The organism is Rubripirellula tenax (genome assembly GCF_007860125.1).
Lineage (GTDB): Bacteria > Planctomycetota > Planctomycetia > Pirellulales > Pirellulaceae > Rubripirellula > Rubripirellula tenax.
In genome coordinates this window covers 57,672-173,014 of sequence record NZ_SJPW01000002.1, presented here as the reverse complement: position 1 = coordinate 173,014, position 115,343 = coordinate 57,672, and the positions used below count along the sequence as shown (strand labels likewise).

Annotated in this window: 101 protein-coding genes, 1 tRNA gene and 4 pseudogenes (2 of these 106 cut by a window edge); 50 read left to right on the top strand and 56 right to left on the bottom strand. The window is 55.6% G+C overall.

What is annotated here, in order from left to right; all coding sequences use genetic code 11:
- The 11 genes from Poly51_RS06430 to Poly51_RS06385 all read right to left on the bottom strand — a co-directional run.
- Positions 1–629: the 5' portion of an HlyD family secretion protein gene (locus Poly51_RS06430; RefSeq protein WP_146455561.1), read on the bottom strand. 496 nt of this gene lie to the left of the window's left edge; only the first 629 of its 1,125 coding nucleotides appear in the window; it begins with the start codon at positions 627–629; the stop codon falls past the left edge of the window.
- A complete protein-coding gene (locus Poly51_RS30320) occupies positions 626–790 on the bottom strand; it encodes a hypothetical protein (protein WP_186775383.1) in 165 nt (54 codons plus the stop codon). The genes Poly51_RS06430 and Poly51_RS30320 overlap by 4 nt, the downstream gene beginning before the upstream one ends.
- Positions 791–804: 14 nt before the next feature.
- Positions 805–1,137 (bottom strand): DUF3302 domain-containing protein, encoded by a 333-nt coding sequence (locus tag Poly51_RS06425; RefSeq protein ID WP_146455558.1) that lies wholly within the window; start codon positions 1,135–1,137, stop codon positions 805–807.
- Positions 1,138–1,171: 34 nt separating this feature from the next.
- Entirely contained in the window at positions 1,172–3,544 is a 2,373-nt protein-coding gene (locus Poly51_RS06420; RefSeq protein WP_222435803.1) for an arylsulfatase, read from the bottom strand.
- Between the two features lie 42 nt (positions 3,545–3,586).
- Positions 3,587–4,912 (bottom strand): META domain-containing protein, encoded by a 1,326-nt coding sequence (locus Poly51_RS06415; RefSeq protein ID WP_146455556.1) that lies wholly within the window; start codon positions 4,910–4,912, stop codon positions 3,587–3,589.
- Positions 4,913–5,060: 148 nt separating this feature from the next.
- Positions 5,061–6,791 (bottom strand): amidohydrolase, encoded by a 1,731-nt coding sequence (locus tag Poly51_RS06410; protein WP_222435802.1) that lies wholly within the window; start codon positions 6,789–6,791, stop codon positions 5,061–5,063.
- A 109-nt stretch (positions 6,792–6,900) separates the two neighbouring features.
- Positions 6,901–7,707 carry a GxxExxY protein gene (locus tag Poly51_RS06405; protein ID WP_146455554.1) on the bottom strand — a complete coding sequence of 269 codons (807 nt, stop codon included), beginning with the start codon at positions 7,705–7,707 and terminating at the stop codon, positions 6,901–6,903.
- Between the two features lie 173 nt (positions 7,708–7,880).
- A complete protein-coding gene (locus Poly51_RS06400; protein ID WP_146455552.1) occupies positions 7,881–9,380 on the bottom strand; it encodes an arylsulfatase in 1,500 nt (499 codons plus the stop codon).
- 25 nt (positions 9,381–9,405) lie between these two features.
- Positions 9,406–11,760 carry an arylsulfatase gene (locus Poly51_RS06395; protein ID WP_146455549.1) on the bottom strand — a complete coding sequence of 785 codons (2,355 nt, stop codon included), beginning with the start codon at positions 11,758–11,760 and terminating at the stop codon, positions 9,406–9,408.
- Between the two features lie 166 nt (positions 11,761–11,926).
- A complete protein-coding gene (locus Poly51_RS06390; RefSeq protein WP_146455547.1) occupies positions 11,927–13,696 on the bottom strand; it encodes a mu-protocadherin- cell-suface protein in 1,770 nt (589 codons plus the stop codon).
- Positions 13,693–14,619, bottom strand: coding sequence for a YybH family protein (locus tag Poly51_RS06385; RefSeq protein WP_186775382.1), 927 nt, complete (start codon positions 14,617–14,619; stop codon positions 13,693–13,695). The genes Poly51_RS06390 and Poly51_RS06385 overlap by 4 nt, the downstream gene beginning before the upstream one ends.
- Before the next feature lie 415 nt (positions 14,620–15,034).
- Here Poly51_RS06385 and Poly51_RS06380 point away from each other — a divergent pair, with 415 nt between their 5' ends.
- The 3 genes from Poly51_RS06380 to Poly51_RS06370 all read left to right on the top strand — a co-directional run bounded on the left by Poly51_RS06380 (position 15,035) and on the right by Poly51_RS06370 (position 18,237).
- The gene (locus tag Poly51_RS06380) at positions 15,035–16,348 is read left to right on the top strand and encodes a carbohydrate porin (RefSeq protein ID WP_146455543.1); all 1,314 of its coding nucleotides are present in this window, start codon (positions 15,035–15,037) and stop codon (positions 16,346–16,348) included.
- Between the two features lie 313 nt (positions 16,349–16,661).
- A complete protein-coding gene (locus Poly51_RS06375) occupies positions 16,662–17,375 on the top strand; it encodes a PAS and helix-turn-helix domain-containing protein (protein ID WP_146455541.1) in 714 nt (237 codons plus the stop codon).
- Positions 17,376–17,523: 148 nt separating this feature from the next.
- Positions 17,524–18,237 carry a hypothetical protein gene (locus tag Poly51_RS06370; protein ID WP_146455539.1) on the top strand — a complete coding sequence of 238 codons (714 nt, stop codon included), beginning with the start codon at positions 17,524–17,526 and terminating at the stop codon, positions 18,235–18,237.
- 385 nt (positions 18,238–18,622) lie between these two features.
- On the opposite strand, the gene Poly51_RS06365 is transcribed toward Poly51_RS06370, so the two are convergent.
- The 3 genes and pseudogenes from Poly51_RS06365 to Poly51_RS06355 all read right to left on the bottom strand — a co-directional run bounded on the left by Poly51_RS06365 (position 18,623) and on the right by Poly51_RS06355 (position 21,803).
- Complete coding sequence (locus Poly51_RS06365; protein WP_186775381.1) at positions 18,623–19,717, bottom strand: SO2930 family diheme c-type cytochrome; 1,095 nt, start codon at positions 19,715–19,717, stop codon at positions 18,623–18,625.
- 123 nt (positions 19,718–19,840) lie between these two features.
- Positions 19,841–20,581 (bottom strand): annotated as a pseudogene (locus Poly51_RS06360) (parallel beta-helix domain-containing protein); the annotation flags it as partial.
- A gap of 151 nt (positions 20,582–20,732) precedes the next feature.
- Entirely contained in the window at positions 20,733–21,803 is a 1,071-nt protein-coding gene (locus Poly51_RS06355) for an SIR2 family protein (RefSeq protein WP_146455533.1), read from the bottom strand.
- 522 nt (positions 21,804–22,325) lie between these two features.
- Here Poly51_RS06355 and Poly51_RS06350 point away from each other — a divergent pair.
- The 6 genes from Poly51_RS06350 to Poly51_RS06320 all read left to right on the top strand — a co-directional run bounded on the left by Poly51_RS06350 (position 22,326) and on the right by Poly51_RS06320 (position 26,772).
- Complete coding sequence (locus Poly51_RS06350; protein ID WP_146455531.1) at positions 22,326–22,880, top strand: RNA polymerase sigma factor; 555 nt, start codon at positions 22,326–22,328, stop codon at positions 22,878–22,880.
- Positions 22,881–22,885: 5 nt separating this feature from the next.
- Positions 22,886–23,185, top strand: coding sequence for a hypothetical protein (locus Poly51_RS06345; protein ID WP_146455529.1), 300 nt, complete (start codon positions 22,886–22,888; stop codon positions 23,183–23,185).
- Positions 23,175–23,645, top strand: coding sequence for a DUF1569 domain-containing protein (locus tag Poly51_RS06340; protein ID WP_146455527.1), 471 nt, complete (start codon positions 23,175–23,177; stop codon positions 23,643–23,645). The genes Poly51_RS06345 and Poly51_RS06340 overlap by 11 nt, the downstream gene beginning before the upstream one ends.
- Positions 23,646–23,663: 18 nt before the next feature.
- Entirely contained in the window at positions 23,664–24,113 is a 450-nt protein-coding gene (locus Poly51_RS06335; RefSeq protein ID WP_146455525.1) for a GNAT family N-acetyltransferase, read from the top strand.
- A 297-nt stretch (positions 24,114–24,410) separates the two neighbouring features.
- Positions 24,411–24,881, top strand: coding sequence for a DUF6653 family protein (locus Poly51_RS06330; protein ID WP_222435801.1), 471 nt, complete (start codon positions 24,411–24,413; stop codon positions 24,879–24,881).
- Positions 24,882–25,728: 847 nt separating this feature from the next.
- A complete protein-coding gene (locus Poly51_RS06320) occupies positions 25,729–26,772 on the top strand; it encodes a tyrosine-type recombinase/integrase (protein ID WP_146455521.1) in 1,044 nt (347 codons plus the stop codon).
- 590 nt (positions 26,773–27,362) lie between these two features.
- Here Poly51_RS06320 and Poly51_RS06315 read toward each other — a convergent pair.
- The 7 genes from Poly51_RS06315 to Poly51_RS06285 all read right to left on the bottom strand — a co-directional run bounded on the left by Poly51_RS06315 (position 27,363) and on the right by Poly51_RS06285 (position 36,261).
- Positions 27,363–29,144 carry a sulfatase family protein gene (locus Poly51_RS06315; protein ID WP_222435800.1) on the bottom strand — a complete coding sequence of 594 codons (1,782 nt, stop codon included), beginning with the start codon at positions 29,142–29,144 and terminating at the stop codon, positions 27,363–27,365.
- Between the two features lie 52 nt (positions 29,145–29,196).
- The gene (locus tag Poly51_RS06310; protein WP_186775380.1) at positions 29,197–30,666 is read right to left on the bottom strand and encodes a sulfatase; all 1,470 of its coding nucleotides are present in this window, start codon (positions 30,664–30,666) and stop codon (positions 29,197–29,199) included.
- 55 nt (positions 30,667–30,721) lie between these two features.
- On the bottom strand, positions 30,722–32,155 hold the full coding sequence (locus Poly51_RS06305; protein ID WP_146455516.1) for a sulfatase: 1,434 nt from the start codon (positions 32,153–32,155) through the stop codon (positions 30,722–30,724).
- A 26-nt stretch (positions 32,156–32,181) separates the two neighbouring features.
- Positions 32,182–33,726: a LamG-like jellyroll fold domain-containing protein gene (locus Poly51_RS06300; RefSeq protein WP_146455514.1), complete on the bottom strand. Its 1,545-nt coding sequence runs from the start codon at positions 33,724–33,726 to the stop codon at positions 32,182–32,184.
- Entirely contained in the window at positions 33,723–34,253 is a 531-nt protein-coding gene (locus Poly51_RS06295) for a sigma-70 family RNA polymerase sigma factor (RefSeq protein ID WP_146455512.1), read from the bottom strand. Before Poly51_RS06295 ends, Poly51_RS06300 begins: the two co-directional genes overlap by 4 nt.
- Before the next feature lie 546 nt (positions 34,254–34,799).
- Complete coding sequence (locus Poly51_RS06290; RefSeq protein ID WP_146455510.1) at positions 34,800–35,099, bottom strand: MTH1187 family thiamine-binding protein; 300 nt, start codon at positions 35,097–35,099, stop codon at positions 34,800–34,802.
- 169 nt (positions 35,100–35,268) lie between these two features.
- Positions 35,269–36,261: a hypothetical protein gene (locus Poly51_RS06285; protein WP_146455508.1), complete on the bottom strand. Its 993-nt coding sequence runs from the start codon at positions 36,259–36,261 to the stop codon at positions 35,269–35,271.
- A gap of 67 nt (positions 36,262–36,328) precedes the next feature.
- Here Poly51_RS06285 and Poly51_RS06280 point away from each other — a divergent pair, with 67 nt between their 5' ends.
- The 7 genes from Poly51_RS06280 (at position 36,329) to Poly51_RS06255 (ending at position 42,083) form a co-directional block, all read left to right on the top strand.
- On the top strand, positions 36,329–36,910 hold the full coding sequence (locus Poly51_RS06280) for a protein-tyrosine phosphatase family protein (protein WP_246114304.1): 582 nt from the start codon (positions 36,329–36,331) through the stop codon (positions 36,908–36,910).
- A gap of 2 nt (positions 36,911–36,912) precedes the next feature.
- Positions 36,913–37,275: a low molecular weight protein tyrosine phosphatase family protein gene (locus tag Poly51_RS06275; protein WP_146455506.1), complete on the top strand. Its 363-nt coding sequence runs from the start codon at positions 36,913–36,915 to the stop codon at positions 37,273–37,275.
- A gap of 24 nt (positions 37,276–37,299) precedes the next feature.
- The gene (locus tag Poly51_RS06270; protein ID WP_146455504.1) at positions 37,300–37,851 is read left to right on the top strand and encodes an AlkZ-related protein; all 552 of its coding nucleotides are present in this window, start codon (positions 37,300–37,302) and stop codon (positions 37,849–37,851) included.
- 2 nt (positions 37,852–37,853) lie between these two features.
- Positions 37,854–38,114 (top strand): hypothetical protein, encoded by a 261-nt coding sequence (locus Poly51_RS30960; protein WP_222435799.1) that lies wholly within the window; start codon positions 37,854–37,856, stop codon positions 38,112–38,114.
- A 6-nt stretch (positions 38,115–38,120) separates the two neighbouring features.
- Positions 38,121–39,746: a sulfatase family protein gene (locus Poly51_RS06265; RefSeq protein WP_146455502.1), complete on the top strand. Its 1,626-nt coding sequence runs from the start codon at positions 38,121–38,123 to the stop codon at positions 39,744–39,746.
- A 106-nt stretch (positions 39,747–39,852) separates the two neighbouring features.
- Complete coding sequence (locus tag Poly51_RS31565; protein ID WP_146455500.1) at positions 39,853–40,137, top strand: glycoside hydrolase N-terminal domain-containing protein; 285 nt, start codon at positions 39,853–39,855, stop codon at positions 40,135–40,137.
- Entirely contained in the window at positions 40,134–42,083 is a 1,950-nt protein-coding gene (locus Poly51_RS06255; RefSeq protein ID WP_186775378.1) for a glycosyl hydrolase family 95 catalytic domain-containing protein, read from the top strand. The genes Poly51_RS31565 and Poly51_RS06255 overlap by 4 nt, the downstream gene beginning before the upstream one ends.
- A gap of 57 nt (positions 42,084–42,140) precedes the next feature.
- Here Poly51_RS06255 and Poly51_RS06250 read toward each other — a convergent pair whose 3' ends face one another.
- The 4 genes and pseudogenes from Poly51_RS06250 to Poly51_RS31560 form a co-directional block, all read right to left on the bottom strand.
- Positions 42,141–42,383 (bottom strand): hypothetical protein, encoded by a 243-nt coding sequence (locus Poly51_RS06250; RefSeq protein ID WP_146455495.1) that lies wholly within the window; start codon positions 42,381–42,383, stop codon positions 42,141–42,143.
- Between the two features lie 475 nt (positions 42,384–42,858).
- Complete coding sequence (locus Poly51_RS31190) at positions 42,859–43,587, bottom strand: PP2C family protein-serine/threonine phosphatase (protein ID WP_246114303.1); 729 nt, start codon at positions 43,585–43,587, stop codon at positions 42,859–42,861.
- A gap of 33 nt (positions 43,588–43,620) precedes the next feature.
- Positions 43,621–44,061 (bottom strand): annotated as a pseudogene (locus tag Poly51_RS31720) (PAS domain-containing protein); the annotation flags it as partial.
- Positions 44,062–44,456: 395 nt separating this feature from the next.
- Entirely contained in the window at positions 44,457–44,585 is a 129-nt protein-coding gene (locus Poly51_RS31560; RefSeq protein ID WP_261344109.1) for a hypothetical protein, read from the bottom strand.
- 35 nt (positions 44,586–44,620) lie between these two features.
- Between Poly51_RS31560 and Poly51_RS06240 the strand changes: the two genes are divergently transcribed.
- Positions 44,621–45,877 (top strand): PQQ-binding-like beta-propeller repeat protein, encoded by a 1,257-nt coding sequence (locus Poly51_RS06240; protein WP_146455491.1) that lies wholly within the window; start codon positions 44,621–44,623, stop codon positions 45,875–45,877.
- 472 nt (positions 45,878–46,349) lie between these two features.
- Positions 46,350–47,720 (top strand): Gfo/Idh/MocA family oxidoreductase, encoded by a 1,371-nt coding sequence (locus Poly51_RS06235; protein ID WP_146455489.1) that lies wholly within the window; start codon positions 46,350–46,352, stop codon positions 47,718–47,720.
- A gap of 221 nt (positions 47,721–47,941) precedes the next feature.
- Here Poly51_RS06235 and Poly51_RS06230 read toward each other — a convergent pair whose 3' ends face one another.
- Positions 47,942–48,151, bottom strand: a complete 210-nt coding sequence (locus Poly51_RS06230) for a hypothetical protein (protein ID WP_146455487.1) — start codon at positions 48,149–48,151, stop codon at positions 47,942–47,944.
- Between the two features lie 103 nt (positions 48,152–48,254).
- On the opposite strand from Poly51_RS06230, the gene Poly51_RS31185 reads away from it, so the two are divergent.
- From Poly51_RS31185 to Poly51_RS31180, 4 genes and pseudogenes are all read left to right on the top strand, one after another.
- Entirely contained in the window at positions 48,255–48,659 is a 405-nt protein-coding gene (locus Poly51_RS31185) for an SBBP repeat-containing protein (protein ID WP_246114302.1), read from the top strand.
- A gap of 75 nt (positions 48,660–48,734) precedes the next feature.
- Positions 48,735–49,799, top strand: coding sequence for a hypothetical protein (locus tag Poly51_RS06225; protein ID WP_246114301.1), 1,065 nt, complete (start codon positions 48,735–48,737; stop codon positions 49,797–49,799).
- 252 nt (positions 49,800–50,051) lie between these two features.
- On the top strand, positions 50,052–50,441 hold the full coding sequence (locus tag Poly51_RS06220; RefSeq protein WP_146455485.1) for a BlaI/MecI/CopY family transcriptional regulator: 390 nt from the start codon (positions 50,052–50,054) through the stop codon (positions 50,439–50,441).
- Positions 50,438–51,379: pseudogene (locus Poly51_RS31180) on the top strand (M56 family metallopeptidase); the annotation flags it as partial. The gene Poly51_RS06220 and the pseudogene Poly51_RS31180, both read left to right, overlap by 4 nt.
- Positions 51,380–52,324: 945 nt before the next feature.
- Here Poly51_RS31180 and Poly51_RS06210 read toward each other — a convergent pair.
- Together Poly51_RS06210 and Poly51_RS06205 are read right to left on the bottom strand one after the other, a co-directional pair.
- On the bottom strand, positions 52,325–52,795 hold the full coding sequence (locus Poly51_RS06210; protein WP_246114407.1) for a DUF6036 family nucleotidyltransferase: 471 nt from the start codon (positions 52,793–52,795) through the stop codon (positions 52,325–52,327).
- Between the two features lie 59 nt (positions 52,796–52,854).
- Entirely contained in the window at positions 52,855–53,091 is a 237-nt protein-coding gene (locus Poly51_RS06205) for a hypothetical protein (RefSeq protein ID WP_146455478.1), read from the bottom strand.
- Positions 53,092–53,238: 147 nt separating this feature from the next.
- Here Poly51_RS06205 and Poly51_RS30315 point away from each other — a divergent pair, with 147 nt between their 5' ends.
- The 3 genes from Poly51_RS30315 to Poly51_RS06195 all read left to right on the top strand — a co-directional run bounded on the left by Poly51_RS30315 (position 53,239) and on the right by Poly51_RS06195 (position 54,295).
- A complete protein-coding gene (locus tag Poly51_RS30315) occupies positions 53,239–53,400 on the top strand; it encodes a hypothetical protein (RefSeq protein WP_186775375.1) in 162 nt (53 codons plus the stop codon).
- Between the two features lie 255 nt (positions 53,401–53,655).
- A complete protein-coding gene (locus Poly51_RS06200; RefSeq protein WP_146455476.1) occupies positions 53,656–53,880 on the top strand; it encodes a hypothetical protein in 225 nt (74 codons plus the stop codon).
- A 4-nt stretch (positions 53,881–53,884) separates the two neighbouring features.
- Positions 53,885–54,295 (top strand): HNH endonuclease, encoded by a 411-nt coding sequence (locus Poly51_RS06195; protein ID WP_261344108.1) that lies wholly within the window; start codon positions 53,885–53,887, stop codon positions 54,293–54,295.
- A gap of 260 nt (positions 54,296–54,555) precedes the next feature.
- Here Poly51_RS06195 and Poly51_RS06190 read toward each other — a convergent pair whose 3' ends face one another.
- Positions 54,556–54,831 carry an IS66 family transposase gene (locus tag Poly51_RS06190; RefSeq protein WP_246114300.1) on the bottom strand — a complete coding sequence of 92 codons (276 nt, stop codon included), beginning with the start codon at positions 54,829–54,831 and terminating at the stop codon, positions 54,556–54,558.
- Between the two features lie 171 nt (positions 54,832–55,002).
- Here Poly51_RS06190 and istA point away from each other — a divergent pair, with 171 nt between their 5' ends.
- Together istA and istB are read left to right on the top strand one after the other, a co-directional pair.
- Positions 55,003–56,526: an IS21 family transposase gene (gene istA, locus Poly51_RS06185; RefSeq protein WP_186775374.1), complete on the top strand. Its 1,524-nt coding sequence runs from the start codon at positions 55,003–55,005 to the stop codon at positions 56,524–56,526.
- A 35-nt stretch (positions 56,527–56,561) separates the two neighbouring features.
- Entirely contained in the window at positions 56,562–57,344 is a 783-nt protein-coding gene (gene istB, locus Poly51_RS06180) for an IS21-like element helper ATPase IstB (protein ID WP_146455469.1), read from the top strand.
- A 1-nt stretch (position 57,345) separates the two neighbouring features.
- Here the strand turns inward: istB and Poly51_RS06175 are convergent, their stop codons facing one another.
- Entirely contained in the window at positions 57,346–57,645 is a 300-nt protein-coding gene (locus tag Poly51_RS06175) for a hypothetical protein (RefSeq protein WP_146455467.1), read from the bottom strand.
- Between the two features lie 159 nt (positions 57,646–57,804).
- On the opposite strand from Poly51_RS06175, the pseudogene Poly51_RS06170 reads away from it, so the two are divergent.
- Positions 57,805–58,080 (top strand): annotated as a pseudogene (locus Poly51_RS06170) (DNA/RNA helicase domain-containing protein); the annotation flags it as partial.
- A gap of 11 nt (positions 58,081–58,091) precedes the next feature.
- On the opposite strand, the gene Poly51_RS06165 reads toward Poly51_RS06170, so the two are convergent.
- The 4 genes from Poly51_RS06165 to Poly51_RS06150 are packed head-to-tail and all read right to left on the bottom strand — an operon-like array spanning position 58,092 to position 59,935.
- A complete protein-coding gene (locus Poly51_RS06165; RefSeq protein ID WP_146455465.1) occupies positions 58,092–58,379 on the bottom strand; it encodes a hypothetical protein in 288 nt (95 codons plus the stop codon).
- Positions 58,380–58,400: 21 nt separating this feature from the next.
- The gene (locus Poly51_RS06160) at positions 58,401–58,772 is read right to left on the bottom strand and encodes a helix-turn-helix domain-containing protein (RefSeq protein ID WP_146455463.1); all 372 of its coding nucleotides are present in this window, start codon (positions 58,770–58,772) and stop codon (positions 58,401–58,403) included.
- 18 nt (positions 58,773–58,790) lie between these two features.
- Entirely contained in the window at positions 58,791–59,165 is a 375-nt protein-coding gene (locus tag Poly51_RS06155; protein ID WP_146455461.1) for a type II toxin-antitoxin system RelE/ParE family toxin, read from the bottom strand.
- Entirely contained in the window at positions 59,162–59,935 is a 774-nt protein-coding gene (locus Poly51_RS06150) for a thioredoxin family protein (protein WP_146455459.1), read from the bottom strand. Before Poly51_RS06150 ends, Poly51_RS06155 begins: the two co-directional genes overlap by 4 nt.
- A gap of 165 nt (positions 59,936–60,100) precedes the next feature.
- Here Poly51_RS06150 and Poly51_RS06145 point away from each other — a divergent pair, with 165 nt between their 5' ends.
- Both Poly51_RS06145 and Poly51_RS06140 read left to right on the top strand, forming a co-directional pair.
- Positions 60,101–60,307, top strand: a complete 207-nt coding sequence (locus tag Poly51_RS06145) for a hypothetical protein (RefSeq protein WP_146455457.1) — start codon at positions 60,101–60,103, stop codon at positions 60,305–60,307.
- Between the two features lie 71 nt (positions 60,308–60,378).
- Entirely contained in the window at positions 60,379–60,597 is a 219-nt protein-coding gene (locus Poly51_RS06140; protein ID WP_146455455.1) for an addiction module protein, read from the top strand.
- Between the two features lie 131 nt (positions 60,598–60,728).
- Here the strand turns inward: Poly51_RS06140 and Poly51_RS30955 are convergent, their stop codons facing one another.
- Complete coding sequence (locus Poly51_RS30955) at positions 60,729–60,986, bottom strand: hypothetical protein (RefSeq protein ID WP_146455453.1); 258 nt, start codon at positions 60,984–60,986, stop codon at positions 60,729–60,731.
- A 177-nt stretch (positions 60,987–61,163) separates the two neighbouring features.
- Between Poly51_RS30955 and Poly51_RS30950 the strand changes: the two genes are divergently transcribed.
- Both Poly51_RS30950 and Poly51_RS06125 read left to right on the top strand, forming a co-directional pair.
- Positions 61,164–61,799, top strand: coding sequence for a hypothetical protein (locus tag Poly51_RS30950; protein WP_146455451.1), 636 nt, complete (start codon positions 61,164–61,166; stop codon positions 61,797–61,799).
- Positions 61,800–61,802: 3 nt separating this feature from the next.
- Entirely contained in the window at positions 61,803–62,243 is a 441-nt protein-coding gene (locus Poly51_RS06125) for an ASCH domain-containing protein (protein ID WP_146455448.1), read from the top strand.
- A gap of 40 nt (positions 62,244–62,283) precedes the next feature.
- Here Poly51_RS06125 and Poly51_RS06120 read toward each other — a convergent pair whose 3' ends face one another.
- Both Poly51_RS06120 and Poly51_RS06115 read right to left on the bottom strand, forming a co-directional pair.
- Positions 62,284–62,943, bottom strand: coding sequence for a thioredoxin family protein (locus tag Poly51_RS06120; RefSeq protein WP_146455446.1), 660 nt, complete (start codon positions 62,941–62,943; stop codon positions 62,284–62,286).
- Between the two features lie 44 nt (positions 62,944–62,987).
- A complete protein-coding gene (locus tag Poly51_RS06115; protein WP_146455444.1) occupies positions 62,988–63,254 on the bottom strand; it encodes a trypsin-like peptidase domain-containing protein in 267 nt (88 codons plus the stop codon).
- Between the two features lie 44 nt (positions 63,255–63,298).
- Here Poly51_RS06115 and Poly51_RS06110 point away from each other — a divergent pair, with 44 nt between their 5' ends.
- Positions 63,299–63,568 carry a hypothetical protein gene (locus tag Poly51_RS06110; RefSeq protein WP_146455442.1) on the top strand — a complete coding sequence of 90 codons (270 nt, stop codon included), beginning with the start codon at positions 63,299–63,301 and terminating at the stop codon, positions 63,566–63,568.
- A 622-nt stretch (positions 63,569–64,190) separates the two neighbouring features.
- Here the strand turns inward: Poly51_RS06110 and Poly51_RS06105 are convergent.
- The 3 genes from Poly51_RS06105 to Poly51_RS06095 form a co-directional block, all read right to left on the bottom strand.
- Positions 64,191–64,264: transfer RNA gene (locus tag Poly51_RS06105), tRNA-Val, on the bottom strand.
- A gap of 138 nt (positions 64,265–64,402) precedes the next feature.
- The gene (locus Poly51_RS06100; protein WP_146455440.1) at positions 64,403–64,681 is read right to left on the bottom strand and encodes a Sec-independent protein translocase subunit TatA/TatB; all 279 of its coding nucleotides are present in this window, start codon (positions 64,679–64,681) and stop codon (positions 64,403–64,405) included.
- 3 nt (positions 64,682–64,684) lie between these two features.
- On the bottom strand, positions 64,685–64,915 hold the full coding sequence (locus tag Poly51_RS06095; RefSeq protein ID WP_246114299.1) for a twin-arginine translocase TatA/TatE family subunit: 231 nt from the start codon (positions 64,913–64,915) through the stop codon (positions 64,685–64,687).
- Positions 64,916–65,335: 420 nt separating this feature from the next.
- Between Poly51_RS06095 and Poly51_RS06090 the strand changes: the two genes are divergently transcribed.
- The 3 genes from Poly51_RS06090 (at position 65,336) to Poly51_RS06080 (ending at position 70,255) form a co-directional block, all read left to right on the top strand.
- Entirely contained in the window at positions 65,336–66,295 is a 960-nt protein-coding gene (locus Poly51_RS06090; RefSeq protein ID WP_146455438.1) for an AEC family transporter, read from the top strand.
- 92 nt (positions 66,296–66,387) lie between these two features.
- A complete protein-coding gene (locus Poly51_RS06085) occupies positions 66,388–68,841 on the top strand; it encodes a PSD1 and planctomycete cytochrome C domain-containing protein (RefSeq protein WP_146455436.1) in 2,454 nt (817 codons plus the stop codon).
- Between the two features lie 10 nt (positions 68,842–68,851).
- Complete coding sequence (locus Poly51_RS06080; protein WP_146455434.1) at positions 68,852–70,255, top strand: DUF1501 domain-containing protein; 1,404 nt, start codon at positions 68,852–68,854, stop codon at positions 70,253–70,255.
- A 5-nt stretch (positions 70,256–70,260) separates the two neighbouring features.
- Here Poly51_RS06080 and hisI read toward each other — a convergent pair whose 3' ends face one another.
- Positions 70,261–70,662, bottom strand: a complete 402-nt coding sequence (hisI, locus tag Poly51_RS06075) for a phosphoribosyl-AMP cyclohydrolase (protein ID WP_146455432.1) — start codon at positions 70,660–70,662, stop codon at positions 70,261–70,263.
- Positions 70,663–70,842: 180 nt separating this feature from the next.
- Between hisI and Poly51_RS06070 the strand changes: the two genes are divergently transcribed.
- Both Poly51_RS06070 and Poly51_RS06065 read left to right on the top strand, forming a co-directional pair.
- A complete protein-coding gene (locus Poly51_RS06070) occupies positions 70,843–71,433 on the top strand; it encodes a glycosyltransferase family 2 protein (protein ID WP_146455430.1) in 591 nt (196 codons plus the stop codon).
- A 100-nt stretch (positions 71,434–71,533) separates the two neighbouring features.
- Entirely contained in the window at positions 71,534–72,565 is a 1,032-nt protein-coding gene (locus Poly51_RS06065) for a DUF3500 domain-containing protein (RefSeq protein ID WP_146455428.1), read from the top strand.
- Positions 72,566–72,616: 51 nt separating this feature from the next.
- On the opposite strand, the gene Poly51_RS06060 is transcribed toward Poly51_RS06065, so the two are convergent.
- The 5 genes from Poly51_RS06060 to Poly51_RS06040 all read right to left on the bottom strand — a co-directional run bounded on the left by Poly51_RS06060 (position 72,617) and on the right by Poly51_RS06040 (position 86,074).
- Positions 72,617–78,346 carry a SpaA isopeptide-forming pilin-related protein gene (locus tag Poly51_RS06060; protein ID WP_186775372.1) on the bottom strand — a complete coding sequence of 1,910 codons (5,730 nt, stop codon included), beginning with the start codon at positions 78,344–78,346 and terminating at the stop codon, positions 72,617–72,619.
- Between the two features lie 226 nt (positions 78,347–78,572).
- Complete coding sequence (locus tag Poly51_RS06055) at positions 78,573–80,342, bottom strand: sulfatase-like hydrolase/transferase (protein ID WP_146455424.1); 1,770 nt, start codon at positions 80,340–80,342, stop codon at positions 78,573–78,575.
- Between the two features lie 2 nt (positions 80,343–80,344).
- Entirely contained in the window at positions 80,345–81,877 is a 1,533-nt protein-coding gene (locus Poly51_RS06050) for an arylsulfatase (RefSeq protein ID WP_246114298.1), read from the bottom strand.
- Between the two features lie 314 nt (positions 81,878–82,191).
- Positions 82,192–85,398, bottom strand: a complete 3,207-nt coding sequence (locus Poly51_RS06045) for a serine/threonine-protein kinase (protein ID WP_146455421.1) — start codon at positions 85,396–85,398, stop codon at positions 82,192–82,194.
- Positions 85,399–85,483: 85 nt separating this feature from the next.
- A complete protein-coding gene (locus Poly51_RS06040; RefSeq protein WP_146455419.1) occupies positions 85,484–86,074 on the bottom strand; it encodes an ECF-type sigma factor in 591 nt (196 codons plus the stop codon).
- Between the two features lie 855 nt (positions 86,075–86,929).
- Here Poly51_RS06040 and Poly51_RS06035 point away from each other — a divergent pair.
- The 4 genes from Poly51_RS06035 (at position 86,930) to Poly51_RS06020 (ending at position 95,796) form a co-directional block, all read left to right on the top strand.
- Positions 86,930–87,652 (top strand): PEP-CTERM sorting domain-containing protein, encoded by a 723-nt coding sequence (locus Poly51_RS06035; RefSeq protein WP_246114297.1) that lies wholly within the window; start codon positions 86,930–86,932, stop codon positions 87,650–87,652.
- A gap of 186 nt (positions 87,653–87,838) precedes the next feature.
- A complete protein-coding gene (locus tag Poly51_RS06030; RefSeq protein WP_186775371.1) occupies positions 87,839–89,812 on the top strand; it encodes a carbohydrate-binding protein in 1,974 nt (657 codons plus the stop codon).
- 318 nt (positions 89,813–90,130) lie between these two features.
- Positions 90,131–95,008: a G8 domain-containing protein gene (locus Poly51_RS06025; protein ID WP_146455411.1), complete on the top strand. Its 4,878-nt coding sequence runs from the start codon at positions 90,131–90,133 to the stop codon at positions 95,006–95,008.
- A gap of 161 nt (positions 95,009–95,169) precedes the next feature.
- Positions 95,170–95,796 (top strand): PEP-CTERM sorting domain-containing protein, encoded by a 627-nt coding sequence (locus Poly51_RS06020; protein WP_146455409.1) that lies wholly within the window; start codon positions 95,170–95,172, stop codon positions 95,794–95,796.
- A 124-nt stretch (positions 95,797–95,920) separates the two neighbouring features.
- On the opposite strand, the gene Poly51_RS06015 is transcribed toward Poly51_RS06020, so the two are convergent.
- Together Poly51_RS06015 and ftsH are read right to left on the bottom strand one after the other, a co-directional pair.
- Positions 95,921–97,015 carry a Gfo/Idh/MocA family protein gene (locus Poly51_RS06015; protein ID WP_146455408.1) on the bottom strand — a complete coding sequence of 365 codons (1,095 nt, stop codon included), beginning with the start codon at positions 97,013–97,015 and terminating at the stop codon, positions 95,921–95,923.
- Positions 97,016–97,110: 95 nt separating this feature from the next.
- Positions 97,111–99,342, bottom strand: a complete 2,232-nt coding sequence (ftsH, locus tag Poly51_RS06010) for an ATP-dependent zinc metalloprotease FtsH (RefSeq protein WP_146455406.1) — start codon at positions 99,340–99,342, stop codon at positions 97,111–97,113.
- A gap of 241 nt (positions 99,343–99,583) precedes the next feature.
- Between ftsH and dxr the strand changes: the two genes are divergently transcribed.
- Both dxr and Poly51_RS06000 read left to right on the top strand, forming a co-directional pair.
- Entirely contained in the window at positions 99,584–100,846 is a 1,263-nt protein-coding gene (gene dxr / locus Poly51_RS06005; protein WP_146455404.1) for a 1-deoxy-D-xylulose-5-phosphate reductoisomerase, read from the top strand.
- Between the two features lie 96 nt (positions 100,847–100,942).
- A complete protein-coding gene (locus tag Poly51_RS06000; RefSeq protein ID WP_186775370.1) occupies positions 100,943–103,087 on the top strand; it encodes a site-2 protease family protein in 2,145 nt (714 codons plus the stop codon).
- A gap of 36 nt (positions 103,088–103,123) precedes the next feature.
- On the opposite strand, the gene Poly51_RS05995 is transcribed toward Poly51_RS06000, so the two are convergent.
- The 7 genes from Poly51_RS05995 to hisE form a co-directional block, all read right to left on the bottom strand.
- Entirely contained in the window at positions 103,124–103,354 is a 231-nt protein-coding gene (locus Poly51_RS05995) for a hypothetical protein (RefSeq protein WP_146455400.1), read from the bottom strand.
- A 12-nt stretch (positions 103,355–103,366) separates the two neighbouring features.
- Positions 103,367–104,782 carry a YeiH family protein gene (locus Poly51_RS05990; RefSeq protein WP_246114296.1) on the bottom strand — a complete coding sequence of 472 codons (1,416 nt, stop codon included), beginning with the start codon at positions 104,780–104,782 and terminating at the stop codon, positions 103,367–103,369.
- An 84-nt stretch (positions 104,783–104,866) separates the two neighbouring features.
- The gene (locus tag Poly51_RS05985) at positions 104,867–107,173 is read right to left on the bottom strand and encodes a CRTAC1 family protein (protein WP_186775369.1); all 2,307 of its coding nucleotides are present in this window, start codon (positions 107,171–107,173) and stop codon (positions 104,867–104,869) included.
- Positions 107,174–107,313: 140 nt separating this feature from the next.
- A complete protein-coding gene (locus Poly51_RS05980) occupies positions 107,314–108,879 on the bottom strand; it encodes a sulfatase family protein (protein WP_246114295.1) in 1,566 nt (521 codons plus the stop codon).
- A gap of 60 nt (positions 108,880–108,939) precedes the next feature.
- Entirely contained in the window at positions 108,940–109,284 is a 345-nt protein-coding gene (locus tag Poly51_RS05975; protein WP_146455396.1) for a rhodanese-like domain-containing protein, read from the bottom strand.
- Positions 109,285–109,292: 8 nt separating this feature from the next.
- Positions 109,293–110,153, bottom strand: coding sequence for an ATP phosphoribosyltransferase (gene hisG / locus Poly51_RS05970; RefSeq protein ID WP_146455394.1), 861 nt, complete (start codon positions 110,151–110,153; stop codon positions 109,293–109,295).
- An 18-nt stretch (positions 110,154–110,171) separates the two neighbouring features.
- Entirely contained in the window at positions 110,172–110,540 is a 369-nt protein-coding gene (hisE, locus tag Poly51_RS05965) for a phosphoribosyl-ATP diphosphatase (protein WP_146455392.1), read from the bottom strand.
- Between the two features lie 171 nt (positions 110,541–110,711).
- Here hisE and hisH point away from each other — a divergent pair, with 171 nt between their 5' ends.
- From hisH to Poly51_RS30305, 6 genes are all read left to right on the top strand, one after another.
- Complete coding sequence (gene hisH / locus Poly51_RS05960) at positions 110,712–111,344, top strand: imidazole glycerol phosphate synthase subunit HisH (RefSeq protein WP_146455390.1); 633 nt, start codon at positions 110,712–110,714, stop codon at positions 111,342–111,344.
- Complete coding sequence (locus Poly51_RS05955) at positions 111,341–111,850, top strand: hypothetical protein (RefSeq protein ID WP_146455388.1); 510 nt, start codon at positions 111,341–111,343, stop codon at positions 111,848–111,850. The genes hisH and Poly51_RS05955 overlap by 4 nt, the downstream gene beginning before the upstream one ends.
- Positions 111,851–112,104: 254 nt before the next feature.
- Complete coding sequence (locus Poly51_RS31175; RefSeq protein WP_246114294.1) at positions 112,105–112,704, top strand: hypothetical protein; 600 nt, start codon at positions 112,105–112,107, stop codon at positions 112,702–112,704.
- A gap of 29 nt (positions 112,705–112,733) precedes the next feature.
- The gene (locus tag Poly51_RS05945) at positions 112,734–113,612 is read left to right on the top strand and encodes a hypothetical protein (RefSeq protein ID WP_146455386.1); all 879 of its coding nucleotides are present in this window, start codon (positions 112,734–112,736) and stop codon (positions 113,610–113,612) included.
- Between the two features lie 98 nt (positions 113,613–113,710).
- On the top strand, positions 113,711–114,505 hold the full coding sequence (locus Poly51_RS05940) for a site-2 protease family protein (protein ID WP_146457152.1): 795 nt from the start codon (positions 113,711–113,713) through the stop codon (positions 114,503–114,505).
- Between the two features lie 439 nt (positions 114,506–114,944).
- Positions 114,945–115,184, top strand: coding sequence for a hypothetical protein (locus Poly51_RS30305; protein ID WP_186775368.1), 240 nt, complete (start codon positions 114,945–114,947; stop codon positions 115,182–115,184).
- Between the two features lie 148 nt (positions 115,185–115,332).
- Here the strand turns inward: Poly51_RS30305 and Poly51_RS05930 are convergent, their stop codons facing one another.
- Positions 115,333–115,343, bottom strand: the end of a protein-coding gene (locus tag Poly51_RS05930) for an Mrp/NBP35 family ATP-binding protein (protein WP_390621771.1). The gene runs 1,102 nt beyond the window's last position; the window shows 11 of its 1,113 coding nt (coding positions 1,103–1,113); its start codon lies beyond the right edge, outside the window; the stop codon is at positions 115,333–115,335.

The window sequence follows — 115,343 nt, the reverse complement described above, 5'->3', positions numbered from 1 at the left end:
GCGGTGTCGAGTTGGGTTTGCGTTTGCACGATTTGGGCTGCTGCGGAACTGACCGCCAAGTTGGCTTGCGACAACGATGTGCTGGCTTGGATCGCGGACGCGGCTGCTTGGTTGTAGCCGTTGATCGCGGTGTCGAGGCTCTGTTGGCTGCCTGCGTTTTCATCCATCAGCTTCTGTTCACGATCGCGAGTTTTCTTGGCAAGCTCCAAGCTTGAAGTCGCCTGGTCCAAGCTGGCGTTGGCCAATTCTACCGACGCCTCGGCGACCTTCTCGCTCTGGTTGGCCTGTTCTAGTGCCGCGGTCAATTGCCGAATCGTGTTTTCGTAAGGAACCGGGTCGACACGAAACAGAACCTCGCCCGCTTTGACGGGCACGTTGGGTTTGACCGCCACTTCGATCACACGACCGCGTTGATTGACGCCCGCAGCGATGGGCACGACTTGCTCAAACGCGATTGCGTTGTACGTCAGCGGATGAAAGTACTGAGCACAAAACAACAGTGCGATGATCAGCGAAGGCCCAATCGAACCCGCCACGATCGCAATCGGTAAGGACAATCGAATGAGCTTCAGCTTCGCAAAAACGAGCCAGAGTACGCCGCAATAAATTCCACCAAGTAACCAGCTCATGACTTGGATTCCTTGGTGAGCGAGTCGATTCGACTTTGGATGCGTGACACGCGATCCGAAAGCGATTCGGATTGAGCGTCCGTCGTATGCTCCGACGCTGGCGCGTTCAACGTCCGGTAAAGGTAGATCACGTAAACGCAACTCAGGATGGCGGGAATCATGCTTTGTGAACTCCTTAGCGGCTTGCTTCGAGGGCGGTGAGTGATTTTTCGAGCTGGTCGAGTTGACCGGCTAGTTTTGAGTCAATCGTTGGCGATGCGGTTCGTTGATCCTTGTCGATCCAAAACGCCCACACCATCGCGATCGCCCAAAGGATTCCCGTCGGCAATCCCACCCATCCGCAAACGCTGACGGCTTGTTGCTGAGGATGATTTCGCGAGGCGGCGATCCGGCCGGGCAGCATCGCCAGCATGACGACCAAACCCAGCGCAAGAACCGCAAAGACCATCATGAACACCAAAACGATCACGCGGATCGCCGGGCCCATGGACTCAAATTGATATTCCATCACTTCGCTTTCAAGTTCGAAATTTCTAAGTCATTCACTTCGTCGTGTAAGTCACAGTGGTCTTGCCAATCGCACCGCTGAACTCGAATGGTGCTTCGTCGTAGTAGTCCAGCGAGACGGGCGAATCCAGGTCCGTGCCGATGTCGAACGTTGCGTTGCTGGTGAAGTGCAACGACATCGCGCGAGGCACGCGGCCCTTGCCGACTTCCTTGCCGTCCACTCGCAATGTGATCTCCATTGGCCCGCCGATCTTGTCGACCAGCTTGGATTCGATTTCGATCGTTGCTTGGCCAATCGGAAGCGTGGACGAGGAACGAATCTTCGTGCGTTCAATTTCAAACAGGTTGAATTCGTAACACAGGATGCCCTCGTTCACGTAACAGGTCACTCCCCCAGAGAAACCCGCCAAGGCGTACAACACACCGTTGGCGTCTTGGGGGACATCGACTTCCATCGTCACGACGCTGCTGACCTTACCCAGTTTCGGTGCGGCGGATTCCGGCATGCCGGTGATCGGATGATCGAAAGTCCACTGGGTCAGGGGCGATGCCGGTGCGTCCTCGGGGTGATAAAGCGCCGTCGACCAAAGGCCGCCACCGATGGGTAAGTTTTTGTTCTTCGCCGACTCGGTCAGAAACAACGCTTTCATCTCTTCCAGCTTGGCTGGATTGGCCGCCGCCAAATCGTTCGCCTGCGTCCAGTCTTCGTCGATGTTGTAAAGCTCCCAGGTATCGGTCAGCGGCGACCACTCGCGAATGCCCGGCGGAATGCCGCCGACCCAAGGTTCACGCGGCCCGCGAGCACTCGCGAACCAACCGTTCTGGTACACGCCGCGACTGGCCATGATGTCGAAGAACTGCGTTTGACGCGTGCCAGTCGCTGCCGGATCGTCAAGCGAATAAGCCATGCTGACGCCATCGAATGGATCCTGCGAAAAACCGTTGACGACTTGAGGAGCAGGGATGTCCAGCAATTCATAAATCGTCGGAGCGATGTCGACGACGTGGTGGAATTGAGGTCGAGCTGTTTTGTCTGCCTTGAGTTTCTTAGGCCAAGACACCGCCATCGGTTGCCGTGTGCCACCGAAGTACGCACCTTGCAACTTGGTTCCCTTGTACGGCGTGCTGCCCGCCCAAGCCCATCCGGCGTGATACATGTTGTCGGTCTTCGCGGTGCCCAACGCATCGAGTCCGCCGAGCTCTTCCAATGCCGTCAAGTGCTGCGAAATTTTGGTCGGAATTCCGTTTTGAGCCAACTGCTCGCTGATCGTCCCGTAGAGTCCTTCGGACGACGAACCGTTGTCACCCCAGATATACAGCACCAACGTGTTGTCGAGCCTGCCCTGAGATTCCACCTCGTCGATCACACGTCCGACTTGCGCGTCCGCGTGTTCGGTGAATCCAGCAAAGATTTCCATCAAGCGACGTTGAAACGGCTTCTCGCTTTCGGGAATCGAATCCCACGAGGCCATCGAGTCCGCGCGAGCCGTCAGCTTGGCGTTCTCCGGAATCCAGCCAAGTCGTTTCTGATTCACGAACACGCGCTCGCGATAGGCATCCCAGCCGTCATCAAACTTTCCGTGGTACTTGTCCGCCCATTCCTTCATCACGTGATGCGGACCATGCGACGCACCGGGCGCCCAATACATAAAGAACGGCTTGTCGGGTGCGTAGGCTTTCTGTTCCCGCAGCCAAGTGATCGCGTCGTCGGCCAAATCTTCGGACAGGTGATAGTGATCGTTGCCACCGGACACTTCTGGATGGGCGACGTAGTTCGTGTTGCGTACCATCGTCGGTTCGTACTGCGATGCTTCACCGGCCAGGAATCCGTAAAAGTACTCAAACCCGTAACCCGTCGGCCAATACTCGAATGGCCCCTTGTTGGTGATCTGTTCTTCGGGCGTGTTGTGCCACTTGCCGAACGCGGACGTGTTGTAACCGTACGCCTTCAACACCTCCGCCATCGTCGCGGAAGACTTGGGAATGATGCCACTGAATCCGTCGAAATCATTGGCGATCGCAGCGATCTGGCCGTTGCCGACGCGGGTGTGATTGCGACCGGTCAACAGTGATGCCCGAGTTGGCGAACACATCGCGGTCGAGTGAAATCGGTTGTACGAAACGCCTGCACCGGCGATTCGGCTGAGCGTCGGCGTATGGATCTCACCGCCGTACGTCGATGGCGTTCCGGCACCCAAGTCATCCATCAAGACGATCAAGATATTCGGAGCATCCGCAGGCAGACGCTTCGGCTCGACACGTTTTTGATAGGTTGAACTGGCAATCGTCACGCCGGCTTGCGAAGCCGAAGGGGTTGGCGGGAAAGGCAAAATGTCTTGTCCCGACGTGAATCCGCTGGTGGCGAACATTACCAAGCAGCCAAACGAAATGGAGAGTCGTCGCATCATGGTGGTAGCAATTCGTTGTTGAGAAGTCTTGGGAAAGGCCTGCTATTTCTTCGATAGTTTCATCGCTCGGTTGGCATTGTTGTCGAGGAAGTAAACGATCCCAGGTTCACCAAACTCGAAAGCCACGATCGTTTCGGCTGCCGTCAAGAAACGCTGCTCTTGGTCCATCAGCGCCGCAGGGCCGGCCATCCGAGTGGTGGCCAATGACCCAAAGGTCAGCTTGTTGCCGTCGATGTCGGCTTTACCCGAATAGCGATTCACACCCGTGCTGCCACTGGCGGTGCCATCGGCTGAAAAATTGACCGTTGTCTGAACGCGATCAACGACGCCCTTGCCGGCGATGTCTTCGACCAACCATTCGCCAATCAGGCTGGACGTTCCGTCCTTGGGGTCATCGGGGAACACCGTTTTCCAATCTTGCTTCATATCCACGACCGTCCATCCTCGCTGCGGAGCGGCGTCGAGTGCCGTTGTCAGTTTGCCGCTGCTGGTCGGGTTCGCGTCGTAAGCGTATTCACGCTCGGCGTCGGTGTGATGCACGATCAAACCGAAGCTTGGTCGCGGGTTGTCGATCGTGGTGTATTCCATCATCGCCTGATCTCCGTCGCTGTTTCCAAAGCACGCGATCGGACGACGACCAATGAACTGAGCGATCCCCACCGGTTTGCCTTCTTTGTCATCGACGAACAACGAATCGAGCGTCTTGGTCAGCGTCGGCTTACCCTCTTTCAGTTCATACTTCAGCTTCCCGTACGAACCGATGATTTGCTGGGGCGGGATCCCGTACGTCGCTTCGGCGAACACTCGCATGAAGTCCTTGCCGCCGCCCGACACGATCCACGTTTCAAAGTCATTGGCTCGCAAGTAATTGAGCACTTCCAACATCGGTTGGTAAATGACGTTCGTGTAAGCACAGTCGAACTTGGGATGTTTTGCGGTCGCCAGCCAGTTCTGTACTCGCTCGTCAAACTCGTCAGGCGTCAGCCCCGCGTGCGTCAACGCGATGATCTTTATCAAGCCCGCGTTGTGGTCGGCCTTCAAGGCCGCAACATCACCGCTGACCAGCGCCGTGACGGCAGGATCGTCTTTCCAAACGGGATTCTCGGGCAACAGACGCTTGATTTCGTCGAACGCAAAGGTGGCTTGGTTGGGCAGCGGGAACTCGCACCACAACGTGCCGTCATTGTCGAACACCGCAATCCGCTCCGCCGCCGGAACGAACGACTCGGAACCCTCGGTCGTTACCTTCTTCACAAACGCAACGATCGCTTGCTTCGACGCCCCGTCATTCCAAGACGGCAACGAGTCTTGGGCCGCGACAGGTGTCGACAGGAGAGCGAAGATCAGAAGTGAACAGACTGTTTTCATGGCTTCGACTGCGTTTTGTTGGATCATTGAGAACTGGTTTTGGTAAGAAAATGGAGGTAAGAAAATCAAGCGGTGCGCATGGAAGTTTTTATTTTCTTACCTCCATTTTCTTGCCAGATTTTTCACGAGACGCGATCAGAGGTGTGCTTCACTCTGGTCTCCTTGGATTGGGCAACGCAAAAACAGTCACGCCTTCCTTGATTGTTTTTATCACACGAATGTCCTTGATCGCGATTGGGTCGACCTTCTGCGGGTTCTTGTCCAAGATCACAAAGTCGGCCAGTTTGCCGACTTCGAGCGATCCCTTGCGATCTTTCTCGCGACACCAATACGCCGGGTGAATAGTCACCGCCTTGATCGCTTCGATCGCTGAAATCCGCTGTTCTGGATCAAGCACTTCGCCTTCACGTGACATGCGATTGACCGCCGACCAGATCACGAACATTTGGTCGATCGGAGCGACGTTGAAATCGGTGTGGTTAGCGAACCGGATGCCTCGATCCAGCGATGATTTCAGCGGGCTTAGAAACGATGCCTGTTCCAGCCCGCGGTTTTGAATGTGCGTGGCCGCGAAGAAGTACGTGTGCTCGGTGTAGAACGAAGGGAACAGCTTATACTCGGCGATCTTGTCGAGTTGATCCTTCCGCACGAATTGGCAGTGAATGATGCCCGTTCGATGATCGTCGGACTTCTTGTCGCCCAACGCCTTTTCGTGCGCCGCCAACAGATGGTCGATCGCCGCGTCGCCATTACAATGCACGATCAACGGCAAGCCCGCGTCGTAAACTTTCTTCACCATGCCGTCGAACGTTTCAATCGGAAACGTCGGTTCGCCTCGCCAACGTGGTTCGCCGCCGGGGCCGCCGGTCAGATACGGCGTCGTGAACTCCGCGGTCTTGCCCTGGGGTGAACCGTCGATCGTGATTTTGACGCCGCCAAGTTTGAATCGTTGGTTGTACTTGCCGAATTGATTGGCCAGAAACGACGTCAGTACCCGATCGAGTTCCGTGATGAACGGAAACGCAATGACGTCGATGTAAAGTTCCCCGTTGGTGGCGGCACGGTTCAAAATCTGCACATCCAACGCAGTCGACGAGCCCTCATGAGACGTCGTGATGCCCGCTTCAGCGTAGATTTGCTGTCCACGTTGGATGGCTTGGATGAGAGCCTCACCCTTGGGTTTTTCAAGCGACTCAAAAATTGGCAGGTACGCCGTTTCCATCAACAAGCCCTCGGGTTCGTTCGTGCCCGGTTTCCGCAGGATGATCCCACCGGGCGGCGTGGCGGTTTCTGCCGTGATTGCGTATTTCTTCAGTGCGGCCGAGTTCAGCACGGCACCGTGCAGGGACACATGTTGAACAATGACGGGGTTGTCGGCGAACGCCGCATCCAAGTCAGCCGCTGTCAACTTGCGATCCGCTGGCAAAGCATTGTCGTCATAGCCATACGCCATGATCAATTCGCCGGGCGAAAACTGCTGCTCGGCTTGCAGCGTCTTAACGGCGCTGACAATCGCGTCGACGGAATCACCCGGCCCGAACGGCGGCGGATAGACGTTGGCTTGATTGGCGACGGAAAGAGCGTTGATAAAATGGCTGTGACCGTCGATGAATCCCGGCAGCATCGTTTGACCATCCAGATCAACAATCTTTGTCTCAGGCCCGCGGGTCTGCATCACCGCGTCGCGATCGCCCACCGCAACGATTTTGCCATCACGAATCGCAATGGCTTCCGCCGACGGCGACACGTCATTGACGGTGATGATGTCACCACCAACGAAGATCGCATCGGCAGACTGACCCAGGCAACGATCACAGCCCAAACAGGCGATGACGATCACCAAGAGTGAGGCAATCAATTGTTTTGTAAGAAGAGGCATGTCGTCAGTGAAGCGAATGGAGGACGGGGTTTTGGTAAGAAAATGGAGGTAAGAAAATATAAAGAGAGAATTGGGTGATCGGTGCTGGGATTTTCTTACCTCCATTTTCTTACCAAACTTTGCACGATGCGCGGCGGATCGTACGAAAGGTGACTAAAGCGTGGGCGATATTGACCCAGTGGATCGCTTGAAGTGGACTGTGCAGCACGAGCCTCGACAGCTGTTTCTGAAATGCGTCAAGGCCTTGTTTCATTGCGGTCAACCTAAACGCGGTGTCGCTTGAAGCGAGCTGAAAACGCTGGTTGCCCAGGGGAACGCCGTTTCGATTGAGCGGTAGCATCGCAGTGGCCACTTGGTTTCCGCCGAGCAGGTGTTCGATTGCTTCGATGTAAAGCGACAAGGTCAGCGAGGTTCCCCAATCTCGAAGCAGTTCGATCACGAGATCTCGAAAATGGTCCTCGCCGCGATAGTCGGATGCATTGATTCGAAACGCTCGACGCGATTCTGAGTCGAGCGTGGCGTTGACGAATTTGGATTCCACTTCGGAAGATCCGAAGTCAATGATTTTCCCATGCGACAAATCGAGTAACAGCAGGTACGTCAACAACTGCCCAAGGTGAGCGTCCGTGATCTTCTTGACTGCCTTCAACTCATACACACCCCGATCCGCGACGACGAAGTCAACGAACAACGATTTGCAAAACGACTGATGCGAAAGTTGGATCTTGAACTCGCGACGAGTCCTCATGCCGGTCGTCTCAATCCGAGCAGCTAGATCGGCTTGGTAAATTCGTTCATCCGCCAATCGCCCCAGTTCGTTGTGCATATCAAACGCATGCCCCATCACCCGGTAATCAAGTTCACCGAACTCGTCCGTGGAAAGGTTTGCAATCGAATGAGCACATCGGACGGGCATTGCAGTTTGCCAGGGAAAAGTGTCGGGGGAATTTTTGGTGCGAAAATGGAGGTAAGGAAATGAAGAGTCGTGGGTGTTGGGGTTTTATTTCCTTACCTCCATTTTCTTAGCAATCTCCTCACCAATGAACTTTGGTAATAAGATGGAGGTATGAAAAAAGGAGGGTGAGTTCGTTATTGTTTGGGGGTGAAGGTGCCGCTTTCTTGCCGGACGGGGAAGTCCTTGAATGTGGCCATGAAGTTGCCGACAAGGTTTTTCAGGGGCACCATCACATACATGTGACGCACGAGCCAATCGTCGTAGTACGAAGAATCTTCGGGCGCGACCTCGAACGGGTCGGCTCGCAAGTCAATGACCAGCGGTGCCTTGCGTTCTTCTTGCTTGAAGAACCATGACCCGATGCCATCTCGCGTTTGGGTTGAAAAGTGAAACTTGAACGCCTTGTATCGCAGCGCACCAAGGCTGCCGTCGTCGACGAAAGCAAAGTACGTGTCTCGCGGTCCAGATTCGACTTCGCCTTTCAAATACGGCAAGAAATTGTAGCCGTCGACGTGGACTTTGTAGGTGGTGTCGCCCGCTTGATGGCCCTTGAGCAACTTCTCTTTGATCGCGGGTTCGCCCGCAGCGGCGAGCAACGTTGGCAGGCAGTCTTCGAGCGAGACGATTTCGTTGGAGACACGTCCGCCCTTGATCGCAGCTGGCCAGCGGATTGCGAACGGCACGCGAATGCCGCCTTCCCACGTCGACGCTTTCTCACCACGGAAGGGACTCGTTCCTCCGTCGGGCCATGAAAACTTTTCGGCTCCGTTGTCGGTCGTGTAGATCACGATCGTGTTTTCGGTGATGCCGAGTTCATCGAGCTTACCAAGCAATTGACCAACGTGACCGTCGTGTTCGACCATGCCGTCGGCGTAGATGCCGCGCCCGGTCTTTCCCTTGGCTTCGTCTTGCAAGTGCGTGAAGATGTGCATGCGAGTCGAATTGAACCAACAGAAGAATGGCTTGTCGGCTTTGTGTTGTCGGTCGATGAAGTCCATCGCACCGCCGAGGAATTCGGTGTCGATGGTTTCCATTCGCTTGCTGGTCAGCGGCCCGGTGTCTTCGATTTTTCCGTCGGCACTGGACTTGATCACACCGCGTGGACCGAACTTCTTGCGGAACTCGGGATCCTTGGGATAGTCCGGATCTTCGGGTTCTTCTTCGGCGTTGAGGTGGTACAGGTTGCCGTAGAACTCATCGAAGCCGTGGTTGGTCGGCAGATACTTATCGAGATCGCCGAGGTGGTTCTTACCGAATTGCCCGGTCGCGTAACCCATCGGCTTGAGGAGTTCGGCGATGGTCGGATCTTCTTTTTGCAATCCGGAATCCTCGCCAGGCATTCCAATTTTGAGCAGTCCCGTTCGCTTGGGGCATTGCCCAGTGATGAACGCCGCTCGCCCGGCCGTGCAACTTTGTTGGCCATAGGCATCCGTGAACATCACTCCGCCGCGTGCAATCGAATCAATGTTGGGCGTTTGATATCCCATCATGCCGTGGTTGTAACAACTCGGATTGAACCACCCAATGTCGTCGCCCATGATGACCAGGATGTTCGGTTTGTCCGCGGCGGAAGCGACGCTTGCAACCGCCGAAAGTGTAGCCGCGATCAAGAGCAATAGAGCAGTCAGTCTCATGTTGATAGATTCCTGGAGGAACGGGTTACTTCAGTTGGACAGTCATTTTTGAGATCTTCCCATCGAACGCAAAGGGACGTCGATCGTGGTAGGCACGAGACACGGGCGACCCCAGGTCGATCCCAACGTCGAATGACTCCGTGGCGCTGAAGGCCGCGGGGACGGTTCGAGCGATCGTTGCTTTGCCGATCGACTCGCCATCGACGCGGACGTCGGCGACGCCCGCTTTGCCAGGGCCTTCGATGTCGGTCGAGATTGTGATCGTGTGCTCGCCCGCCGACAGTGGCTTGGCCGACTTCAGCGAATAGTTTTCGATGATCATCATGTTGTATTCATAAACGAGGTGGCCTTCGTCCATGAACACAGTCAAGCCACCACCGCTGCCCCCGACTGCATATAGCACGCCGCTGGCTTTGTCGCCGATCTCGACGTCGAGCGTTACTTCGGTGCTCTGCCGCCCAATACCGGGAGCCGCGAATTCGGGCATTCGCCGCGTCGTTTGGCTGAATGTCCAATTCGTGTAATTGGTTTTGACGCGGTCTTCCGGATGAAGCCGCAACCAATTGCCCGCTCCGATCGGAAAGTCCTTGTTGTCCTCGGCCAGCTGCATGAATTTGTGTTTCATTTCGGCGAGCTTTGCCGGGTTGGTTTTCGACAAATCATTCGCCTGTGAAAAGTCGGTTCGCAGGTCGTAGAGTTCCCATTCGTCGGTGGCAGAATCCCACGCCGCAATCCGAGGCACCGATGCCGGTGTGTTCCAGGGAATGAAGGGACCGAACGCGCACGCCAACCAACCGTCTTCATAGATCGCGCGGCTGCCGTTGTTATCAAAGAACTGCGTTTGTTTTTGACCCGCTGCGTCAGCATCACCAAACGTGTACGCCAAACTGACGCCGTCGATGGGGATTTGTTGGATGCCGTTGACGACGCTTGGCGGTTTGATGTCCAGCAGTTCGTAGACCGTCGGTGCGATGTCGATCACGTGATGGAATTGGTTTCGTAGTTTGCGATCGGGTTTGATCTTCGCTGGCCACGAAACGACCATCGGATTCCGCGTGCCGCCGAAGTACGCACCGAGCAGTTTGGTACCCTTGAATGGAGTGCTGCCCGCCCACGCCCAACCGGCGTGATAGATGTTGTCGGTCGCGGAAGTTCCAAGAGCTTCCAGACCACCGATTTTCTCGAGCGCATCAAGTTGTTGCTCGATCGTGTTGGGGATGTTGTTTTGAGCCAGCAGTTCGCTGACCGATCCCCGTTGTCCTTCGCTGCTCGATCCGTTGTCGCCGAAGATGTAGAACACCAATGTGTTGTCGCGGAGTCCGCGTTGTTCCAAGCCGTCGATCACGCGGCCGACCTGCACATCGGTGTGTTCCAAGAAGCCCGCGAAGAGTTCCATCAGGCGAGTTTGAAATGCACGTTGGTCTTCGGGAATGTCGTCCCAGGCTTCCAGCGTGTCATCACGCTCGGTGAGCTTCGTTCCCGGCGGGATGATTCCCATTTCCAGCTGACGAGCATGAACACGTTTGCGGTATTCGTCCCAGCCGTCATCAAACTTGCCTTTGTACTTGTCCGCCCATTCGGGAAAGATGTGGTGCGGGCCGTGAACACCGCCAGGTGCCCAGTACATCATGAACGGCTTGTCGGGCGAGAACGCTTGGTGGTTGTCCAGCCACGCGAGAGCCTGGTCGGCCATGTCGACGGTCAGGTGATACTCCGGATCGTTTTTTGGCGGCTCGATCGCGTCAAAGTTTCGCGTCAGGCGTGGTTCCCACTGCGATGTTTCGCCGCCCAAGAATCCGTAGAAGTGTTCAAAGCCGTAGTGGTTAGGCCAATGGTCCTTCGGCCCCATCGCGGTGATTTCAACTGCGGGCGTGTTGTGCCATTTGCCGAACGCGGACGTGTGATAGCCGTAATGCTTCAGCACTTCGGCGACCGTCGCGGCAGACTTGGGAATGATACCCGTGTAACCGTCAAACGCGATCGCTCGTTCGGCGATCGTGCCGCTGCCGATACGAGTGTGATTGCGTCCGGTCAGCAACGACGCTCGCGTTGGCGAACAAATCGAACAAGTGTGAAAGGCGTTGTAAGCGATCCCTTCCTTGGCCAACTTGTCGAACGTCGGCGTCTTGATTTCACCGCCAAACGTTTCGGAAACTCCGAAGCCGACATCATCCAACATCACGATCAAGATGTTCGGTGCATCATCGGAAAGTCGCTTCACGGCCGCCGGCCACTTCATCGTTGAATCCTCAAGCCGTGGCTTGGTGACGCTTTCCGTCGGCGTCGGCGGAAACGGTAGCGTACTCCCATCACCGTCGGCGGCCACGAGTGAGGGAAGTGTGCCGACGACGATAAGAAACGAAGCCATGAAGCGGCGCATGAAGGATCTCCGACTTGTTGAAAGACAAGGAGCAAGTAGCTTTCGGACTGAGCGGTCGATCACATTCGGCGATTGAAGGTTGGGTAGGCTTCCAACCTTCCAATTGTCGAACGACAGGCTGGAAGCCTATGCCACGTATCTACCGCTCAGTCTTTCGCGATCTTGCCTATTCGCTCTTGGGGTTTTCTTCCGACGAATCGTCCTCGGGTTCTTCCAGCCGAACCAGCAAGTAGTTTTCCGTCTTGTCCTTGCCAAAGTGAACCAGCACCGAGGCCTCGTCCTGCGTCAAATTGTAGAGTCCTGTTTCAGCGATCACCGTTTCGCTTTCGCCCAGACGCATCGCGACTCGCTGTGTCTCTTTGTCAACGCTTCCTTGAATGGCTTGGGTCTTGTCGGTGGTCTCGTTGTAGAGCGTTCCGGAAATGATGCCCGTCTTGTCAACGGCCAACTGAACCACTTGGCTTGGGTTCACATCATCGGGGTCGGTCGTCAGCGCGAACGTACCCAACGGCAACCACTCGGCTTCCTTGGCGGCGTCCTCGTCTGTGGGCGGATCAACCGTTGCCAGTTCCGCCGCGCTTTCGGCAAACTCGTCGGTGCTGGCGACTTCTTCGCCGCCGATGTAGACGCGGTTGTCTTCGATCGTGACGTTGCCGCCATCGCCATAGTCGTAGTAGACCGGTGCCTCGGCCGACATCGATGCGGTGGGCGACGAAACCCACTGTGTCGTTTGCACGTAAGTTGGCGTCGTGTACCAATACGTGTAGGGATACGAATTGAAAGCGTAGAAGTAACTCCATCCGCCGAAAGCGAACGGATGACGAACCCACCAGTTCGGTCGGAAGTAACCAGGGCGATAACAACCCGGGCGGCCGAAGCCAGGGTCAACCCAACGATTGCGAACGTCGTTGCCCCAGTCGCGACGACGGTCGAAACGTTCGGGATAACGAGTTTGCCAATTGCCGACCGAACCCAGTTGATCGCCCCACCGGTTGTTGATTTGCGTGATCTGGTCGCGATCGATGTTGGACCATGATGGGCGATTGCTGATGACATTGTTATTGCCAATGTTGATGTCACCAATGTTGACCTTGTCGCGATCGCCAAGGTTGCCGATCACTCTGCTGCCATTGCCGTTTCCAATGTCTGGTCGGCGATCGGGAGCCCGCCCAGGAAGTGTCGTCGGACGATTGGGTTTCGCGTCGGGACGAACGGGCCGATCCAGCCCAAGGAAGTCACCGACGTCGCCTGCGGATGGTCGATCCATCCCTGGTCGCGACAGGTTCGGTCGATCGATATTTGGGCGATTTCCGTCAGGGCGGGTCAATCCTGGACGTCCATCGCCGCCACCGATATTGCCGGGTCGGGTAACACCGCCGGGCTTGGTGATGTTTCCGGGCCTTGTGATTCCCCCAGGCTTGGTCACGCCACCGGGTTTCGTGATCGCGCCAGGTTTCGAAATGTTCGGCCGATCGATCGTGGGTCGATTGGTTGTTGGTCGTGTGGCGCTGGGTCGTGTAACGCTGGGTCTTGTGGCACTGGGGCGTGTCACCGACGGCCGGGTGCTGGCAGGACGGTTAATCGATGGGCGATTCAAACTGGGCATCGCCGGCGATGAATGGGATCCACCGCTAAAACTTGGGCGACTGTTCGAGCCACCAAAATTTGGTCGGGTGCCGCCAGAATTAAAATCCGGACGAGACACTTGGCCGCCGCCGAAGCTGGGGCGGGAGCCGCCACCACTAAAGCTGGGGCGTGCGCCGCCACCGCCCAGTGACCGACCACCGCCGCCCATCGATCGTCCGCCACCGCCGCGTCCACCGAAGCCACCCGCCTGGGCGGCTTGATAGAGCGGGTCACTGCACAGCATCGCAAGCACTGCGATTGCGATCGCAAAACTTCGTCGCCCGGCGTACTTCATGGTTGTTGAAATCATGGTTGGGTTTCCTGGGTCGTGGTTTGGCGGGTGAGCGTGACGGTTCCCATCGACGGAACTGGTTCACCATTGATCGTGTGACCGACCACTTTCATTGTCATCGTGTTGTCATCGATGCGATTGAGGACGTACGTTCCAGCGGCCTCCGATCCATCCGCCAGACGACCGCTTGATTCGATCAAAATTCGTTCGGACTCGACGATCCATTTCCCTTGCGATACCGAGCCATCGCCCAAGAACGTCCACGAACGAAGTTGCTGTTCGCCGGGAAGGGTTCCGATCATTTGATAGCCGGGGCTATCCTGTGACGACGCTCCCTCGGTCCCAAATGTGCGAACCATAAAGCGATCCCCCGGCACCAACCGAAACTCGTTGACGATTTGATTTCCGACGGATTCGTCGGCGCTCGCATCGCTGGCGGCCGACCAAGCACCCACCAACCACTTGATCGTTTGCAATGGGCTTGGCGAGGCTTGATTTTCACCATCGTCGATCGTGGTTTCGGTGACTTTCGTGATCTGCCACTTTCCGTTGATGGAACGGAGGGCGGCGGTGAAGGCAAATGATTCACGGTTGGGCTCCGCCGAATCGCCCGAGGTCAGCGTGTTGGTTCCTGTGACCAGGATCGACCCGTCGGCTTGAACGGCGACGGAATCGGTCTCAATGGATAAGGTCGGTGGGATGTCTTGCGCAAAGGCATCTTTCAATTGACCGATGATCGCTTCGCGACCCGTCAGATTCGTTTGTGCCGAAGCATCTTCCAGGACGGCGGCTTCAAACCAAAGAGTTTCAATCAGGGAAACATCTTGTCGATTGAAGGCGTCTTGATAGCGACCGATCGCTTGGTTCACGGCGTTATCGTCAGCCGCGGCGATTCCGGCAACAATCCACAAGAATCCAGCCCCTAAGATCAATCTGTTCATTCCAACCCCCAGCATTCATAGAAGTAATTACATGTTGCATGCGATGCTAGCCATTTCAATGGGATTGGCAACCCAGCAGCGACCCGCATCTTACTAACAACAGACGACGTGAAGGCCCCAAGTGTTCCTCTGTTCAGACGGAATGAGGCCATACACCCAGCGGTCAGCGTGCGAATTTCGTCGCGATGATCCCGGCCGACGAGTGGACTTTCGGGCACGCTTCCCATGCGGAAAAGTCGCCTTGATCGGCACCAGCGTTCTGCGGCCGCTTCCAGTTTTGCCGTTTGTCCGACGCGGTTGATCCCAGGGTCCCGAATGGGCCGATTCTTCGAAGGCGTCTGCGGTACAGACGCGAGCGAAGCGGGGGGCTCCGTTTCAAATTTCTGCGCCAGAGTCTGCAAACGTTATCGTCGATATGTCAGTACTAACAAACGTCATTGAGTCACTCGGGCGAGCGACGCTTCTGCTCATGATTTGCGTCGGTGGAAACGTCGTCACCGCTGCGGAGTGCGATGTGGCCTGCGATGACTTGACGGACGCGTGGACGTGCGACGGTTGCGGGACCAGCCCCGCAGAACCCGACTGCTTCTATGATCGAATGACGGGATCGCTGGCAGAATCGGGCATCCTGTTTCAGTCCAACATCACCCAGTTCTATACCGGGACCGTTGACGGAGGCTTCGAACAGACCGATCTCTACGGCGGACACGGCGACTACCTTGGCATTTTTGACTTCGGGAAACTGGGCGTTCAAGAAGGACTGTTCTTGCAAGTTCGCGCCGAGCATCGGTTTGGCCGATCGATCACCGAACCTTCGGGCGTTTTTCTGCCGCCAACGATTACGGCGGATTTGCCGGTGGTTGATAGTCGGGATCTCTACCTGACCAACTTCTTAATCACCCAAGCATTGTCAGAATCGTTCGTCGTCTTCGGCGGCAAGCTCGACACGCTTGATGGTGACAAGAACGCATTTGCCCACGGGCGTGGCGTTCGTCAGTTTTCCAATGCGGCGCTCGTCGCCAATCCCGTGGCTCTGCGAACGATTCCGTATTCAACAATCGGTTTCGGATTCGCAACCCTTCTGGATGGCGAGCCGCTGTTCAGTTTCACTTTGCTGAACGCCGTCGACACGACCGACTCGTTTGGGGTGGACGAATTGTTTGCCGAGGGCGCTGCGATTTCGACGGAGCTGCGTGTGCCGACGAACTTCCTGCGCAAGCCTGGCCATGTTTTGCTGGGTGGTACTTGGAGCAGTCGTAACTTTGCCGCGCTCGACCAAGATCCGCGGATCGTTTTCCCAACGGTGGCGATCGACCGAAAAAGTGACTCGTGGTCGTTGTACTTCAACACCGATCAATACCTGGTTACCGATCCACGTGACGCGAGTCGCGGCTGGGGATTCTTTACCCGCGGCGGCATCTCCGACGAAGACACCAATCCGATCGCGTACTTCTTAAGCGCCGGGATCGGTGGCAATAGCCCCATCCGAGGGCGAGAAAATGACACGTTCGGCGTCGGCTACTACTATGCCGGACTCAGCGACGAGCTCGCACCCTTCATTGCCACCGTCGCCGGCAACTTGGGCGATGGCTCAGGAACCGAATTGTTCTATAACGTTCAAGCCACCAAGCACGTCACCGTGACACCCGACCTGCAGTTCCTCAATCCCGGCCGTGACACCGTCGATGACGTGGTGATTTTGGGTGTTCGAGTTAACATTTCGATCTAGGTCGCTGCGGCGAGATCCAATCTCAAAACACCGGTTGCTACAACCGTTTTGCCGCCCAATTTGCGGATGCAGGGCATGAAGGGAGCCGTGCCCCACGACTCCCTTCATTGGTCAGTCACGCGTGATCACGAGGGTTCCGTGTGACCGCACATGTCTTGACCATTCCCGTGCATTTCGCGCCTCGCCGCAATCAGATTGCTTGAATCCTCCGCGAGGGCCGCCAACCGTGACGTCACACGATTAGTATCGGATGCTGCGTCGGGTTATTCTATGAGCGAATCCATCCAAACCTTCGTCCGAGCCGAGTCATCGCATGGCCAACACCGACGCCAAAACCGAGCGAATCCAATCACGCGTTGATCCGCCCGACTTTGGGAAGAACACGCTGTGGGACGCGCTATCCCGAACGCCCGGTGTTGGGTTAAGTGTGATTGATGTCCACGAACGTCTTTTGTTTGTCAACGCGGTTTCGCGCGAATGGTTCTTGGGATCTGCCGACGCTGATGTCGACGGGAAGTCGATGAGAGACTTTCATCCCGACACGTTTGTTGACGAGCGGATGGACATGATCCAACAAGTCGTCACCACATCCAAACCAATGTCGATCGATCACATCTATCACGGTCGTCGCATCAAGTCGACGCTTTGGCCGATGGCCGATCGAAAGCCACCGTTCGACCGGGTGATCGTCGTTAGCTTGACGCACGCAGGCTGGAGCTCGCATCCCGTCGTCAATGCCATCCCCTTTGAGACTTACGAAACACGGTTCATCGACTTGGGGCCATTGAATGTCCTGACCAAGCGAGAAGTCGAGGTGATGGCCTTGCTTGGACACGGGTTGAGCGTGCCGCAAACCGCAAAGATTTTGCACCGCAGCGTAAAGACGATCGAACGCCATAAAAGTGCGATCAGCAAAAAATTGAATCTGAGCGGCCAGTCCGAACTCGTGATGACGGTGTCTTCGATGGGATTGGAGGTCAGCGATGCGATGCTGACTCGCCACGAGATGGACGCCGAAGAAGATTGAAAATCGGCTAGACCAGAGCTGGGTCTATCCGTCATCAATTCAGCCATCGCTGATTCTGTGATCAGACGCAGCTGGGTGGTTACAATCTGCTGCCAGAATGATTTCCACCTCCTTCCACCGATGCTAAATGCGAATGACAAGAACGAACATGATGCGAATCACAGTACTGCTCGGTCTCGCGGTGTTCCAGCACGCGTCTGCGGCCGACTTGAATCACTTGCAGCCGATCCTGGCAAAGCCGGGCCAGGTTGTCTTGGATATGGATTTTGAAACCGACTTTGTTGTCGACAAAAGCCACAAGTTCTTTGTCTGCGGCCAGGGAACCACATGGAAAGCAAAGCAAGGGATGTTGGTCGGGACGGAGTCTTCGCCCGAATACCAAGCAAAGAAAGAAGCCCAAGGGAATGGGCATCTCGGAACGGCCCCGAGACTGCAGATCCGAGACTCACCGCGCGACGTGATCTTGAGATACTCGTTCAAAATCGTCGGGGGCAAAGGAACCAAGTTGCTGCCGATGATCGAAGCGGGACACCATCTCAGGCGAATCTACTTCGGCGCCGACGGCAGCCAAATTTTGGTTGATCACGAGAAGAAGACGATCGCCGAAAGCGACTTCGTACTACAACAAGACCAGTGGTACCACGTCATGATCGAAATCAAAGGAGACGAATTCCTGGTCCGGTTCCAAGACGGCCCGACCATCTACGGAAACGATCCAGGCGTTGGTGCCGATTTCGCCAACCACGCGATTGGCATCACCGCGACCGACAAAGGCACTATCTATATCGACAACCTGGCGATTTGGAATGCCGCCGACGTTCAGCCCGGTTGGGTAACGGCGAAAGCGAAGTTCGCCCCGTGATTGCTGCGTAGATGCAGACGCCTCGCCGAGGTGAATCAAAGGTGTCAGTCTTTCCGTTTTTAGGGCGGCCTCTAACGCGAAGCGGTGACTTAAGATCCAAGCTGCGGGTGAGACATCTGTTGAATCGAGCAGGCGATCTGAAGCCGGAAAAGATTTCTGTCGCCATTTCTTTGGGTCAAGCGTGGCTTGACGCGGGTGGTCCCGTCGATCCGCATAGCACGATCCGTCTGAATGGAATCGCCTTTGGTTTGAGAATGCAGTAATAGCTCTTGGTCAATCGAAACATGGACACATCAAAGGGAGTGCTCAACGCGTGATCACACCGGTCGTGCCATCTCGGCCAGTCAGTCGCAGAGCCGTTTCGCAAGGAACAAGCGGACTGGCCCTAGTCCATCTCTGCGATCCACTGCTGCAACAGCGCGAGGCCTTCCTTGTGAACCAGGGCCTTCCCGAACTCTGGCATCACTTCGCCCGCCTTAACGGTTTGCATGCGGTATTCCATGATCGATTCGTGCGGCTTTCCAGGCACGATTGCATACAGCCGACCTCCCGTTCCTTTTCCTGCGGCGACAGGTGTCTTAAACACACCTAGGCGGTAAGGGTGATCTGCTTCAGCATTCAAATGTAGCCCCGAATTCCGGGCAGGCCCCGCCGGGTTATGGCAATGGCCGCAGTTGACTTCCAAATAGGCTCGAGCGCGATCATTCACGCTGCCGGTGGAGTTGTCATCCCAGACGGCAAGTTGAGAAACTGTGTCCAGTTCAGGTAGGCCTTCCAAAGCACCAATCTTGGCCCAATGAACCAATTGATTTTGGCTGCCATCGGCGTACACAAAGTCGCGATTCAAGTTCCTTGCCTTGGGGCCGATGGGCTGCATCGTTGAACCTGTATGGCAGCGCTTGCAGTCATTCAGATTCGGCACCGCGTGAGCATTGGTTCGTACGTCGCCGTCGGTATGTTTCCACGTGACCTCGACCGTCCCGCCGGTGATCGCTAAACGAGCGTCGCTCTGATCTTCGTCCCACAGATACGGGATACCGATCCAACCGCTCTCCTGATGCTCCATGATTCGCGTCTCAATCAACCGGCGACCCTTCGATAGGTCGTTCAAATCATGAGCATAGTAAAATGTTTTCGCGATGATCGTACCGACGGGGAAATCGAGTGGTCCCTGGGGCGTGTACGTTGCCGCGGTCCCTACCGGCAAACGGACAAGACGCTGCTTCTGGGCATAGTCGGTGAACAGCGGGGTGTTGAGTTCGTACTCGATCACATCGTGCGCGGGAGCCAAATCCTTCATCGGACCTATGAACAATTCGTAGTCAGAAAGGCGAGCCTTGAACTTGTTCTTTCGCGAAGCACGCAATGCCTTTGATTGAGACAGGTTTGCTTGCGACACCTCAGGTAGGCTTGAAGCCGACTCAGTCGCTGTGAACGGTTTCGATTCGGTGTCACAGCCCGTCAGTGTCAGTGCGACCAAAGCTGTCGCTCCAACAACTGCTCTGCAAAACGTAGGCACATGCATTCTGAAAATCGAAGTTCGCATCACGATAGAACTTGCGTGGTAAATGAAGAAAAACAAGAAGGCGGACGATTCTTCGATTCAGTTAACGCCAGGGATCTCCACAGCCTGCACGCGTTCTAGCGTTCCGGCATAGACGCTCATGTCGGTGTTAAAGACGGGCTTGCCACCTGCCAGCATCTTGCTTAGATCCAAGTTCACAAACTTGGCGTCACCATTGTCGACCACTGACAGACTCAGCTCCGATGGTAGCTTGCCATCAACCAGCTTCTCGGCGTCAAGCACTCCATCAAACACGATATCCGGAAGCGATTCGTTCGTAGCGGCGGCGTACATTGACATATACTCGCCCTGTGGATCTGTACCACCACCAGCGAATGTGTTGTCATGGATATGGATCGCCTCGGGGTACGGATCGTACCCGCTATCATCGTATTTTCGCTGCGTGATCAAGAAGCTGACCACCAAGCAGCTCGCACTGATGTTTCCTTCGAACTTGTTCCCAAATACTTCGACGCGATCATTTGCCATGATCATCAAACCGCTGCCTGGCGGTACGCTTGCAACCATCGCGCCTTCCTTTGCAAAGTTGGCGTGGTTGTTGTCAGACATTTGATTGTTGAAAACGCGGCAATCTGACCCGTTTTTCAACGTCAATCCGGGCAGCGAAAACACCAGAATGCCACCGGTATTGTTGTTGGCAACGTTTTCATAGACATCTGCGCCAATGCAATTTTCGATTTCGATTCCAGCAACGTTTCGTTCGGCTCGACAATGGCGAACGATCACCTGTTTTGATTGCCCGACATAAATCCCGGCATCTGACGCGCATTGGGTGTGGTCTCTTCAGGGCGCAGTTTGACGGTTGATTGAGGTGCGTCGGTTTCGCGGCATTGCGTAACCTCGGATTGGTGTTTCAGAACAAGGGCGTCCCGCGTCACACTGATGTTGCAAAACAAAAAGAACGTGGGAGTCAACCTATGGCGCGGTCTTGAAGGCTAATGAGGCGTCGATACGACCTTACGCACCCAAAGCTACCACGAACCATCAATTGGCCGCGTAAACTCGCGCCCTGGCGAGACGACACCCTGTCGTCATGCAAAACGCTTGTCGTCGTATCCCACGGCTGAGGAAAAGGAAGCGCATGGATGAGGTTTTTCAATCGGTTACGGACAGCAATATACGGGTCCTCGATAGGTGGCCCAAATCCGAGCTCACCATTTAGTGTAGCGAGGAAACTGTCGAATCCGTCAATCTTCACAACATGAAAATTGCTGAAACGAGAGAGTTCCTCCACTCTCGGAGGGACATCATCACCTCGTACGCACCAGTAGACTCCATGTGGGAAGTAGTCGTCATTCCTAAGAAGTGCATCGAACGTATCCATTATCGTTCGATCGTTTCCGCCATATCCGATGACGATCATTCCGAACTCACCAGCGCACTGCCGAAACTTTTCCCGCATGTTGTCTTCGAGGTTTTCAAGCTCCCTTACCGTGTTTTTGATACTGTCAAACAAAAAGTCCCCATGTAGCTTTATGATCTTTGGGCGCGATGAGAACACCCTGATTGACCGAATGCTCGAGTCATGGGCACAAACAATTGGCCGTGTTTCTGTTGAAAATAGATAGCAAGCCTCGTTTAACAGGTCATCAAAGTTCGTCGTAAAGACAGTGTTAAAAACACCCTCGCGAATCAAGTTCACCAGATAAACATAGCCCCACGATGGGTTTGCATCCTTAATCAATGACTCGATGAACTCTCGTCGAAGACTTGGTTGATCGAAAAGTTGCTCGAAGAGCATCGAGTATTCTTCAGGCTGGCCATACCAGCGTTGTGATTGTAGATAGTCCTCGGCATCATCGGGATGGCCGTGAATAGCTGCGTACTCCTGTCGCCAGTCTTTGACAAGTGACGCACCCGACTTGATGCCGCTCTCGACGCTTGCACCAGCACCCAAAAGCAGAGTGAAATTTGGGTGATGGTCCCGCGTTTTCGATATCGCGTTTGTAAGATGTCGGGCTGGTTTAATTTCAACGGGCATGCTGTGAACTCTTTGCAGGAAATCGCTAGGTCACCCAGTTTAACATCGTTGGGGAAGAAAAGGTACGCAGCCTCGTTTTCAGGCATTTCTAGGTTGGTTCGAGTGCTCCGGTGGCCGACGCCGGTGAGCCACCACCTGACTGAACCACAGCCATCAAGATAGCAAGCGAGTCAACGCAGGGGTGGATCTCACCAACGCGAGTACCGCCTCGAACGAATCGAGTTCGGTTGATGCAACTTCAGCATCACAGCATGGTGCGTAATCCGCGTCGGTCTACCTTAAGTTGGCCAAGTTCCGCGTTTGCTCGCGATCATGCTCCAAGTTCATTTGAATTTGGCGATCCAGCCATACTCTCACTTGGATTGCAGCGTACAGACGACAGCTGGAACAAGGATGATTATCGGCGAAAAACGACGCGTCCGCATAGACTTGGTCTCCAATAGAAAACGTCGAGATGACATCTCCCCGAAATTTTGGTTTTTGTTTCGATCGGTTTTGCACGACAGACACTCTTAGTGGGTAATGGACATCGATCTTTCCCCGAAACGACTGACGCTGCTCGTGCTGCGTGCCCAAGCGGGCGATCGGGACGCCGCGGACAGCCTATTGCGAGTGCATCAGGATGAGCTGTTTGGGTATCTGATGAAAACGCTGGGTGATCGCTCCGATGCCGAAGACGTTTTGCAGACAACGCTGTTGCAGGTCGTCAGGAAGATCAGGTGGTTACGAGAACCGCTGCGTTTCCGATCGTGGATGTTTTGTATCGCGAGCCGTCAGGTCTATCGAATCACCAAACTTCAGCGACAAAAACACGAGTTTTCTAACTCTGACATCTTCGAAGAGGTTTCGGAAACGGAGTTGGGTGATTCGCAACATCAAGATTTGATCATGCAGATTCCCAAATGGCTCGATCGATTGACGCCCAACGGACGCGAGGTGATCTATTTGCATTACCTGGAAGGATTTACCAGCGAAGAAGTCGCCGACATTCTTGGTATTCCTCTGGGAACGGTGAAGTCCAGGATCAGTTATTCACTTGCCTGCATTCGCAAGCAAATCAACCACACGAAAGAATGAAAACAATGAACGATGAAAAACTCAACGCGATTCGCGGAGGTGCACTTCAGTCCATGGCCCGCAATGAGCGGTGGTTCAAAATACTACTTGGTTTTTGCACCGTTGCAGAGGTGGTCGGCTTGGCTGTCGTGTTCTGGATTATCGACTGGGGCAATTCAACGCATCAGTTAATCTTTGCCGCGACGATGTTAGTGTGGGTGAACCTTGCTCTTTGGGTGTATGCCTTGGCGGTGCGAAACCGTGTCGGCGAACAGCGCATCCTGAGAGCCATCGATGTCATAGCGAGTGCAACCGATGAAACGTAGAACAATTGACTTTCGGTCGGCCGATGAAGTGATCCAAGACATCAATATGCTTCGCACCAGCGGATACGAACGTGCCGGCAATTGGAATCTGACGCAAGCGTGTCAGCACTTGATGACAACCATGAATGGAGGGATGGACGGTTTCGGATTTCGGCTACCGTTGGTGCTTCGAGCCACAGTGATCCATTGGGGATTCCGTTACTCATTGAGAAAGCGAAAGCTAGGAAAAGGATTCCCAACCTTCAAGAGCCTTCGACCCACGCACATGGATTCGGTCGACAATGACGCGATCATTGATGCGTGTGTCGACTCCTGTCGTCGAGCCAATGGCTTCAACGGTTCGATGGAGGAGTACCCGCTGCTTGATAATCTGTCCGTTGATGACTGGCGAGATTTTATGTGGATTCACGCATCCCATCACCTCAGTTTTTTGATTCCGACAACCTCTTGTCCAACTTAGACGAAGGGAGACCCTTTGATGCAGCGTATCCTCCGCAAATATGAATCCAGCGACTTGGGCGACCTGATGGTCACTTGGGAAAGTGCGTCCAAGCTCGCGCATCCGTTCCTGCCCGAGGCGTTTCAGGATCAAATCCGCCACGACATTCCCAGTGTTTACTTGCCGAATGCTGAGACCTGGGTGATGGAACAAGACGGACAAGTGATTGGCTTTATTGCATTGATCGGCAATGAAGTGGGAGCGATTTTTGTAAAAGCAGAATTCCAAGGCACTGGCGCAGGACGAGCCTTAATGGGCAAGGCCGTCGAGCTGCGAGGCGATCTGGAAGTCGAAGTGTTCAAAGCGAATGGGATTGGCCGCAAGTTCTACCAGCGATACGGATTCGAGTTATTGAGCGAGTCGGTACATGAGCCAACGGGTCTGGACGTCCTCAAACTGAAATTTATCCGATCCAAAACGGAGTCCTGAAGTGAAGCAAGTTCGTGCCTTCAAAAACGATGAAAGTCGGGAAGTGATCCGGCAGTGGTGCCAAAAAATTACTGACGTGCTGCCGTTCCCCGTGCGGGAACAAACGGTCCAAACCCGCTTCGGCAGTACACAGGTGGTTCATACGGGCCCAGAGGATTCCGTTGCTGACGATCAACCGCCGATCGCCATTCTACACGGTGCCATAACAGGAGCAGCGTTTGCTCTGGGTGAGTTGTGTGACCTGCCAACTAAGGCTCCGTAGTGGATATTGGAAAATCGTCGGAGCAGATGATGGGCATGAGCGACGCTGTTTGGCAGCGGCATGCCAACCCGATCAGCGGCTGGACTCGCGTTCCTGTGCTTCCGATGTTGGCGATGGGGATCTGGAGTCGCATTTGGCTTGGCTGGTGGGCACTGCTGCCCATCGCCGCCATACTGATCTGGACGTGGTTCAATCCGAGAGTCTTCCCGATTCCTGCGAGCACCGATAATTGGATGTCCAAAGGCGTGCTTGGCGAGAGGGTCTGGTTGAACCGGAATAACATTTCGATTCCCGCCCATCATGCGCGCATAGCACAGATCCTCAACGCACTTGCAGGACTGGGATTGATTCCATTCGTTGTCGGGTTGGTCCAGCTCGATGCTTGGGCAGTCGTCGGAGGAACCGCCATTATGATGATCGCCAAACTCTGGTTCCTCGACCGGATGGTATGGCTTTTCGATGACATGAAAGACAAGCACGTCGAGTACGGTCGTTGGCTGAGATGAACGTCACGAGGCAGCAGAAGATGGGTTCGGGAGAAGAAACGTTTCAGCTACAGCCGGACGAGTACGCTCAAAAAGAATCCCGCAACTTTCCGCAGACCGACGCAAGCTAGCGAATCCTCGAAGTCCGCTCGGTTGGAAAAACGCAAGGTCGAAGATCTTCGGCAAAATGCCGTCGGTGCCTCGCACCGAAACGGTCTTTCACGATTCTGTTCGGTGCTCCGGCGGCCGACGCCTGAGGTTGCTCCGGTTCATCGTACGGACGTAGTGATTGGAACTAAAGAGGGTGCCTGGGCGCCAAAACGATGGTAGCAACGAATTTTTCAGCGAACCCATCGTATCCAACGTAGGAATCGGAATAGCCTTCCAAGTAGCCTTGCCCGCTCAATTCGACTTCGTGCATCCTGTTCTAATCTGAACTTCCGCGAATCGACGTCCGTGCAAGTGAGACCACAACCTACGCAGAATCCGCTTCCGCTCTGCAACGTCTGTCTGCATCGAGGGCAGGTAGTGGTCATGGCGGTCTCTGATTGGTTTTGTCCGTTCGGTCGATAAATCGTGCATGGACCTGTGACAGGCTCACTTCCTCAATTGCCTGGGCGCGAATATGCCAGTTCCACGACTGCGACAGGCCACAAGATGCGTGTCGGTGACCTCAACAGTCCAGTACAACGCACGATCTAACGATCCACCGGTTCATCGACCTGGATCCGTCGCGCTTGCTCGAACTATCCTGGAAAGTCACATTTCCATTCCCAGATTCGGAAGTCGAGCAAGGAGCACTCAGCCCCGTAGCACGTCGAGCGGAGCCTACTGGAGGTAGTCGACGGCAATGCAGGAGATTCTCCAAATGTCGACAAAGTTTCCATCCGCTGTCCAACGCTATTGCAAAGCCAAAAAGCACTCGAAGGGTACAAGCGACGAGTACAAAGCCACCGTGAGAAAGTGGATCAGTTGGGGGCAAGAGATTCCTCTGGAACAGCTATCTCGATCAAGCATTCGAGATTTCCTGGATTGGGTTTACGACGATGCGGTTGAACAAGGGGGTGAGAATCCGGAGCGGACATCGAACAAGGCACGTGATCATGTCCGCGCTGTCGCCGCATGGGCATGGGAAAACGACATCATTGAATCGCTTCCGCGATTCCCAAAGCCGCGTCCGCAACGCGATGTCGCTGGTCGTCAGTATCTGAGCAAGGCGGAACTGAACGCACTCTACTTTGCCACGTACCAGATGCGCCGACCACGCGCGTGGAAGCAACCGCACTCGTTTGGCCAGTACTGGCGATCCGCAATCGTTCTTTTTTTCAACTACGGCCTGGACACGGGTACCATCTGGAAGACCAAAACAACTCACGAACCGCTCTTATGGCGGCACGTTTTCTGGAGCCGTGAATCGCCCGATCGACAATCGAAGCTTCGATCTCGCTATGGATGGATATTCTATCGACGAGTTAAAACGAACAAATCGTTCTATCGGCCGATGAATCGAGCGGTTCACGCACATTTGCGTCGCCTTCAACCTCCGACGCTCGTACCGGAGGAACCGATCTTCGTGGGTGGAACTGCGAGACCCAACGCGGTCTTCAAACGGTTGATCGCCCTCGCCGGGATTTGCGATAAAGTCGACATTGAAACCGGCGTTGCCAAAGACTGGCTGCTGAAGGACCTCCGCAAGACCTGCGCGACATACTATGACGAACACCTGCCTGAGTCTTCCATCGAAATCCTCGGTCACTCTGTGAGCGGCGTCACGTACCGGCACTATGCTCATCGAGATCCATTGGCATTCAAAGCAATCATGACGATCCCTCAGCCTTCCGCTTTCATGGCTCTACCACAGGGAATCGAGGGTGAATGCCCTTGTTGCCGGCGGAAGTTCGCGGGCGGATGATCTACCGGTCGATGAAGCCGGAGCATCTTGGGGCGAAATTCCCAGAACATGCATCGGTGACTGCCTGAGTAGATCACCGACGACAATTATTCAGCTACGGAGTTGACCGAAGTCGATGCAACCTCAGCGTCATAGCATGTCGCGCAACTCACATCGGTCTCTGTCAAATAGTTCATTTTCCTCTCTTGAAAGTCATCTTGGTTCGAGCCCCAATCGCAGAGCTTCGACCGAGTCATACTTTGGTCAAACCGTAAACCCACGATCACAAATCCTTGTGTGATCGAGGGTTTCGTCGTTTGCAAGCAGGTGAGAAGCCCGCGTGGTTGGTGTCCAAGTCGAAGGTAGACTTGGGACTCAAACCGTGCGCATGAAGTTGAAGTTCCGAATCGCTGTTCGACATTCCGAGCAGCCGGTCCAAATATGGCCCTGACGGTGACAATCGCCTTGCGTAAATCGCGTCGGTCGATGCACCTGTTCCTGTAAGAGACTGTCAAGGGAGAGCGGTTTCCAACGGGCTTGCTGCGCAGGGACGGAGGTGTGCGTTTTCGCCTATTTCGTTTTGCTGTGCGTGCGTGAAGTCTTTGGGGACACTAGCTTTTTGATTTGGCTTCTTCGCGAGCCTTTTTACGCGCCTCGCGTTCCGCTTTTTTCGTCGCTTTGTCGTCAGGAGCCGGTTCATCGTTAACTCCCAGATCTTTATTCAAAGCCTTTGGCACTGTTACCGTCTTGCCCTTGATTTCGAGTTGTTTAACGATTTCGATCTGTTTGTCGATTTGGCCAGGTAGAGCGGCGTTCCCTCCGGGAATGAACTCCCCAAAAGGACGACCAATGACTTCGAGGTCCTGCTGCATGAGATTGCGCATCTCTTTCATGCGAGGTGCCTGAGCTTTTTTATAAGCCAGGTTCTTCATTTCTTTCGGATCCTTCTCCAGGTGGTAGAGTTGATCTTCGTCGAAGAAGCCGGGGCGATCTGCCCCTCTCACTCCGATGCCCAAACGTCCAATGTAGGACATGGCTTTGGGTAAGTTTTTCGGCGTGGCTTTCTTAATGGCAGCGATCTGTTCTTTGGTGTGGCGAACGGCAATGTAGGACCAGTCTTTCGTGACCGTTGCCCGCGCAGCTCCCATTTCGAGATAAAGATGATTCCGCCAATCTTCGGCTTGTCCGTTCTTGAAAAGAGGGGCGAGACTCCGTCCATCGATCCGGTAAGATTCCGGTTTCTCTGCGTTACCCAGATCGAAGAAAGTGGGTACGAGGTCGATGTTCTGCACGAGTTCTTCGCACACCTGCCCTGCGGGAATTCCTTCCGGCCAGCGCATGATCATGGGTACCTGGCAAGCACCGTGTGAAAAGACGGATGCTTTGCCATCGCGACCGTGATCCGGCGCAAAAATCACCAGCGTGTTGTCATCGATTCGGAGTTCCTTAAGCTTTCGGAGAATCGCCCCGAGCGAATCGTCGATCCACGCTTCACCAGCCACATGGCTGTCGGAATCGAAACCTTTTTCAGTGATTGTTTTGAGAAGCTCTGCGCGCGGCGTCATGACCTCTGGAAGGCTTTCAACTTCTCCCTCTCCGGTGATGAGCGGGTGATCCATGGATTTTCGCCAGGACTTATCCGGCCCGTGCAGCAGGGTACTGCAAAGATGAAGATAAAACGGACCGTCCTTGTTCTCTTCAATGAACTCCAGTGCTGCCACCGTCGTCCACTCTGGGTTGTGCGTGGAATAGGGCGACCGCACGTTTTCCGGGTAGACGTTCTTCGCCGAGGAAAAGCCCAGCGTTTGGAGGTAACGGCGCATCCAGCGTTCGTTGTGTTTGAACTGAGCCGACGCTTCAGGCCCGGGACTCACGTCTTTGGGAATGTTGATCCATTTGATTTTGCCTTTGTAGAACTCCGGAAAATCCAAATCTGAAGTGAGGTGAAATTTCCCAACAAAACCGGTGGTATAACCGGCTTCACGGAGAACATTTCCAACGTTCATATTGTCGCGTTCCAGTGCGACATTGAAATTGGGAAGCCCCTGATTCTCTTTGCCGCCGACCGCTTCGGCGTAAAGTTTGCTATGCGAGTTACCAGCAAACCGACCGGTCAGGAAGCTGTATCGAGAAGGAGTACAAACCGAGCTGCTGACGTAGGCGCGAGTGAACTTCATTCCTTCCTCCGCCATGCGATCGAGATTGGGAGTGTAGGTGTCGCCCCCAAACGCGGCGATGCTCGAAGGGTTCTGATCGTCGATCAGAAACATGATGATGTTAGGACGTTCTCCGGAAGTCCGCCCGCCGGAAGAATCTTGTTTCAATTCGTTGGCACGGGCGTACGAAGAAAATGCGATCAGGAGAACAAGGAACAGGCGGATGCAATGGGGCATGGTGTGTCTCGATTGGCGTGGTCTTTTCATGTCATTTCTTTGGCGGTTTGATTTACTTGCGTTTGGATTCGGCACTCTTGCGCGTCTCGATCAGCAGCGAGTGCATCTGGCGGCGCTGCTCGGCGAAACGCGGCCTGGACGCCACGTTGTTGTCTTCGTGCGGGTCGTTGATCAGGTCGTACAACTCGGCCTGATCCGCGCTGCCCCATTCGCCGTAATGCCAACGTTGCGTGCGGATCGATCGGCCCAGGGCCTTGCCCCGGCTGACGACCGTGTATGCAGCCGAGCGACCTTTGGCGCTGGGGTCTTTAAGCAACGGGGCAAGGCTTTTGCCCTGAAGTTCGTTCGGACCGTTGATGCCGCACAGTTCCACGAGCGTCGGGAACATGTCGACCAGTTCTACGATCGCCTCACTCCTGGTGCCGTCCTTCGTCAGCCCAGGCACGCGGACGATCATCGGCACCCGCGCGCATTCCTCGAACAGCGTCACCTTGCCCCATAGCGAGTGCTCGCCCAGATGATAGCCGTGGTCCGAGGTGAAGATGATGATCGTGTCGTCCCAGCGGCCGTTGCGTTTTAGCGAATCAAAGAGCAGGGAGATCTGCGCATCGACGAAGCTGATGCAAGCGTGGTAAGCCTGCATGTACTGGCGGCGCAATTCGTCGTTTTCTTTCTCCAATTCGAAGCCAAACGCTTCGTAGCGCTTCGATATTGCCAGCAAGGGCCTGTTCTTCCAGTCGCCCTTGGGAGTCGGGCGGTATTCGATCGCGCTGAGCGGGTGATGGTCAAAATATTTCTGCGGCGCCCAGAACGGCACGTGTGGTTTCTGGATACCACACGCGATGAAAAACGGCTTGTTGGCGTGGGCTTTCTCGTCCAGCCACTTTGCGACCTGGCGTACGTTCTTGCCGTCCTTGTGCTGTTCGTCGCGCATCTGGGTCGGGCCGAAGCCCGGCGGCGTCTGGCCGGCCAGGGCGCTGCGATTTTCCTTAAGGTGGCGACGCCAGGACCGATCGTCTTCGTCCTTGATCGGCCCGTGCTCAGCTTCGTAAGCCTTGCGCAGCTTCCTTTCGACGGGGTTTTCTTCGTTGTTGAACCTGATCACTTCGTGCCACGCAACGTCGCCCGGGTCGGCCTTGCTGTTATGAAAAACCTTACCCACGCCGGCCGTCCAGTAGCCGTTGGTCTTGAACGCCTGCGGCATTGACTTCGTGCCGGGGCGCACGTTGCGGATGTCCAGCTTGTTGTCGAGGATGCCCGACGATTCAGGGTAAAGCCCGCTGAGGAACGACGCCCGCGACGGGCCGCACACCGGGTACTGGCAGTAGGCTCGGCCGAACGTCATGCCCGCGGCCGCGAGTTTCTCTAGGCCCGGCGTCTTGAGCGGCTGGTACCCCGCCGTGCTGACGTGGTTGTTCAGGTCGTCGCAGACGATCAGCAATACGTTCGGGCGCTCCGCGCGAGCGGCTGTGGCAACCATTGCCGACAAACAGAAGATCGAAAATGAAATATAGGTTTTCATGGTGAGATTTTTGGATAACGGCATGTGTGGTGGATCGCGCTCCCTTCAGAGCGGTTCATTTCGATGATTTTGGAGTTTGGCTGCTCTTCTTTGCTTCGCGTGCTTTGATGCGTTCGGCTTTCTCTTTTTCGCGTGCTGCTTTCTTTTCTTCTTTCGACATTTTTTTGGCTGGTGCACCGGCATCAGGATTCCAGCGCTTTTCCTGCTTGCTTACCGGGTCTGCCATTTCGTCGAGCCATGCATTGTATTTGTCCCTGAGTTCGGAAACGACTTTCGGGTGTTTTGCAGCAAGGTCGGTGGTTTCGCTGAGATCTTTTTCGAGATCGAAGAGTTCAATACGATCTTTCTCTGCGACCAATTTCCAATTCCCGCTGCGGATGGCCCACTTTCCATTGGCACCCGCAGAACTCCAGTACAATTCGTCGTGGAGTTTGTCGGTTTCACCTTTGAGGGTGGGCAGGATGCTCTTACCATCCAGAGGTTTGTCCTTTGGCATCGGAAGCCCAGCAGCGTCGAGAGCCGTAGCAAACAAATCAGTCGACCACATGGGCACGTCGCATTTTTTCCCGCCTTCCAGTTGGGCCGGCCACGACACAATGAACGGGACATGAACTCCGCCTTCGTAGTCCATCTGCTTGAAGCCGCGAAGCGGTGCATTGTTGGCGTTCATGGCACCGGAACCGCCATTGTCCGTGAGAAAGACTAGCAGTGTATTGTCAAAAATGTCGTGTTTCTTCAGCGTGTTCACAATCTCGCCCACTCCCATATCGAGGTGCTTAATCATGGCCATGAGCGTGTCGCGTGTTTCGTCGCCAGTAACTTTCTTGATGTCTTCTTCGGGGGCCTCCGGTGGAGCATGCACTGCGTTGTAAGCGACATAGAGGAAGAAAGGCTCCTCCTTGTGGCGGTTGATAAAATCGACCGCTTCCTCCGTGATTCGAGTGGTGAGGTAGCCTTCTTCTTCGATGGGTTTGAGGCCACGATAAATGGGGTGATCCATGTCTGAGTGGTCAAAGTAGGGATGTGCCCCGCGTCCCATAAAGCCATAGAACTCATCGAACCCTCGATTCATGGCGTGGTACTCTTCAGTGAGTCCGAGATGCCACTTACCCAATGCACCAGAGACGTAACCGGCTGGCTGGAGTCGTTGGGGAATGAAAACTTCATCAAGCGGAACGCCTGAGCCTCCCTCCCCTGCTGTGTAGATTCCAAATCGTTGCTGATAGCGACCTGTCATGAGTCCTGCACGAGTCGGCGAACACACGTGCCCACTGGTATAGCCCTGAGTACAGATGACGGACGAATGTGCGAGAGCATCGATATTCGGTGTACTGACTTCTGGCGGGGAGTGCGGGTTGTAGCTGACATCGGCATAGCCCTGATCATCTGTGAGAATGATGACGATGTTCGGTTTCTCTTCCGCCAGGGCGATGGAGGGCATTCCGATCAAACTGAGGATCAATGCTTTCAGTACGTGTTGAAATCTCATGGTTACTATTCAGGTTTCTTCAAGGTTTAGATGGATGGGGTGAGTTGAAACAGGTTTTCAATCTGTTCGCTGGTCAGAGCTGATCCGAAGAAGGCAAGTTCGTCGATCCGCCCATGCCAGAAGCCCGATCTTCGATTTCGTTTCTTGCCGCCGGACTCTTTAGGGATTCCCCCGATGCTGAAACGGTTGTGCGATTGTGCTTGAAACCCATTTAAAGGCTCTGAGGAAACGAGGGCTCCGTTTCTGTATAGCCGCAAACTTTCAGTCGTCTTTACGACGGCAACATGTGTCCAATCTTCGAGAGGCAATGGTGACGAATCCACTATCTGCAGAAACCGCTTTCCGTTGGCGAGGGTGAGGCCCAAATGCCCATGATCGCCAACAAGCCCAAAGCGAAATGTTTCGTCGCCCGAGAGATTCATGTCTGAGACAAGAACTGCGTTCCTTGGCAATGTCTGGGTGCGGATCCAAGCCATGATGGTGAACTCTGTTGTTGGGAGTTCGAGGCCTGAAGAGATCTGTGCATACACTCCCTTTCTAGGCCCATCCAGACGAAGGGATGAACCGATACGGCCCGGAGCGAATGGTTGGCGCCGCGTATCACCTTTCACGACGGAGGCCGTATTTTCATGACCTTTGGCAGCATCCTTCAAGGTAAGTCCGTCGTCGATAACCGCCATGCGATAGTAAGCGAGCGGCAGAAGTTCACGAACGTTTCCAATATAAGTTGGGTCCGGCTCATCGAGACTTCTGAGAAATCTCTGATCGTCTACGGAGATGCCGAGAGGGATGAGAGTCGAGTGATCGATGCGAGTCGCCTGATTCGTGACAAGACGAACGGGATCTATCGAGGTGTCCCGCTGCTTGGGTTGCACTTCCACTTCCCCTTTGAACACGTGGACTTCACTGCTGCGTTCGCACACGACTTCGATTGCGAATTCTGTACCGTAATCAACCACTTCAGCATCCGGCGTTTCCACTGTGAAGCCGACACCCTCCGGAGTTACATTGGCCGCCAGACGTCCTTCGTTCAAGATCATGAACTCAGGGCCATGAATCTCGAAAGAGGCCGGTGCTTCGATGACCACTTCGACACCTGATTCAAAGGTGATTTGAACAAGGCCTTCGTCAAGTTGGTAACAGCCGGTTCTTACGGCGCTGCCATTGTTGAAGTCAGACGATGCGCCGAACAGTTCCAGACTGGCGGCCACGCTCCGGGTCAGAGAAGCGACCGTTTCGCCTGGTTTCATTTTTGATGGTGCGCCCGATTGTGGCCACAGGATCACTCCGGCCAGCACCAGCGCGGCGGCCGTGCCCAATGGTTTCCAAAAGCTGAAGGAATCTGAGGGAGGTTCGGGTGTGTCTGAAAGATCCCGCATCTGTAGATCCCCCAACACACCGTGTTCCCATGCAAGCATGGTGTGAACCTGGCAGTATTCGAGGTACTGTTGTTTTGCCGCCGGATGCTGACGAATCACCTCCGCCAAACGATGACTTTGTTCCGACGAAAGCTCGCCCTCCGTAAGTTCCATGAGGAGAGACTCCAGTTCTTTGTTCTCTTCCTCTGTCATATAACTTCCTCCCGGCGTTGACCTTTGACGCACTCGATTAAAGCGGCGCGCGCTCTGAAAAGGGCCTGCTTGATTGAGTTCTCTGACTGACCGCTTTGAGCGGCTATGGATTTCAGAGTGGCACCTTCGGTGTATCGACGGCGGATGAGTTCCTGATACCGATCGGTTAGTTTTCCGATGCAGTCGCCCAGACGTCGTTGTTTTTCTCCCTGCCACTCGCACTGCTGCTCCGCGCCTTCAGCGATGTCTCGAAGGAAGTCATCGTCGAAAACAAGGCGATCCCGGGTGAGTCTGCGGCGGTGAGCCATGACCTGGAAGTAGGCGATTTTGAGCATCCAGGCACCGAAGTTGGTGCCCAGTTTGAAGTCATGCGATTTGCGCCAGAGAACGGCATTGGTCTCCTGCATGACGTCCTCCGCCTGAGTGCGGTCGCCAAGAAGCGACAGTACATAGGCGTATAGTCGGCTCTGATGGCTGGTCAGAAGCTGTACGAATTCGAAGGATGGTTCTGGTCGTTTTCCGGGCATGTATTTCCCTGATCAATACCGGCTGGTCAGGAAGGATATACCGCGGGAGCATGGGTTGGTTACGGTTGAGAGCAAAAAAAAAGGCCGGAAACTGTCCCGGCCCCTTTCGGCAGAAACCTGAGGCGGTTTGAGCCACAGAATCGCCTCGACTTGTTCCTCCTTGATCGGCGGAGGAACATCGTTGGCTACTTCGGCTTCCCGAATCTGCTCGCTTAAGTCCTTGATGCAGGCTTCATGCTGCTGGACTGTACCGAGCAAGAATTACTGGGCACGCAGGGTGGGACAGCAACCGGCAAAAACCAATGAAAGTTGCGGATCTCGATCACCGATGTGTAGGCCTGCTATCGGCAGACACCAATGCGGTTTCGTTGTTGCAAGAACATGCTGAGGTTGGACAAGCCGAAGCGGATTACGCGATCGGCTGGGGGCGTTCGGTCCGCGACACCGATGCGGATTCCAGCAATCTCTTTCGCTGCTCCGGCGGCCGACTTCGGAGCGTCACCTTCGTCAGATGCGACGGCTAACCCAAAGTTAGGCGGAGAGCATCTAAGTTTCCATCTTGGTCACACTGTCGATTTTGTCCTGCATCGACTGCTCGCGATCCGTCCGGGTTCCGACTTTGATGCTCGTGGTGATTCGCGGAGCACCCATTTCGTGAACACGTTCGTGGCAACGCTTCACCGCGGCAAAGACTTCGTCCCAGTCGCCCTCGATGTTCGTGCCGTATGCGTGAAGCTGGTGTTTCAACCCAGCCTCTTGCAGCACCTTTTGGCATTCAGCGACGTACTTGCCCACCGAGATACCAACGCCCATCGGGACGACACACAGATCAACGATGACTTTCATTTTGATATTTTCCGCTGGTTTTGGTCGGGTACGGTTTGCTTCGGCCAAAGCCTAGACTTTCCCGAAGGAAATTGCAGTGGCCTGTCTCAACCGCTGGTCTCGGCTCCGTCTCGAGACCAGCGAACGTCTTCTGCGGTTTGCAGCGTTGGTCGTAGGTGATGCGATCCTGTTATCCGACGCGATTGACGAGTTCTGAGACCGACGGTTTGGAATGTCGGTAAGAGACGATTCTGGCATCGAGGTTATTCGACTTCGTTTTAACGAACGCTCTCTCGATCGCGCTGATGATCCATTCGTCATCATTGCCGAATACGCCGCCGCCGAGCAGCGTGAGGTAAACGACGTTGACACCGGTGCGTGACGCGTTGATGACGGCAGCCAATAGCGTCGCTTCGTAAGCGACGTCGAGGATTAGCTTCGCAAAGTCCGTCCAAAGTTCGACTCGCTGGCGACCGTAGGCGACCGGCAACGCTGAACAGTATGCTTGGCTGACGCGATGTCCGGAATGTGGCAGCGTCACGTCGGCTTGCCATTGAAGGCCGATCCGTAACTCGCCGCGAAGCTCGTCCAGTTCCGATTCGCTTGCCGATTGCAGACGATCCGTGATGCGGCGAAGGCCGTCATCGGACGGGAAAAGGTAACCGTTTTGCATCTGCCAAAGCTGGCCGTCTTCGTTGCCGAGTCTGCTTCCCAGGTCGGCGGAGCAGTCGATTTGATGGTCAGCAGATTGGCCGATGCGATCGCCGACCAGTGCAAAGTAATTTCGATAGATCGTCCCGGCTCCGCACGCGATCGCGCACGCCGGGCCTTGAGTCGGGTCGCTCTCGTAGATGCCGACGCCACGTTCGGGTGTGACCGATGGCCCGGTCATTTCCAACAGGTTGAATTGTGAGGCGACTTGGAACAAAGCGTTGGCATTGGCTGAGTCCGCGTGCAACTGGCGAACGTCGCCGACCTGTTCGCGGATCGTCGACGGACGCGCCGGAACGTCAAGCTGCGAGACAGTGTGCCGAAGATCCGACAGCTTCGGCGTTTCCAAAGTTCCGAACGCGAATCGTTTCCCATTGGGGCAGACGATCTGATCGCCGTCGATGGATAATTCGCGGCGAACCTGCTCAGGCGATTCTTCCTCGATTCCGGTAAGCTTTGTGAACCAAGTCATGATGTTTTCCTTTTCTAGCTGGCCGCGTGAAGCTTGTCAGTCTACCGCGTTCCACTGGAGACTTCGATTGAGTATCCCACTCACGTTCACCCACCCATCCAAGCCGACGCCGTGTAACCGCACGTATTGGGTCGTCGATGATTTATTGCTCGCGGGGGCGTATCCAGGTCGGCCAGATCCAGCAGATCATCGCCAGCGGATCAAGTCGCTGTATGACGCTGGCATGCGGACGTTCATCAATTTGCAAGAAGAGAACGAGACGAACAATTCTGGCGTGCCCTTCGTTCGCTATGACGACGAACTCCGCCGACTCGCGGACCAGCAAAACGACCCGATCGCCCATCTTCGTTTTCCGATTTCCGACGGCGGCACAACTTCGGTTGATCGGATGCGAAGCATTCTGGATGCAATCGACCTTTCGCTCGCCGCCAATCGTCCCGTTTATGTTCACTGCTTCGGCGGCATGGGGCGAACGGGATCGGCGATTTGTTGCTGGCTCCAACGGCACGGTCTTGCGTCACCCGAGAACGTGCTGGGCTTGCTAACTCAATTGCGACAAGCGGACGTGGAACGAGCGAGTTGGAAAGCACTAGAAAACGAATCGCAAGAAGGCTTTGTACTGTCGTGGACCAAGAATCAAGACAGCTAACCATGAGTCGACTCAACATCATGTTCTTGTGCAGCAAGAACCAGTGGCGGAGTCCGACGGCGGAGGCGATTTACCGACGTGATGAGCGTGTGTCTGTTCGTTCGCGTGGCACGGCAAAGGCGGCGGTGCAGACGATTCGTTCGGACGATATCGCTTGGGCGGACGTGATTCTGGTGATGGAAGACAAACATCGGCAGCGAGTTTTGGCCGACTTTCCTGGCGAAGCGAAGTTCAAACCGATTTATGTGCTGGACATTCCCGACGACTACCAGTTCATGGATGACGAATTGGGGGAGCTGATCCGATCCGCTGCTGAGCCGATCATTGAACGACTCCGACAGAGTTCACTGGGACCGGACAGATGACGTCGTCAAGGTTAGAATGGCAGCATGCAACCAAAACGAATCAAGATATTTGAGGATGCTTACCGATTCGTGCTGGAACAAAAAATCTGCACGGTTTTCGGGAGCAAAGGGTCGCCGTACCCCTCTTTGTGGGACAACACCGGACTGTCCGAAGCGAAGCCCAAAGCGGGTGGATGGAGTCCCAAGGTCAGTGCGGTTTGGAATTGGAAAACCCGCATCCCTCAGACCTACCCCGATGAGGTCTTCTATGGCAAAGTCGCAGGTGGCGACGCAGTGCTGATAGAGATGCAGCACTTTCTTGATGAACACTACCCACGGTTCTACAAGCCGGCTGACCAGTTGGGTCAACTTGAGCAACAGATCTTTGAGATGGTTCGGTTGGAACAGGCCTACACAGGCGATCTTCGTAAGCGTGCGATGAACCGGCTTGCTTGTACCAAGAGCCAATTTGAAACGGCGCTCAGGAAGTTGCAAATCAGCCTGAACATCGTCCGCTCAAACGACCCTCGCCACAAAAACGATTTTTGGCTGCCCATGAGCGAGGTTCATTTGGAGCTTGTGGAAGAACAATCGTAGGCTTGGAATACGCGACTGACGAAACGGCAGATCGTCTGCGTGCTGTCTTCGTCGATTTTGCAAAGCAAAACACCAAGTTCTTCGGTGGTGAGGTTGACGAGTTCGCATGGCCATCGGGGCACCGACTCGATCCAGGTGCAAATAAAAACAAACGTGTCGCCATTGGCGACTTCAAGGCGGGGAATCATAACGATTGGTCGTACCTGGCGGCTCACCGTTGTTCAAACTTGATCGTGTCCTCTTCAATCACACTGACGCAATGATAGAGGATGCCGCGTACACTGAAGTTAGGCCATCAGCGATCGAGGTCGGGATGGATTCGTTGTCGTCAGCAGCGAGATCCGTGTGCGTCTCGAATCGCACGATGCGTCCAACGCAGTACGGTGCTTCGCCTATACTCCTTCTGGGCACGAGTCATGGAACGCCAGGAACATGGAAAGAGTACCGGCCAAATAGTTGATAGGTTCGAGATGAGAATACTTATGTGCGATCGAGACAATGTCCGGACAAGACTGTTCACCAGTCTCTGTTTGTTTGCTGGTTTTTGCCTGCTCCAATCGCAATTGGCATGTGCAGAGCAGCGACCACCAAATATTCTGTTCTTGTTTGCCGATGACCAGCCTCCTAATTGCTTGGGATGCATGGGGAACCAGCACATAAAGACACCCAATCTAGATCGCCTGGCACGCCGTGGTGTCGTGTTTCAAAACGCATTTGCGACGACAGCGATCTGCTGTTCCAACCGAGCTTGCTTGATGACCGGACAGCACATGATCAGGCATGGAGTCGAGGATTTCATTGAGCCCCTATCGGCCGCCGCATTCGACGAAACGTATCCCGTCCTGCTTCGCAAATCCGGATACCGAACCGGCTACCTGGGGAAGTTTGCGGTGGGCAATCCGGGGCGAAGAGATCGGCAACTCTGCCTGCCGGCGGATAAGTTTGACAAGTGGTATGGCTTTCCGCAAAGCATCAGTTTTCGCCAAGAAGTTGATGGGGAGACTCGCTACCTCACCGAGGTCATGACCGAGAAGGCGGTGGAGTTTCTGCGTGAATCTGATTCGGAACAACCGTTCTGCCTGACGGTGGCTTTTAAAGAACCCCATGGGCCATTCGACTACTTTGACCCGAATGCTCCCAACACTTACGAGGACGCAGATCTTCCGCGTCCTGAGACTTGTACAAGCGAAGACTACGAAGCTTTACCTGAATTTTTACAAGAGTCTCTCGGAGGAGACGGGGCAAAGCGACGGGTCGATGGCGGCGATCGCGGTTTGCAAGAGTTGCGTACTGTCTATCGGCTCGTATCGCGATTGGACGCTTCGGTCGGAGTGATTCTCGATGAGCTTGAAGACCTGGGGCTCGCTGAAAACACCGTCGTGATCTATTCATCGGATCACGGGCTGCTACTGGGAGATCACGGATTGTCGGGAAAATGGCTCATGTACGAGAACTCTATCCGAGTGCCAATGATCGTTTACGATCCACGCATTGCGACTGAACAGTCTGGCTCGCGACGCGAAGAAATGGTTTTGAGTATCGACGTTGCGCCTACGATTCTTTCGATCGCTGGAGTCGATCCTCCAGAGTCGATGCAGGGGAAGGACATGATGCCTCTGGTGAGAGACAAATCGGTGGCATGGAGAGAGCATTTCTTCTACCAGCACACGTACCAAACGGACCCTCCGCGCTCGCCAATTCCGAGCACCGAAGGTATCCGCACGAAGGATTGGAAATTCGTCCGTTTTCCAGATACCCAGCCTGTCTATCAGCAACTGTTCGATTTGAAGAACGATCCGCTAGAACGGAAAAACCTTGCCTCCGAAAGCCAGCACGCTTCCCGGCTAAGAGAACTACGTCAACTGTGTGATGACGCGCCCGAACAGCTTCGGTAGTCCGCGCGTTTAGAGCAGGCATCGGTCAGAGGAAATTTGTCAGACTTGTTGGTGGACGAGTCTTTAGAAACTTACGGTTACGATCCGTCTCAATTGGAGACGAAACATGAAAGCCCGGTCGGCTGTTTTTATCCTCGTCACTACCATCGCGTTGGGCGGAATCGTTTCAGCCAAAGCGGGGACTCCCATTCCGCTGGACAAGCGGGCTGCTGTCATGAGTCTTCCGGGTATGTGCAGCACGCAACCGGCAAACCGATGGGATGGCGGCCTGGTGACGGGCAATGGCGTGATGGGGGCGACTGTCTTGGGCCAGCCCTATCAAGAAAGAATCGTCTTCAACCACGAACGTCTTTCCGACCGTTCCTGGATGAGCGTCCACTGCCGCCCGTGACCTCCGATGCATTGCCTGAAGTACGGCGATTGATGCTGGAAGGCAGGTCTCGCCAGGCATTCGATCATTGGCGCCAGGCCATGGCTGCCAACGGCCATCCGGAAATCGTCAATACACCGGCTTACCATCCGGCCTACACGATGACCATTGAGCGTCAGGATACGGGCGATGTCGAAGACTATTTGCGAACGGTTGATTTCATGACGGGAGAGGTCGTCGTCCGGTTTCGCAGCGCCGAGGGCCGCTGGGCCAATAAGACATTTGTGTCCCGCAAAGATAACGTGATTGTACAGCTGTTTGAATCGCCCGATGGCTTGCCGGTCAGTCTGGATATCAACGTGGTGGATCAGTCGCACGGATTGACGGATGACGTCGAACGAATCGACGCGGACCTGTCAAAGAATTGGATCACGGCGCGATGCAAGTACAACAAAACCCCGCGAGGCTACGAAGGCACGACACGTGTCGTTTGCGACGGCGGGGCGACTGAACAGGTCGACGGTGTGGTACGATGTTCCAACGCAAAACGGATTCTTCTGCTGACTCGAATTACCGATCTTGAGAGCTTTGAAGATTCCAAGCTGAACGACATCCAAGCAGATCTTTCACGCCTGCCGGCTGACTACGGAAGCTTGCTGATGCGTCACGAAACGCTGCATCGGACCGCAATGCAGCGGATGACGATCGACCTGGACAACTCGGACGATCGCTATTTGTCTTCCGAAGAGCTGATTGCGAAGCAGCATCAAGCCGACAACATCCTTCCGGCTTTCCTTCAGAAGATGTTCAACGTGGGACGCTATGCTCTGCTTTCTTCCAGCGGAGAACTGCCGCCGACGTTGAGCGGGGTGTGGAACGGAAATCACAAACCAGCGTGGTCCAACGACTTCACGCTCGACACCAACCTAAACCAGCAGATTGCCGGGGCCAGTACTTGCGGGTTGCCGGAATCGATAGCCGCCTACTTGAACCTGATCGAGGAGATCGCGCCCTCGTGGGAGGTGAATGCGAAAAACATCTACGGCTTCCGCGGGATCACGTCGGGTGCACGTACGTCCGGGCGAGAAAACTATCACACGCACTTTGGTAAATGGCCGGGGCATTGCTGGACGGCGGGCGCGGCGTGGCTGATCTATCCGATTTACGAACACTATCTTGTCACGGGCGACCAAGAATTCCTGAAGAAGCACGCCTTGCCGTTGATGGAAAAGAACGTGCTCTTCTATGAAGACTTTCTGACCGAGGTAGATGAAAACGGTAAATTCGTTTTCGTGCCCTCTTACTCACCAGAGCATTTGCCTGCCCAGTCGATCAACGCCGTGCAAGATATCGCTGCGGGTAAGCAGGCGATCAGCAATCTGGTTCAGGCCTATGAGGACTTAAAGATCAAGCCAAACCGAGTGGTCGAACTGAAGGCCATGCTTGAGAAGTTCCCGTCCTATCGAGTTGATCAAGAAGGAGCGTTTCAAGAATGGGCCTATGCCGGATTCAAGGAGGATTTCGATCACCGCCACATGTCGCACAGTTATCCTGTTTGGCCGGCGCATGAATTGAACTGGGAGAGTGATCCGGATTTCATGACCGCGATGCGAGTTGCCCTTGAGCAACGTCTTCCGCAGGATTGGTCCGGTCATTGTTTCGCGGTGCGTTCCTTTTGTGCCGCACGAACCAAGTACCCACAGTTGTTTTGGCAAAACCTGTTTACGTTGATGCGTTACGACTACATCCAACCGAACCTGATCACGCTGCATAATCCCGGTTGGCTTCCGAACACGGACGTGCTCTGCGGAGTGCCCGCGATGGTGACCGAAGCATTGGTCTATTCCAATCCCGGAGAGATCGAGTTGCTTCCGGCTTGGTCGCCAAAGCTAGTCACATTCCGGCTGGCGCCGATCGTCGGGCATTTCGAGCCTGACCCGTCCGCTGAGTGCAATGGCATGGCCTAGGGTGACGTCAGGCCATCGCTGTGCGTTGTATTCTTGCAATGCAGTCGCCCGGGATGGTTACATCACCAACCAGCCAAGCAGAATCGCAACCTCCAAACCAACAGCCGAAGATTTGATGCTCGACTCGATGGGCAAGACGCAACGAATCAAGGCCGTCAACACCGAGTACACAAAGACGGTGGGTGCGAACGTGAGAACCAACCTCGGAATGATCCGAAAAAAGTAGCCGACGACAACCAGCACCGGTGCCGCCAATGCTAAACCGGCAAGCAGTCCGGTGATAACGAGTGCAACTTTCATCCAAACAACGCTACAGTCCGAACGTTCGGCTCGACGCGACTGATTCATTCGGCATCATCGGAAGCGCCGCGTTCCTCAGAATTTCCGAGGTCGCAGTCAAGGTTAGCTCACAACAACTTGCCAGAAGTCGTTTCCGAAAACTTGAGCAAGGGTACTTTGTATCGAATGATTGTTTTCCTTAACCCACCCTTGAAGGGGTGATCCATGTGCGGTCTTGAGTTCCTTGACTGGGACGAAACGAAAACGTCTAGAATCACTGAACAGCGATGAAAACCATGCTCCCGAGGTCGACAAAGACCTGCTTCGCTCGCTTGCTTGACAAGAACCTCCACGAGATCAAAAGCGATTTATCTCCCATTTGATTGTGCGTTTCAGAAGTTGGAACGACGCTTACAACGAAAGTTCAGTCCAAGAGCTTCGCAAGACTCGACGAAAGCGAATGCCGCTGATATTGAACTACCGCTGGCGGTGCGAGTTATGTCGCGTGGAGTTCAATACCCAGCATGGAAATATCATCGTCGGTGATGCCATCCTCCGTGCTACTGAGCACCGCGCCCAGGCAAAGATCGATACTGGTTTGCAAAGAAACACTTGGATGTCGCTCTAGCTCTCGGAGAAGTCGATCGACCCCAAACTCCCGACCTGAAGGGCCGATTTGTTCCACAGCACCATCACTGAAGATGTAGACCCGATCATTTGCGCAAAGATTGACAACTTGCAGCTGGTAGTCAGGGTCTGCGACGATACCGACGGGGAAACCCGGTGAATAAATTTCGGCCGCTCGATTGGATCGCAGGAGAACCGGCGAAGGGTGCCCCGCCGATGCAAAGCTTAGAGTTTTGCTTTTAAGATCTAAAACTCCATAGCAGCATGTAAAAAATTGAGGCGACTCAACGTCAAGTTGAAAGTTGTCATTGAGATGTTCCAGGACCGCGACGGGATTCTCTTTCAATTCACTGGAGGCCCTCGATAACCAACGGCTCAGCGTGGTCGACAGCAATGCCGCTTGGACACCATGCCCACTTACATCAAGGTCGTAGAAGGCGATACGAGATTCGTCCAACTGAAAGACGTCCAAGATGTCGCCCGCTAGTTCGTCACAGGGCAAGTAGGACCATGCAATCCTCGCTCGAGAGAGCTTTGGCAGATTGGTAGGTAAGAGCGCATGTTGAATTTTGGCAGCAGCACGCAAGTCGTTCTGCATTCTTTCGCTTGCCAAACGCAGACTTGCCTCCGCTTCGTGGCGTCTTGTCGTATCCGATTGGATCCCAACAAAGTGTGTTGTCTGGCCGGCCTCATTGCGAATTGGCGTGATGGATAAATGATTCCAAAACGGAGTACCATCTTTTCGATAGTTCATTAGCTCCACTTCGCAATATCGCTCAGCGGAAATTGCATCGCGGAGCTGCTTGACCGAATTTGGATCTGTATTTGGGCCTTGGAGAAACCGACAATTCGTGCCAACGGTCTCTTCACTGCTGTAGCCCGTCAAACGAGTGAAACCTTCATTGACGTAGATCAGCGGGCGATCGGAGGCGAGAGCATCGGCGATCGTAATTCCTTCGGCGGCCGAAGCGAGAGCTCGATCCTTCAGCAGCAACTGGTCAATCAGAGGTTGGTGTCGGATGCTCAGTTGGGATGAGGCATCGGATCTTCGAACAGCTCTAGAAGAATTCATAACTAAAACATCCCACAGTCTCTGGCCATTCGCTAGACACAAACGGACGGCCGCAATAACTATCCACGAACTAGCCGAGCGACACCAGCAGCCTGCGAGGGCAGTCATTGGGACCGGTCATGGCGGCCGGTAAGATCCGCACTTGCATGGAAAACAGCTTCCGATGCTTGTGCGAAATTGACTCCCACCCAGTGCGTCGCTTGCCGAAAGCATTCAAAAACAGCAGTAGCGAGCGTGTCTTTTTTCCATCAGAAGCCAGGCCACGGAGGTCTCCGCGTTGTCCGTAAGACTTCGATTGAAATCGCGATTGTCGAACTTCCGCGTTCGGGATTCACTGTTACCGGAGCGACAGTGTCGATGCCCGTCGTGCCGCGTGCAGGTGCTGACTTCAAAGATCAAACGCTAACCGTGCTGACGTCCGCGACCGAATCGACAACGCGAAGAGCAAGTTCGCGGGGTGGCTGTTCGGAAGTCTGACTCGCGATATGCATCCACGCCAAGCCGTGCGTTATGCTTTGTTTCATCACCATCATCCTTCCCAACTTCGTTTATCAATCGCATGAACCTTCATTCACGTTGCTCTTGCCTGTTCGCCGGATTCGTCGCCGTTGGAATAGCCAGTGGGCTGGTCGGCGCCCTGCCAGTCGGCGCCGACGATTGGGCACAGTTCCTTGGCCCGACTCGGGATGGCACGTCGTCCGAAGTCGAATTGGCTGATTCGTTGGACAACGTCCGTGTCGCTTGGCGAGTCCCTGGCGGTGTCGGGATGTCGGCCGTTGCCGTCGCCGATGGAAAGGCGATCACGATGTACAACGAAGGCAATTCACAGCTGCTGGTGGCGATGAGTGCCCAGACAGGAAACAAGATTTGGAACGTTTCCGTTGGCCCTGCTTACGAGAACGGACAAGGCGACGGACCGCGAGCCACACCGACGATTAGCGGTGGCATGGTGTACGCGATGACGGGTAACGGATGGCTGGCCGCCGTATCGCTGGACACTGGAAAGTTGAAGTGGAAAACGGACATTTTCGCTGACGGCGGAAAAGCATCCGAGTACGGCATGTCGTCATCGCCTTTGGTCGTCGGATCGAACGTGATCGTTCACGCCAATACTCCAAGCGGCACCGTCATCGGCTTCGACGCTGAAAACGGCGACAAGGTTTGGGCAGCCGCTTCGGGCGCGGCTGGCTATTCATCACCAACGCTGCTAGAAATCGGCGGTGTCAAACGAATCGTTAGCTTCACCGGAACGGCTGTCTACGGCATCGATCCATCCGACGGTCGCGTGCTTTGGAGCTATCCCTTCAAAACACCGTACGACTGCAACACGGCATCGCCGATCAACGTTGATGGTGGCGTGTTCATTTCGGCGGGCGAGAACCACGGTTGCGTCTTGCTGGACATTAAGAACGATGGTGGAAACGACACAGTGACCGAACGCTGGTCTTCGGTCGACACGAAAAGCGTGATGCGAAACGAATGGCAAACATCGGTGGTCGTCGACGGATACCTGTATGGATTCGACAACGTCGGTAGCGCCGGGCCCACCACTCACTTGTCGTGCATCCGAGCGTCCACGGGAGAAACGGTGTGGAGCGAAACACGCTTCGGCAAAGGCAATCTAACGCTCGCCGACGGCAAGCTATGGATCACGACGATGAAAGGCGAATTAGTGCTCGTCAAAGTTTCTCCCGAAGGCTACCAAGAGCTGGGCCGCAAGCGATTGTTCGCAACCACGCGTCAATCGCTCTCCATCGCAGACGGGCACGGCTACATCCGTGACGACACAGAAATAATCTGCCTAAGACTTAAATGACCCTGCTGCTTGAGCGGCGGAACATCACCACACTTTTGGCAATGACCCGACCAGCGTATTTCCATCGCATGCAACTTTTCTGCGACGGACAGGGGATCTAGGAGGGGAACCCATCGACGGGAAAGACCCCGTTCAAAACGGCTTACGCCTCCGTTCCAACCAGCTCGATTTGTTCTCGCGATGGGCTTTTTCGCCCACTTCTGACGGAGCCGTTTCCAGAAAGAAAAATTGGCTCACAGCCGCTAAAATTCGATTCGGGTGGGCTTTTTCATGGATGCTTAAGCGTCTGAGACACCAAGCCGAGCCATCGCTGCGGGGAAAAGAGGCTGTGCCTAGCATGGAACCCCCATTCAGTATCTGAAACCGTTTTCAGCCCGCCGTACGATGGAAGGACGAAAGCGACTAGAATCAGCATTCCGCTTTAGCCTATTCTGTCTAAAACGTTACCCGAATTTCCCCAAGACGATTCACAATGATTTCAAAACGTAATTTCACCCGACGTGATTTTCTGCAGACGACCGGCGGGGCGACCGCTGCTGGCTTCTTCATGGGCACGAGCGCCGTCACACGCGCCCAAGACTCACCGAACGAGCGACCTGTCTTCGCCACCATCGGGCTGAGAAACCAGGGCTGGACGATTACGAGCAAGACGACCAAGTTCGCGGACTTTGCCGCCTTTGCTGACGTCGACGCCAATGTGCTGGGCGCTCACATCGAAAAGCTCGAGAAAGAATCTGGCCAGAAGGCGCAAGGCTACAACGATTACCGCGAGGTACTCGATCGCGACGACATCGATGCGGTCATGATTGCGACGCCAGATCATTGGCACACAAAGATCTCCGTCGAAGCCATGTTGGCCGGCAAGGACGTCTACTGCGAAAAGCCTTTGACGTTGACCATCGACGAAGGAAAACTGATCGAGAAGATTGTCAAGCAAACCGGCCGAATCTGTCAGGTTGGGACGATGCAGCGAACGGAAATGGACCATCGCTTTCTCAAAGCAATCGCTTTGATCCGAGACGGTCGTATCGGCGAGATCACCAAGGTCACCTGTGGAATCAACGGCGCCACAGGCTCGCCAGTGATCCCAGCGATTGATGCTCCCGAAGGCCTCGATTGGGACATGTGGCTCGGCCCAGCCCAGAAGGTTGACTACCGGGCCCTGCCAGAGATGCGTGAAGGTTACGGGGGCGGCGTGCCGCTCTACACCAACTGTCACTACGCGTGGCGGAACTGGTATGAGTATTCCGGTGGTCAGATGAACGACTGGGGCGCCCACCATGTTGACATTGCGACTTGGGCGTTGGGCGCGGGCGATACCGGACCCAACAAGATCACGCCGGTCAGCTTTTCGTTGCCCGTCGATTACAAAGATGGCTATCCAACCGTCGGCGACCAATACAATTCGCCGACCAAATTTGAAATCCATGCCAACATGCCCGGTGACATTCCGATGGTCATCACCAGCGAGGGAGACAACGGCATCCTGTTCGAAGGAACCAAGGCTCGCTTCTTCGTCAACCGCGGCAAACTGGCGGGCAAACCCGTCGAGGATCTGGAAACCAATCCGTTACCCGAAGGCGCAGTAGAAGCAGTCTACGGCGGACCGGTTAGCCAAAATCACTCGGCTAACTTTATCGAGTCGATGGTTTCTCGCGAGCAACCGATCTCGGACGTGTGGTCACACAACCGGATGCTTGAGACCTGTCACCTTGCAAACATTTCGATCCGAATGGGCCGCGAATTGAAGTGGGATCCGACCAAACGTGAAATCATTGGCGACGATGAAGCCAACGCGTTCTTGTCGCGAGAATCGCGAAAAGGTTTCGAGATCAATATGTGATCCGCCGTGTAGGCGAGACATTCTTAGCCTCACAGATTCAAGGACACCGCGACATTGTCGCGGTGTCCGTCTCCTTATCCATCTCTGGGCAGATAGACTTACATCGGCTTGGCAGGACGCCCTTCGAGTCGGACGATCATGGCATGAATCGTATTGCGAGCGACTTCACGTCGCTCAGTCAACTAGTCTCGCACCTGCGTGACGGTGCCCTCCTCCTGATTTCAAACGACGTCCATGATCTCACGCTGCGCCTCGGCCAGCGACGTGGTGTTCTCTTTCGCCATGCGTCGATCCCCTTGAGCTCGTATTGCCGACCTGGCCTGGGCGTTTTGTAGCTCGATCGTCGGGTAGCAATCAACACGCTCAAGCGAACCTACCAGCGATGTCCTTTGATACAGACTATAAAGTTCTCCATCGTTGGCGTTGCTCATACATGTTTGGTGCAGCAAACCACGCCACGCACGTCTTCGCCATCCAGGCGAGGCGAGCGTGAATCGTGACCAAGTGAATGTATGAAACTTTTTTGGAGAAGCGATGTTCGTTGGAAAAGCAGTACGTCGGTGGCAAATGATCATCGTGGTGATAGCTGCCAGTGCTTACGCGAGCACCTCGGCGGGCGCTGCGGAAATTTCGTTTTCTACTTTCTTGGGCGGGTCGGAATGGGAACACGCGCGTGACGCCTACGTTGACGACGCCGGTTTCGTCTATGTCGTCGGAGGAACTCGATCCGATGACTTCCCCACAACAGGCGACGCATTCCAAACCAAGCATGACAAGACGGGCACCGAGATTGGAGCTGGAGGCTATTGCGATGCGTTTGTTTCCAAGTTCGATTCGGGCGGGCGACTGATTTGGTCGACGCTGCTTGGTGGTCCAAACTACGACCGAGCGTATGCCGTTGAGGTCGATAGCCAAGGCTACGTCTACGTCGCTGGGTGAGCCGGACCGGGGTTCCCAGTTTCCGAAAACGCAGTCCAGCCGACGTTCCAGGGTGCTGACGCAGGCATCTATGGCATGCAGAACGGATTCGTCGCCAAGATCAACCCGCAAGGTACGGCGGTCGTGTGGGCGTCTTATGTTGGAGTCGGATTACTCTACAGGGACGTTGCCCTAGACGATGCGGGGGACGTCTACCTTCCCATGAGCCATCCAGGCAAAGGTCTGCTTCCGCCGAGTTCTTGGTTCAAGGGAACCTTTCAACCAAGCCCGGGCGGCAATGCAGATACCGGAGCACTGAAAGTCACCTCGGACGGCCGTCACGTTGTCTGGGCAACATGGCTTGGCGGGACTGGCCTAGAAGTACCCAACACCGGCATTCGGATTGATTCTCAAAAGAACGTCTTTCTAAATCTGACGACCGAATCAAAGGACTTGCCAGCCACATCCGGAGTCCGTGATCGTACATACAACGGTGGCAAGGATGCTTACATCGCGAAACTGAGTCCCGATGGTTCGCGATTGATTTATGGCACGTACTTTGGTGGATCGGGCGATGAGTACGGAAACAGCACCCACAACTTGGCGATTGATGGGCTCGGGAATGCGCACTTGATAACCTCGTCTGACCGAGACGACATGCCCGTTACGCCGGGGGTCTTTCAAAATCGTCGGGGCGGCGGTCACGATATCGTCGCAACCAAGTTCTCTCCAACCGGTGCATTGTTACGGTGCACCTATCTGGGCGGCAGTGGCAATGATGATCTCGACGGTGCCCATGTTAACTCCCGTGGTGAGGATTTCTTTACCGGGACAACATCATCGGTTGACTTGCCAACGACCGAAGATGCCCTTCAGAATCAGAAATCAGGGGAGAATGACGCGATCATCGTTAGATTAAGCAGTGACTTCTCTCAATTGAGTTTTGCGAGTTATCTCGGCGGGAAAAGTTACGATGACGGGCGATCTCGCTTCTTGGATAAGAACGGTTTCTTCTACGTGGTTGGATCCACCAATGGATCCGGTTGGCCAATCGTTCACGCGGCTCAAAAAGAGTTTGCCGGCGGGGGTGGCGGCAAGGAACTTTGTTACCAAGGCGGTTGTTTTGCAGGCGACGTGATCGTCACCAAGATCGGATTTTGATCAACCAGCGAAGCCACTTGATGGCTCCAACTGCGACCGAACTTGCCGTGAAGCCTTGAACACGTCTTGTTTCAAGTTTCAACGGAAACGGAAACCGTAGCGAATCGTTCATCAAGGTGATAAACGCCATCTTCCGACACTGCAAATTTGGTTACCCAAAACTGGCGTTGACGCCACGATTCCGCCTGGACTAAGTTTCGGCTAACCAAATTTGGTTTCACAAACATCAAGCGGCGTAGCAAGGGAAAATTGATGGCTCGGCCCAAAACGAAGGAACTGACATCACGCGAACTGGCTGTGATGCAACTATTTTGGCAGGACGACTCAGCAACGGCAGAGGACGCCCGAAGCTTTCTCGAATCGTCCGGTGAATCACTTGCCTATGTCACGGTAGCCAACGTGGTTCGCGCTCTCGCGGACAAAGGATTCTTGAAGCAAATCAACGACGCTCGGCCATTCCAGTACAAGGCGATTCGATCATTCGACGACGTCTCAAAAGGCTTGGTCGGCGACTTGGTCAAACGTCTCTTCGCCGGCTCACGCGAAGCGATGCTCGTCCACCTCATCGACCAGCGAAAGCTAACCGCAAAAGAACGCGAGTACCTGATCGAAGTACTGGAAAAGCAGGGAGGAAAGAAATGAGCGTCTTCTTGCTCTGCGCTCTTCAGGTCACCCTGGTCCTGGCCGTAGCCCTGATGTTGTCGCGGTTGTTGTTGCAGCGTGCCCCGGCGCTGGCGGCCGAAATGGGTGTGACCGGGATGTTGGGCTCGGCCCTCTTGGTTCTGATCGTCTTGGCTGACATTCCAAGACCCTTCACAACGTCCATGATTCTTGGGTCAGACGGTGCGTCCGTTTCTCGTTCCCAGGACATCAACCTCGGAAGAGTAGAAGCAACCGAAACCATGGCCCAAGCTCAACCCGCAGCGAATTTCCAATGGCGAGCGATCTTAGATTCATTGAATCGCATTTCACACTCTGATTCGACGGCCGCGATGAATCAAATGGCTCGCACCACCTTATGGTACGTCGGATTCTGCCTGTCACTGGCGATGTTTTGCCGCATCCTTATCGGCACTTATGCGGTAGCCATCGCTGAAAAGGGCAGCAAGAGACTATGCAATCGAAAAATTGATTCGACCATTGCGACATGGCGCGACCAGCTGCGGATCACGAATCCGATCGAAGTTCGGATTTGTCCGTCGGTTCCCTCACCGTGCGTGACTTGGCTGCGTCGCGGGACGGTCTTGGTACCGGACGACTTTATGGAATGGTCGTGGAACGATCAAAGGACAACGCTGGCGCACGAGATGCAGCATATTCTTCGACACGATGCACTGCTGCGACTGTGCGTTGATGTATTGCATATCGCCGCTTGCTTTCATCCATTGTCGTACGTCTTGCGAAAGCAAATCGTATTGGCTCAGGAGCTGGCGACCGATCACGGTGCGATGGCGCTGATGGACAATCAAAACAACTACCAAGCGGGCCTTGCAAGTCTTGCTTTGCGAATCGACTCTCGGGCCACCTCGACCCGACCAACTTTCGGGGTTTCTGTTTCTACCAACGACTTGATCAGGAGGATCAAAATGTTGAGCTCTGTATCGTCGCCGCTTCCAAAGTGGCAGAAAGCATCAGCTGTCTTTGTGATGGCATCGGCCCTCACCTCCGTAGCACTGGTCTCGACAGCAGACGACGCTCTGAGGATCGCATCGTTGGCGAAGTCGAGCCAGACGCCAGCCGAACGATCGTTCCAGCGGCCGGCAAGCCGTCCATGGGAAGTGATTGGGCCAAGTGACAGCTATCTGCGAATGGATCTCGCAGAACTGAAAGTAAGAGATGAAGTCTTGCAGTCACTGAAAGAAATCGAAGGCGCGTTCGTCAAGGAAAAAGACGGATTCAGTAGAGGACTGCTGGCGGACAGCGTGCAGGTCTTTCAATCAGATCTGCACATGGCGACGAAGAGGCTGGCGCAACCCAACGATCAAGGCCACGAGTGGCAATTGACGCAAACCTTTGAGAAGTTCCACATTCGTTTCGACCAACCCATTCAGTGGGCGTCAATTGCGAAGGCTCTCGACTGGGAATGGCTTGGGTCACCTGAGAGCGAGTTGACGAAGCGTATGCGTGCCGACGTATTGAACATCGGTGAAAGCAAAGTGCTTGACTTGGCTCTCGGCGGAACACTGCCAACCCCGGTCAATCCAGAGCTTTCGCGACGGTTGTGGAAACGCATCGACGGCGGAACGGTAGGTGCTGTCTGGCGGGTAGATGCGAGTTTTCAAACAAAGGGAAGTGCCGAAGCGGACAAGAGCGGATTGCTCAAATTGCTACAGTCGTGTCAGGCCGTTGCAGTTGGATTGGATTTTGATGCCAGAATCCGTACCGCAAATGTGCGAATCGTGATCGCCCCGAATGAAGGTCAACGCATTGAAGACGTGCAAAGTCAAGTTGAGGCGTTTCGGGGCTTCTACAAAAAAGCGATTGCGGACCAAGCGGATCTAGAGGTTACCAACCGACGGCTCATACTAGAAGCCAGAGTTGCAGTCGAGACGCTGGATGACGATGGAACCGAAGTGATCGTTATCACCGGACGCGGTGAGAGTCTCATGATTTACTGCGATCACGCCCAAAATGTCTTCCTGGTCTTTGGGGCGGGACCAAGTCAGCTTTTGCAAGATCACGTCTTCCGGTGTTGGGATCCAAACCTCGTCACCGCCTAGTGCGACCTTTCGGCGACGATCAAAACGTGCTCGATCGAAGGGCTGATCGGTCAACCCAAACAACTCGATTCGGAACGGAGTGCCTTCGATCTGAATCTCGTTCTTCATCGAACCGCCAAAGGTCTCGAACGAGAACTGCGGATCAAACTTAAATTCGTTCCCGAGCGACTTGGCGAGTGCTTGCACATCCCAGTCCGACGTTCCGATGACAAAGTCGGCATCCGTCGTGGAACGGGGAAACGAGTAGTACATGCTGGAGAACGATCCCACGAGCATGAATTCAAGCCTAGCATCATTCAGTGCGACGATGATTCGCGATACCGCTTCTTGCAGCTTCACTTTTTCGCCAACGTACGATCTTGGATGCGACGCATCAGCTCAATCCGCTCGGCCAGCAACCGTGTGATCGTCGCATCATCAGCAAGCGGATTCTGATCGCGAATGCCATCCTCGACCACGCGAATGGCAAGCTCGGAATGCTCCAGTCCAGCAAGCACTCGCTGCTCCGGCAACGTGGTTGCGGCCTGAGCAACCCGAGAACGAATTGGATCGAGTGGTTGCGGGGAAATCATTTTATCGGTGCAGCTGAAACGAAACAAATGAGCTAGATCGCCGCCCAAGGAGGCTGAATCAATTGTATCCAAAAGATCATTGGACGAGAGTCGCAAACACTAGGGAGATCGGAGGTTTGCCTATGTGGTGGTGCGATTCTCGGTGCAGTGGCATCGGAGACGCACGCAGATGCGGCGACACGCGAGCAACTGCGTGTGGGAGCAATCGTGCAAAGCGATGCCTCGCTTCGCGAAGTGATCGACGCTTGGGAGGGCGTCTCGCCCGAGATGGGCAACGCGATCGCTTTGCTTGCCACTCAGGCCAAGTGACCCAACCCAAGATGGGCGATACAGGATCAGCGCAATCGCCCGAAACGCGGGGAATCAGCATGATCCCCGGTATAGGCGAAGCAGAGTGCGAAGCACTCTGCCACAGATTCCACCCTACGCGAGTTGGTGTTGCTGTGGTCCACTCTGGACCCAAGTGTCCAACTCGCAATCTTGACGATTGGCCAAAGTCGGGCTTCGCAGGGTTGAACGGCGGCGGGTACAATGGACGGACATACCCCACACGGAGATTGGCCGATGGACACGAGAGTTGACGCACCATTGCAATGGGTCGAGAGCATCACAATGCTCCGCTTGCCAGAGCAAGCCGACCAGCGTTTGCAAAATTTGATGGATCGCAACAACGAGGGTCAACTTACCGATCAAGAGCGGGCTGACTTGGCGGCACTCGCCGAACTGAGTGAGCGTCTTTCACTAGTACGCGCCGAAGCACTCCATCTTCTCGGTCGCAAGCCTTCCTAGCATCGTGGTTTCCACCGAGACACGACAAATCGAGATCGCCCGAGCAGGCGGTCGATGTGAATACTGCCGAATGCACCATTCGTTGCAGGGTGCGACGTTTCACGTCGAGCATGTTTTCCCACGTTCGGCAGGCGGTTCCGACGACGCCGAAAACTTGGCGTTGGCCTGCCCGAGCTGCAATCTTCACAAGTCCGATCGCGTGGCGGTCGCCTCACTTGGCTGGTCCGAACCGATCGCGTTGTTCAATCCGCGATCCCATCTCTGGTTGGACCACTTCGAGTGGGACGAGTATGCAATCGCGGGCAAAACGCCGATCGGCATTGCAACGATCGACGCTTTGCATCTGAACGACGAGCGTCGCCAGAAGATACGCCAAGCCGAACGTCTGTTTGACTTGTTCCCGCCAGAAGCCTGAACCCGACGGCGTAGTGCTTGTTACGGATTCTCGGCAAAGTCGGAATAAATCAGGGTGACTCCGCCGTCATTTGTTGACATTTCTTTGCCAATTCAGCGTCCGTAGAAACAAGTGCTTCGAGTTCTTGCTGTGTGAGCGGCTTGACTTGATGAGAACACCTGACATCGGGTCCGCTTACAAACTCCTCACTTTCGACGATGAAATACTGACCAGTGTCTTTGTTGATGTAGAGCGACGTATCCTGCTCGTATTGGCCGTAACTATTCAGCCTTCTGTGGCATCGGTGGCATGTTTCCGGTTGCCGCGTCGATAGCGAGGGCATCGAGGATCGTCGCTAATGGTTCACGTCCACGAAGCCGAAGCGTGCGAAATACCGTCATCAACACCGACTGAGTCAACGCACCGCGTTCACTGTGGTTGCAATAGCTGTTCTTGCGAATCATTACGGCCGGACGAATCGCTCGCTCCCCGGCATTGTTGTCCGACGGAACATCATCGTGCCACAAAAACGTCAACAACTCATTGCCGTACTTCAACAGACGCTTCGGCTTGGCAGGCGGTTTGGCGAAGTGTCACGGGGCGCTGAAAAGGGACCAGTGATGGGCGCCTGAAAGTCCTCCACATAGTGAGGGGGTTGGCCGAATTACTGTTGTTCGTTTTGCAAACAGCGAAACCGAGAACGGGAGACTGTGGCCAATCATTTAAGCGTGACCAAGTCCAATGCGATCAAGAAGTTACATCAGCAAGGCCAGTCCCAGCATCAGATCGCTGAGGCTCTCAGCGTCGATCGAAAGACCGTTCGGCGGCATTTGCAGAACCAGGAACCGGCTCAGTACGCCGCCGCCGATTCAAAAGGGACCGGGGCGCCCACCGGCTCGGATGATCCGCCGCCGGTCTCCCAAGCGGTCACGTCGGCCAGTCAGTGCGAGCCGTTTCGGCAACTGATCCAAGACAAACTCGACCAAGGGCTTCACGCTCAGCGGATCTTCCAAGACTTGCAGCTCGAGCGTGACTACCAGGGCAAGTACTGGAGCGTGCGTCGGTTCGTCAAGAAGCTCCGCACTGAAAACCCACAAGCCTTCCGGCGCATCGAAGTCGCGCCAGGCTGGGAAGCTCAAGTCGACTTCGGCACCGGCGCGCCGGTCGTCGGCAAGGACGGCAAGCGAAGACGCACCCATGTGCTTCGAGTCGTCCTGAGTCACTCTCGCAAGGGTTACGCCGAAGTTGTGTTCAGGCAGACCACTGATGACTTCATTGCGGCGTTGGAGAATGCGTTTTGGCATTTCGGTGGCGTTCCCAAAACCGTCGTCATTGATAACCTTCGCGCCGCAGTGAAGAACCCCGACTGGTACGACCCCGAACTGGTTCCGAAGCTGCGCGCCTTTGAGCAACACTACGGCATTACGATTCTGCCGACGCGGCCGTACACGCCTCGTCATAAAGGCAAGGTCGAACGTGGCGTCGACTACGTTCAAGAGAATGCACTACGTGGTCGCTCGTTCGCAACACTTTTGGAGCAGAATGATTTTCTCACACACTGGGAAGCGACCGTTGCCGACTTGCGAATTCACGGAACGACTCGCAAGCAAGTGGGCAGTCACTTTGAGGCTGCTGAGAAGGATACACTGCTGCCGCTTCCCACCGAGCGGTTCGCAAACTTCAGTGAAGCTCGCCGCAAGGTCAACCGCGATGGACACGTTGCGATCGATCGAGCGTTTTACAGCGCGCCTCCGGAGTATGTCGGCCGCAATGTGTGGGCGCGGTGGGACGCTCGCACGGTGCGTCTGCTCGATGATGATTTGAAAACCATCGCCGTGTTCGCCCGCAGCGAACAGGGCAAGTTCAACACCAAGACTCAGCACATCGCCAGTGAAAAGATCAACTCTGTCGAACGAGGCAGTGCGTATCTACTCAAAAAGACCGCGTTTATCGGGGTTCACAGCACTCGTTGGAGTCAGTCGATGCTGCGGCAGCGTGGCATCGCTGGCACCCGCGTTCTACAAGGACTGCTGTCGTTGACGAATCAGTATCGCTGCGACCAGATCGAACAGGCGTGTGAGATCGCGTGGCGTCATGGTGACTTTCACTTGCGGACGATTCGCAAGTTGATCCAGCGTGGCGGTCCGGTTCAGGAACTGATGCCGTTCCTGGAAGACCACGAACTGATCCGACCGCTGGCGGATTACGAACGCTTCGTTCACGAGTGCGTTCAGAACCAATTGACTTCTTAACTCTTTCCCAAAACGTTTCATGGAGGAAACGATCAATGAATGAATCACTCTCACGAACTCTGCGCGAACTGCGTCTGGGCGGCATGGCCGAAACGCTCGAGGTTCGACTTCAAGAAGCCACCGCAAGCAAGCTAACTCACCTGGAGTTCTTGGAACTGGTGCTGGCCGATGAATCGCTGGTTAGAAACGATCGCAAGATCGACCGCGGTGTCCGTCGCGCAGGCTTTCGCGATGTGCGCCGATTGGAAGACTTTGACTTCTCTTTCAACCGAAGCATCGACCGCGCGAAAGTCTTTGACTTAGCCAGCGGACACTTCCTTCGCGGTGCCAAAGACGTGCTGATGTGTGGCCCGCCCGGAACGGGCAAGAGTCACCTCGCTCAAGCGATCGGTCACGCAGTGATACGATCAGGCGCGATGGTCTATTACCGCAGCATCTTTGATGTGGTGCGTGACTTCTTGCACGACGAAGCGATGGGCGGTGAAGAGAAAGTGCTGGCGCGTTACCTCAAACCTGACCTGTTAATCATCGACGACATGGGGATGAAGCAGTTGCCCAAACGCAGCGGCGAATACCTATTCGAGATCATCATGCGTCGTCACGAAGTTCGCAGCACGATCATGACGACGAACCGCCCGCTGGAAGACTGGGGCAAACTGATCGGCGACGTACCCAGCGCCAGTGCGATCCTGGATCGGTTCCTGCAATCGGCGGAGATCATGAAGCTCACAGGCCGTAGCTACCGTCTGAAAAATGCCGAGAAAAGTTCAAAAGGGACCAAAGCGCCCACCGGCTCGGAAGCCGAAAAAGATAAGTAGATCAGGCGAAACCGCCCGATCCCAAACCACCAATTTCAAAAGGGACCAGAGGCGCCCACAGGTGGTCCCTTCTCAATCGCCCAGTGACAGCGAAGGGGGAGATCGCAGCGGAAGGTGTGTTGGGGCCAATGGTTTGCGAGGTATTCGCCAAACGCTGCTGAATCGCCAGCAGCGTGAAAACCAAGCACTCGGGATCACCCAGAGCAAAGCTGCGGGCGTCGGCTTCGCTGAGCTGGTTGCTGAGCAGCTTATCGAGCAAACTCGAATCGATCGTCGGGGCGGTGGTGGTGGCTTCGTCCATGGTTTGCAAATCAGAACGAATCCGCCAAAATCAGCCAACACCAATCTCACGCGGCTGAATAGTTACACCTTCCGTTGAAGCGACGCATCGAATCTCTGCATTCGCGTTTTCAATGAGTTCTTCAATGTTCGATGAGATTCTGACCAGCTCCAAGGCCTCGAACTCGATTGGGCCTGCGTCACCTGGGATGCGGACTTTCGGCATGCTGATGATGGATGGATTTACTGTTCGTTTCGAGGAAACAAATGGCAAAAGATCAACAAAGCAGAACGTCAGTCATACCTGAAGAACGCGTATCGAGTGCTGTTAACGCGGGCAAGGCACGGAATGGTAATCTGCGTTCCCGATGGCGATGCCAAAGATCCAACACGGGCGCCCGAATTCTATGACTCGACCTATCAGCACCTAAAGTCGATCGGAATAGATGAGCTTTGACCGCTTGGCGATCAGATTCTCATATCACCATCTTCTTGGTCACACGCAATCGCTAGGGCCGTTGCATTTCGCAAAAAGAACCAACCGTATTGCTTAGCCATTTTCACAAGTGCGTGGGCAGCGTCCGGTGTCCAGTCGTGAACGTCGATCAGCTTAGCCTCAATCAACTCCCAACTTGGATTTTGAGAGTCTGAAACCAAAGCCGAGTATTCATCAACGAGGTTCGTTAAACGAGAAGGTGCCGAGCCAGGCACGTCGTTCGGGTTGAATTCTTGCCCGCTTGGCTCCATGTTGGTCATCCTTAAATCTTCAATGCTGCTTCAGCAACTAGCAGTGACATTGGCGAGTTCACGAATCCGTCGCGACCACGATTTCAGGTCGTTTGTGATTTCTTCCATGATTCGACACACCGGACCGATCGGTTCGTTGATCCCTTGTTCCCAATCGCGAACCGCCCCCACGGACACGCCAAGAAAGTCAGCGAACACGGCCTGGCTCACTTGCAACGACTCTCTAACTGCTTTGACTTGCTCGCCGCTAAAGGTTGCTGGGCTTAAACTCAACTTCACTTTGCGAACAGTTAAGAACGTCGATAGATCATCGACGCTATCGACCGCTTCGAGTTTCTTGGCGAAGCGTTCGAGACGCTCCACCAGTTCGCTGCCGACTGTCTTTTCAGTTTTCTTGTTCATGTTCAACCTCGGGGTTTTTCACCGTGAGTTCTCCTTCAACCACTTGTCCGTGATCGCAATGTACTTCTTGATTCCAGCCTTTTCGCTCGCGGACAAATTGTCTTTTCGATTCTTCGGGTACGCCATCATCATCAAGACGATGTGGTACTCGGCGAAGTACGCGTAACACACACGAACGCCGCCGCTCTTCCCCTGGTCGCTGCCTGCGATTGCGAATCGGACCTTTCGCAATCCACCCGTTCCCGCGATGATCGGCGGCCCTTCCGGATCACTCATGATGAGCATTTCGAGTGTCCAGAGGCTCGACTCATCGTTGTCACTCGAGCAGATCGACTTCCAATCATCCTGGAACTCGTCGAGGTACACGAAATAGAGAAGTTCGTCGCCATTCATCTACCAAGTGTACGGCGAGGCCGCATAGAAAGCAAGATTAGTTTCGGATCGAACCGAGGATCCCCACAAGCAGAGCATCCGCTTTTCTGTGTTCTACGCTTCTGGACGGGCTTTCGCGGTCGTTGAGACGATCGTCGCCGCGAAGGCGATTTTTTTGCTGGGCATCCTGCACCTTCAGACCTACGCAGTTTGCGTAACGCTCGAAAGATCTCGAAAGATCTCGAAAGATCTCGAAAGATAAGGAACAGCCACGGAAACACGATCGCGACTCCGCCGCCCGCGAAGCCGAGCCATTTGCCAAGCAACCACCACGCGAACTTGTCTTTCGCGTTGTCGATTCGGTCTCGGACGGGGCCTCGGTTCCAGCGGCGGTTATTTGTCCATGGGTTGAAGTCGTCATCGGCGGGCTCCAATTCTTCGGGGTGTAGATCCCTGCTGCCGAAACCCCAGCGATCCAAGAACGCGGTCAGGCGGTCGCCGCGAAGCAAGCCGCTCGATGTGTGTTCAAGCCTGCCGTCGACGAAGACCATCAACGTTGGTGTCGTGCGGATGTTGTAGCCCTTCGCGTTTGCCTTCGCGATGTCGATCGTTTCGTAGCGAACATCATCGGGCATCGAGCGCTTTTGCAGTTCGCACGGGCGGCAACCTGCCGACGTGACGAGAACCAAACGCACGCGAGATTGCCAAAGCTGAATCGCATCTTCGGGCAGCTCGGTATCAACGGCAGAGACTTCGCCGCCAACGAACGAGCGAACGGCGGCGGCGTTCATCGCGAGTCAGTGACCATCGCCGGTTCGCCACGCGACTAGGCCGATCACGCGAGAGCCGTCGTCGTTGAACAACGGCGAAGCAAGCCGTAGCGACCTCGAGTGGACCGCACGAGGAAGTGCAAAAAAAGCCCGCGCAACGAAGGCTTGTTTCCACTTCTTCCCCCTTTGCTCAACCTGAAGCAAAGCGACGGGATGGGCGATACAGGATCAGAACATTCGCCCGAAACGCGGGGAATCAGCATGATCCCCGGTATAGGCGAAGCAGAGTGCGAAGCACTTGCCACAGATTCCACCCTACGCGAGTTGGTGCGACTCTGGTCCACGCTGAGCGACGAAGCAAAGCAGATCATCGTTTCCATCTTCCAGCGTTAGGATTTCCTCGTTGTGCTTCCGCCGGTTAGAATAAGTGCGTCGTTTTTCACTTCCGTTTCGGAGCCTTTCGTATGTCCGTTGATCTTCCACTCGATTCGATGTCCGTTTCGGAAAAAATGCAAGTTCTTGAAACGGTTTGGTCGAGCCTGTGCCAAAATCCCGGCGATGTGCAATCGCCGGAGTGGCATCAGCAAGTGCTAAAGGAGCGGACACAACGCTTGGAAAATGGCGAAGCATCGGTTTCGACGTGGGCGGATGCCAAAGCACGATTGCTTAAGCTAGGCCAATGATCGTTCAAATCAGCAGCGATGCTGAATCCGATATCGCCGACGGATATCAGTACCGCGAACTGACTCGATCGGGAATCGAGCGACATCGAGTTGTTTCGATCGCCGATTTTGACTTGAAATTGTTTATCGACTCAGCGGGCGGCGAGACTCTGAAAGTGTTCCGTGCTGAGCTCAATGCGATGCTTGCCGATCCACGAGAGTGGGAGATTTATCGTGTTTGCTCTCGAACCAACGAGTGTATTGCCTTGTTCGCGATTCGAGTCTTGAACGACGGCGGCCGAGAAATTCATCGACTTCGATTGAACCGGCGACTTGTAGGCACCCGCTTCGGACGCATCCTTGCCGAATATTTCGCGGATCAACCGCTTGGCGCATGGAGAAGCGGACAACGTAGAACGATTACGATTTCAGATCGCTTACCGACGCCGCTTGTCGTGGAAGCGTGTACCCGGCGGGGCTGGTGTCAGGCCGACGGGTCGCTGTGGAGGCTCTCGTTACCCGGAGTGTGGAACCAAGGCAGCCTAAACGCCGAACTTTCGGCGATGAGAGACTCGGGAGTCGTCCCAATGGAGCTTGCAAGGCAAATTTCCCAAACCGTAGACTTAGATCATGGTTGCATGGGAAATGAGGTTGAAACGCAGCGACTTGAGTGTTTGATTCATCCGGGTAAGGTCACTTTCGGTCAACTTCCAACTTGGGTGATACCGATACAACCACGATGGGCACAGGAACTCTTCGACTTCCGGCTCTGGGATATGCCACTTTTTAATCCTGAAACATCGCTCGTCATCAACCCGGACTCCGCGTACTACAAAAGTCCACTGCAGGGTCCTAACTCGCAATTTGGCCGGATTCTGTGGTACGTCAGCGGGGACAAACGAAAGGGCGGTGGTCGGGTTCGGGCTTGTTCGGCATTGACCAAACGTGTCACGGGGACTGTCAAGAATTTGTTTGGCGAATTTCAACGGTTTGGTGTCTACGAATGGCGCCATCTGATGGAACATTTTAAAGGCGCCGACGCCCAAGGCTTGGCAATTGAATTCACCAGCACGGAGTTATTCGAGAACCCGATTACTTTTGACGACGTAAATGATGTTTTAGAATCTCACGGAATGAGGCGTCAGCAGTTCATTTCCGCCGTCGCAATTCCGGACGCCGCTTTTCACGAAATCTATTCGCGATCCACACAACGTGAGTCTTGAGTTATGCTGTTTTTGTCTATTCATCCTGAACACGTTAAGGCGATCGTTGAAGGCCGAAAAACGGTCGAGCTTCGCAAACGCCAACCAAGCGTTGACCCCGGTTTCGCGGTCGTCATCTATGCGACAATGCCGACGTGCGAGGCGGTTGCGGTCGCCACCGTTGAAGCAATTCAAGTTGGCAAACCTAAGACGATTTGGCGAAATTGCGGAAAACTAACTGCGGTTTCAGCACAAGCGTTCAACGACTATTTCGATGGTGCCGATAAGGCGGTCGGCATTCACCTGTCGAACATCGCTGTTTTCAAAGAACCGGTTTCTCTCAGAGAGCTTCGCAAGCGATGGGATGGTTTTCAACCGCCCCAGCAGTATCGCTACCTCGACTCAAAGCAACAAAAGTTCATTGCAACTCGAGAAAAGACTGTTGGCGGTTGTCTGCTTTCTTAGCTGCCTAAAACTATATGAGAAGCAATAGGCAGCGAAATGTTTATCGTTTTGGGGATGGCCGTCGTTTACCAGCGATAGTCGTTCTCGGTTGCTGGTTTCGCGACGGGCGTTTGTTAACAACGCAACCTTCGGCATCCGTACTATGCAGCTTGCGTAACGCTCGATAGATAAAGAACAGCCACGGAAACAGCACTGCCGCTCCGCTGCCCGCGAAGCCGAGCCATTTTCCGATCAGCCACCGTGCGAAACGGTCTTTTGCCTCGTCGATGCGGTCGCGGATTGGCCCGCGATTCCAGCGTCGTGGATTGCTCCAGGGATTGAAGTTGTCGTCGGTGCGATCTGCATCGTCGGGCTGGGTTTCGTTGTCAGTGAATCCCCAGCGGTCCAAGAACGCTCGCAAGCGGTCGCCGCGAAGCAGGCCGCTCGATGTGTCCTCAAGTTTGCCATCGACGAATACCATCAGCGTTGGCGTCGTGCGTATCTTATAGCCTGCCTCGTTTACCTTCTCGATGTCGAATGTCTCGTATCGAACATCGTCGGGCATCGAGCGCTTTTGCAGTTCGCATGGTTGGCATCCAGCGGCGGTGACGAGAACCAATCGCACGCGAGATTGCCAAAGCGGAATCGCATCTTCGGGCAGCTCGGTATCAACGTCTGAGACTTCGCCGCGAACGAATGACCGAACGGCGGCGGCGTTCATCGCGAGTCAGTGACCATCGCCGGTTCGCCACGCGACTAGGCCGATCACGCGAGAGCCGTCGTCGTTGAACAACGGCGAGCCGGATCGACCAGGTAACAGTAGATCAAGCCGCGAGTGCGACGAACGACGTGACCGCGTTGCAGGCTGACGGCGGCCCCTCCATGGGCACCAACCGTCAGCACGGTTTCGCCATCCTTGGCGCCACCTACTGCAAGCGGCACAGCGGGCATTGGTCCAGGGAAAGCTGATCGCGGAAGTTCGACAATCGCCAAATCAATTGAAGAGTTGCGGGCGATGTGCGAACGTTCCATCTCTGTTTCGGGCGACCTGGGATCGGCCCGGACCGATAACCCGAATGCTCAAACTCAAGACTCACGCGGTTGCCGGTTCTGCCGACAACGTGTGCGTTTGTCAGAACGCGGTAGCTGTCCTCGTCGGCATCGAAAATGACTCCACTGCCTCGGGCATTGCCCGCGAAAATGCGACAGGAGACCCGCAAGACGCTGTCGATTTCTTTGACGGTATTCGAATCGGGCAAGACTGTATCGGCGACTGCAGCAGCAGCGGTGAAGACGACAACGAAAACAGCAGTGATGGTGCGACACATTCAAAAACCTCCGTGTGAGCAACTATGACTACACGTAGGATGCGAGCATTTCGCTGATGTTCAAGCATCGTTTTTCCTGAGGTCAAACGCAGTTGGTGACTGCTGCGGACTCGGTGTGAATCGTGTTGACTTGAGTGGCCAAAAAACTTGCTGAATCTTTTTCGGACAATTCCGATTTCGGTCGCGACCGAACGTGTCAACGATGTCCGAGACAATCCAAAATTGCCGCAAAACTTTCTTGGGTTGCAAGGTGGTGCACCGAATGGAACCCAGTGGAACGGAGTGGCAAGCGGAACGATGAGGGTCAGAGTTTCTTGGGTCTAGTTGCCGGACGCAGACGATCTTGTCGGTAGCATCGTGTTTGTCGCGAGCGACGTTCGACTGAAAAGTCACGACGCCGATTCAGGATGATTTGCTCGGAAGCAATCGCGACGATTTGTGGCAAGCAAGCCGCAAAGAAAACAAGCCCGATGAGCTGAAACTCACCGGGCTTGCTGTTGGACGGTTCCGACTGAAAGGAAGAAGCAAGCCGTAGCGACCTCGAGTGGACCGCACGAGGAAGTGCAAAAGAAAAGCCTGCTAAACGCAGGCTCGATTCCAACTCCGCCCTCTGCTGTCCACTTGGGACAAGGGCATTTAGTGGGCGATACAGAATTCGAATCTGTGACCTCTACGGTGTGAACGTAGCGCTCTAACCAGCTGAGCTAATCGCCCGGTACTATCCGTTCTAAAGTAGCGTTCGCCCGGTGGGCGGGCAAGGTCGGCGGGCCTCGGATGATGGTGCGTTGGTCGCAATCACTTGACGGAGCCCGCCTTCCGGATGTTTGTCCTGCGGCAATGCCGTTTGCCGGGTCAGGATGGTGGTTTGAACTTGGGCGCTTTCGGTCCGGCGGGTTCCTCTTCTTCGTCGTCGACTTCGGTTGTCTTGGAAGACTTTGAGTCGTCGACGGAGAGGTTCTTTTTGGCTTCGTGTTCGGCCAACCGGAACTGCTGCTGGACCTCGTTCAGTCCTCGACGGAATTCGCGGTAGCTGCCGCCCAGTTTTCTGGCTACCTCGGGAAGGTTGCCGCCGAACAGGACGACCGCGATCACGCCGATGACCACCATCTCAAATGGTCCGAGTCCGAACATGGATTACGCCCGATCGTCGCGCGGCTTGGACGGCTCGTCTTCGTCCACCGACTCGCTCATCCCACGCTTGAACTCGTTGGTGCTGCGTCCCAGGTTTCGCATCAGCGTGGGCAGCTTGGACGATCCGAAAAGCAACAAAATGATGCCGGCGATGATCGCCAACTCCAACGGGCCCGGGGCGCCGAACGCGAAGACGGGGTCCGCCATGCTGTCGGTCAATCGATTCACAATCATCGTTCTCTCTCGCAAAAAAGGGTCTACAACGACCCCAGACTCAAGACCGGCGAAAGCGGGAAGATCAATCAGCCGGAATGGAACGTCGGCTGATCACCTCCAGAACCGATGGTCGGGGGGGACAGGGCGGAAGCACTCGCGTCCGCGTCGAGCTCTTATTTTATTGTCTTCTGCCAGATAGTCAAAGGCGGATCGAGTTTATGGGGATTCAGCGTCTTGATTCGGCGAAACCGCACGAAACACAGCTCGAATCACCACGATCTGGACAGTCACTCGACGGCGGATGGACTCGGTTTAGCTGGCCGCGTTACTGGCCGCGTTACTGGGCGAGTTACTGGACCCTGGGGGTGGCCGGCGGCTTGGTTTACGATTGGGGCTGGTCCGCAGCTCTAACGCAACCGCTTCCCCGTACTGACTTTGATGCAAGACTTTATCCCGACGGTAGTCAGCGTGGTGGGGGTGTTCTTGCTGATGGGCACCGGCGCGTTCTGTCGACGGCGTGACTGGCTGACACCCGAAGCGGATCGGTCGCTCGCCAACCTGACCGCGAACGTGATGCTGCCGGCCTATTTCGCGAATCGGATTCTTACCAGTCCCCAGTTTGACTCGGCCGCCGCCGCATGGACGCCGCCCTTCATCGGATTCGGCATGACGGCCATGGGATTCGCCGTCTCGTTCACGTTTGCACGGCTGTTGGGCCGCTTCGTTGGGCTGGAAACCGACGCGAAACAGCGAGCGTTTGCGTTGTGCGCGGGTATCTGCAACTACGGGTACATCCCGTTACCACTTGCCGAGTCGGCGTATCCCGATGCCGTCATCGAGCTGATCCTGCACAACGTCGGCGTCGACTTGGCGCTGTGGAGCATCGGACTGGCCATCATCAGCGGCTCGGCAGGCGACGGTCAATGGAAACGGGCTATCTTTAGCCCGCCCTTCATGGCCGTCATCATCGCCTCGGTCGTGCGCCAGATCGGCGTCGATACGCAGATCCCGACTCCGGTGGTGACGGTGCTGGGGAAACTGGGTGGGTGCGCCGTGCCGATGGGATTGATGCTCAGCGGCGCCATCATCGTCGACTTTTTGCGTGGAGCCAACTGGAAGGGCTCGGCAAGAACGGTGCTGTCGGCGATCGGGATCCGACAACTGCTGATCCCGGTCATGATGCTGGGATTGACGGTCGCACTGGGCGTCAGCGTCGACATGAAACAAGTCATGATGTTGCAAGCCGCCATGCCGGCAGCCGTATTCCCGATCGTGTTGGTGCGTCTGTACGACCAAGACAGCGAAACGGCGCTGCGGGTCGTTCTGTCCACTTCGCTTGCCGGCATTGTGTTAATTCCCGTTTGGCTGGCCTTGGGTGCTTGGTGGTTGGGAGTTTAAGACTTCATTGAAAACAAGATGCGAGTCATCGAATTGAGCTAGAATCCAGGGTCGGCGTTTGCCGAAGTTTGCCAACCGATTCGGATTCGTCTATGTCGCGCCGATTACCATCGCTGATATTGATCTTCACGATTTTGAGTTTCGCCAGTCTTTTGGCAGACCAGCCGATCGACTTCGTTCGTGATGTTGAGCCGATTTTGCGAGACCGTTGTCTCGAATGCCACGGCCCCGATGACCAGAACGGTGGGCTGCGTTTCGATCGAGCGGACGCGTCAAAGATTGGTGACTCGGGAAAGCACTCGATCGTGGCCGGCAAGTCGTCCGAGAGTGAGTTGATCTCGCGGGTCATATCGACGCGTGAAGATGATCGAATGCCGCCCGACGGCGAGCGATTGACGTCCGATCAGATCGACACGTTGCGACGATGGATTGACGCGGGCGCCGAGTGGAAGGTTTCGAGCCAAGACACAGACGCCATGCACACAGTTGCACCGGAGCCCGGCCGCGACCACTGGGCATTTCAACCGATCGCCCATCCGTTACCGCCCGATTCGTTGCCACTCGATGCGGCGACGGGAAACAACCCGATCGATGGATTCATCGTCGCGCGGCGGAGCATGGCCGGATTGCACAGCGTGCCACCCGCGAACGCCGCGTCGCTGATTCAGCGAGCCACCTATGGATTGACGGGACTGCCACCAACGACGGACGAAGTGGATGCGTTCGTTGCTCGATCGACAGGCCCGCTTGGAACCGACGCAGCGTTTACCGAGTTGGTGGACGATCTACTGGCGCGGCCGACGTACGGACAACGGTGGGGGCGTCACTGGATGGATTGGGTTCGGTACGCCGACACGGCGGGTGATAATTCGGACTTCCCGATCCCACAGGCGTATCTGTATCGCAACTACATCATCGACTCGATGAACAACGATCTTCCGTACGATCTTTTCTTGACGCAGCAGTTGGCAGGTGATCTGCTGCCCTCGGATTCACAGGACCAACACAACCGACAAACCATTGCGACAGGTTACTTGGCGATGGCTAGGCGATTCGGTTCGCTGGTCGAACGGTACCCGTGGCACTTGACGATCGAAGACACGATCGACAACGTCGGGCGCACGATGATGGGAATCACGATCGCCTGCGCTCGGTGCCACGATCACAAGTTCGACCCCATTTCGACTCGGGACTACTACGGCTTGTACGGCATCTTCGCAAGCACTCGGTATCCCGTTCCCGGCCTCGAGTTATTCCAAGTCCAGCACGACTTGGTACCGCTTGTCGATGACGCAGAAGTCACCAAGGTGCAAGGTCCGTTCGCCGATAAGAAAGCGAAGCTCGAATCCGAACTGGCAAAGCAACTTGCCGCGTGCCGAATCAAGTCGATCGAGAACGCCGAAAAAGAATCGACGGCGACGTTGGACCAACAGCGAAAGATGCACGACGAACTGGACGGCATGCTTGGGCGTGCGCGCGGCGCCGGCGTGGCCTTGGCAAAGTACTTGAAGGAGATTCCCGAATTACCGATGGCGTATGCTGTGGCCGACAATCGCCCCGCGAATGCCAACATTCAAATCAAGGGCGAACCCGATCGTCCCGGCACGATCGCGCCACGAAAGTTTCTAGATGTGCTGGGCGGTCAAACTCTGCCCGATGACGTCGCCGGTACGGGAAGCGGGCGATTGCAGTTAGCCGCTTGGATCACCAGCCCCAACAATCCGTTGACGGCTCGTGTGATCGTCAATCGCATCTGGCAGCGGCACTTTGGCGTCGGCCTGGTTTCCAGCACCAGCGATTTCGGTTTGCGAGGCCAACTGCCGACTCATCCCGAACTGTTGGATTGGTTAGCGACCGATTTCATTCGCCACGGTTGGTCACTGAAACATCTGCACCGCCGGATTCTGTCGTCGCAGACCTACCAATTGTCCAGCCAGAATACGGACGAAAACCTTGCGGCCGATCCCGAGAATCATGTGTACTGGAAGTTCAATCGCCAACGACTGGATGCGGAATCGATTCGCGACACATTGTTGATGCTTAGCGGCGACCTGGATCCGACCCCGCAAGACCAACCGTACCCGTTTCCGCCGCGTTCGGATTGGACGTTCACCCAGCACCATCCGTTTAACGCGACATACGAATCGAATCGCCGCAGCGTTTACCAGATGACGAAGCGTTTGACGGCAGCAACGTACATGCAAACCTTCGATGGCGCCGATCCGAATGTCTGTACCAGCAAGCGAGACCAGTCGGTCACGGCGCTGCAGGCACTGTACTTCATGAACGACGAATTCCTTCACGACCAGGCCGCCAAGATTGCTGGTCGCGTGGTCGCAAGCGCCGATGATGAACGCCAGCGAGTGGCGGCGCTAGTTTCGACGATCCTTGGGCGGCACCCGAGCGATCAAGAGTCCGATTGGATGCGGCAGCACCTCCAATCCGTGCGGAAACGATTCGCAGATTCTTCGAACCTGGAAAACCAAGCGTGGTCCAGCCTGACGCTCAGCCTGCTGCAACTTAACGAATTCATTTATCTGGATTGAGGCGACGACCATGAGTGCTTCCAAACTGAATCGCCGTTCGTGGCTTGCATCCGCGTCCCATCGGTCAATGGCCGCAAGTTCGTTGTTGATGCCGGGCATCGTGTCGCAGTTATTGGCGGGCGAATCGGCTGACCAATCGGCGGGCGCGGGCAACCGAACCGATAACCCATTGGCACCGCGGCGGCCACACTTTCCCGCCAAGGCCAAGAGCGTGATTTTGATCTACGCGACCGGCGGCGTTTCGCACATCGATACCTTCGACCCCAAATCCAACAAGGACGGTCGCGACGGCAGCAAGGGTGACCGTTTGATGGGCAACCTGTTCGGATCGGGACGCAACGCGAAATGCGACGTCGAGGTCAGCGACTTGTTTCCCCATGTTCGCGACGTCATGGACAACGTTTGCTTGATCCGATCGATGAAGGCATCGCACTTTGACCATTCCGAAGCGACGCTGGGGATGCATACCGGGTCACCCACGTTCACGCGACCTAGCATGGGATCTTGGATCAGCTACGGACTGGGCAGTGAGAACGAGAATCTACCAAGCTTCATCGTGATCGCGCCGCATCTGCCATACGGCGGCACACAAGTCTATGCGAGCGATTTCCTGCCGGCTTTTCATCAAGGCACTCGCGTGTTGCCCGGCGATAACCCGATCGCCAACCTGCAATCGCCCGGCGTGGGAAGCAAGTTACAGGACTTGGAAATCGACCTCGTCCATCGGCTCAATCGCAAGCACCTGGACGCTCGGCCGCATGATTCGGCCTTGGCCGCCCGAATGAAGTCTTTTGAAACGGCATTTGCGATGCAACAGTCTGCACCGGAGGCGTTTGACTTCAGCGACGAACCCGAACATGTGCGTCGGCTATACGGTATCGATCGCAAAACGAAAGGCCCCGGCGCCGATTTTGCATGGCAGTGTTTGGTGGCGCGGCGTTTGGCCCAGCGTGGCGTGCGGTTCATTGAACTGATCGATACGGGATCACGCCCGAACTGGGATTCACACACCGACATGCAGGAGCACGCCGACCTGGCACTGAACGTCGACCAACCCACCGCGGCGCTGATCACCGATTTGAAACAGCAGGGCATGCTGGACGAGACGTTGGTGGTGTGGGCCACGGAGTTTGGTCGAACGCCCACGAAAGAAGGCAAGAACGGACGAGGACATCACCGCGATTGCTTCAGCGTGTGGTTGGCCGGCGGCGGTTTCAAAGGTGGACACGTCCACGGCCAGACCGACGAAATCGGCAAGTACCCGGTGGATTCGCCCGTCGAGGTGCATGACCTACACGCGACGATTTTGCATCAAATGGGCATCGACCACGAGCGGTTGACGTTTCAGCATGCCGGTCGCGACTTTCGATTGACGGACGTCCACGGCAACGTCATCAACGATCTGATCGCGTGATCGATTCAAGCTTTGCCGTACACGGATGCGGGGTCCACCAATCGCTGGTCGGCGATCGTCGCGCCGCCATCGTTTCCGACGACGCGAAAGAAGCAACTTGCGTAGCCTTCGTGGCAGGCGGCACCGACTTGTTCGACCTGCAACAGGATCGCATCGGCATCACAATCGATGCGAATTTCGGTGACGCGTTGACGATGGCCGCTGGTTTCGCCTTTCCGCCAAAGCCGGCCACGACTTCGGCTGAAGTACACGGCTTGGCCGGTCGACAAAGTTTCGTCGAATGCAACTTGATCCATCCAAGCCATCATCAAGACGCGACCACTGGCCGCGTCTTGTGCGATCGCGGGTAAGACGCCGGAGGTGCCTTCGCACGGTTGGCCTTTGGAAAAATCAGGGATCGATGCCATCGGTTCGGATCAGTCGGGTTAGGTGCGGTATAGGGAGACGAGGGTCGTATTGTAGGTGCAATCGTTACCAGCGGAACGACGGGCACAAACCAAAACCGAGCGATGATGATCACGGCATCGACTCAAGCCAGACGATGTTTGCACTGATCCGACCTGATCCCCCGCCTTTGACTTACAGCCATGACTTCATCCACAAAACTCTCGATCGTGCTGCCGGTACGAAACGGCCAGAACCGGATCGAGCGTCGTCTGGAGAAAGTTTTGGTTGCACTTGCGGAATTGGGAATCGGTGGCGCCGAGATTGTGATCGTCGATGACGGAAGCAGCGATGCGACGCCCCGGATTTTGGACAATTTGTGCACACGGTTTTCACGCGTCCGTGTGATGCGGCACCCGCGGCCTCGTGGGATGGAGGCGGCCGGACAGACGGGCCTCGAACGTGCGACCGGCGACTTGATCTTCATTCAAGAATCCGACGCCGATCTCCGAATCGATGACCTTCGACGGCTGTTGAAAATGAGCGATGACCCGACCGTGATCGCGGCCCGGGCCGAAAGTGCAGCCGAACCCGCGTCGCCCGAGTTGATCCGGCGTTTGCGAGCATTCGGTACCCACGCCGACCGCCAGGTCATCGCCCGCACGGACACGTCGCATCAATCCAGTTTGCAAATGGTACGGCGTCCCCATCTGCAGGTTCTGGCCGGGCCACATGGCGATCGCTATCACCTGGAAAGCGATTCCAGCCGATCGGTATCGATCGAACTCTCTTGATTTTGCAGTCCCAATTTTTGCAGTCCCGACATCGGACGGTCGGGTACAATTCGACGATGGAGCGCAGTTCAGTCTCACCTCGTTCGAAAGCAGTTTGGCCATGAGTCCATCGAAATCAATCAACCGACGCACATTTCTGGAAGGCAGCGCTGCCACCATCGCCGCCGGTTCGCTAGTGGGCGGCGGACTGTCGAACCTGCCACTGCGTGCCGATTCGACAGTCACATCGACCAGCGCCGAAACCTTGATCGGCCAACTCTTTCAGACGCTGGATGACAAACAGAAGAAAGAAGTCTGTTTCGATTGGGACCACGTCGACAAGAAACGTGGCTTGCTAAGAACGTTTGTGTCTGCCAATTGGAATATCACCGAACCGGAAATCAACGACGACTTCTACAGCGACCAACAACGGGACTTGATCGAACAAGTCTTCAAGTCGATCATCCACCCCGATTGGCACGATCGGTATTACAAACAGCTCGAAGATGACGCCGGCGGTTTCGGTAACGAACAATCGATTGCGATCTTCGGCAAGCCAACGCCCGACGGCTCGGGCGAGAAATTCGAGTTGGTCATCACCGGTCGGCACATGACGATTCGCTGTGACGGAAACTCGGCCGATCACGTCGCGTTTGGTGGCCCCGTGTTTTACGGCCACGCCCCCGAGTTCAACGAAAACCCCAATCACACGGACAACGTGTTTTGGCATCAAGCGGTCGCCGCGAACGACTTGTACAAGATGCTGGATGGTCGCCAACAGAAACAGTCGCTCGTCGCAAAGACGCCGCGCGAACAATCGGTCGGCTTTCGGGGCGTCAGCAACGACATCACGGGATTGCCGGTGTCGGACATGTCATCGGACCAACGCGAGCACCTGCAGAAAGTGCTTGGCACGCTTGTCGAAATGTATCGTCCGTCCGATCAAGACGAAGCGATGCAGTGCTTGAAGACCCAAGGCGGTTTGGACGCTTGTAAGTTGTCGTTCTATACAGATAACGATTTGGGCAAGGACGGCGTTTGGGACAACTGGCGATTGGAAGGCCCGTCGTTCGTGTGGCACTATCGAGGTGCGCCGCACGTTCACGTCTGGGTCAACGTCGCCGATTCGGCCGACGTGGTGACCAACGCTTAGCCAGTTTCAACCCGGCGCTCGCCAATTGTCTCGCGTTGAGAATTGGGAGCCCTAACGCGCCAAGAACAATCGCTTCGACAGCAATCTTGGTCCACGGATTTCGAGATCGGTTTGGTCATCTTCGCCGGGCACGTTGTTGCCCGGCGTGCTGTCGAGGTCGAACTGGTCCGCTTCGATGACTTGAACCGGAATCGTCTTGAAACCTCGCGTGTCGACCACCGCGCGGACGACCAGTGATGCGGTTTGGCCCAGACCGAGTGTTCCGATCTCCCAACGGCCGGTCGCCGCGTCGTAGGTGCCGACGCTTGGTGTTGCCGAGACGATTGTCAAGCCGGCGGGAATGACCACCGATGTGACCACACCCGTTGCCGCCGTGTTGCCGCTGTTGTCGGTGAAGAACGACAACTCGATTTCATCGCCTTCGACCGGTTCTTCGTTATCGACCGTGGCTCGCACGTTCAGGTCGATGACGACGGGCGAGACTTGCACGCTTGCGATGTCGTCTTCACCGGCCACTGCGTTGCCGGGCGTGCTGTCCGGATCGAACTGGCGGACGGCCATGACCTCGGCCACGTTAGTCGATGGCATCGGTGATGTCGCGCGAGCATCGATTTGGATCGTGACTGCCGAAGCGGACGGAACATTGGGAATCGCCCAGAAACCCGTGACGGAATCATAGGCTCCCACCGATGGGTTTGCCGAAACAAAAGTCAGCCCCGTCGGCAGCAAATCCTTGACGCTGACATTGGTCGCGATGTTGGGTCCGGCGTTGGCGAGCGTCAACGTGAAGCTGATCACTTCATCTTGCGTCGGCGAAGGATTATTGACGGACTTGGTCAGCGACAAATCGGCGACCTGCGTTGTGAATGTCGCGGTCGCCTGATCGTCTTCGCCGGCCACGCCGTTTCCGGGTGTGCTGTCCCGGTCGACTTGATCCGAGGCGGTGATCTCGGCCGTGTTGGTCACGCCGCGTGTGTTGCCAACGGTCGCGTTGATGGTCAGTGTGGGCGTGACGCCGGTGGCAACCGATCCGACGTTCCACACGCCGCTTGCCGAGTTGTAACTGCCTTGGCTGGCCACGAAATCCGCAAACGTCAATCCATCGGGCAACCGATCGGTCACCGCGACACCCGTTGCAGCGGACGGACCGGCATTGGAAAGCGTCAGCGTGTACGCGATCGAATCGCCTACGTTGGGAGTCGCGTCGTCGATGACTTTCATCAGCGCCAAGTCGACCAACTGTGGCGTCAGCGAGACGCTTGCTTGATCATCTTCGCCCACGACACCATTGCCCGGCGTGCTGTCGGGATCGAACTGATTGCTGGTGATGATCTCGGCCGTATTTGTGCGATCCGTTTGCGCATCAACGGTAGCCCGAATCTCCAGACGCGACGTTGCACCGCTGGCCAGTGAATCGATCGACCAGATGCCCGTTGCCGCGTTGTAGGTACCGACGCTGGGCGATGAAGAAACAAAGTTCAAGCCGGCCGGCAAAACATCTCGCACGGTTACCCCCGTCGTCGTATCGGGACCCGCGTTGGCAATCGTCAGCGTGAAAGTCACGTCGTCGCCAACGTTGGGCGTCACGTTGTCCGTGGTTTTTGTTAGCGACAAGTCGGCGCTAGCGGGTGTGACCGAAACGGCGGCGTAGTCGTCTTCGCTGACATCGCCGTTGCCCGGCGTGCTATCGGAATCAAACTGCCCCGTTGACGTGATCTCGGCGATGTTGGTCAGCGTGTCGAAACGATTGACCGTTGCGATCAACTGCAACGTCGCCGATGTGCCCGAAGCTAGATCGCCGACGTTCCAGCGACCAGTGGTCGCGTTGTAGTTGCCCGTCGACGGCGTGCTGTCAACGAATGTGAACCCATCGGGCAACACGTCGGTCACCACGACGCCGGTGGCGTCGGAGGGACCGGCATTGCGAGTCGTGATCGTGAACGTGACGGCATCCCCCAACCGTGGGCGACTTTCGGACACCGTTTTCTCTAGCGACAAATCGACGACTGGCGGCGTGACCGTGACAGAGTCTTGATCGTCTTCGGTTTCGACGTTGTTGCCGGGTGTCGAGTCGGGGTCGAACTGACCGGCCGCGGTGATCCGCGCCGTGTTCGTCTTTGCACCTTGCGTCGTCACGGTAGCATTGATGCCGAGGGTGACGGTGCCGCCGATGGGGATCGAACCGATGTCCCAAATACCGGTGGTCGCGTCGTAAGTTCCCTCGCTCAACGTGGTCGAATTGAACTGCAAACCCGCTGGCAATAGATCCGTGACTTGCACGCCCGAGGCCGCTTGCGGGCCGTCGTTGGTGACCAGAACCTGGAACGTGATCACGTCGCCCACGTTCGGCGAATCGTTGCTGACCGATTTGACCAGTGACAGGTCGGCGACGGGAGTGCTGAACGTGACAGATGCTTGATCGTCTTCGGTAGCAACGTCGTTACCGGGAGTCGAATCGACGTCCGGTTGGACGGCGGCGGTAATCTCGGCCACGTTGATCGCGTCGGTCACGACTTGATCAACCCGGGCCACCAATTCAATCGACGGCGACTCAGTCGTCGACACGGTTCCGACGGTCCAAACACGATTGGTCGTGTTGAAACTGCCTTGGCTGGGCGTCGCGCGAAGCAGCGTCAGTCCAGCCGGCAAACGATCGGTCACGTTGACGCCGGTGGCTTCGTTAGGACCCGCGTTGGTGACCGTGATGACGAACGTGACTTCATCCCCGACGTTCGGCCGCGGATTGCTGATCGTCTTGGTCAGCGATAAGTCAACCTGTTGCCCTTGGATCGATGTGGACGCGATGTCGTCTTCGCCGGCGGCGCCGTTGCCGGGCGTCGAGTCGGGGTCCGATTGATCGGTGGCGATGATTTCAGCCGTGTTCGTCGTGACCGTGTTCGTGGTGGCAGTTGCCGTGATTGTGAGCGTCGCCGATGTGCCCAAAGCAATCGAAGGAACCGCCCACAACCCGGTCGTTTGATCGTAGCTGCCGACCGACGGATTCGACGAAACGAACGTGGTTCCCGCTGGCAATACGTCGCGGACTTGCACGCCCGTTGCCGTGTCGGGTCCAGCATTGGAAACAACGACCGTAAACGTCACGTCCTCGCCAATGTTCGGCGACGCGTTGTTGACCGTCTTGGTCAGCGACAGATCGGAACTGGCAAGCGAAAACCCGACCGTGGCTTGATCATCTTCGGCGGGCACGTTGTTGCCGGGCGTGCTATCGGAATCGAACTCGTTCGCAACGATCACTTCCGCCGTGTTGGTCGCCGCTGCCGAATCGACTCGCACACGCAGCGACAACGTTGCCGACGCATTGCGATCCAGTGTGGCGACGGACCAATTCCCATTGGCGGGTGTGTAGATGCCAGCGCTCTCGGTCGCGGCGATCAACGTCACTCCGGCGGGAAGCACGTCGCGGACCACGACGCCGGTCGCCTGGTCGTCGCCCGAATTGGTCAGCGTGACGGTATAGACGACTTCATCGCCCACGTTGGGACGTTGAACGTCAATCGTTTTGGTCAGCGACAAGTCGATCGACGGTGGATCGACCGTCACCGATGCCTGATCGTCTTCGGTCGCGACGTTGTTGTTCGGCGTGCTGTTGGGATCGAATTGGTCCGCCGCCGTGATCTGCGCCGTGTTTGTGGTTGCCGCGGACGAGTTGACTCGCGCGCGAATCGTCAACGTCGGCGTATCGGCGATGGCAACGTTTCCGATCGTCCAGCGACCAGTCGCATCGTCATAGGTACCGGCGTTGACGATCGAGCTGATCGATGTGAAGCCCAACGGCAACAAATCCGTCACCACCACTCCTGTGGCCGCGTCGGGTCCCACGTTGTTGACGATAACTGTGAACGCGATTTCGTCACCGACGTTGGGCCGAGCATTGTCGACGGTTTTGGTCAGCCGCAGATCGGCGATTGGAGTGGTCAAAGTGACTGATGCTTGATCATCTTCGCTTGCCACGCTGTTGTTCGGCGAGCTGTCGATGTCGGATTGATCGGCCGCAGTGACTTCGGCCGTGTTGGTGATCGTGCCGGTTTGATTGACCACGGCGGAAAGGGCAAGCGTCAGCCGTTCGTTGTCTGCGATCGTCGGAATCGTCCAGATCCCTGTCGTCGTGTTGTAGTTACCCCGCGTGGGAGTCGCCGTCACCAACGTTAACCCGGCGGGCAGAACGTCACGGATCGAAACCCCTGTCGCGACGCTGGGGCCATCGTTGAACACTTCGACCGTGAAGACGACCGTTTCGCCGACATTCGGAGCCGCGTTGCTAATCGTTTTGGTCAAAGACAAGTCGATCGTTTCGGCCGACACGGCGATGGATGCTTGGTCATCCTCGGCGTCGATGTTGTTGTTGGGGGTGCTGTCCGGGTCGAAGACGTTCGAGGCCGTCACCTGGGCGGTGTTCGTTTTCGGTCCGACGGTGGTAACCCGGCCGGTGATCGCAAGGGTCACCGGAGTCCCCATTGCGACCGATCCGATGGTCCACAACCCGTTGGTTTGGTCGTAGCCGCCGGTGGCGGTCGACGACCGGACGAACGTGACTCCGGTGGGCAACATGTCCGTCACGACGACGCCGGTGGCGGTTGACGGACCCGCGTTGGTGACCGTGATGGTGTAGACGACTTCTTGATTCAAATTGGGCGAAGCATCGTCGACGGTCTTGGTCAAACTCAGGTCGGCTTGTTCAAAGTTAGCAAAGTCGGGTGCCGTTTTGATGATGGTCCCGACCGCGCCGATCACTTCGGCCGCACCGTTGACGTCGGCCGCGCCGTTGATTTCCAACTCGATCGCGCCGACACTTGCGAAGTCCGCGCCGCCACCGCTGCCGCCGGCGGTGAACTGAGAAAACGGAATGAACTCGGCTGACAAAAATCCGCCCGACGTTGCAGGTATCGGAAGCGTCGTCGTGCTGAATCGATTCGCGGTTCCGTCGGCGCCGTCGCTGCTGTAGACACGAATCGTTGCCGTGCCGCCCGCCAAGTCGGCGCGAATTTGAAACTGAACCCCGGCCGCGTTCGTGGTCAGGTTGATGCCGCCCAGTCCGGTGTCATCAATGACCGCCGCGTCGTTGTCCGGCCCGTCCCAAACGATCCGCCGCGGACCTTGGCCGGTCGCCACCGAATCGAAACTCAATTGGTTCGGCAACAGCGGATCATCGATACTCAATTGAACCGCACCGTTGACGCTGGTCTTTTCCACGATCAATTCGCGTTCGCCACCGATGGCCTCGGCCGTTGGCGTGACTGCGATCGCGATGACGGGGCCATCGCCGGCGGTTTCATCGCGCGCCACTTGGACGGTTTGGTCAAAGGAGTCGATGTTCGTGGTGATACGGCCTTTGACGTCTTCCGCCGTCACCGTGATCAGCGGCGAAACCGATCGTGAGAGGCTTCGTCCCGAGACCGTTTGCGCGGGCTGCAAGACGAAGTAGTTGCCGGCCGTCAAACGCGTGAACGTGTAGTTGCCGTTCGCATCGGTCGTCGCCGATTGGACTTCCACGTCGCCCGCGCCCGGTTCAAAGACGCTGTCGCCGTCGTCGCGATAAACGGTCAACGACGCACCCACGACTTGCTCGCCCGCATCAAATCCGTTGCCCGAGAAGTCAGCGAAAACGCGGCCGGTGATGTCAGCCAAGTCCGTCGCGGCGACCAACAAACGGCGGTCTTCGAGTGCTTCGAATCGTGGCCGAAACCGGGCGCTCGGTGGCGTCGAATTCGCCCAGATTTGACGAACGAGTGACTCTCGAAGCAGCCGCATGCGCCGTTTCATCGCTGATTTTCCCATTTAGCCCTGTTGATCGCCGCCGAAAACGCGGCACAAGAGCCATTGGTTTGTCACAACTGGCCCGGCAAGACAAGCACCCTAGGCAAGAAGGGTGGATCAGGTTGACTCTTCAGTTTGCTTGGCGAGAGTGTGACTTCGGTGATCGGCGGGTAAAACCGGCGATCCAACGACGCAAGCGTTGCGTCAGTTTTTTAGTCCGCCAACGCCGTATTTACTCCGTGCCGTCGGGAATCACGGCTTTTGCCGTTCGATCGTCGACGACGAAGTGCCCCAGCGGCGATTGCGTAAGGACGTCTTGAACCATCCAAACAGCCCCCGGCCGAGTCGATTGGGTTTTTGTGCCTTGTGGCTCGATCTTGCCGTAGGAGCGAGGCTTCCCATTCGTGTCCATCCAAAACAATTCGATTTCGGATGAACGCGAGTTACGAAAGTGAACCGGAAAGGGATTCCCATCCGGTTTCGATGGCGGCGCCACGCCGTCCTTCACGGCATGCCACGTCAATTCCACCAGCGAGTCGACCGACGGTTCGACTCGCTTTGCAAACGAATCGGGTGCGGCACCGCGCAGATGCGCAAGCTGATTGACCGTGTCCGGATTGTGACTCGGATCGTTGGCCAAGTTATGCCACTCGAAGGGATCCGCCTTCACGTCGTACAATTCTTCGCCACCGTCGGCATAGTGAATGTAGCGATGCGTTTTCCCGCTGACGCTGAACGAACCGGGCGCGGCCAAGAATGTTACGGATGAATGGGGCCAGGCCGCCTTCGCGTCACGAAGCAGCGGCACGATACTCGGTCCGTCACATTCCGGTTTCGCTGGCAGGCCGCAGAGTTCGATCAGTGTCGGATAGAGGCTGAGCGTGTTGACCGGTGCATCGCAAACCGTGCCTGGAACCGTACCTTCGCTGACCGCCGGCGAAACCGAGGCAGGAATACGAACCATCAACGGCACTCGCGTCACGGCTCGCCATCCGGTGTACTTTTGCCAGTGTTCTTTTTCACCCAACTGCCAACCATGGTCCGACCAAAGAACAACGATCGTGTTATCCGCGTTGGGTCCCGATTCCAATGCATCCAGCACGCGGCCGAGCATCGCGTCGGCAAAATGAATCGATGCCAAGTAACCTTGAATCCCGCGGCGCCATTGGCCCTGATCTTGTATGTGGGCGAAATAACGGTTTTTCGCCGCACGCACGCCCGCCATGGGAACATCATCGAGATCGTTTGCCAAATAGCCTGGCGGCAACTCAATCGATTCCAAAGGAAACGGCTCGAAGTATTTCTTCGGAACGAACCATGGCTCGTGAGGTCGATACAAACCGCAGCTTAGGAAGAACGGCTTGTCGTGTTTCTTCCCAAGTTGATCGCCGATCCATTGGCTGACCGACCAATCGCCGCCGAATTGTTCATCGGTCACATCCAGTGGCGCCCAATCGGTTTCGACATACTGCCACGGACCACCGCGACTCAGATTGACCGGGCGTTTTTCAGGATAGAACGTCGTTGGCAACGGATTCTCGGTTTGTCGATCGGGGAAGTAATCGTCCCACGAATCGCCATCGATAAAGTAGTGCAGCAACTTTCCCGAACCCGCGCTGTGGTACCCATGATCGTGAAAGTAGGTGGGAATCAAAACGTCATCTGGCATGACTTCTCGCATTTGTTGACGATTGTCGTACATGCCCGAAACGTTGGGCGCTCGCCCGGTAAAGATCGCCGATCGGCAGGGGTTACAAGCCGGCGCGGCGCAGTGTGCATTGGTGAACAGCACGCCGCTGGCCGCGAGCCGATCAAAATTGGGAGTGATCGTTTGCGGATGTCCGCCCAGGCAACCGATCCAGTCATTCAAGTCATCCACAGCAATGAACAAAACGTTCGGCTTGGTGGCGACTTCGTCCGCGTCCGCTGCTGAATGGAGTGCAATCAGAAAGATCGAAGCGGCAAGTACGCCGACGGCTTTGTCGAAAGTAAACGGTCCCATTTTCAACGTCCCCTCACGGTCCAGTTCGGATGCGCGACATGCGCCTCGCCCATGATCGCTTCCATTCGCTTGACGACATCGGGATTTGCGTCGGCGACGTCGTCCTGTTCACCCAAATCGATGCTCAAGTCAAACAATTGCGTCGGCCCTGTCATCCACGGCATCCGAACGGCCTTCCAGTTTCCGTCGCGAACGGCTTGCCGGCCGCCTTGTTCGTAAAATTCCCAGTACAAGTAGTCGTGCTGCCGTTGTTGGTCAGGCTTGCCCAGGATAGTCGGCGCGAAACTGATCGAATCGAGACCGTCCGGGCATTCGGTTCCGGCAAGGTCGGATACCGTCGCCATCAAGTCACCGAAGTATCCGATGTGATTGGACGTAACACCCGCAGGCGTGGTTCCCGGCCATCGCACGATCAAGGGCACACGGATGCCGCCTTCGTAAAGGGCTCGCTTGATTCCCCGTAGCGGCCCCGCCGGATCAAACATTTCCGGATCATGCCCGCCTTCGTCGTGAGGACCGTTGTCGCTGGAAAACATGACGACAGTGTTTTCAGCGATGCCGAGCTCATCAAGTAAGTCCATCAGGCGACCGACATCGGCATCCATCCGCGAAATCATGGCCGCTTGTCCCTTGTTGGGATTGCTCCAATCCATGTCCGCATAAGCACCGTAATCTGGCACTTCCTGCCCATCGCCGACACCCTTGGTGGCCTCGTTATTGGCGTGCGGAATGGTCATCGACAGATACAAAAAGAACGGCTTGCCACCTTCTTTCTTTGCACCTTCTCGTTTGACAAAGTTGATCGCCTCGGTCGCGATCAAATCGTGGCTGTAGTCGACCTTCGTGGTCGCCCAACCGCCGACGAAACCTCCGTAGGGACGTTCCACCTTCTCAACGACGTTCCTTAGCTTTTCTTGATCTTCGTTCCGCCACAAAAATTCGGGGAAGTAATTGTGAGCGTGAACTTGATTCAGATAGCCGTAAGCAAAATCGAATCCTTGCCGTCGAGGCAATCCCGACCGTCCGCCCGGCGCCTGGTCGCCCAAACCCCATTTACCGCTCAGCGCCGTCGTGTATCCCGCGTCGTGTAAGACTTCGGCAACGGTGACATCTTCGTCACGCAGCGTTTGGCTAGACATGTCTGGTCCGCTGGCGTTGCCGCGAACGTGTGTGTGACCGGTGTGTTGTCCCGTCATCAGCACACTACGCGACGGCGCGCACACGGAGTTCCCCGCATAGAAATCGGTGAAACGAATTCCCTCCGCCGCCATTCGGTCCAGCCGCGGCGTCGCGATCAACTTTTGGCCATAGCAACCCAAGTCACCATAACCAAGATCGTCGGTCAAGATAAAGATGATGTTCGGTCGCGACGGCGAATCGGCACTCAGTGACGCCGCATCGAGCAGCACGGTGGTCAGTATTGCCCATTTCACAAAACTGAATGCCAAGCATCGACCCAACGGACGGCGAAAGGAGACTCGACGATAGCGAGGCATCTCAGAAACACGAGCAGATTTCGAAAGCAACAGGTTCATGCTGGATGGTCTTTCCGGGGTTTGTTTCGCCGCTTGAACAATGAGTTGGTCGAATGCGAACCGTCGCACCCAACATGTCCCACTGTCTTGAACTTCGCTTTCAATGAAATCACGTTCAAAAAATCTTCAGGTTGCGTCCCGTTGAAACTCGACAGGCAAGCAGAATGCAGAAACATGATCTCACGAATGAAGGACTAACAGCCTGTTGAAAAAGGAGTCTGTGTTGAAAAAGGGGTCTGACCCTCTCCGACGTTTCGAATTCACAATGTTTCAGCAACGTCTCCAAAGGGTCAGACCCCTTTTTCAACAGGCTGCTAATGTAGTCCGGCGACTGCTTTCGAAGAAACCGTGTGATCGGCCATTTTCTGGCGCCACCGAGTCGCTTCATCGGCATTCTCGATGGCTTCGTAGAAAGCGATTAATCGGTTGATCGCCCGTAGTAGTGCCGGACCAAGGTCCGCCTTCCTACCATCGCCTGTCCCTTCGGAGTGTTGTTTCAGGCCCTCGAAAGCTTCTAGCAACAAAGGCTCGGCCTCGCCGTATCTCTGTTGCCCAAAAAGGGCTTCGCCAAGCTTGGATTGAGTGTCGTAGGTTGTCCAATCCTTGGGGGCATCGGCTTCTCGATCGCCGATAGATTCCCTCAAATATTGTTCTGCGTCATTGAAAAAACGCATGGCTAGAAGGCGGGTCCCACATTCGGCCAAAACCACCGAGAGTTTTGAGCCGCCGGCGACAGAGTTGTTCCGTGCGATCTGGGCTTGCCGGTCAGTCCACGAACGGGCTTTGACCGAGTCGCCCGCGTCCTTCCAGCTTGTCGCCAAAACCCCCGCGATCTTGAACGCGCCGGGAAGTGACTTGCTGGCGTCAAGTGCTTTCTCGAGTTGAACTTGCCCCTCATCGATCCGGCCCCCATCAAGAAAGCTTAGCCCTAGCCGTACCAAGCAAGACAGCGTTTCCGGATGGGATGGTCCTACTACATCCATAGCCAATTCGAACGTCTCGGTATCCTGCTCGATCGATTTTTCGAGCTTCCCCATTCGTTGATAAACGATTGCCAAATTGCCCATCACCCGTACCGTAGGCGAATCTCGCAGTGACAATCGTCGACGAGTCGTCACGGCCTCGGCAAGAACGTTCTCTGCGTCCACAAACCGACCTTGATGCATACACGCCCAACCCAGTGCATTCATTGCATCGAGCGTGGTGGAGTATTCGGAGCCTCGCAAACGCTTGAGCCGTTCGACCAGATCTTCAAGCAGTGGCACAGCATCCTCGAATCTGTCCTGTTCGCAATACACTTGCGCCAGCGTCCATTGAGCTTCGAGCGTTTCAGGGTGATCCAACGGCCTAGCTTCGCGATAGAGTGCCAAGCCTTTTTCGAGGTGCGAGGCAGCCGCTTCGAACGAGCCCCTGCCTCCGTCCCGCCTACCTCGCTGTAAGTAACATCGGCCCAAATTGCTAGACGACGCGGCAATGCGAGCACTGTTGGGCGGCCGATTTTTTTGTTGGACGTCCAGAACTCGCTTGTGCAATTCTTCGGCTTCATCCAATCGGCCCTGAACCACATACAAAATCGCGAGGTTACTTTGTGAATCGAGCGTATCGGGGTGATCGTCGCCTCGCAATTGGCGGCTCAACGAAAGACACTCTTGATACTCTGCCTCGGCTTCTTGGTAACGTCCTTGTTGCTGACGCAAGATCGCTGTGTCGTTGCGAATCAAAAGAGTCAACTCGTGTTCGTTGCCCAACTGTTGCCGACTGCAGTCGAGGGCTTCTGCGAACAACGGCTCTGCGGCGGCAAGCTGGGACTGGTTGAGGTAAGCCCTTCCCAATTGCCTCATCACGCGAATTCGGTCTTCGCGCGTGCGAGATTCGTCCGAATCGAGGTACTTCAACACGTCTTTATAAAGGGAAGCTTCCACGTCGTAGCGACCGATGCTATTGAACGAACTTGCCAGCGTGTCTTTCAACTTTGCTTGCAGTTCAGGTTGGTCGGCGAAACGCTGGTCCACTTGAGTCCGAACGCGATCCAGAGTGACCGAACGATTGTTGGGATCGCGCACGTTGGGATCGAGGCCGGTACCGACCGAGACCTGTGATTCGGTACCCGCGAGGCTGAGCAAATGTTCCTTCAGAAACGCAATGATCGTTTCAGCTTCATCACGGCTCGCTGCGACGGCATCGCGGCTCGCCTCAGCAACGCGTTCTGCCCGTCCCGCGCGAACGGCCTGCCAAGTTGTGCCAATCAATCCCAGAACCAGCGAGGCCGCTACGATGGCTGACGTGGCCAACACAACCTTGTTCCGCCTCGCAAATTTCCGAAACAGATACGCCGCCGATGGCGGACAAGCCGCCACGGCGTCTCCGCGTAGAAATCGCTCAATGTCGTTCGCAAGTGAGCTTGGCGTTTCGTAGCGTCGAGTCCGGTCCTTCTCCATCGCCTTCATCACGATCCAGTCCAACTCATTGCGCACCAGATTGCCGAGGCTTGCGGGACTACCAGGATCGCGTTTCCCGTTGGCATCAGTCTCGGTGATTTCCGACAGACGCACGCTTGGCTTGGGTGGATCCTCTTCCCGAATGATCCTAAGCATCTCGTCCCACGTGACGCTACGTAGTCGTTTCTTGTCGAAGGGCGGACAACCGGTTAACAATTCATAAAGCAAAACGCCCAAAGAGTAGATGTCGCTGCGCGTATCCACGTCCAGTTGGTTGACGCGAGATTGCTCGGGACTCATGTATTCGAATGTGCCAATGATTTGGCCGAATCCTGTTTGCATGGTCATGTCGGTCAGTGACTGGTTGATCGCTTTCGCAACACCGAAGTCGATCACTTTTGCAACCGGGCGGCCGTCGTATTCGGCGACCAGCACGTTCGACGGCTTGATGTCGCGATGAATGATTCCTTTCTGGTGTGCGTGCTGGATCGCGCGACATACGGAAAGGAATAGTTCGAGTCGTTCTTTGGCCGACATCTGCTTGTGGTCGCAGTAGGTCGTGATCGGTTGCCCCTTGACCAGTTCCATTACGAAATAGGGGCGCCCGGCGTCCGTGGTACCAGCATCAAGGACCTTGGCAATGTTCGGATGGTCCATCAATGACAATGCGTGACGTTCCGCATCAAATCGGGCGATCACCTCACGAGTGTCGACCCCTGGCTTGATGACCTTGAGGGCAACCTTTCTGCGTACAGGCTCGATTTGCTCCGCTAAAAAAACGACACCCATACCGCCACGGGCAAGCTCCTGAAGCAATTCGTAGCCGTCAATCTTTTCGCCAACACAAACCTCGACGGGCTTGGGAACCAGCGAGTGGTCCAGCAGCGGATCTTCGGAAGAATCCGCTTGAAGCATCGCGCGTAACTGTTGCCTCACTTGGTGGTCGGGACATAGTTCGTCAAGCAGCGTTTCTTGTCGGTCTCTTGGCATATCGACGACCTGTGAAAAGATTCGCGACAACTCATCTATGCTGGAAAGTTGGCAAGGGTTCACATCGTCATTCGGCATGCTTGGATCTGTCACGGGAACTTCGATTCAAAAGGCGAATGCAGGCGGGCGATCACTTTGTCGGCAGCAAGGCTTACGCGACAAATCAAGGACATTACCTTCACGCTTGTTCCTGCATTTTCGTCCGCAGCCAAGCTCTCGCGAATCGCCATCGTCTTTCGACAGTCGAGAGACTCACTTCAAGCACTTCTGCGCACTCTTCGTTCGTCAGTCCTGAGAAGAATCGAAGCCGGACAATTTCCGCGTTCTCAGGAGATTGAAGCTCCAATTCCTGTAGAGCTTCGTCCATTCCAAGTAAATCAGCCTCCCATTCGCACTCGGGCAGGGAAATTCCCGTCAAAGGTAGATGAGCAACATCACCTCCGCGCTTGGCTCGTTTTCGGTTTCGTGCAGCATCAATCAGAATGCGCCGCATCGCTTCAGCAGCAACGCCATAGAAGTGTTTGCGGTCTCGCCACGACGTGCTCTGCCGTGTCAGCTTCATATAAGCTTCATGCACCAGAGCGGTCGTTTGCAGGCTTTTATCGCGGTTCTCCGACGCGAGTCGGTTGTGCGCGATCGCCTTGAGGTGGTTGTAGACGAATTCATAGAGCTCGTCTTGCCGATTTGGGAAGTCCCGAAGCAGTCGAGTAACGTCGTCTTTTTCCGATTCATTTTCTCGGTCTGATTCGTCGCTGCGTTCCGCCTTCATCAACTTCAAACTCCGAATCTTGCCGCGTGTGACTTAGACGAGCGATGATAGTCTATCCGGACGTCAAACAGCATCAAAACCGGCATCACGAAGCCTCGCTTCGTCGTCGTTTCGCTCGAAAATTCGGAATTGATGTTGGAAAGCTGACGGGAGCGGCGGGAAGTGGATGCAAAATTCGGGTGCGTTACATCGCCGGCAAGGTCGAATGGTACAGGTGATCGCAACTCGAATCGTTCGCTGGGCTATCACATTGAAACGACTGAAATGCGATCACAGTCCTTCCGTCGCACCGATTCTTCGAGCGATGTTTTGTCTGCCTTTTGACTTACGCTGATCATCCCCGCCAAGGCGATCGAGAACTCGTTCTTGAACACACGTCAAAAGCTCGGTCGCGTGACGCGGTTTCGCGCGGAGGCCGATCAAGCCAGCCGTTGCTTTTTGCATACGCTACTCGGAGGCTGTGAAAATTCCTTGGGGGCTTGAAACCGCTCGTTCCAAATTTCTTTCTACAAAATCGCATTTCCGGTGAAGGTTTGAGGCTTCTTCTGTCGCGTAGGGAATTAGCCAATGCTCTATCCCCCATGTTCGGGGCAGGGGCGACCGCGATCCGATGCGCAGGTAACGCGACTTTTCTGCAGAACATTGCAGACCCTTGCGTTCACCGCTGATGATTTCGGCCATTTGAAATGGTGTCATGACGCTTGTGGCATCCGAACGTGGAATATCGATTTCGCACCATGAATGCGGAGGTGAATGATGCTACAGCTGTGGAAGATGAAAGAGTTCAGAGCGAGCGCAAGTTTCGCGGGAACAAAACTACGGCACGTTAGCCGTATTGCCGCTTTCGGCTTGACGATGGCCTTGTTTGCCACGAATGCCCAAGCCGATATTTTGCTGATGGATATGTTCGCTGGAGTTGACCCGACGACGACGGCCGGCTGGACCAGTGCCGGGTTTTCCGAAGATTTGACGAATGCTGCCGCGTTCAACTACAACGGCGCCATTTTCAACATTTCCGGTGGTTTGACGATGTCGACGACGGGCGCCTACGGTGGCTTCTTGGGAAGTAACTACCCAGGCAATGACATGCTTAATGGATACGCATTTACATTTGAGACGATTGCGGTGTCGGTGGGTGGTTTTGAAACAGGTGGCGTTGCAAATACTCTCACAACATCAGGTACTTTTGCAGGCGTGGGTGGGAACACGTTCACCCTTCAGGCGAATCAAAAATACGAACTTTACCTCTTCGGATCAGGAGACAATAACGACCAGAATACGACATTCGTATTCGATGGCGTCTCGAAATCCACTTCCCCGACGATTTTAGGTACCGCTGATAACGCAGGTCACTTTGTGACTTACGATTTCACCACCGGGTCGGATTTGAGCGGGTTCACGCTTGATTTTACGTTCGGACCAGAGGGCTCATCTAATGGAGCATTCAATGGCTTTGCTCTTGCCTCAGTGACGGCCGTTCCCGAGCCATCTTCATTGGCTCTCGTGGCTTGCACCGGATTGGCTGGCGTCATCTTTCGACGTCGCCGAAGGAGCGAGGGACGCTGCAAGGCTGTTTAGGGACTCGCCCAGCGGACTTCAATGTATGTTGAGAAGACTTCCGTCCATGGGCGGAAGTCGTTCGCGATCACAGGATTGTCCGACTTTCGGTCATCGACATTCGAGGTCAGAGAGCAAGGACGAGATGGTTTCCGAATATGGAAAGGTCCGATGACGTTTGATTCCTCGACAATGCTGAAAACGATTATGAACAGTAAAGCGAAGCCATTCCAAGTGAACTCCGTTTGGCATCCTGTTTGGACTTCGGGCTTGGTCGTTGCCGCTTTCCTTGCCGGCGGCACAGTGCAGGATGCGTCCGCCGAAACGCATCAGGTTCGCGATCGCGGCACGACCTTGGTTGAAGCAGAGAGCTATTTGGCGGTCAGCGAAGTCCCGCCAAAAATCGAGCCTTCGGAAAGATGTAGCGGAAACAGTAACCTCGAGTACTTCTGGGCCAACTCGTGGTTCGAGTTGGAGATAGAAACTCCACGCATGCTGAACTATCGCATGTCGCTTCGAGCAGCGTCGGACAAAGGCACGCAAATTGAAGTTCAGCGGGTCGATGGAGCAGGCAAAGCGATTTCGCTTGCCACGATCGACGTGCCTGGCAGTGGGTCGTACACGGATTACCAAACGACTCGCGACGTCGCCGTTTCGCTTCCGTCAGGCTTGCATCGACTGCGTTTCGAAAACGTTTCGCAAGGAGTCAACGTTGACTACATCACGTTTTCGGCCGGGGCAATCGACGACATCGTTACCGTTAACCCGGTGGCTACGGATGGTCCCGATATCAATCCGTTGAAGGGCTTCAACACGGGTTGGTGGAGAAACGAAAACTACGCTTCCGTCGGGTTCCAGTACATCGAGTGGGGGAAGCTGGAACCGCAGGATGACCTTTTCGACTGGGACTACGTCGAGAAAGAGGTGCTCGCTCGAGAAGGCACTCGTGGACGTCACATGATCTTGCAATTTGTCGTCGACTGGGACTACCGAGAGCCCGTTGATTCGAACTATCTCGGACCAGCCTGGTTACGTGAGATGGTGGGCGAAGTGAGCGGGATCGCCGATCCAAAGGACTCCAAAAGTCGACAAATGAGGGCAACACCGTACAACGACCCGGTCTTCATCGAAGAGGCAATCGAAGCGATTGGAGCGTTGTGCGATCACTACAAAGATGATCCTCGCACCTTCGTCATCCAGGTGGGAGTTCTCGGTTTCTGGGGAGAGTGGCACACTTTTCCTCGCGAGGATTGGTCGCCAACCGCATCGACGAAACAGGTGATTCTGAATACCTATTTGAACGACATCGGTAAGGATGGCTTGACCCAAGTGCGCTATCCCGACGATCCCATTTGTTTTCCTCGGAAAGGAATGGGATACACCAATGGGACTGCAACGCTATCCGATCACGGTTACGAATTCGGCGATGCGATCGAGAGACGCAAGTTGTGGAAGAACGGCCCGGTCGGTGGCGAGTGGCCTCCCAACGTCGAGCTGAACCTTTGGGAGCGATTCTTCCAAACCGACGAAGGCGAACGCTTTATCCGAACAGCGCGCTACAGCACCCTGCTACCTCCCGAGCCTAAGGAGATTGCGGAGAAGCTTCCAAGTTGGAACCAAGACAGACAATTCATGAAGATGCATCGTCTGATGGGCTACAACTTCCAAGCCACAGCCGTCCGACACCTCGTTTCCGCGGACGATTCCGGATTGGCCCACATTGAAGTGGATCTGCACAACACGGGCATCGCGCCGTTCTATAAAAAGTGGTCGGTACAGTTGGCCGTCCTGAACGCTAAGACGTTGAATGTCGTCGGACTTGTCGAAACCGATACGGATCTTCGGTTGATGGGGCCTGGTGATTCGATCACCCTAGCCGGTTCCTGCATCGCAACGCTCGATCCCCGAGAAGAATATCAGATCGGACTGCGCATTCTCCAAACCGATGCGGATGAATTCAAAGCGAGTCCGTGGAAGCTCGACGCTCGCAACGTGTATGTCGTACTCGCCAACGACGTCAAAGTCATGGACGGTCAATGGAAGGAAAGCGAAACGCCACAGGAAGGCTGGAAGCTGCAAGGAGGCTGGAACATGCTCGGCGAAATCGAGTTTCGTTTGCCGAACGAACCGCAATCGGTTGAAGACGATTTCTTCCCGCTGCAAGGATCGTTCCGACCCTGAACGAATTCCGTCGGGTGGCACACGTATCCCCGGCGGCCGGAAATTCTGTTGAGCTTTTGCCAAGAGCATCTTTGCGCACATCGACCAACTGAGGGGCACCGCGATTAGACGACTTCAGGGCCTGCTTGAATCCCGAACCCTCAGGCTGAGCTCGACTTTGCACGCTCAGCAACTGAGTTCCAGCTCTTCTGCTTTACACCTTAAAGATTCTCAGGTGATACGTGAAGGGAAAAGCAGATTTTGACGCGAAAGGAAGGGAGATCGGTTTTCCGACCACTCCTCTCTTCTCGCCACTTTTCTGACAACGGAATCCTGAAAATGCCGTCACTCATCGACTCGCTGAAATCCATCACGCGTCGCCAGGCCAATCGCAGCGGTCGATCGCGAAGAGGTCAACAACGCAGGGCTTTGCTTTTAGAGACTCTGGAAAGCCGCAAGCTCTTGACCACTGCGGTCATGAACGGAGACTGGTTTGATACGCAAACGTGGGACAATGGTGTCATCCCGTCGGCAGAATCGCGAGCCATCATTGGTCACGGGGTAACCGTTCAGCTCAACGGATCGCATCACGCTGCCAAAGAGGTCGTTGTACTTGGGAACTTGGTCGTCCCCGAGGACGTTAGCCAGCCCGAAAAGACGCTGACGACGCGATGGATTCACGTCAACAGTGGCGGTCAGTTTATCGTTGGTACCGAAAACAATCGCTACGACGAAGGTAACTTCACGCTCAATCTCACCGGCACCGATGTCTACGCCGACCATGTGATCGAAACCAACATGGGCGGAATGATGCCCGGCACCATGAACGTGACGGACAATGACGGCTTCCTGATGACTGCGATGGGCGGCCGTGTCCAGTTCTACGGCGAAGACAAATTGAGCTTCACCAAGCTCGCCGCTTCCGCCGTGGCAAACTCTAACGAGATCATCGTTGAGAAAGTGATTGAGCGCAACTTTACCGAAGGCGTCTCGGACGGAAATGGATTTACAACTTCGGCGGTGGACGACGGAGAAGTCAATTGGGAAGTTGGCGATCAGATCGTCATTGCCAGCTCCTCTTACAACTACACCGAAGAGGACGTCCGCACGATCACCGCGATCGATCTGAACCATAGCGACAAGACCGCCAAAATCACGCTGGATCAACCGCTCAGCCATGGCCATTACGGCGAGATTGAATCTTATAGCAATGCGACTGAAAACGGCGAGGCCACACGCACGTATCAGATCGACATACGGGCGGAAGTAGCATTGCTTAGCCGCAATGTCAAAATCCAGGGACTCGCATCGCAAGACACCGATGTCAAATTTGGTGACAGAGCGAATGTGATTACGGAACCACGCGTCCGCGCCGGCGGACTGAGTGACGCAGAAGCCGCGAAGGCTCCACCCACGCAAGTCGCAAACGGTGTCGGCGGTCACATCATGATCATGCCGAACTCGGGACAGATCGAGATCGACGGCGTGCAATTGGATCGTATGGGACAAGCCAGCCAGAAGGGTCGCTACCCGATCCACTGGCACCTTGGTGACAGTCGGCCGAATGATTTCTTGAAGAACTCGTCGATCACGAATTCCAACAACCGCGGCGTGACCATCCACGGCACTTCCGATCTTTTGGTTGAAGGCGTCGTACTGCATGACGTCCACGGACACGGGTTCTTCTTTGAAGATGCCGTCGAAACCGGAAACGTCTTGGTCGGCAATCTCGCTTTGGGCATTCATACAGTCGGCGGCAATGACAAAGACTTTTCCAATCCTGCCGGAAAGGATCCCTTCGTTGTCGACACGCACGACAGCGTGACGGAATCAAGCTCGCGTTTTAAAAGCTCGGCGGCATTCTGGATCACGAATCCCACCAATACATTTGTCGGCAACATTGCAGCGGGTGCCGGCGACGCCCGAATCGATGACTGGGCTGAAAAAGGGCCATCGGGAACCGGTTTTTGGTACGCGATTCCGCGGACGGTGCTCGGTGCATCCGGCGAGAATTCCATCTACGACAATGTTATTCCGGTCTACGCCGAATTCGGTCAGTTCGATTTCAACACCTCTCACTCGACCGCCATCGGGCTGAACTTTGATCGCGGCGAAGACATCGAGGATGCGAACTTCGCTGGCGAACTTCGCACCAATGACAATGAAAACAACTACTCTCCTCGTACCGATGCCAGCGATCCCAACACTTCGACCACGAACGTCATTCACGGATTCACGAACTACAAAGCATCCGATGCGGGCGTGTATCACCGCGGCCAAGCTGAGACGATTTTGTTCGATGGTTTGCGGATCGCCGACACCCGGAGCGCCGCCTGGGCAGTCTCGGAAAACAAGTACGACAACAGCTTGTTTGTCGGACACAGCAAAGGCAACGCCGATGAAAATGCCTTGGTGGGTGGGCCCCGTTTGTACGATGGCGCTGGGCTCTACACCAACACACACTTCGCCGGATTTGAAGGTGACAACGCCCACGTCTTCCAGGTTGAAGGCAGCTCGTTTGGCCCCACGATGTATCACGCGTTTCAGGGGACCTCATTCGAGGACGATGGAACGTTTGACAAGATCTCGCATGCGGTGTCTGACTTTTCAAGGGGCCCCAAGGGTGAGTACCGAACCAATCATGACCTTGGGCAGCCGCACCAGTGGAGCAAAGCGGCGATCGATCTTGACGGCACTCTGACCGGTGGCGTCGGTGGCGGAATCGGCTACAGCATCGTGCCGAACGTCGCCTTCCTGGTCGAGGATACCGATGTGCAGCCCACCGGTTGGGACGCGTGGTTGAGCGAGGACATCTACACTCGGGTCAAGGTCGGCAATGCCAACAACGGTACGGATCTGTTCGCGGCCAGTAGCCTCAGGGAACCGGTGCTGCGATTCACCGCCCGCGATGGTGACATCATCGACGGCACCTCGGGACAAAGAAACGGCAACGCCGCCTGGATTCAAGTGGGCGCGAAGACCGATGGTGACGGATTCGTCGAGGGCACGTTCGAAGTCGAGTTCATGAAGAACGGCTTGCCTACGACCGTTTTTGATCTCAACACAAAGAACCAGGACGGGAATCGGCCATCGCTTAGTCCTGCGATTCAGGCGAAAGTCGACGCAGCGAGAATCGTTGTGAAGCTGGTCGGTGCCGCGAACTTTACACCGAACTTAGGTACCGAAGTATTCAGCGATAACGAATTACGATCTGCGACAAGCGGTGTCGTCTACTTCCGTGACGGCGAGGAAAATCTATACATCAACTCGGGCATCAAAGACTCTCAGCCAGCGATTAAATTCACACCCGGCACGCCGCTGCAAACCACTTTTGAAGCGAGACCAGTCCCGTCACGAACGATTGAGTACGGCACCACGATCCAGGCCGAACAATTCGACAACGGCATCGACGGGATCGCTTATCACGATACGGATGCAACGAACACACTCGGATCTTTCCGAGCTGATGCTGGCGTCGATGCGACTTCCACGACGGTCGGCAATATTGCTGATGGAGAATGGCTGGAGTACACAACCGGAATCGTCGGCAACGCCTACAACGTCGGCATCAACGTTTCTTCGACGAGTCCGGGCGGGAAAATCCGTGTTCTTGCCGGCCTCAACAATTCAGCCGGATACCTGAGAGACTTCGGCACCGTTGATGTACCCAACACCCAAGGACAAGTCGAGACCGTCTGGCTCGAAGGAGTCGACCTGACGTTTGCTGCGGGTAACAATTCGGTCATCCGCATTGCGTTCGAAGGTGGTGACTTCGAGAGCGTCGAGCTTGATTCGTTCACGTTCGCCCCAGCCACCCAGACGTCTTATGTGGCGGGTCGTACGATTCGATCCGGTTTTGCAACGACAAAAATTGAACTGGAGGAATACGACGTCGGTGGCCAAGGCGCCGCGTACTATGACGACACACCTGAAGTGATTGACGGTCAGTCCGAAACTTTCAACATAGCCGGCAACGATTCAAGTGATACTTTCCGAACCGATGAAGATGTCGACGCCAACGAAGGTGGGGTGGGCGGCAAAGTTTTCGACGGCGAGTGGCTGGAGTACACCACCAACGTGCAGGCAGGCACCTACGACGTAACGTTGGAGAAGATTTGGGGTGGCGATAGCAACGGCGTGAAGCTGTTTATCGCTGATTCGAATTCTGCCACGACTTTCACCCAGTTGGGCGAATTCGATTTCCAGACTGGCGATAACAATGAGCTAGTCACGCTTACAAACATTGATCTGAGTCCGTGGGCTGGTAGCGATCGCGTCATCCGAATCGAGATCATCGGCAATTGGATGGGACTGGGCTATCTTGACTTCGTATCCACTTCGCCAGATCAAACGGCTCCTACTGTCGACATTGTCGATGTATCGCCTGATCCCAGGAATACGAATGCAGGAGTCGTCACGATCAACTTTGACGAAGACGTCACCGGTGTCGACATCAGTGATTTGACTCTCACGCGTGATGGAACTCCGGTCGACATCAGTGGATTGGCTTTGACGCAAATCTCGCCGAGCCAGTACACGATCGACTTGTCGAGCGTCACCGAAGCCGATGGCATCTATGAATTATCGCTGGGCAGTAGCGGCAGCGGCATTCAGGACGCGGTTGGCAACGCACTGGATTCCAATGCGATAGACCAGTTCATGATCGACATGACTGGACCGCAAATCGAATCAGTCGTCGTCAACAATGGAAGTGCCCAGCGCAGCATGGTGAACAGCCTGAGCGTCACCTTCAGCGAAGTTGTCAACGGAGTCGATACGAATGCGTTCATCTTGATGAACACCACGACCAACACCCAAGTCATCCCCTCGGTAACAACGCAAGAACTCAATGGAAAAACGGTTGCGACCTTTACCTTCAGCGGATCGGGGATTACGGGCGGATCACTAGCCGATGGCAACTACACGCTGACGACCTTGGCATCGGCTGTGACGGACGCGACGGGCAATCATTTCGACGCGAATGGTGATGGCACTAGCGGTGATAACGCGACCGATACGTTCTTCCGCCACTTCGGTGACTTCGATGGCGATCGGGATGTGGATGCACGCGACTTCCTCCAATTCCGACGTGCGTTCCAAAAAATGGCTGGCAACTCAGCATTCAATGCTGCATTCGATTTCGATGGCGACGGTGACGTCGATGCTCGCGATTTCCTCCGATTCCGACTGCGGTTTCAAAAGATCCTAAGTAGCTGAGGTCGTAAAGACCCAGGCGGATCAGGAAACAACGAGGCGAGTTTCGCTACCGCACTCGTCCTCCGTTCAGCGACCCGGTCTGGGGACCAAAGTCATTGCTGAAACGAACAATCAGAGACTCAACGTTACAACACTCCAATTGATATTAAAGGCATAACGAAATGCGATTCTTTTCCGCAAGTTTAGTGGCAGTCTGCGTCATCCTCCCTTCCGTAGCTCAGGCCGATTTGGTTTTGAGCTTCGGCTCCGTTGAAGAGAATGTCGCGGTCGGACAAACCTTTTCCGTCGACATTATCGCTACTCAAACGGACAACGGAAATCTGATACCTGGCGGCGATATTCGCAGCGGGCAAGACGGCCTGTTTTTCGCCGGGATGCGTCTAGTAAGCAGCCGGCCGACCGTGGCCTCAAGTATGCTTGTCACGGTCGGACCAAGTTTTAGTGATAGTATCATCACACCCAGCACTGAAACCGAATTGTTTATCGAGAGCGCGTTAGTGAACAATTTCATTCCTGCGTTCGCTCTCAACACGGATCCAACTTCGCTCATTCTCGGCACGTATAGTTTCACCGGCCTGTCTTCAGGGTCGACGATGCTGACACTCGTAGATCCGAACCCTTTCGATGATTGGGTTTTTGGCAATGATGCTGGAGAAAATGACGCCGCAGTTTTTGCGGGTGCGGGGTCTCTCACCATCAACGTTTCAGCGGTTCCGGAGCCAAGCTCGTTCGTCCTTGTGAGTTGCGTTGCGGGACTTGCGATCTGGCGCAGACGACACCGAGCCTAACTCGAGTGAGTTACGCAAATGATTCTGCTTTCGGAACGAGTCGCACGTTGCGTCCTACCGCGCATCGGGATACCGAATTCCGCGACTTCGTTGGGTTCGAAAGAGTGAACCGCGAAGGCCATGGCTAGACCGAACCGACCTTGGTTCGTTGGCCCGTTCGGATGCTTTCGTAGATCGCTTCGACGGCCAATAGATCTCTCAATCCTTCCTCGCCTGAGACCGTGCTTTGGCGGTCCTCGAGAATGCACTTCGCAAAGGCGTCCATTTCGGCGGCGAACTGATCGACGTTTTCAAACTCGATCGGTCCCGCCGAACTCTTTCCCTTGATGCCGCCATAACCGAAAGCGGGATCCAGACCGAAGGAACCCTTTTCGCCGTAGGCATTGAAACGATTGATTCCGTTGAAGGCGTAGGACGTGCTGCAATAGCACATCACGCCGCTGGGCATTTTCATCGCCCACGTGATCGTCTCATCAACCTCTGCGAACTTTTTCATGTCGGTTTTGGTTTCTTGAGCCGTGATTTCGGCGGGCTCCTCGCCGGTCAAATAGCGACACGCCTGCAACGCATAGACCCCCACGTCCATCATCGCTCCGCCGCCGGCCAAATCGCCCTTCAAACGCCATTGATTGGGGTCCCCGATCTTGAATCCAAAACCGGCTTCGATCGCTTTGAGTTCACCGAACTTTTCGCTTCGCGCCAACTCGATACAGTGCTGGTGGTGGGGTTCAAAATGACATCGATAACCGATGGCAAGCTTACGATCCGCGGTGTTACAGGCGTCGATCATAGCGCGGCAATCGTCGCTGTTGTTCGCCATCGGTTTTTCGCACAGCACATGCTTGCCCGCTTGAGCGCCGCGAACGGTGAACTCTTTGTGCATTCCGTTGGGTAACACGATGTAGACCACATCGATGTCTCCGTTTTCGGCCAGCTTGTCGAAGTTTTCGTAGTTATAGATGTTCTGTTTTGCGATCCCGTACTTGTCCGCCCACACTTTCTCTTTCGACGGCGTTCCGGTGACCACGCCCACCAACTTGGCGTGCTTCGTTTTTTGCAGAGCCGGTGCGATTTGGTTGGTCGCGAGCGACCCCAAACCGACGAGCGCGAAGTTGACGGTTGTCTTCGGATCGGCTGCGGACGATTGATGCACGCCGAACGTTGCCGCGGCGGCCAAGGCGGAGGTGGTACCGATAAATTGACGACGATCGATGGTCATGATGGGATGTTCAAAAGAGGGTAGGGAACCAACACGTAGTGGAACGCAGCCGGGATGTGAATTCGCAAATTGCAGAAGCGGAAAAACAAGTGCGTCTACCGATCAGCAACATCTTTGGACGTTTTCGAGCGATCGTCCGGGCGAAGTTTGGCGAGCGGTTTTTCGTTAACGGTTCCCGGTACCAGCCACGGGCCGCGGCTGTGTTCGCGGATCAGCCGCATCAGTTCTTCATTGTCGATGGCTTCGACTTCGAGCAAACGCTGTGTCACGGCTTCGAGGACGTCGCGACGCTGTTCCAAAATTTCGCGAGTCTGGGCCAGTGCGTCGTCGATGATGCGTGTGACTTCTTTGTCGATCAACTTGGCCATCTCCTCGCTGTGCGCGGATTGATAACTTTCGCCACCGCCGGCCAAGAATGCCGACCGATTACTGCGACGCAGGTTGACGCGACCGAGCCGGCTCATGCCGTAGTCCATCACCATGCTGCGGGCGATTTCGGTGCATCGTTCAAGATCGTTCTGAGCACCGGTGCTGATGTCTTGAAACGTCATCTCTTCGGTCAACGTGCCGGCCAACAACACTTTCATGTTGCTTTCCAATTCGGTCTTGGTCATCAGATAGCGTTCCGATTCGGGACGCTGCATCGTGTAACCCAGCGCCGCCAATCCTCGCGGGATGATGCTGACTTTGTGAACCGGATCGGTATTTGGCAAGGCCGCTGCGACGATCGCGTGTCCGGCTTCGTGATAGGCGACGCGGATTTTTTCATCCTCGTTCATCACGCGGTTCTTCTTTTCCAGTCCGGCCGTGACACGTTCGACTGCGTCATTGAATTGATCGGTACCGACGGTGTTCTTTTCGGCTCGCGCGGCCAACAACGCCGCTTCGTTGACCAAGTTGGCTAAGTCGGCCCCGACGAAACCAGGCGTGATCGACGCGATTTCTTTCAAGTCGACCTTTTCGTCCAATTTGACGTTCTTGACGTGGACTTTCAAAATCGCTTCACGACCACCAACATCGGGCCGATCGACCAAAACGTGACGATCGAAACGACCGGGGCGAAGCAGTGCCGGATCGAGCGTTTCGGGACGGTTGGTTGCCGCGATGACGATGACGCCCGAGTTGGAAACGAATCCGTCCATTTCGACCAACAAAGCGTTGAGCGTCTGTTCGCGTTCGTCATGACCGCCGACGGTCGATCCGCTTCGGCTTTTGCCCAACGCATCCAGTTCGTCAATGAAGATGATGCAAGGGGCGCGGTTGGTGGCTTGTTGAAACATGTCACGCACGCGAGCGGCACCGACGCCAACGTACATTTCGACAAAGTCGCTGCCCGAAAGACTGAAGAACGGCACACCGGCCTCGCCTGCGATCGCTTTGGCAAGCAACGTCTTGCCCGTTCCGGGCGGTCCGACCAACAACACACCTTTGGGGATGCGTCCGCCGAGGGCTTGGTACTTGTCGCTGTTTTTGAGGAAGTCGACGATCTCGCGGACTTCTTCGACCGCTTCGTCGATGCCGGCGGCGTCGTCGAACGTCAACGCGAGTTCTTCCTGGCTATAGAGTTTGCCTCGGCTGCGCGAGAACGACATCGGTGAACCGACGCCGCCGATCCGTCGCAGCATCATGATGCCCAAGCAAACCAGAATGCCGATCATCAACAACTCTGGCCAATGGTCTTGCAACAATCGACTCGGTCGGGCGTTGTCCCACGTCACGCCTGCCGCATCGAGATAGGCGACCAACCGTTCATGTTCGGCTTCGTTGTACGTGTCACGTATGGTTTGAAATTCGACTTGCTTAAACGATTCTTTCGACGTTTTTCCATCGCTGCCCAGCGAGCGATACATGACCGTGCCGGTGATAGATTCGTCCGAGACTTGGATGTTTTGCGGATCGGTGTACTCGATCTTGATGTCGGGATTTTTTGTCGATGTCACGACCAAAATTGGCGTTCTGGATTGACTCGATTCGAACACCGACGTGCTTGCGACGTCCAGCTGTGGTGATTGGCTGTTGGCCGAATTCGGCTGCGCGCCATTCACCGGTTCTTCACCCGACATGGCGACGTCTACAAGGTCTTCGGCGGTAATTGGCGTGGCGACGGGTTTGGCGACATCGCTGGCGACTGCATCGGCGTTGGACGCTTCAGCCCGTGCATCCGCAGTCATTTTTAACAGCGCCATCAGATCGGGGTATCGTAGGCGTCGGTCGTTGCTTCCGAACAAAAATGCGCTGACCAAGACAGCTGCGGTGACCAGTACCAGAACCAGCCAGACGTTTCCGCCCGACTTGGGATCGTTGCCGCGTTGTGAGTTGTCGCTCATGGGCTATCGAATACCGCTTTTCCGAAGTGAAGGATTTTGAAATGCTAGACGGCCGCCTGGGAAGTGAATCTTACTCCAATTCGGGCTGTTGACGAATGTTGGTTGCTGGGAAGCCAATTCAATGCGAAAGCTGGGAACCGGGTCGTCACGTAGGTCGGGATCGACCATCATGGCGCTCCGCCGGGTGTCGCAAAACGCTTGGACACCCACCCCCTTATCTTCGTTTGCCCCTTCGTGACCTATGGCTTCCACCGAAAACCACCGCGAAAGGGAACCGATCAACGAAGTCGATGCCAATCGGACGCTGAACGTTGCCGTGTTTGGGGCCACTGGCAGCATTGGTACGGCAACCGCCGAAGTCATCGCCCACCTGAACCGCGTCGACACACAGTTAAAATGGCGAATGTGGGCAGCATCGGGGCACCGCAATCTCGAACGTTTGGCCCAAATCGTGTCCGCCGCGGACCCAGCCCCGCATCGAGCGGTGCTATCTGACCCCACCTTCGCAGACTCCGACCGTGCCCGGCAAATTGCCACGGTCCGGCCTGGGATGTCGATCACGTATGGTCCCGATGCGTTGGTCGAAGTGGCCCAGTCGCCCGAGGTGGACATCGTGGTCGCGGCAATCGTGGGCCGAGCGGGACTCGAAAGTACCCTGGCGGCCGTCGAAGCGGGTAAGCGGGTGGCACTTGCCAATAAAGAAACGTTGGTGGTGGCCGGACCTTTGGTTCGCCGAGCCATGGTGGCCAGCGGCGCCGAAATCTTGCCCGTCGATAGCGAACATTCGGCGATCTTTCAGTGCATGGGCACATCCGCCTCGCCCAGCACCACCCAGCCACCGCCGAAACCCAAAAAACTGATCCTGACGGCCAGCGGCGGCCCCTTTCGCACCTGGACAAAAGAACAGATGCAAGCCGCCACGGTCGAATCGGCTTTGGCCCATCCGACCTGGAATATGGGTGCCAAAATCAGCATCGATTCAGCGACGATGATGAACAAATCGCTGGAAATCATCGAGGCGCGCTGGCTGTTCGATCTGCCCGCCGACGCCATCGAAGTGGTGGTTCACCCCCAGTCGATCATCCACTCGATGGTCGAATTCGACGACGGCTCGGTGATTGCCCAGATGAGTCCTCCGGATATGAAGTTGCCGATTCAGTACGCGTTGACGTACCCTCGAAGACTGGAATGCGAGTCGCCGGGGCTGGATCGCAGCCGACGATGGGATTTGAGCCTGGAAGTCGCCGACCACGACCGTTTTCCGGGTTTGGCGTTAGGATTTGAGGTGGCGGCGGCCGGCGGCACGGCCGGCGCGGTGGTCAACGCGGCAAACGAAGAAGCGGTCGGCCTGTTCCTAAACGGTCAAATTCGGTTTACTGACATCGTTTCGGGATGCCGCGATGTATTCCAGAACCACACTCACGAATCTGATCCGCCGCTGAGCCGGTTGTTGGAGCTGGACATCTGGGCCCGGAAAGAAACCCGAAACCGTTTTCAACTGTAATCATCAAGATACGCGCTTCCGCGACGAACAATAAAAACCTACTAGGCACGATAGAAGATGTTGATTGACTCGATCGCGGTTACCCCCTCATTCATCATGAATTCGATTTCGATGTTGGCGACTTTCCTGCTCGCAGCAACCGATGAACCCGGATTCATCGAAGCGTTGTTGACCAACATCATGCTTTGGGGACGCGTCGCGCTGGGAATCGGCTTGGTGATTTTTGTTCACGAGTTGGGTCACTTTGTCGCCGCCAAATCGTTCGGCGTGAAATGCGAAAAGTTCTACGTCGGATTCGACGTGCCGATCAAAATCGGCCCGATCAAGTTTCCGCGCACGTTGGGCAAATTCACTTACGGTGAAACGGAATATGGCATCGGCATCATCCCGCTTGGCGGATACGTGAAGATGCTGGGCCAGGATGACGACCCTCGTAAGTTAGAAGAAGAGAACAAACGCATCACCGTTGATAGCGACGCGGTCGACCAACCGACGTTGGATCCGCGAAGCTTCCCCGCCAAACCAGTTTGGCAACGCATGATCATCATCAGCGCCGGTGTCGTTGTGAACGTCATCACCGGTGTCCTATTCGCGGCGCTGGCATTCGGATTTGGTGTCACGTACAGCCCCGCCATCGTGGGCGGCGTCACGCCCGGCGGCCCCGCTTGGCAAGCCGGAATCGAACCGGGTGGCAAAGTGATTTCGATCGGATCGTTGCAAGACGACAAAATGCACTTCCGTGAAATGCGGATGGAGATCCTGACGCAGGGCTTTGAAAAGCCCGATCAACCGCTGGACGTTGCGATCCAGTACGACGACGGTGTCCGCAATTTCCAATTGCTGCCTGAGTCCGTTCCACAGAACACCGATTACCGAATGATCGGGGTGGCGATCCCCGAATCGGTGACGTTGGACAAGTCGACATATGCACGGCCGGAGAGTATCGCCGCCGAAGTACTGACCGACGCCGATGCGGGCGCAACCATCACCGCATTTAACGGCACGCCCATCGACGAGAGCTCGATCGTGCCCGGAACCAACTTTTTCGACTACTTGTATACGCACCCGTCCGAGTCGATCGAATTGACTTTAATGCGGGCAGACAACAGCGAAACCAAAGTGACCTTGCCACCACAGACGGCAAAGTCGATCGGGATCCGGTACGCCGTTGGTCCAGTTGTTGCGTTGGTCAAGGGAGGCCCGGCTGAACGCGCCGGAATGAAGATCGGTGACGTGATCGAATCGGTCGATGACAACAAATCGATCGACGCCTACAGCCTGCCGACTCAATTGGTCGGTCGTGATCGCCCCGTTACGCTGATTGTCCGCAGAGGACCTGATGATGCACCGGAGCAGGTGTCCATCGAAATCACGCCTGTTCGTTCGCCGCAAACATTGTCACCGACCGCGGTTTTGTCTGGCGACATCGGCATCAACGTCCTGGGATTTGCGTACAAACCGATGCCCGTTGTCGCGGCAGTCTCCGCCGCACCCGCGGGAGCAACGGACGAAGCTGGCATGGAACCGCTGCAATTGGGCGACAAATTGCAAGAAGTTCGCTTGGTGATCGAAGATTCCGAGTTGCCCCAGTGGTTACAAGACGAACGTTACGAACCCGTGTTGACCGCAATGCGTGAGGGACAAGAGTTTTCTTCGTCGACATCGTTGAACACGTTCATCGACACGCTGCAATACTTGCCAATCGGCGCAAAAGTAGAAGTCAAAGCGACGCGTGGCGCCGATGGTAAGATCATCTCGTCGATGTTGGCGGTCCAACAGGACGATCGATATGTATTCGATCGCGGCTTGGTCTTCCCGCCTCGGGAAGCCGTCCACAAAGCCGAATCGATCGGCGATGCATTGTCGCTGGGCTTGCGAGAAGGTCAGCGCCGACTCCAGGACGTCGTCCGGTTTTTAAAAATGCTGCCACAGGGACGCATCGGGTTGAAACACGTCGGTGGCCCCTTGGCAATCGTCGGCATGGCCAAGAGCGAAGCGGAACGTGGCATCTCGCCACAACTGATGTTCTTGACGATGTTGAGCATGAACTTGGCGATTCTAAACTTTTTACCCATTCCCGCACTCGATGGCGGACACATGATGTTTCTGTTGTACGAATTGATCGTCGGCAAACGTGCGAATGAGCAACTGGAATTTCGGCTCACGATCGCCGGTCTGCTATCGCTGTTGGCGTTGATGGTGGTCGTGTTCGCGAACGATTTGTTCCGGGCACTGAATTAACGGCTTGTCAGCACTGCGATTTTCGGGCCACGAAGCTCATCTAGAGTTCCGGCGTTCCAACTTGTCGATGATGGGTTTCATCGCATCCAATTCGGTGTAGTACATCGCTGCCGGATCGATGCCTTTGTGGGCGAGCCATTCGATGCGATCGTTAACGACCGGGCGTTCGGCGATCCAGGGTAGGACCGCCAGCCATAGGATGGCGATCGCGGCCAGCGATGCACACAGCATCATTACCGGGCGACGATTCTGTTGGTCAGTGGTCATGGCAGACAACGTTCATGGCAGGTACTGATCGATTTGGTCCTTGAAGACGACGCGGAACATCAGCCACGCCATCGCCAAGGTTAACACCAAGTTGAGCGTTTGCCCGCAGGCGTACAACACCAACGGCTTGCCGCCCTTCAAGTATGGGGCAAGTTCGCGAAAGTTCGTCTGTAACCCAATGCTGACGAACGCCAAACAGAATAGCCAACCGCGAATCGTTTTCGTCGATCCGCCGATGGTCGCGTCAACCAACTCGGGACCGCCGGCCAAGTTGCTGTACAGAATCGAAAACACGACGGACGCCGCCACAAAGCCGAGTACGAACTTGGGAAATCGATACCATATTTCCATCGCGTTCGGTCTTGCGCCGGATGCATCTTTTTCGACGCACGTGACCCAATAGATCGCGACACCGAAAGCGGTCACACCGATCAGAATGTTCTGGATCATCTTGACCGTTGCCGCCACTTCGAGCGCCCGGTCACCCAGCACCGCACCTGCCGCGGCAACGGCGCCGGTTGCGTCGATCGTTCCACCCAACCAGGCGCCGCCGAGGACTTCGTCCATGCCGACCGCTTTGATGAAGGCGGGCATCACGATCATCATGATGACGGTGAAGGACAGTGACATTCCGATCGCGAGTGACAGCTCTTCTTTTTTGGCTTTGCAGGCCGCCGCGGTTGCGATTGCCGCCGATACGCCACACACCGACATATCGGCCGAGATCACCATGTTGAGTGACGGTGATTGGATTTTCAGTACCTTTTGTCCGAAGATGAACGTGCTGATCAAAACGATCGGCGTGACCACCCAGGCGACGAAGATGCCCGGCAACCCGAGCACCAGCAAACGGCTCATCAAGACTTCGGCGCCCAACAGCACCAATCCAGTCTTGATATAGAACTCCGTCTGCACCGCGGGCTCCAAAAACTTAGGCATCCCGATCGTGTTGCTGATGATCAACCCGACCAACAATGCCCATAACGCGTATTCGAGGTTATAGGCTTTGACAACACTCTGACCCGACAAGACGTACGCGAACGTCGCCAACAGAAATACAACCGGAAAAGCCGCGATGAATCTCCCCGCCGACTTTCCTCGCGCCGCCATCGCTGCGGCGAACAGAATACCAATGACCAAAAACGACCCCAAAGTTCCGATCAATGCGCCGGCGCCGATCGCATCGAGTGGATTCTGTTTCCACGAACCCGGTTTACCGAACCAGTCACCCAGCGGATGCGACAGTTCGATTGCACTGCCCGCGGAAACAAGATTGTTCCAATCCGACGGGCGACCCAACCAAACCGCCGCAAACGAAACTGCCAACAGAAAACCGCCGCACCAAATCGCCCACCAATCTTCGGACGTCGTCATCTCTGACAAAGTGCTTCGACGTGGCGGTACGGATGCAGTTTCGTCTTGAGACATCAATCGACTCGGTCCAATGGAGGTGGGCGGGTGTAGCGGAGGGAAAAGAGTTTTAGATGCACGTTTCCGGAAAGCCAAGCCAGGCTATTCGACGTCGAAAAAAAACGGCTTGCATTCAACGGGCTGTGGCGTTTCCGAAAACTCTTCGATGATCAAGAACTGGCCCGTCGGGACATCATGAAACGTTTGATGTGTCCCGGAAGCCGGCCAATCGATTTCGATCGTGTCGATCACTTTGGCTTTGCCGACGCCGATGTCTTGTCGCAGCGGATTGCCGCCGAAACTGCTGCCGGTGTTGACCCACCGATGAATGTGGCGAGTTTCGCCGTCGTCTCTGAAGCTCAAATGAATGTGAGCACCGACCGCCGAACGAATGGACTGTTTACCAACCAACCGCAGCTTGATCCATTCGTTACCGAAACCCGGATTCATGAACAGAGCGTTTCGAAACGCATCGCCGGTATACGCACCACCCAATTCAGTGAACACGTCTTGATCGCCGTCGTGATCGAAGTCAGCAAAGGCGACCGCGTGACCTTTTTGAAGGTGCGAAAAACCGCCCGGGATCGACACGTCGGTAAACCGCTTTCCACCGCGATTGTGATACATCACGTTGGGCATCAATCCCTCGAAACCGGGATAGCCGGTCCCCAAATAGAAGTCCAAGAAACCGTCGTTGTCCAAGTCGCCGTAGTTGGATCCCATCGTGACGGTGATGTTGCCCAGGCCGACGTCGCGCGTCACATCGGTAAATCCGCCCGCGCCGTCGCCTTGGTAAAGTGCGTCCGGCGGCGCTTCGCTAGGCAAGCCGAAATAGTCCAGCGCAACAAACTCAATGCCCTCTTGGTAATGAGGCGCGAACAGGTCTAGCTTTCCGTCGTTGTTGAAGTCCCAAAACCACGCCGAAAAACTTGGCAATGGCCCCGCCACACCAGCCGACTTGGTCACATCCGTGAATCGCCCGTCGCCGTCGTTGTGGTACAGCACATTGGGTTGGGTGTTGTTGGACACGTACAAATCGGGCAGCCCGTCCGCGTCGTAGTCACCCCACGCAACGCCTTTCGTGAAGTCGCGATTATCGACACCGGCCGCCTTGGCGATGTCGACGAAGTGACCGTCGCCGTCGTTTTGGAAAAGTTGGTTGGCGTGCAGTTCGTTTCCGATGTAAACGTCAAGATCGCCGTCGTTGTCAAAGTCGCTCCACGCAGCCGTTTGCGTCGGATAGTTTTCGTCGGCCAAACCAGCTTCGACGGTCACGTCGTCGAATCGGCCGGTGCCGTCGTTGCGAAGCAGTGAATTGGGATGTCGACCCGAATCCCGAAGCCATGCACCGCGTAGGACCAGGATGTCGACGTCACCGTCGCCGTCGTAGTCGGCTTGGTTGATATTCAACCCGCCGAAGATACCAACAAGATTCGCTTGCTCAGTCGTTTCCTTGAATTCCCCGTTGCCCATGTTTTGGAACATGCGAAGTTGGCCGTCGGTGTTCCAACACGAAACGATGATGTCCAACCAATGGTCGCCGTTGAAGTCTTCGACCGCGACGCCACCGGCAAGCGAAAGCGTGTCGACGCCGACGGCCGTGGCGATGTTTCGGAATCGAGGAAAATCGGGTTCGTCCGATACCAACCGATCCGCCGGAATCCGAAACCGCTCGGGAACACCATCGGGATATGTCCCCAACGTCATGTGGGCCACGCACAATAGCCATCGGCACGCGACATCGTTGGGAGCAAGTTCCAACGCGGCATTCAAGTTCTCAATCGCAATCGTCGCGCCTTCGGTTTGCAAGTGAACGCCCTTGCCGCGAATCGGAAACAAGCATCCTTCGCCTTCCTGGCAGAACACACAGTTCTCGTTCTCTGCTTTTCGCATCGCTGCGAGAGCTTTGGCAAAGTAGATTGCCGTTTGCAGATCGTTCGGCACACCCGATGGCGTTTTCTCGGCGAACTCGATCAACATCGGATCGGTTAGCGCCAGTGTTGCCAGCGCCGCATCGGCTTCCCCAGTCAACGTTTGCTCGGACCCCAGTTCAAACAGGCTTTGCAGTCGCCCGAAGAAGTCGCCATCCTTGGTCGAAGCATCCACTCGTTTCGCTGCTGCACGCTTGGCGCTGTCGCCGAAATACTCCAAGTCTGCAACTTTTTCGTGCAGCCGAGCCAACCGTTTCACCATCGCCGCGTGTCCCGGTTCGGGGCCGGCGGTGTTCTTGGGCGGCGTGATGATCGGGGCCGGCTTAGATTTCCTTTCCGCCACCGGATCATCGGTGTTGGACCGACGCTGGTTGTCTTTCGACGAACAACCGTTTGCGGACGCGACCAACAATGCAAACGCAAGGATGCAAAGGGCTCGGACCACAAAGGAGCGTCGAACGAAGATAATAGTTTGCATTAAAAAAACCGTTTGATCCGATCCAATCTGATCTAAGGAACACGAGCCACCAGACCCTTTCATGATAACCGCCGCCAAGTGAACGCGGTGGACGGATCGGACCGACGGTGGTTGCTACCGATGCTGAGACGGTGCATCGTCTACTTGATCAGTGCTTTCTTCTTAGGCTGTTTTTTATTCGGAGCATCGGACGCTTCGGGTCGGGCAGATGATTTCGCGTCGGCCGGTCGCAGCATCGTTGCGGTCGGACGTCGGTTCGCATTGATTTCGGCAACGTGCCCGTCGTATGCCGCTTGCAAACGATCGATCACTTCGGGATGCATCACCGCGACGTTCTTGGTTTCACCGATATCCGCGACGGTGTCGTAGAGCTGCACTGGCACGGCAGTTGAATCGGGCGTTGGCTTGCCTCGGTTCGATCCCTTGCCCTGCTTGGATCCCTTGCCTTCGGGCCAAGGATAGAACTTCCACTTGCCGCTGCGAACGGTCCCCGGTCCATGCATCAACACGTACGCTTCGTGGGGGCTGACGGCGTTGCTCTGTCCGCTGATCAACGGCCAAATGTTCTTGCCGTCGATCTTGCTGGTTGGCGGTTTGCCGCCGCAAAGTTTTGCAAACGTCGGCATCAGGTCGATCGACGCGGCCACTTCGCGACAAACCGATCCCGCGGGAATCTTGCTGGGCCACCACATCACGGTGGGCTCACGAATGCCGCCGTCATAGACGCTCGCTTTCTTGCCTCGCAGGGGCACCGACGATCCGACGGCCGCACCATTGTCGCTTGTAAAGACGACCAGTGTGTTCTCGGCGATCCCAGCTTGCTTGAGCGTCTTCACGATTTCGCCAACGGACCAATCCACTTCTTCGATGGCGTTGGTGATCGGTTCTTTGTCTGGATTGTCAAAGGCTTTGGAAACCGCCAGCGGGCGATGCACCATCGTATGGGGCAGATACAGAAAGAACGGCGAGCCTTTGTTCTCGTTGATGAAGCGAATCGATTCTTCGGTGTAACGCTTCGTGATCGTCGTTTGATCCGCAGGATATTCGACGACTTCTTCGCCGCGAAGAATGGGCACTTCGTTCTTGATCTTTTTACCGGCTTTCAAATCCGCAAGCGTGACGCCGCTGCGAAGCGTGATGTCGTCGGCCAATTTGTTGGCGGGATCGATCCACATGTCGTTGCTGTAGGGGATGCCCCAGTAATATTCGAAACCTTGGTACGTCGGCAAACACGGCGGCAGGTGCCCAAGATGCCACTTGCCGATGCACGCGGTGCGATAGCCGGCGTCCTTGAACATATCGGCAAGCGTGACTTCGTCCGGATGCAGTCCCTTGTCGCTATGAGGAAACAGCACCGGGTTCATGCCGAGTCGTTGGTAGTGACAACCGGTCAACAGTGACGTTCGTGACCCGGAACAAACGGCACATCCGACGTAGAAGTCGGTGAACTTCATTCCCTCGTTTGCCAGTTGATCGAGGTTCGGCGTTTGCGGAATGATCGCGCCGTTGAAACCGACGTCTCCGTATCCCATGTCGTCAATGAAGATGACGATGACGTTGGGACGAGCAGCGTCTTGCCCACTCGCCCGTGCACCACCGGTGATCAGCGCTGCGAGAATGATCAGTAACAGCAGTTTCGACAGGTGCGTCATCGTCGGGCTTTGGCGTGCGTTGGGAAGGTGAATCGGGTGGACCAATGCCGCCATCCTAACTCATCCGCCAGCGAAGAACCCGGGTCGGTGCCGGTGACGCGTCGGCACAGACGCCTAGTAGCGAGGCACTGTGGGATCGACTTGTTCGCTCCAGTCGTCGATACCACCGGCCAGGTTTTGCACTCGCGTGAAGCCGGCGGCTTGCAGGACTCGCGTCACATGCAGACTGCGACCCCCGTGGTGACACTGGACGACGATGTGGTCGTCCTTATGCGGTTGCAGCTCTTCCATTCGCTGGGGCAACTCGCTCATCGGCAGCAATCGGCTGCCATCGATTTTCGCAAAGTCATATTCATCTTGCTCACGAACATCGAGCAACAAAAATTCGTCGCCACGTTGCTTCATCGCTGCCAAGGTGGCGACGTCGATTTCCAGCGGCAGGTCGGCGGGTTGGTTCATGATTGTTCCTAAAGACGACAATTCAGAATCGGAGTTTCGATGATCGCCGATGCACCCTCGGCCTCGAGTGCTTCCATCGTGTCGATGATATCTTTGCGACGGACCATCACTCGGACACTGCACCACTTAGGGTCTTCCAACGAATTGATCGTCGGCGAATCGTATCCCGGTGTGATTTTTTCGCATTGCGCTAACTTGCTTCGCGGCACGTTGTATTCAAGCGACGAATAATCGCGAGCGATGACCACGCCTTCGAGTCGACGGACAACACGATCGGCAGTTTCAGGATCGTGACCACGACCGTTTTGAATCAGCACCGTTTCATAGTGACCGATGTCTTCGAGGACTCGCAAACGATTGGCCGCCAGCGTGCTGCCCGTTTCGACCAAGTCGACGATCGCATCGGCGACGCCCAGCTGGATCATGACCTCGACGCTGCCCGAAAGTGCGACCAAATGCGCGGTCGCACTGTGCGCGGCCAAGTACGTACGCGTCACCGTTGGAAAACTGGTCGCGATGCGTTTCTTGTCCAGATCGGCGGCCGATCGATAGTCGGAATCATCGGGCACACAGATCGCTAAGCGACAACGGCCGACACCGAGCTTCATGCGCGTTTTGACATCGCAGGCCGCTTCTTCGACCAAGTCGCTACCCGTGATACCCATATCGATGGCACCTTCGTTGCACAACGTCGGGATGTCGTCGGTGCGCAAGAAAATGATGTCGATCGGCAAACCGCTGACGCGCGCGAACAACCCGCGTGATTGGCGACGAAAACTTAATCCGGCCGCTTCCAACAACTCGCTTGCTACTTCACTGAGCCGCCCTTTGCTGGGGATGCCGATTCGCAAATTTCGCTGAGAGCCCATCGTACTGTTTGATTCCGTCTAAGTTGTTTCGTGATTATTGGCGGGTCGATTGGCTTTCTCGACGAGCCCGGACGTGCCTTCGCGGCGAGCCAGTTCGGCCGCGACTTCGCCCACGTCAACGCCGCGCCACGCCATCAAGACCATCGCGTGATAGATCAGGTCGCCGGCTTCGTAAACAAAGTGGGCCCGTCCTTCATCGCCCGCTTCGTCGGCCGCTTCGATCATTTCGTCGGCTTCTTCGCGGATCTTCCCACCGATTTTGGCGGGTCCACCGTCGAGCAACTTGGTCGTGTACGAACCGGCCGGACGCGTTTGGGATCGCTCGGCCAGCGTTTCCATCAACCGAACGAGCGGATCAAGTGGGTGCGGATTGGGCGGGGAAGACATCGATTTTCCTGCAAGCTTTCGAGCTAACGTTAGCCCACAAGTTAAACCGACCGTTCAGAAAGGAATAGGACAGTGGGCGGCTGGGCTTCTTTTGTGCTTTCCTTCGGGTAACTTGGCGTGTCTGAATCGTCACTTGGTCTCCGCCCGAAACACCCCAAACTTGCTTTCCCCATGATCACCATCGTTGACTACCAGATGGGCAATCTCCGCAGCGTTCAAAAGGCGATCGAACGGGTCGGCGGCGAGGCCCGGATCAGTTCGGATCCGCGAGAGATCGCAACGGCTGAAAAGCTGGTTTTGCCGGGGGTGGGGGCGTTTGGCGATGCGATGACCGAACTGCGGCGACGGGATCTGGTGACGGCGATCGCCGATTTTGTCGCCACGGAACGGCCGTTTTTGGGCATCTGTCTGGGGCTGCAACTGCTGTTTGAACGGGGTTTTGAACACGGCGAACACGAAGGGCTGGGGATCTTGGGAGGCGACGTCGTTCGATTCGAGTTGCCGCGGACGATGAAAGTGCCCCACATGGGCTGGAACACGATTACCAAGACGACCCAAGGCCCGATCCTGGACGAAATTGCCGATGGCAGCCACTTTTACTTCGTCCACTCGTATTTCGTTCGTCCCACAGACCCGTCGATCGTTGCCATGACGTGCGATTACGGTGGCTCGTTTTGTGCCGCCGTCCGCCGCGGCAACCTGATGGCAACTCAGTTTCACCCCGAAAAAAGCCAAGCCGATGGGCTGAAACTGTTGGCCGCCTTCAACAAGATTGCGGCCACCACCGAAGGTTCAATTCAATGAGTGCGACCGAGAACAAACCCGCCAACGTTTCGATGACCACGCCGGATGGGCGAATGAGTGTTGAGTTTCGGTGGATCCGCGACCGATTCGTTCATCGCGTTTTCGTCGACGAAATCGAGGTCGGCCACAGCACCGACGGCGACGGAGAGATGGACTGGCCCCCGTCACCGCCAATCCAGCAGCTATCGCTGGAAAACATCGGCGGAAAGCCAGCAATCCTGGGCGTCGGAGCGGCCGGGCGAGGACATTGGTCGATCAGCGTCGAAGCCCTCGATTCGCTCGAAAATCCAGGCCTGAAGTTCGACTTGGCCTGCCGTTGCCCGGGCGAAGCGGGGTTGCTGGCGAGCACCTATCGATTGACCGGCGACGTGACACTCAGCGCATTACACGGTGCTATCGAGTCGCTAGCGGATGATGCGACTCGAGTGGTCGCCGAAGCGGGGAACGGCGACGCGCCGTCTGCCACACATCGATGGGCGTACTGCCTGAACACGGGCAAATCATAGACCGCCTAAGCCCCCCAGGATTCCCAAGGTTTCATTTCGGGTAAATTTCTGTCGACCCAATGGCGTCGACCCTAAGTTGTGGTGGGCACACGTTTACCGAACGTGCCAATCACAAAAGTCGACGCCTTCTTTCTAATTTGCCGCAAAAACCCCCTTTACCTATCCGGCAACTTCTCGATCCTTTCGACGCAGTTAGCCGTCGTTGCGATCTTGATGGCGACGGATCCCTATTCTTGATGTGTTGGAGAAACTCGATGCAAAAGTTCGCTTGGTTCACGGCCTTATTATTGGCCGGATGGATTTCGACGGCGGGAAGCCACACACAGGCCCAAACCACAATCGTTTCCTCACCGGTATCGTCCGGCTCCAGCTACGTTTGCCCCAAGTGTGGCAAGGTCCATCCAAGCCCCGCCTCGACAGGATTTTCGACATCCGTGTCGACGCCAACGTCGAATATCGGTCAGGTGTCGTATAACTCGCCCGCCACATCGGCACCTGTGGCGAACACCGCACCTGTGGCGAACACATCGTCATTGCGAGCGACCGGCGGAGTCCGCAACGTCTTGCCGGCGCTCAACGCACAACGATCTCGACAGGGCATCGGTGGCCTGCGATACGATGGTTCGTTGCAAGCCGTCGCCGAGCGGCGGGCACAACAGATGGCTTCGATGGGATTGAAGAGCCATCCGCCGGGGTCGTTTTCCCCGGGGACCTACGAAGGCGTGGGTTGGTCCAGTTCTTATTCGCCGTCGGGAGTGTCGGCATGCTTCACCAGCGACACCAGAATGCAGTACGCCGGTGCTGCGATGGCCACCGGACGCGACGGCGTCTACTTCGCAGTGGTGTATCGCTAAGCAGTGGTGTATCGCTAAGCAATCGTTCCTTGAAATTTGTGCAACGCGTCGGCGGTCCTTGGGTGATCGTCGTCGCGTTTCTTTTTGCCCATTCGGGATTGCGATCGGCGGCCCAATCGCCGGCCGCGCCTTCGTCTACGCCGCAGGCAACACCCGCGCCAACACCGCCGTCGATGGCAATCGACGAAGCCGGTGCAAAAGCATCCGTCCAATGGCTGGTCGATCGAGCGTTGACGGTGCTTCCACGCACATTCGATGGCGATAAAGATTGGGGCAACACAAAAAAGGTTTGGGCCGGCGTCAGCATGAAGATGGACGGTTTGAAACTGAAAACGCATCGCAAGTTTCGCGACGTCGACCATGGTCGGTGGGTTCGCTACGAAGTCACGGTGCCCCAGCCTCATGCGGATCGCAACGTTGACGTCAACGTGGACAATGTGAATCGCGTCATCGATCCGGTGACCGGCCAAGAACGTTGGAAGATCCATTCAACCGTGATCGCGCCGATGGAATTCAGCGCGCGAATTCAGCGGCACAACTTGGGCGTCAAGCTATTCAGCGTGACGGTATCGGGAAAGATGAAAGTTCGTTTGACGTCATCGGCGTCGATCGGTTTCTATCCCGACTATCGAAAGATTCCACCGGACTTGGTCATCGATCCGATCATCAACGAAGCAAAGCTTGAACTGCAATCGTTCGAAGTCGATCGGGTCAGCCATGTCGGCGGCGACGTCGCCGAAGCTTGGGGCGAGATCATGCAGGAGGTTCTGGTGGAACGATTCGTCAACAAACAGGACGAAAAGTTGGTTTCGAAACTGAACAAGTCGATCCACAAACGGCGAGACGACTTGCGAATTTCGCTATCCGATTGGATCACGATGCCGACCGGATCATCGGATAAGAAGTGACTGCACCCGCACTTCGCGACGCGATGGTAAACTGAGCGGTGCCCGTTAGATCGTTTGGCGGGTTATCAACGACCGTCCGTGAAGTCACTGCGAACCCCATGCTGCAAGAACCGAGTCACTCGCCCTACGATTTGCGATTCCGATTGCTCGGGTTTCCGATTCGAATCGCCTGGGGATTCTGGTTGATGGCGATCGTGTTTGGGTATTCGTGGGTGCAGGGACTGGACCTGATGCTGCGCGACCTCAGCCCCGGCATCATGCCGCTGTTGGCGCTCTGGACCCTGTGCATCTTCGTTTCGATTTTGATTCACGAACTGGGTCACGCTCTGGCATTTCGCCAAAACCACATCGACGCCGAAATCGTCCTTTACCACTTCGGCGGCTTGGCGATCCCACGCGGGGGTTCGCGGTACGCGACTTTGGGTCCACAACAAACGCTTTGGATTTCATTCGCCGGACCCTTGATGCAATTCGCTTCCGCGTTGATCGTGATCGCGTTGGTGAAGATGTCGGGGTTTCGTTTGGATCAATTCGACACGATCATTCGGTTGCCCGAAGGGATACTTCGCTTGATCGGGGCTAGTGAAGGCGAATCGATGATCACGCAGAGCGTTGGGTTGTACGCCCTGATCGATTTTTATCTTTTTCCGAGCGTGTTTTGGGCGATCTTAAATTTGGTTCCCGTTTTGCCGCTCGACGGAGGCCAGATCACGCGCTCGATCGTGGAGATGCGTGGCGGAACAGCACAAACAGCGCTGTGGATCAGCGTGATCGCGGCGGCGATCGTGGCGCTGTACGGATTCAGTGGCGGGCAACAGTACATGGGGATCATGTTCATGATCTTAGGCATCACCAGCTTTCAACAACTGCAACAAATGAACGGGCGTTTTTAAGGGCGCGCGTCAATCGCAAAGTCCTTCATCGCGATCCAAACAGAGACGAAAACGGATTCGATGCGCACTCACGTAGACAATTTTTTCGTGGCGCATCATCACCGACTTTGACACGCGTCGATCACAGCGCGATGCACTTGCGCATCGACGAACGGCAACACAAAAACGACTTCGCGATGAGTTTGCGTGTCGCCCGTTAACAAAATATTTTTGATGTGCAACCACTTTTTTTAAAAAAAGATGTTGCGGAATCTGGAGAAGCGCGTAAAGTTACGCGCAGTTTTTACAGGTTGAACAAAAGCCGCTGCGGTGTTGGACACCATGGCTTTGAAGTTCAATCACACCTTAACGCTCGATGGGGCGTGGCCGGTGACTTCAAGAGCTTGCTTTTGAAGTCTCGAACTCTCATCAGCGTTCATTTCTCAGCGGAGAAAAGAACATGGCCAAGAAGAAAGCAACGAAGAAGAAAGCGACCAAGAAGAAGGTCGCTAAGAAGGCAACCAAGAAGAAGGCAGTGAAGAAGGCGACGAAGAAGAAGGCAACCAAGAAGAAGGCTGCTAAGAAGAAGGCGACGAAGAAGAAAGCAACCAAGAAAAAGGCTGCTAAGAAGAAAGCTACGAAGAAAAAAGCGACCAAGAAAAAAGCAACAAAGAAGAAAGCTGCTAAGAAGCGTCGCTAAAACCGCATGACCGACGGCCTTTGGGCCCAAGGAATCGCACCTAAGCCGTACCAGAGACTTCTCTGGTACGGCTTTTTTCGTTGGGCAGCTTGGATTGCCCCGCTCAGACCGCCTCAGACCGCTCAAAATGACCGTAGTGGGCGATTCCCTACAATGTTG

What these genes read in the sequence shown, in the direction of transcription:
- Poly51_RS30320 (WP_186775383.1), bottom strand. Translation starts at nt 790, where the DNA reads ATGATTCCCGCCATCCTGAGTTGCGTTTACGTGATCTACCTTTACCGG.
- Poly51_RS06425 (WP_146455558.1), bottom strand. Translation starts at nt 1,137, where the DNA reads ATGGAATATCAATTTGAGTCCATGGGCCCGGCGATCCGCGTGATCGTT.
- Poly51_RS06420 (WP_222435803.1), bottom strand. Translation starts at nt 3,544, where the DNA reads ATGATGCGACGACTCTCCATTTCGTTTGGCTGCTTGGTAATGTTCGCC.
- Poly51_RS06415 (WP_146455556.1), bottom strand. Translation starts at nt 4,912, where the DNA reads ATGAAAACAGTCTGTTCACTTCTGATCTTCGCTCTCCTGTCGACACCT.
- Poly51_RS06410 (WP_222435802.1), bottom strand. Translation starts at nt 6,791, where the DNA reads ATGCCTCTTCTTACAAAACAATTGATTGCCTCACTCTTGGTGATCGTC.
- Poly51_RS06405 (WP_146455554.1), bottom strand. Translation starts at nt 7,707, where the DNA reads ATGCCCGTCCGATGTGCTCATTCGATTGCAAACCTTTCCACGGACGAG.
- Poly51_RS06400 (WP_146455552.1), bottom strand. Translation starts at nt 9,380, where the DNA reads ATGAGACTGACTGCTCTATTGCTCTTGATCGCGGCTACACTTTCGGCG.
- Poly51_RS06395 (WP_146455549.1), bottom strand. Translation starts at nt 11,760, where the DNA reads ATGCGCCGCTTCATGGCTTCGTTTCTTATCGTCGTCGGCACACTTCCC.
- Poly51_RS06390 (WP_146455547.1), bottom strand. Translation starts at nt 13,696, where the DNA reads ATGATTTCAACAACCATGAAGTACGCCGGGCGACGAAGTTTTGCGATC.
- Poly51_RS06385 (WP_186775382.1), bottom strand. Translation starts at nt 14,619, where the DNA reads ATGAACAGATTGATCTTAGGGGCTGGATTCTTGTGGATTGTTGCCGGA.
- Poly51_RS06380 (WP_146455543.1), top strand. Translation starts at nt 15,035, where the DNA reads ATGTCAGTACTAACAAACGTCATTGAGTCACTCGGGCGAGCGACGCTT.
- Poly51_RS06375 (WP_146455541.1), top strand. Translation starts at nt 16,662, where the DNA reads ATGGCCAACACCGACGCCAAAACCGAGCGAATCCAATCACGCGTTGAT.
- Poly51_RS06370 (WP_146455539.1), top strand. Translation starts at nt 17,524, where the DNA reads ATGATGCGAATCACAGTACTGCTCGGTCTCGCGGTGTTCCAGCACGCG.
- Poly51_RS06355 (WP_146455533.1), bottom strand. Translation starts at nt 21,803, where the DNA reads ATGCCCGTTGAAATTAAACCAGCCCGACATCTTACAAACGCGATATCG.
- Poly51_RS06350 (WP_146455531.1), top strand. Translation starts at nt 22,326, where the DNA reads ATGGACATCGATCTTTCCCCGAAACGACTGACGCTGCTCGTGCTGCGT.
- Poly51_RS06345 (WP_146455529.1), top strand. Translation starts at nt 22,886, where the DNA reads ATGAACGATGAAAAACTCAACGCGATTCGCGGAGGTGCACTTCAGTCC.
- Poly51_RS06340 (WP_146455527.1), top strand. Translation starts at nt 23,175, where the DNA reads ATGAAACGTAGAACAATTGACTTTCGGTCGGCCGATGAAGTGATCCAA.
- Poly51_RS06335 (WP_146455525.1), top strand. Translation starts at nt 23,664, where the DNA reads ATGCAGCGTATCCTCCGCAAATATGAATCCAGCGACTTGGGCGACCTG.
- Poly51_RS06330 (WP_222435801.1), top strand. Translation starts at nt 24,411, where the DNA reads ATGAGCGACGCTGTTTGGCAGCGGCATGCCAACCCGATCAGCGGCTGG.
- Poly51_RS06320 (WP_146455521.1), top strand. Translation starts at nt 25,729, where the DNA reads ATGTCGACAAAGTTTCCATCCGCTGTCCAACGCTATTGCAAAGCCAAA.
- Poly51_RS06315 (WP_222435800.1), bottom strand. Translation starts at nt 29,144, where the DNA reads ATGCCCCATTGCATCCGCCTGTTCCTTGTTCTCCTGATCGCATTTTCT.
- Poly51_RS06310 (WP_186775380.1), bottom strand. Translation starts at nt 30,666, where the DNA reads ATGAAAACCTATATTTCATTTTCGATCTTCTGTTTGTCGGCAATGGTT.
- Poly51_RS06305 (WP_146455516.1), bottom strand. Translation starts at nt 32,155, where the DNA reads ATGAGATTTCAACACGTACTGAAAGCATTGATCCTCAGTTTGATCGGA.
- Poly51_RS06300 (WP_146455514.1), bottom strand. Translation starts at nt 33,726, where the DNA reads ATGACAGAGGAAGAGAACAAAGAACTGGAGTCTCTCCTCATGGAACTT.
- Poly51_RS06295 (WP_146455512.1), bottom strand. Translation starts at nt 34,253, where the DNA reads ATGCCCGGAAAACGACCAGAACCATCCTTCGAATTCGTACAGCTTCTG.
- Poly51_RS06290 (WP_146455510.1), bottom strand. Translation starts at nt 35,099, where the DNA reads ATGAAAGTCATCGTTGATCTGTGTGTCGTCCCGATGGGCGTTGGTATC.
- Poly51_RS06285 (WP_146455508.1), bottom strand. Translation starts at nt 36,261, where the DNA reads ATGACTTGGTTCACAAAGCTTACCGGAATCGAGGAAGAATCGCCTGAG.
- Poly51_RS06275 (WP_146455506.1), top strand. Translation starts at nt 36,913, where the DNA reads ATGAGTCGACTCAACATCATGTTCTTGTGCAGCAAGAACCAGTGGCGG.
- Poly51_RS06270 (WP_146455504.1), top strand. Translation starts at nt 37,300, where the DNA reads ATGCAACCAAAACGAATCAAGATATTTGAGGATGCTTACCGATTCGTG.
- Poly51_RS06265 (WP_146455502.1), top strand. Translation starts at nt 38,121, where the DNA reads ATGCCGCGTACACTGAAGTTAGGCCATCAGCGATCGAGGTCGGGATGG.
- Poly51_RS31565 (WP_146455500.1), top strand. Translation starts at nt 39,853, where the DNA reads ATGAAAGCCCGGTCGGCTGTTTTTATCCTCGTCACTACCATCGCGTTG.
- Poly51_RS06250 (WP_146455495.1), bottom strand. Translation starts at nt 42,383, where the DNA reads ATGAAAGTTGCACTCGTTATCACCGGACTGCTTGCCGGTTTAGCATTG.
- Poly51_RS31190 (WP_246114303.1), bottom strand. Translation starts at nt 43,587, where the DNA reads ATGCAGAACGACTTGCGTGCTGCTGCCAAAATTCAACATGCGCTCTTA.
- Poly51_RS31560 (WP_261344109.1), bottom strand. Translation starts at nt 44,585, where the DNA reads ATGAAACAAAGCATAACGCACGGCTTGGCGTGGATGCATATCGCGAGT.
- Poly51_RS06240 (WP_146455491.1), top strand. Translation starts at nt 44,621, where the DNA reads ATGAACCTTCATTCACGTTGCTCTTGCCTGTTCGCCGGATTCGTCGCC.
- Poly51_RS06235 (WP_146455489.1), top strand. Translation starts at nt 46,350, where the DNA reads ATGATTTCAAAACGTAATTTCACCCGACGTGATTTTCTGCAGACGACC.
- Poly51_RS06230 (WP_146455487.1), bottom strand. Translation starts at nt 48,151, where the DNA reads ATGAGCAACGCCAACGATGGAGAACTTTATAGTCTGTATCAAAGGACA.
- Poly51_RS31185 (WP_246114302.1), top strand. Translation starts at nt 48,255, where the DNA reads ATGTTCGTTGGAAAAGCAGTACGTCGGTGGCAAATGATCATCGTGGTG.
- Poly51_RS06225 (WP_246114301.1), top strand. Translation starts at nt 48,735, where the DNA reads ATGCAGAACGGATTCGTCGCCAAGATCAACCCGCAAGGTACGGCGGTC.
- Poly51_RS06220 (WP_146455485.1), top strand. Translation starts at nt 50,052, where the DNA reads ATGGCTCGGCCCAAAACGAAGGAACTGACATCACGCGAACTGGCTGTG.
- Poly51_RS06210 (WP_246114407.1), bottom strand. Translation starts at nt 52,795, where the DNA reads ATGCTCGTGGGATCGTTCTCCAGCATGTACTACTCGTTTCCCCGTTCC.
- Poly51_RS06205 (WP_146455478.1), bottom strand. Translation starts at nt 53,091, where the DNA reads ATGATTTCCCCGCAACCACTCGATCCAATTCGTTCTCGGGTTGCTCAG.
- Poly51_RS06200 (WP_146455476.1), top strand. Translation starts at nt 53,656, where the DNA reads ATGGACACGAGAGTTGACGCACCATTGCAATGGGTCGAGAGCATCACA.
- istB (WP_146455469.1), top strand. Translation starts at nt 56,562, where the DNA reads ATGAATGAATCACTCTCACGAACTCTGCGCGAACTGCGTCTGGGCGGC.
- Poly51_RS06175 (WP_146455467.1), bottom strand. Translation starts at nt 57,645, where the DNA reads ATGGACGAAGCCACCACCACCGCCCCGACGATCGATTCGAGTTTGCTC.
- Poly51_RS06165 (WP_146455465.1), bottom strand. Translation starts at nt 58,379, where the DNA reads ATGACCAACATGGAGCCAAGCGGGCAAGAATTCAACCCGAACGACGTG.
- Poly51_RS06160 (WP_146455463.1), bottom strand. Translation starts at nt 58,772, where the DNA reads ATGAACAAGAAAACTGAAAAGACAGTCGGCAGCGAACTGGTGGAGCGT.
- Poly51_RS06155 (WP_146455461.1), bottom strand. Translation starts at nt 59,165, where the DNA reads ATGAATGGCGACGAACTTCTCTATTTCGTGTACCTCGACGAGTTCCAG.
- Poly51_RS06150 (WP_146455459.1), bottom strand. Translation starts at nt 59,935, where the DNA reads ATGAACGCCGCCGCCGTTCGCTCGTTCGTTGGCGGCGAAGTCTCTGCC.
- Poly51_RS06140 (WP_146455455.1), top strand. Translation starts at nt 60,379, where the DNA reads ATGTCCGTTGATCTTCCACTCGATTCGATGTCCGTTTCGGAAAAAATG.
- Poly51_RS30950 (WP_146455451.1), top strand. Translation starts at nt 61,164, where the DNA reads ATGGAGCTTGCAAGGCAAATTTCCCAAACCGTAGACTTAGATCATGGT.
- Poly51_RS06125 (WP_146455448.1), top strand. Translation starts at nt 61,803, where the DNA reads ATGCTGTTTTTGTCTATTCATCCTGAACACGTTAAGGCGATCGTTGAA.
- Poly51_RS06120 (WP_146455446.1), bottom strand. Translation starts at nt 62,943, where the DNA reads ATGAACGCCGCCGCCGTTCGGTCATTCGTTCGCGGCGAAGTCTCAGAC.
- Poly51_RS06115 (WP_146455444.1), bottom strand. Translation starts at nt 63,254, where the DNA reads ATGGAACGTTCGCACATCGCCCGCAACTCTTCAATTGATTTGGCGATT.
- Poly51_RS06110 (WP_146455442.1), top strand. Translation starts at nt 63,299, where the DNA reads ATGCTCAAACTCAAGACTCACGCGGTTGCCGGTTCTGCCGACAACGTG.
- Poly51_RS06100 (WP_146455440.1), bottom strand. Translation starts at nt 64,681, where the DNA reads ATGTTCGGACTCGGACCATTTGAGATGGTGGTCATCGGCGTGATCGCG.
- Poly51_RS06095 (WP_246114299.1), bottom strand. Translation starts at nt 64,915, where the DNA reads ATGATTGTGAATCGATTGACCGACAGCATGGCGGACCCCGTCTTCGCG.
- Poly51_RS06090 (WP_146455438.1), top strand. Translation starts at nt 65,336, where the DNA reads ATGCAAGACTTTATCCCGACGGTAGTCAGCGTGGTGGGGGTGTTCTTG.
- Poly51_RS06085 (WP_146455436.1), top strand. Translation starts at nt 66,388, where the DNA reads ATGTCGCGCCGATTACCATCGCTGATATTGATCTTCACGATTTTGAGT.
- Poly51_RS06080 (WP_146455434.1), top strand. Translation starts at nt 68,852, where the DNA reads ATGAGTGCTTCCAAACTGAATCGCCGTTCGTGGCTTGCATCCGCGTCC.
- hisI (WP_146455432.1), bottom strand. Translation starts at nt 70,662, where the DNA reads ATGGCATCGATCCCTGATTTTTCCAAAGGCCAACCGTGCGAAGGCACC.
- Poly51_RS06070 (WP_146455430.1), top strand. Translation starts at nt 70,843, where the DNA reads ATGACTTCATCCACAAAACTCTCGATCGTGCTGCCGGTACGAAACGGC.
- Poly51_RS06065 (WP_146455428.1), top strand. Translation starts at nt 71,534, where the DNA reads ATGAGTCCATCGAAATCAATCAACCGACGCACATTTCTGGAAGGCAGC.
- Poly51_RS06060 (WP_186775372.1), bottom strand. Translation starts at nt 78,346, where the DNA reads ATGAAACGGCGCATGCGGCTGCTTCGAGAGTCACTCGTTCGTCAAATC.
- Poly51_RS06055 (WP_146455424.1), bottom strand. Translation starts at nt 80,342, where the DNA reads ATGGGACCGTTTACTTTCGACAAAGCCGTCGGCGTACTTGCCGCTTCG.
- Poly51_RS06050 (WP_246114298.1), bottom strand. Translation starts at nt 81,877, where the DNA reads ATGAACCTGTTGCTTTCGAAATCTGCTCGTGTTTCTGAGATGCCTCGC.
- Poly51_RS06040 (WP_146455419.1), bottom strand. Translation starts at nt 86,074, where the DNA reads ATGAAGGCGGAACGCAGCGACGAATCAGACCGAGAAAATGAATCGGAA.
- Poly51_RS06035 (WP_246114297.1), top strand. Translation starts at nt 86,930, where the DNA reads ATGGCCTTGTTTGCCACGAATGCCCAAGCCGATATTTTGCTGATGGAT.
- Poly51_RS06030 (WP_186775371.1), top strand. Translation starts at nt 87,839, where the DNA reads ATGAACAGTAAAGCGAAGCCATTCCAAGTGAACTCCGTTTGGCATCCT.
- Poly51_RS06025 (WP_146455411.1), top strand. Translation starts at nt 90,131, where the DNA reads ATGCCGTCACTCATCGACTCGCTGAAATCCATCACGCGTCGCCAGGCC.
- Poly51_RS06020 (WP_146455409.1), top strand. Translation starts at nt 95,170, where the DNA reads ATGCGATTCTTTTCCGCAAGTTTAGTGGCAGTCTGCGTCATCCTCCCT.
- Poly51_RS06015 (WP_146455408.1), bottom strand. Translation starts at nt 97,015, where the DNA reads ATGACCATCGATCGTCGTCAATTTATCGGTACCACCTCCGCCTTGGCC.
- ftsH (WP_146455406.1), bottom strand. Translation starts at nt 99,342, where the DNA reads ATGAGCGACAACTCACAACGCGGCAACGATCCCAAGTCGGGCGGAAAC.
- dxr (WP_146455404.1), top strand. Translation starts at nt 99,584, where the DNA reads ATGGCTTCCACCGAAAACCACCGCGAAAGGGAACCGATCAACGAAGTC.
- Poly51_RS06000 (WP_186775370.1), top strand. Translation starts at nt 100,943, where the DNA reads ATGAATTCGATTTCGATGTTGGCGACTTTCCTGCTCGCAGCAACCGAT.
- Poly51_RS05995 (WP_146455400.1), bottom strand. Translation starts at nt 103,354, where the DNA reads ATGACCACTGACCAACAGAATCGTCGCCCGGTAATGATGCTGTGTGCA.
- Poly51_RS05990 (WP_246114296.1), bottom strand. Translation starts at nt 104,782, where the DNA reads ATGTCTCAAGACGAAACTGCATCCGTACCGCCACGTCGAAGCACTTTG.
- Poly51_RS05985 (WP_186775369.1), bottom strand. Translation starts at nt 107,173, where the DNA reads ATGCAAACTATTATCTTCGTTCGACGCTCCTTTGTGGTCCGAGCCCTT.
- Poly51_RS05980 (WP_246114295.1), bottom strand. Translation starts at nt 108,879, where the DNA reads ATGGCGGCATTGGTCCACCCGATTCACCTTCCCAACGCACGCCAAAGC.
- Poly51_RS05975 (WP_146455396.1), bottom strand. Translation starts at nt 109,284, where the DNA reads ATGAACCAACCCGCCGACCTGCCGCTGGAAATCGACGTCGCCACCTTG.
- hisG (WP_146455394.1), bottom strand. Translation starts at nt 110,153, where the DNA reads ATGGGCTCTCAGCGAAATTTGCGAATCGGCATCCCCAGCAAAGGGCGG.
- hisE (WP_146455392.1), bottom strand. Translation starts at nt 110,540, where the DNA reads ATGTCTTCCCCGCCCAATCCGCACCCACTTGATCCGCTCGTTCGGTTG.
- hisH (WP_146455390.1), top strand. Translation starts at nt 110,712, where the DNA reads ATGATCACCATCGTTGACTACCAGATGGGCAATCTCCGCAGCGTTCAA.
- Poly51_RS05955 (WP_146455388.1), top strand. Translation starts at nt 111,341, where the DNA reads ATGAGTGCGACCGAGAACAAACCCGCCAACGTTTCGATGACCACGCCG.
- Poly51_RS31175 (WP_246114294.1), top strand. Translation starts at nt 112,105, where the DNA reads ATGCAAAAGTTCGCTTGGTTCACGGCCTTATTATTGGCCGGATGGATT.
- Poly51_RS05940 (WP_146457152.1), top strand. Translation starts at nt 113,711, where the DNA reads ATGCTGCAAGAACCGAGTCACTCGCCCTACGATTTGCGATTCCGATTG.
- Poly51_RS30305 (WP_186775368.1), top strand. Translation starts at nt 114,945, where the DNA reads ATGGCCAAGAAGAAAGCAACGAAGAAGAAAGCGACCAAGAAGAAGGTC.